The sequence below is a fragment of the Clostridium sp. AM29-11AC genome, assembly GCF_003480545.1.
Lineage (GTDB): Bacteria > Bacillota > Clostridia > Lachnospirales > Lachnospiraceae > Otoolea > Otoolea saccharolyticum_A.
In genome coordinates this window covers 230,685-346,027 of the sequence record NZ_QUJI01000001.1, presented here as the reverse complement: position 1 = coordinate 346,027, position 115,343 = coordinate 230,685, and the positions used below count along the sequence as shown (strand labels likewise).

The window sequence follows — 115,343 nt, the reverse complement described above, 5'->3', positions numbered from 1 at the left end:
CTGCCGTCTATGATCTCCGTGCAGTCGATCCCCTTATCCATCAGCTTTCCCGCAATTTCCATGGTCTTTCCCGAAGTACAGCTGTACTTAAATACGCCTGTATCGTGGACAATTCCCGTGTAGAGGCATTCCGCCGCAGCCAGATCGATCTTCTCCTCATCCAACAGGGTATAAACCACCTCGCTGGCAGAGCTGGCCTCAGGGCAGATGATATTTTCTTCTGCAAATCCCCTGTTTGTTACATGGTGATCGATGCAGATGGTTGACCCGGCGCTCTCAAAGTAGGGGAGAAACACGCCCAGCCGCTCCCTGTCGCTGCTGTCTGTGGTGATACACAGATCATAGCTTTTTCCCTCTTCATACTCGCAGAGAATCTTATCAAATCCCTTCAGATAGGAAAACTTGGCAGACGGATGATCCAGATAAATGTCAACGGACAGCCCGGGATACTGTGCAGTCAGATAATTGTAAAGCCCCAGAGCTGAGCCGACACAGTCGCCGTCCGGATTCAGATGCCCCAGTATAACAGCTGTTTTTGCTGCGCTCAGCGCATGTTCTAATAACTGATTCATAGTTTTTCATCTCCTGATAAGCTGAAAGGACGGCGTTCCTGCCGCCCTTTCTGTGTATAGGCTTCAAATCCTGTCAAGCAGCCTGAGACTGCTGTCTGTGTGAAACGGCACTGCCGGCCCTACAGCTCATCCTCATCTGCTTCCGGTTCGTCTGTATCCAGATCCTTCGTCACCTCATTGATCAGGTGTGTCATATTGACACCGTATTCGATGGACTGATCCAGCACAAAGGTAATCTCAGGCGTGTTCCTCAGATTGATCCTGGATGCAAGCTGTCTGCGCACAAAGCCCTCGGCGCTTTTTAAGCCCTTTATGGTCTCCTTACCGGCTTCCTCACTTCCGAGAACGCTGATATACGCCTTGCAGTATTTTAAATCCGGCGTCACCTCCACAGCCACCACGGTGGTCATGGGGTGAATCCTCGGATCCTTGATCTCACGGCTGATGATCTCGCTTAACTCTCTCTGAACCTCACTGTTAATTCTTGTATTCTTAATGCTGTTTTTTCGCATATTTCCTCGCTTTCCAGTCTGCTGCACGTCCGGCGGCATCCCGCGCCTGTTAGCGCGGAACCTCCACCATCGCATATGCCTCAATCATATCGTCTTCCTGGAGATCGTTGAATTTCTCAAATACAAGACCGCACTCGTAGCCTGCTGCAACCTCCTTCACATCATCCTTAAACCGCTTTAAGGATGCCAGGTTGCCGTCGAAAATCTGCTCGCCGTCGCGGGTGATTCTCGCCTTGCAGCCTCTCTGGAACTTTCCGTCCAGCACATAGGAACCGGCAATGGTTCCCACGCCGGAGGCCTTGAAGGTCTGGCGCACAACTGCATGGCCAATTACCTGCTCCTCGAAGATCGGGTCAAGCATACCCTTCATGGCTGCCTCCACATCCTCGATTGCCTGGTAGATGACGCGGTACAGTCTCACATCAACCTTCTCCCGCTCTGCGATGGACTTGGCTGTCGCATCAGGACGCACGTTGAAACCGATGATAATCGCGTTGGATGCTGCCGCCAGGTTTACGTCGGACTCGTTGATTGCGCCTACGCCGCCGTGGATCACCTTTACCATAACCTCCTCGTTGGAGAGCTTGGTAAGGCTCTGCTTTACAGCCTCCACGGAGCCCTGCACGTCTGCCTTCACGATAATCGGAAGCTCCTTCACATTTCCGGCCTTGATCTGTGAGAACAGATCATCCAGTGATAATTTTGCCTTTGTATCTTCAATTAACTTGTTCTTGCCCTCAGAGATGAAGGTCTCTGCGAAGTTTCTCGCCTCCTTCTCATTCTCTGTAGCCACAAATACCTCTCCGGCGTTGGGGACGTCATTTAATCCCAGAATCTCTACCGGTGTGGACGGTCCTGCCTCTTTTACACGGCGGCCCTTGTCGTCCATCATGGCGCGGACCTTTCCGTAGCAGGAACCGCAGGCAACGGGATCGCCTACATGGAGGGTTCCCTTCTGTACCAGGACAGTGGCAACCGGTCCTTTGCCCTTGTCAAGCTCTGCCTCGATGATAAGGCCTCTTGCGCGGCGGTTCGGGTTTGCCTTCAGCTCCTTCACCTCAGCAGTTAAGAGGATCATCTCCAGAAGCTCCTCGATTCCCTCCTTGGTGTGAGCGGACACCGGCACGAACACTGTGCTTCCGCCCCAGTCCTCGGCAACCAGCTCATACTCGATTAATTCCTGCTTTACCTTTTCCACATTGGCGCTTGGCTTATCAATCTTGTTGACTGCCACAATGATCTCAACGCCTGCCGCCTTGGCGTGGTTGATGGCCTCGATGGTCTGGGGCATCACGCCGTCGTCTGCAGCTACTACAAGAATGGCGATATCTGTGGACTTGGCGCCGCGCATACGCATGGCTGTGAACGCCTCATGTCCCGGTGTATCCAGGAAGGTGATCTTCTGGCCGTTCTTCTCAACCACATAGGCACCGATATGCTGGGTGATTCCTCCGGCCTCCTTTGCCGTCACATTCGTCTGGCGGATGGCATCGAGAAGGGAGGTCTTTCCGTGGTCAACGTGTCCCATAACACATACAACCGGCGGACGCTCCACCATATCCTTCTCGTCCTCCTCATCCTCTCTGAGGAGCTCCTCGATCACATCGACCTTTTCCTCCTTCTCGCAGAGGATGTCGAATTCCATGGCGATCTCTTCAGCCTTGTCATAATCAACCTCCTGGTTGATGGTGACAACGGTTCCCTGAAGGAACAGCTTCTTTACAATCACGGACGGCTGCATCTTCATCTTCTCAGCCAGCTCCTTGATGGTGATAACCTCCGGCAGAATAATGGTCTTTACTTCCTCTGTCTTAGGCTCTTCCTTCTTCTGAGGCATGATGAAGGCTCCCTTTCCTGGCTTTCCTCCTCTGCCCGGCTTTGTGCGAAGCTCCTCCTCGCGGTCAGGCCTGCTGTACTTGTCGTTCTTGTAATCGTTCTTATAGTTGTTCTTGCTCTGCTTTGTATTCTGCTGCTTCTGAACAACCGGTCCGTCAAAGGATGGCTTCGGAATGCTTAAGCCGCCTCTGTCGCCTCCGCGGCCTCTCTGACCGTCACGGTTAAAGCCTCCGCGGCCTCCGTCACGGCTTCCCTGACCGTCACGGTTAAAGCCTCTTCCTCCGTCGCGGCCTCCCTGACCGTCACGGTTAAAGCCCCTTCCTCCGTCGCGGCTTCCCTGATTATCACGGTTGAAGCCTCTTCCTCCGTCACGGTTTCCCTGACCGTCGCGGCTTCCCTGATTATCACGGTTAAAGCTTCTTCCTCCGTCGCGGCCTCCCTGGTTATCACGGTTAAAGCCTCTTCCTCCATCGCGGCCTCCCTGGCCGTCACGGTTAAAGCCTCTTCCTCCGTCGCGGCTTCCCTGGCCGTCTCTGTTAAAGCTTCTTCCTCCGTCGCGGCTTCCCTGGCCGTCACGGTTAAAGCTTCTTCCTCCGTCGCGGCCTCCCTGGCCGTCACGGTTAAAGCTTCTTCCTCCGTCGCGGTTTCCCTGGCCTGCTTCACGGCTTCCCTGATTTCCCTGGCCGTTCTGGTTTCCCTGACGTCCCTGGCCGTTTCCTCCCTGGGAGCGTCCCTGGCCCTGTCTCTGTCCGCCGGATGGTTTGCTGCTCTTCATTGTACTGTTCTGCGGACGGTATACAGCCGTAATCCTCTTCTTCGGCGGCTCGGCTGTTCCGTTTCCGTCTGCTTCTGTCTTTACTGGTTCTCTCTTAATCTCTTCCACTCTCGCTGCTTCCGCCTTTCCTATTCTTTCCTTTTGTACCTGTTCCCAATTCTCCCGGTTTTCCTGGGATTTGACTCTCGAGCTGTTCTGTTCCTCTCTGGAAGGCGCTCTGCCCTCAGATTCTCCCATCCCTTTAACCGGCGTCGGCTCCTTCTCTGCCCTGGCGGGCTTTCCGGCAAAGCCTCTCCGCACTGCGTCGATCTGCTCACCGCTCACATTAGAGGAATGACTTTTCACCTCATAACCCTGCGCCCTCAGCAAATCCAGCACCTCTTTATTGGTTCTGCCCAGCTCCCTGGACAACTCATTGACTCTCATGCTTACCGCCTCCATTCTGATTCAACTGTTTCACGAGTGCTTTCGCCAAACCGCTGTCCAGTACGGCAACCGATGCACGCATCTCCTTGCCCATGGAGTGGCCCAGTTCCTCTTTCGTTCCGAAAAAATACAGTGGGACTTTATAATAAGTACACATGTTTGTAAACATTTTTCTGGTATTGTCTGAGGCCTCCTCTGAAACGAGTACCAGGAAGGCTCTGCCCTCCTTTACGGCCTTTTCTGTCATAAATTCTCCGCTTGCTGTTTTCCCTGCCTTGGTAGCAAGGCCCAGAAGATTAAGCGCCTTCTTACTGCTGTCCAATCTGCTCCATCTCCTTTTCCAATGCCTCATACACTTCCTTTGGAATGGCCATCTTCAGGGAGCGTTCCAGCCCTCTGCTCTTTACGGCCTTTTTAAAGCATTCCATGGAAGGGCAGATATAAGCTCCGCGTCCGTTCCTGCGTCCGGTGGCGTCGATGACGATCTCATCCTCAGTAGTTTTGAGCACGCGGATCATTTCCTTTTTGCTTTTCATCTCGCCGCAGCCGATGCACTGTCTGAGCGGGATCTTCTTCATTCCCAATTTCTCTCACTTCCCAATCTGGTTTTCTGCTGCGCTTTAAAGACCGGATCGATGCCGGAATTACTGCCCGTCACTGTAGACGGCGCCGCTCTCCAGCCCGCTCTCCAAAGCTTCCTCTGCCTGTTCCTCCATACTGTCCTCTGCGTCCTGAGGCTCCGTGTAATCGGAGAAGTCATCGGCCTGCGTGCTCTCCGGAAGTCCCTCCTCGAAGCCCTGCTCGTAGCCCATCTCCATCTCGTCGAAGAGCCCTGACTCTCTGGCCTGGGTCTCGCTCTTAATGTCGATCTTGAAGCCTGTAAGCCTTGCTGCAAGTCTTGCGTTCTGGCCTTCCTTGCCGATAGCCAGGGAGAGCTGGTAGTCAGGCACGATCACCTGAGCCTCTCTCGCCTCCTCGTCGGCAGCTACAAAGATCACCTTGGCCGGGCTCAGCGCATTCTCAATTAAGAGGGCAGGATTGTCATCCCAGTTGATAATGTCAATCTTCTCGCCGTTTAACTCGCTTACCACGGAGTTAACTCTCGCGCCGTTTAAGCCCACGCATGCGCCCACCGGATCCACGTTCGGATCGTTGGATGCCACTGCAATCTTTGTCCTGGAGCCTGCCTCCCGGGCAATGGCCTTGATCTCCACAGTTCCGTCCTTCACCTCAGCCACCTCGGACTCGAACAGACGCTTTACCAGATCCGGATGGGTTCTGGATACAGTGATCCTCGGCCCCTTCTTGGTGTTTTTCACCTCGAGGATAAAGAGCTTGATGTGCTGGGTCGGCTTAAACTCCTCCCCTTTCACCTGCTCGCTCTCCTTGAGGACTGCGTCAATCTTTCCAAGGTCAATGTACACGTCGTGGCCTACATAGCGCTGAACGATTCCTGTCACCACATCTTTTTCGCGGCAGTACCAGTGATCGAATAAAGCGGTGCGCTCCTCCTCGCGGATTTTCTGGAGAATTACGTTTTTAGCGTTCTGGGTGGCAATTCGTCCGAACTCCTTGGAGTTGATGTTTACGCGGACAATATCGCCGTACACATGCCTGGGATCCATCAGCTTTGCCTCTGCAAGGCTTACCTGAGTCAGCGGATCCTCCACGTTCTCAACCACTTCCTTCTCAGCGTAGACAGCAAAATCACATTTTTCCCTGTCAATATAAACCTTGATATTATCTGCCCTGCCGAAGTGGTTCTTGCAAGCTGTGAGAAGGGAATTTTCGATGGCCTCGAAAAGCACCTCCTTGCTGATATTATTTTCCTTTTCCAGCACGTTTAACGCTTCGAACAACTCTTTACTCATTTTCTTTTTTTATCCTCCTATCGTTTAAAAATCAAAGGCCAGGCGTATTAACGCAATGTCTGATTTCTCAAGGACGAGTTCGCTCTCATCCTCCATGGAAAGTGTCACTGTATCTGCATCGTATGCTTTCAGGGCTCCTGTAAATTCCTTCTGTCTGTTAATCGGGCGGTAAAGTCTTACCTCCACATCCTTTCCCAGGCTGCGGGCAAAGTCTTTTTCCTTTTTAAGAGGACGGCCCAGTCCCGGTGAGCTTACTTCCAGAATATAGCTGTCGGCGATGAAATCCTCCTTGTCAAGCCAGTCGCCCAGCTCCCTGCTCACCACCTCACAGTCGTCTACCGTGATGCCGCCTTCCTTATCGATATAGGCTCTCAGATACCAGAGTCCGGCCTCACGCACGTACTCCACATCTACCAGTTCAAATTTGTACTTTTCAAGAAGGGGAAGCAGCCACGCTTCTACCTTTGACTCATATTCTTCTCTTTTTGCCATTCAAACACCGCCTTTCTCTGTGTCCTGCCAGAGCATTCTGCCATGCAGGAAACACAATTTTGCTTCCTGCAAAACAAAGTGAAAGAGTGGACTTTTGGTCCACTCTTTCTAGTCAGTCTATTATGTTATCGCAACAAGTATAGCACCTTTTGCAGCGGAGTGCAAGGGGATCGTCGAGGGTTTTTGAGGGATTTTTACATTTTATATCCCCTGTTTCTCCATTAAAACCTCTGCCCTCTCCTGGGGCGTTCTGATTCTCATTTCTGCACCCGCAGCCCTAACCATAGCCCCCGCAGTCCTAATCTTCCCCATACCGGTTGAACCAGGCCCTCTTCTCAAAGGGCAGCCTGGCCACAGATTTAAACGGCTTTTCCGGAATTCCCACAGGCAGATAGAGAACGACCTGCATATCCTCCGGAACCCCCAGAAGCCTCCCTATCTCCTCTGCGCGCCGTCCCAGAATCTGCCCCTCGATCCAGGTGGTGGCATACCCCTTGGCCGTGATGGCCAGAAGAATATTTTCCGCCGCCGCGCTGTAGTCCTGAATGTGGTAGGAGGCGCCGCTGGGCGCCATCGTGTACTTGGTGAGCACCAGAATGGCCGCCGGAGCCGTCATGGCCCACGCCCGGCCATAGATTTCGCCGATCTTTTTTACAAGCTCCGGCTCGTCCACTGCGATAAACTGTGTTGTCTGCAGGTTGCAGCCGGACGGTGCGGCTGTCCCCGCCTCCAGGATCTCTCTCAAATCCTCTCTCGGCACAGGTTCTTTCTTAAACACATCCCTGTAGCTTTTTCTTTTCTTTATGGCTTCCAGTACGTTCATCTTGACCCCTCCTTTTTCTTTTTTGCTTTCCTTTTTTGCTTCCCTTTTGCTTCTGCAGCTATCTGTCCTTCGCAGCACTGCCCTTTTTGTAAATCACCTCATACACATCTGTGCGCCTGTTTTCCAGGGACGGCAGCTGCTCTCTGATTTTATCGAGATAGTCCAGATCGATCTGGGCATAGGTAATACATTCCTCATCTCTGGCTCTGGCAATAACGGTTCCCCAGGGATCTGCCACCAGACTGTTTCCGTAGGCTGTATAGGCCGGCTTTGTCCCTGTCTGTCCGGCAGCTATGATGTAGCAGCCATTTTCAATGGCACGGGCTCTGAGAAGCGGCTCCCAGTGATCCTTGCCGGTAGGCATGGTAAAGCTGGAAGGGACGAAAATCACCTGAGCCCCTGAAAGAGCCATCAGGCGGTAGAGCTCCGGAAACCTCACGTCATAGCAGACAGACATTCCGAACACGCCCAGCTCTGTCTCTGCCGTGACAATCTCCTCTCCCCCCTGCACCCGATCCGACTCCCTGAACGGAGTTCCGTCCGAAAGGGTGATGTCAAACATATGGAGCTTGCGGTAACCGGCGATAATCTCTCCCTCCGGGTTAATGAGAAAGCTCAGATTTCTGGATCGCTTCTGCCCGGGCACCTGCTCTGTGATGCTGCCCGCATGGATGTAAACTCCGTGCTTTTTCGCCTCCTCACACAGGATCTCTGAAGTATAGCCGGGAACTTCCTCCCTGCCCCCTCCCTCTCCTGTATTCTTTCCAATCAGGTTCATCACCTCAGGAAAGCAGATGAGCTTTGCCCCGTGGGCGGCGGCCTCCTCTATAAAGCGGCGGGCCTTTTTAAGATTTTCTCCCTTGTCATTCTGGGTATCCATCTGGATGAGAGCTGCCTCATATTTTCTGATCTGTTTCATTGCTGTTCTCCTCTTTTTCTGTTCTGCTGTTTTTTCTATCCTTCAACAGGCTTTCAACGGTCTTTCGGAATATCTCGAAGTCAATGGGCTTTGAGATATGAGCGTTCATGCCCGCATTTCTCGTGGCTGCTATGTCCTCTGAAAAGGCATTTGCCGTCACGGCGATGATTGGGATTGTGGAGGCATCCGGCCGCTTCATGGCGCGAATCTGTCTGGCTGCCTCGCAGCCGTTCATCACCGGCATCTGCATATCCATCAGGATAATGTCAAAAAAGCCCTCTCCCATCTCCCTGAAAAGCTCCACGGCTTCTTTTCCATTCCACGCCTGTGTCACATCCAGGTTGTACATTTTCAGGAGCTCTGTGGATATTTCCATGTTGATCTCATTGTCCTCTGCCAGGAGAACCCGGTATCCGGAAAGGTCTGCTGTCTCCAGGATCTGCTCCCTCTTTTTCTCCGGTTCCTTCTCTGCCCCGGGAAGGAACGGCAGTGTTACAGTAATCGTACTTCCCTTCCCAAGCTCACTGTCAATCTCTATAGTGCCGGCCATCTGGAGCACCAGATTATGGACAATGGCCATTCCAAGACCCGTTCCCGCCACATTGGCGGCGCCGAACCGTGTCTCCCTCTCGAAGGGCTCATAAATCTTTTTCAGAAATTCCCGGCTCATGCCTATACCAGTGTCAGAGATAATAAACTGGTATTTTCTGTAACGGCTGTTTACCTCCTTGATTTCATGGACAGACAGGGAGATCGCTCCGTTCTCTCCGGTAAATTTGAATGCATTTGACAGAAGGTTGTTTAACACCTGCTGCGTTCTTCTCCAGTCGCCCCTGACACAGGCGTCCTCTATGTCGAGTGACGCCGAAAAATTTTTGTGCTCCGTTTCCGCCTGGATTTTAAATACCTCAAGCTGCTCCTCCAGGCTTTCCTGCAGGTTAAAGTCGTAGCCGCTGATCTCCAGCTTTCCCTGTTCTATCTTGGAGATCTCCAGAATATCGTTGATGAGCTCCAGAAGCTGGCTGCCGAGAGCCAGAATCTTGTTCATGGAGTCTCTCATGTGCTCTGCATCCTCCTCCCGGCTCAGGGACAGCCTGGCCAGTCCGATAATTCCGTTAAGCGGTGTCCTCATGTCGTGGGACATATTGGAAAAAAACATATTTTTGGATTTGGCCATCTTTTCCACAGACTCCAGAGACTCCCTCAGCAGCTTCATTCTTGAGAGATCCCGCTCTTTCGCCTCATTGACATCCTTAAAGCACAGTACAACCTTATCATTCTGAAGGGATTCATCGTAAAGCATCTGCACATGTACCCAGCGGTATTCATGGTTAAATTTGCGCCTGATGTCTCCGCCGAAGTCGCGGACTCTCTTCTGGACAAGCTCTCTCATGTTTTCTATGGCAAAGGACTCTGTAAAATCCTTGTAGGAATCCTCATCCACTATCATTGATACCACCCGAAGCAGATCGCTGTACCTGCCGGTCTGTTCCAGCTCTTTTCTCACGAAGTCGGAGCCCTTCAGCATAGAATACTCGTCTGTTTTTAAGTCGATCAGGTAGAGGGCATAATAGGAATTTCCCAGTACCCTCACAATATCATCATAAAGGCGCTCCTTTCTGGCTTTCAGCTGGTCACGTATGAGGAAGGCTGCCACCACTCCCACAAACACGATAAGCATGAACGCAAACATTCTCTGGATGTTTACAGTCCCCTTTAAAAGCTCCTCATAGGGAATCGTTATAACGGAATACATGCCATTGTCCAGCTGGTAGTAATAAACGCCCCTTTTCAGGCCGTCAACTCCCACTGTGTAGGATCGGTAGTCGTCATGAACTCCATTTTTTATTTCGCCGAACAGCCCGTCAAACCAGCACTGCGCATCCTCAGGGGAGCCATTCTGAATGATGGAGTAAACGAGAGTGCCCTTAGAATCGCAGAGAAAATAATTGCACCTCTCAGGCATATTTTCAATCTTCTGACTGGCATTCATCTGCCCTGGATATATGTCCAGGGCCACCACATCCTCTGTTCCCTCTATCTGCTTCGCCATGGTTACCACTGTACTCTGGAGGCGGACGTCTGTGTACGCATCTGTGTAAATCACATCCCCGTCTGCCTCTATCGCCTTCTGATACCACTCCGTCTGTTCTGATTCAAAGGAGGCGCCCCCCTCCCAGTATGTAGCAGCCACGATTTTTCCGTCGATAGAGGCGTAGGCCTCCACATTCTGGATTCCTGTGGCATCACAGAGATATTCCAGATATTCGCGAAGCCAGGAGGGGATATCCTCCGGCCGGTTGCCTGGGCGAAGGCCGATCTCCAGTGTATTCAACACCGCCTCGTTTTCTTTGTTGTAATTCATCTCATTCGCTGCAAACCTCCTGGCAATCTCTACGCCTGAAAGCTGTGCGCTGCTCAGAATAGCCTTGTTCATTCCAATGATACAGATGAATATCCCAATAACGAAAATAGCTAATATGACAATCAGATAGGTTGGCGTTGCCCTGCGCCTTTTCATATCAATGCTCCCTCCTGTCCTGACTGCGCAGTCCGCAGTCATATCCCGTGGATGTGCAGGCAGTCAGACTCTGCACATCCGTGCGGGCTTTTTAGTTTACAGAAAATCCGCAGAAATTTAATGAAAGCTGAAAAAGGCCGCTGCATCATCCTGTGACTGGATATATTGAACGCATCTCGAAAAGCCTGCCCCAGGCCTCCAATCTGACTCTCAGCCCTGAAGCACATCAATATACCGGAGTCTGACTGATGCAGCAGCCCCTCTGCCCAATCCGGGCCGTTTTCTCCTGGCTTTCATTATAATTCCTTTTTTCAGGAATGACAAGAACCTATCTGCTTTTACACTTGTTTTATCCCATTTTGTCCAGAGCCTGTGGGGCTGCCCATCTCATCTGAATTCTTTCCCTTCCAGCATATCCAAAAATCGCTGGTCAGTTGATTTTTTTCTCCAGAACTGCGATGGCCTGGTACAGCAGGGCTGACATAAAACACAGGATTACAATGCTCATGACGACCATATCCATTTTGAATACCTGGCTGCCGTAGATAATCAGATAGCCAAGTCCCCGGTCGGCCGCCAGGAACTCACCGATGATGACTCCCACCAGACACAGTCCCACATTCACCTTCATGTTGCTGATAATCAGAGGCAGGGAGCCCGGAAGAAGAACCTTTCTCAGCACATCCTTCTTGGTTCCGCCCAGGGAGTAAATTAGCTTAATCTGTTCCGGATCCATGGTGGAAAAACCATTGTGCAGGGTCAGAATGGAGCCGAATACGGCTACGGAAACGGCGGCTACTATAATCGTATTCATATTGTTTCCCAGCCACACAATGAGAATCGGGGCCAGCGCCGACTTCGGAAGGCTGTTGAGCATCACAAGGTACGGCTCCAGCAGATCGGAAACCGTACGGCTGGCCCACAGAAGCATGGCCCCGGAGAGCCCTAAAAGCACCACCAGGACAAAGCTGACAAGGGTTTCAAACAGTGTCACTCCCATATGGACAAATATGCTCCCGTCCGCCGTCATGGAAACGAAGCAGGACAGCATCCGCGACGGGGAGCTGAAAATAAAATCATTTAGAAGCCCGGTATCGGCGCTGATTTCCCAGAGTGCCAGAAGAAGAAAAAGGAGCAGGAAGCGCCCTGCCGCTATCCTTCTCCTGTATCGCTTCTGTTCTGCCACAAAGACCTGCTGGGCCAGGGTTTCATATTTTTCATACCTGCTCATGGGACTCCTCCCTGTTCTCAAGAATATTCCATACCTGTTTAAAGTACCCGGAAAATTCGGGAGCATTGCGCCGGCTTAAGGGGCCCAGCCCCGGCTTGGAAAATTTCACAGGGAGAATGGCCTTAATCCTTCCCGGACGTTTTGAGAGAATGATAATCCGGTCCGCCACGCTGACTGCCTCCGACAAATCGTGTGTGATTAACACAGCCGTCTTTTTCGTTTCCCTGATAATAGAGCTGATGTCATCGCAGACAGCCAGCCTTGTCTGATAATCAAGAGCAGAAAACGGTTCATCCAGCAGCAGAATCTCCGGCTCAAGAGCCAGTGTCCTTATTAACGCCGCCCTCTGGCGCATCCCGCCCGACAGCTCTGACGGCCTGGCATCCTTAAACTGCAGAAGGCCGTAATCCCCGAGCAGCTTCAGAACCAGAGCCCTGTGCTCTTCATCCAGGTTCTTCTGTATCTCCAGCCCCAGGGAAGCGTTGGAAAATATGCTTCTCCACTCAAACAGATGATCCCTTTGGAGCATGTATCCCAGCTTGGGGCTGGTTCTCTCCACCGGCTCTCCATCGATCCGCACCGCCCCCTGATCCGGCTTAATCAGGCCGCAGATAATAGACAGAAGTGTGGATTTTCCGCAGCCTGACGGCCCTACTACAGCGATAAACTCCCCTTCCTCAACCTGAAAGGATATATCTGAAAGGGCCTGCGTCTCCCCATCCATAGAGTGATAGGAATAGCTGAGCCCTGTGACTTCCAGCTTGGAAATCATTCATATTCCTCCCAATGCATTATAATTGTTGATTTATTATATGGAAAAAATTTTTGAGAGGTGAAAAGGCACGGCAGCCGTTATGCCTGCTGCCGTGGAATAAAGAATAAAGAGAGAACTGATGAGGGAGGGATGGTTTCTACCTGGCGAGGGCGTTGGGATAAATACGCTCCATCCGCTCATCGTCAAAGTGTTCATCCAGCAGCTTTTCTATCACATTGTCCGCCTGCATTCCCTCCGAGCGCCTGTCATAGCGAATCAGAGCCATGGACGACACGACGATATTGGACGCCATAAATACAACAAGCACCCAGGTCAGGATATATCCCCAGAGGACAGGTATTTTTTCAATCCACCCGGAAAAGAACGGATACAGCCCCTTGATCCAGATTACGGCGGCTATTCCCCAGAAAAAGCAGTAGAGCAGGTTGATTCTTCCGCCCAGGTTAAAGGGAATCTCACTGTAATCCCAGAAAACAGTTCCAAATACAAGCTCTGTAAAGACACTGCACACATATTCATAGGCCCCGCCCAGTACCGTGCCGATGAAAAAGAGGTGACGGTCCGGCTTTTCCCGATCCTTATAGAGCAGGGCGGTTGCCGTCGCTATGGCCAGTCCCCAGACAATGCTGAAGGGCCCCCAGACCAGACTGCTGCGGCTCATCCAGACGCCTGCGGTCAGGCGGCAGAATACAGTCTCCACCAAATCTCCCAGGACAGCGCCGATGAGAAACAGCCAGAACAGCTTATAAAATCCGCAGCCCTCCGCAAAGACTTTTCGTTTTGTTATCTGCTCCGCTGCCTCAAAAATCAGAGGATAGGCCTTTTCCATTCGCCTTTCTACGCCTGCCTCTATAGCCTTACCCAGGCGTCTTGTCAGAACGGCTGTCCTGTATTGAAACTTTCTGACCGGCGTACTTTCCCCGGCAGTCTTAAGAACCCTCAGGCTTCTTTGCCTGACATAGCGCACTGTCGCAAGAGATGCCGCTGTATCACAGAACACAACTGCTGCTGCCGCAAAGGTGACTGTCTTTGCCGCAAATCCCGGCAGGGCATGATACAGCCAGATAAAAAAGTCGTCTCCCCACCGGACAGCCACAAAGCCGAGGATTCCCCAGAGTACGGAATAGGAAAGGCAGATATACCCGTCGAAATTCCAGCGTTTTTCCGAATAATCCCACCATTTTTTCCGGTTCAGCCGCTCAAGTGTTTTTCCGGTTATCCATTCCACCGCCGTCGCCACCGCGGCGCAGCCTAAAAACAGGAACACCGGGTTTCCTCTGAGCTCCTGAAGGGCGGCTGCCATGAGCACAGCCGCTGTTCCATATACGCCGCAGAAGGGGCCTGTGGTAAATCCTCTGTTGGTAAACCGTTTTTTCTTAATAGTACCCGCAGCTGTCTCCAGAACCCATCCTAAAAATGAGTAGACTAAAAACAGCCACAAAAATTCCATCCCTGTGTACTTCAAATCACTTCCTCCTCCCGCTTTATCGGATCTCTGACGGCTGATACTGTTGAAAAGCCCTGTGAAAGCGGCTGGTATAATTCAGCTATTTTACCACACAAATACCAGGGATTCCAGCATAGTTTTCAGCGAAAGCCGTTAAAGCAGGATCGGATGGGCCTCAGGAACATATTGACTCCCCCAGGGTGGCTATAGTACATTATTATACAGATTATACAGGGAATGGAGAAGAACCGGCTCCTTTGCACAGGATGTCAGTTCCTGTGTTCCACTGCCAACTATCGGAAACGGAGAGTCAAAAATCATATGATCACTGTCAGCATTATCAGCCCGAAGGTATCTCTTCAGGCCATCAACCGTGTCATTGAGCAGAATGATTTCGGCTGTATTTTTCACAAATACGTTTACCACACCCTGGAGGAAATCCAGGATATCTATTATAAATGCAAGGATCACTGCGATATCATCTTCTGCAGCGGCGAGTTTGGCTATTACCAGCTTATGAATATCCCCAATATTGAAAAGCCCTGCGCCTTTGTCTCCTACGAAACAAAGCATTTCCTGGCGATTGCCCTGGATTTTGTGCAGACTCATCCGGATATTCCTCTCAACCGGATCTACTGCGATTTTCTGATCCCCAGCAATAACTATCTGGATCTCCACCGCTATCTTCGCCCTGAGCTGATGCCCTATTGCTGTACAGATCCGGTTCTCAGTTATGAAACGCTGTTCCGCACGGCGAAGAAGCTGTGGGATGAGGGAAAAATTGACATTGCTTTTGTGCGCTCAACCAACAGTCTGAAGCGCTATGAGGACGCACACATCCCTTACCTGTACATTTTTCCCGATGACAATACCATAGCCGATTCTATCAGAAGCGCAGTGTCTATGGCAAAACTCCAGCTGAACTCTGCTGTGCAGAAGGCCAGCATTCTCATACGGCTTGTCTATCCCGACAGCCTTGCAGGAACGGAGCAGGAATACCAGAAAGTTTCTCTTCTGAAAGCTCTGGTGGACTTTCGGAAGGAACAGGGAGCCAACTTTTCTATTCAGATCTTTGTGGCCTATTTCCAGATTACCTGGGAGCTTGAGGACGACAGACAGCTTCCTGCACTTTTGCGCTCCCTGATTCTTTATCTGGACAGCCGCGTTGAAACCTCCTTCCGCCTGGGCGCAGGTCTTTCTGCCTCTCTTTCCAAAAGCCTGGAACAGGCAGAGCAGGCCCTGAACGAGTCCATCCGCTACGGAAAAAATGACGGCTTTCTGATCAATGAGCAGCTTCGCCTGATGGGGCCTCTGTCCGTTCAGGATCCCCTCCATGTCTCCTATGACAATGAGAAAATCCTAAAATTTTCCAAGGCCAACGGGATCAACGAGGGAAATCTGCAGAAGATTATCGGTCTTTTTCTAAAAAATCCCGGACAGTCCCTCACCTCCTCCCTCCTCTCCGAGTGGCTGAATATCACGCCGAGAAGCTGCAACCGCATTATCCAGAAGCTCTGTCTTGCCGGGCTTCTGACCCAGATGCACACAGAGGGAACCATGGAAAAAGGCCGTCCCGTTAAAACCTACTGTTTTAACGAGAAGGCCTGTCTTACAACCTTTTTCTGATAACAGAAATTACTGTCTCTCCCACATCCCAAGGACAAGCCCTGCCAGCAGGGCGGCTCCTCTCCAGAGCACGCCCTCGTCGGGGCTGTAATGGCTGCTGTGCAGAGGCCAGACAGTCTCACCCGGCGGCGTTGTCCCGATCCAGGCAAAGGCGCCTGGTTTTTTATCCAGATAAAAGGAAAAATCTTCAGCGGTCATAGCCGGCTCCACCGATACAGCCGTTCCGGTTCCCAGAATTCTGTCGGCCGACTCCTTCATATAGTCTGCCATTTTCCCGTCGTTCATCACTGCCATATAGCCTCTCTCATAGTTGAGCTCTCCCGTGCAGCCTGAAACAGTGCAGATTCCGGCCAGCACCTCAGACAGTCTGCGCTCCGCCAGATCCCGGACAGACGGATCAAACGTGCGGCAGGTACCTTCCAGCACGCACTCGCCCGCTATGATATTATAGCGGGTTCCCGCATTCATCCTGCCGACGGTTATGACGATCGACTTCATCGGATCGGCATTTCTGCTGACAATCGTCTGGACCGCCGCCACAAACTGGGCCCCCGCCACCAGGGCGTCAATCCCCTCGTTGGGTCTTGCGGCATGGCTTGGCTTTCCCTTGATGGTGACTGTGAAATGATCGGAGGCAGCCATCAGAGGCCCCGCCTTCACTCCCACTTTCCCTAGCGGGAGATCCGGCCAGACATGCATTCCGAATACGGCGTCAACTCCATCCAGCGCTCCCTCCTCAATCATTTTCCTCGAACCGCCCTGAGGAGACAGCTCTTCTGAAGGCTGAAATATCATTCTCACCCTTCCTCTCAGCTCGTCTTTCCTCTGAGCCAGAAGACGGGCTGCTCCCAGAGCCATAGTAATATGATTATCATGGCCGCAGGCATGCATGACCCCCCTGTTTTCCGAGCAGAAGGGAAGTCCTGTCTCCTCCTCTATCTGCAGGGCATCCATATCCGCCCTGAGAGCTGTGGTGGGACCGGGCAGAGCTCCGGAAAGCTCGGCAATTACACCGTTTCCTCCCACGCCCTCACGGATCTCAAATCCGCCGATATCCAAAAGCTCCCTCACAACTCTGGCGGCTGTCTCTTTCTCGTTTCCTGACGTTTCCGGATGTCTGTGGAACTCTCTTCGAAGCTGCCTTAAATGCTCCTCTATGGCCTTTGCCGATTCAGCAACTGTCATCTTCAATCGCCTCCTGTATCTGTCTATTTTCTGTCCTTCCTGTCCGCTGTCAGGCCGGCGTTTTCCCTTTTTCCGTTTGCATTGGGAAATATCTCTGCCGGAATGGGACACTCATATGGTTTTCCCTCCGTGGTCTCCTCAAATTCCTTCCTGGCCTGCTTCACAAGTTCCGGCTCCTCAAACAGGCGGCGGCAGGCTTCACAGAGCACCTTCGCCGCGTAAAGCATTCCCTTCACTGCTGTCTTTTCTTTTCCCTGGGCTGTCATCTGCCAGGAGTGAGCCGGCGTTCCAGGCACGAAACAGGCTCCCACAAACTGAGCCGTAGGCGCCGCATGACTGCAGTCTCCCACATCGGAAGAGCCCGGCAGAAACAGCTCCTGATGACGGTGCTCCACCACAAAGTCGGCCATGGGAAGCTCCCGGTAGCGGGAAGCCAGCTTCCTCTTTTCCGCTCCCTGGGCCATCATCAGGGACATATCGCTGTCTATGTCTGCGTCAGTGATAGTTTCCTTTATTTTTTCTGCATATTCCAGTTCCTTCTCCGTGTAGGACGGAAGCGGAACTGTTTTCATACAATCGTAGAGAAGCTGTTCCAGAACGCTGTTGGAAAGAATATTGGAGCAGGCCTTGTCAAAAACCACCTCCACCTTCGTCTCCGTCATCAGGGCAGCTCCTCTGGCTATATTTTTTACTCTCTCGTACAGCTTTTTTACCTTTTCTGTGTCAGTGGAGCGGATCAGGTAGAGAACCTCTGCATGGTTCTGCACCACATTGGGAGAACTGCCCCCGGTGTCCGTAATTGCATAGTGGATCCGGTCACAGGGCTCCATGTGCTCCCGCATATAGTTTACGCCCACATCCATCAGTTCCACTGCGTCCAGAGCGCTTCTGCCCAGGTGAGGCGCTCCCGCCGCATGGGCGGAAACGCCGTGAAACCGGAAATAAGCCTGGCAGTTTGCCTGCAGAGAGCCAGTCAGGACAGCATTTCCCCCGGCAGGATGCCAGGTAAGGGCTGCATCCAGGCCATCGAACACGCCTGCCCTGGCCAGATAAGCTTTTCCTGACCCGCCTTCCTCTGCCGGACATCCGATCAGAACAATGGTTCCCTCCCTGCCGGTTTCAAGCAGATAGTCCCTTGCCATCAACGCGGCTCCGGCTGCAGCCGTTCCCAGAAGACAATGGCCGCAGCCATGACCGTTTTCCGTTTCCTCTCTGGGGACCGGCTTTGTCTGGCCTGCCTTCTGGCTGAGGCCGGACAGGGCGTCATACTCAGCCAGAAGGCCAATCACCGGACGCCCTTTTCCGGCCGTGGCTCTGAATGCCGTTTCCATCCCTGCCAGCCCGCTCTCCACAGAGAAGCCATGCTCCTCCATCACATGTTTGAGAGCCTCCGCCGACTGGTGCTCCTCAAATTTCAGCTCCGCGTAATCCCATATCCTGGCATTCAGCTTCTCAAGAAGCTCCTCGTAATTCTGCATTTTTCTCACCTCAATCACTGCTCTTCCTGAGATTTTCATCCATTTTCATTCAGAAAGGATGAAAATTCCCCGTCAGAGCCAGTGCAGCCGAACGTCTCTCTTTGCTTCAGCCATCCTAATTTCCTTTAAACTCACTTCCGAAGGAAATACGGCTGCTCACTACTGCAAACAGCGTAGCCAAGAGACCAAGGCCCACAGCAACCAAAGCCGTCACGCCTGCTCCGGAGCTCATCGGAAGGATGATGAAGAAATTCAGCATGGCAAAATAGATAATACTCGTGATTGTGTAGGACAGCGAGTAGTTGGCGAGAGCCGGGCTTTCCAGATCCGGATCACAGATTCTCAGAAGCAGAACTCCTGTCAGGAATACGCCTGTGCTCATACCGTAGGTTCCAATCATCTGCTCAAACCAGAAGCCCTTTAAAAGCCGTTTGCTGAGGATAAAGAGAACGCCTGTGGTAACCACATAGCCCAGTGCCACCATCACAAGAATCGGTACGATATATGCTGCTACTGCCTTAATCGGAAGACTTGCGATTGCTGCAATTACGGCAAACTCTGTAAAGGAACTGGAAATCTTACTCTTAACCTTCTCGTCCACCAGATAATCCAGTTTCAGCTTATTCATAATTCCCCAGATGACGAACATTACGATCATTCCGTAAGCCCACACGGAAATACTCTTAAGCACAGGAATCTGAAGACTCTCAGCTGCCATTAAAAGCAGGTAAGCCAGGCCGCAGGCAACGAAAATCAGTGCTGCATGGAAAGCAAGGGTATCGATGGAGGAAGACATGGTAGTCTCACGGCCTACAGAATTCTGTTTTTTGATGTCCTTCTCAAAACCGATACGCAGAGGCTCAGGGATATCTGCGGGTTTTTTTAACATCGCTGTCTGTCCATGTCTGGCTGCCCAGTTAATCATCATGATTCCAATCAGGATGCCTCCCACGATTCCAAAGGTGGCTGTGGTGGTTGCCACTCCCTGGGAGGTCTCCCAGTAGGGCAGATTCAAAGCAGAAAGCATGTTCCCCAGAGTTCCTGCCGTACCGTGGCCTCCTACAAATCCAATAGCCAGCTCGATTCCGAATACATCATAGAGATCCTCTCCTGAGAACAGCACATGTGTCCCATAGCCGACTGCAAACTGGAACATAGATGCAGCTAAGCCGATTCCAATCAGAGGAAATACATTTTTCAGCACATCCGGCTCCACTCCGTCCTTCTTTCCGCCTCCAATGGTCAGTCCCAGCGGCACAGCTGCCACAACCGGAACGATCAGAATGCCGGGCAGCAGTGAATATGTATCGAACCAGGACGCCGGAACCGGAAGGACATTTGCACACTGAGGTCCTAAGATCAGAAGCAGAAATCCTCCGATTACAGAGGCTGGAATAAAGGTTTTCTGGAAAATTTTTAATTTTGCTCTCAGAAAAACTCCTATCAGCAGAAACGCGCCCAGAAGTCCCAGGCTTTGCAGCAGATCAGTAAGCATTGCACTTGTCATAGCTTTCTCTCCTTTTTTTGATAGTTGGACGTCCATTTTTGGACATAAATTTTTTATGTCCTATTTATAAAAAATTTATAACACTTATAAATTTTATTGTCAAGATGTATTGAGATTTTTACAAATATTTTTATTTATTATGCAAAAATACCACTCGTTTTTCCTAACCATTGTATGCAAAAAAGAGAGCATTCAAACCACATTTCTGAAAATGCGTCTGAATGCTCTCTGCTGAAACTTCTTATTTATCTTTGACAGAATCCACTATCTAATCTGGTCTCTCAGCTGTTTTACTCTGTCCATAAATTCCTTTGTTCGCTCATAGCTCACTGGATTCTTCCAGTTATTGTCTTCCTTGAACCAGCTTCCAATAATTGCTCCGTCTGCGGCACTTAAAAGTTCACATACATTCTGGCTGCTCAGTCCGCTGCCAATGAGAATAGGAAGTTTTACAGCCCTCTTGCACCGCTCAAGATTCTCCACTGTAGGCGGTGTTCCGGTATCAAACCCAGTGACAATCACTGCATCTCCATCCTGAGCCTCCACATCCATAGCCTGCTCTTCCACACTTCTGTCATGAATAATAAAGTGGCTTCCGTGCTTCACATTTACATCACACAGGGCTAAGATATGTTCCGCCCCCAGATTTTTTCTCATTCTCGCAACGCGGCCTCCCATGGCATTGATAAAGCCGGACTGGGAGATAAACGAATTGCACCACTCAAACACGCGGATCCACTCTGCACCTGCAGCAACGGCACAGGCCATGGCACAGTCTGCGCCATTCATATGACATTCTGCGCCTACTGGTATACTGACCTTCTCTCTCACCGCGTGGATTCCAACCGCCAGCGCGGCTGCTGTCTCGTAGCCAATCTCATCCGGCCTCATATATGGAATGTCCCACATATTTTCCACCTGAACGCCATCGACTCCAGCTGCCTCCAGTTTTTTGGCTTCTTCAACTGCGATCTGAATAATTCGATCCATTCCCATTGAAACCGGATCGTATCCCGGCGAGCCGGGAAGAGGGCGCAGATGCACCATTCCTATAATTGGCTTTTCCTTTTGAAATAAATCAAACAGTTTATTTTTCATCTCTTATTTCTCCATAAGCTCCTGAGGAGTCGTCGTAAAATAATTATAGCTTCTCTCCACATCAAGCCCAATCAGTTCATTCATCTTCTGCTGAATCCGAATGTAAAGCCTGAGCTCTTCATCAGTAAAGTCAAATAATTCCTGAGAATTATGTTCATAAGACAGGCGGTCAAAGTTTTCATGATGATCATAAATCACCATTCCCTCTTCCGTAAGATGCAGCTTATATTCCCTGTTGTTCTCCTTGTTCCGCTCCTGGCGAACCCAGTTTTTCCCTACCAGTTTTTTTACCATCTGAGAGCAGGCGCTTTTTGTCTTTTTCAGAAGCTTTGATGCCTCGGTTACCGTAATTCCCTCATTTTGCCCGATACACTGAATTAAATGCGCTTCTGACTGATACAGAACTACATTTCCATAGTCATGAGGAAGGCTGTCATACTCATTCATGAGCTCGTTTGTTTCCTTTAACTCCTTCATCATTTCACAGTAAATTGAATATCTGTTTCTGTCCATTCTGTATCCCATCCTTTTCCCTTTTCTGCAATTTGCTATTATTCTTCCTCTCGGAGTCCGAGGGAGCTTTGCATTCTTTGCAAACAGCAGCTCGGCAGACTCCGCTGGTATTTATTATAATACATCCTTCATAAAAGGGATAGACTTCTGAGCTCCTTTCTTTTGAACACAGAGGGAGGCTGCACGGTTGGCGTAGGCTATGGCTTCCGGAAACGGTTCTCCCAGGGACAGACGGGCGGCCAGACTTCCCATAAAGGTATCTCCTGCCGCTGTTGTGTCCACTGAAGGCACCTCGATGCCTTTCACATGGCACAGTTTGCCCTCTGACTCATAAACAGCGCCCTGCTTTCCCAGGGAAATAATCGGTGTTTTGATTCCCCTCTCCTTCAAAATTGTCACTGCCCTGTATGCATCCTCAATGTTTTCTACATGGATTCCAGTAAGTATTTCCGTCTCTACCTCATTCGGCTTTAAAATATCAATGCGCCCGGCTATCTTATCGGTGAGCTTAGAGTAATCCTTAGACGAGGGGTCTACCATCAGCAGACATCCCTTCTTTTTAGCCAGCTCTGTAACTGTATCCAGGACCTCCTCCCCATGTTCCAGGGTTGTCATCACAATATCTCCCTCCTGAAACAATGGCTCATAACTTCTGATATCCTCCGGCGTATTTCTGGCGTTCGCCCCCAGAGAGCAAAGGCATCTGTTGCTGCCTTTTTGGTCCACCCAGACAAAGGCTACCCCTGTCCTGGCCTGGGGGTCTGTAAGGAGGCGGCCTGTCTCTATCTGGTCTGCCCTGAAGCTGTCTGTTAGAATATGGGCATACTCATCGTCGGCAATCCGTCCCAGAACCGTTACGCTTCCGCCGGCTCTGGCGGCAGCCACTGCCTGATTTCCTCCCTTTCCCCCAGGATTTACCTGATAATCCTCATAGGTGTAAACAGTCTCTCCGGCCTTCGGTATCTCATCACAGCGGATGGAAATATCCATAATAAGAGAGCCGAACACTAAAATCTGCTTCTTTCCTTTCAGTTTTTTCACCTCTCTCTGAAAAACTTCAAACCTGACTGATTCCAAAATTTTATAAGTACCTGCACAGCTTAATCCAGGTAGCTTAAAAACTGCGTGATTCTGTCATTTTTCATATTTACCAGCTCATCATAGCTTCCTTTTGCGAGAATGGTTCCCTTTTCTACAAAAACCACTTCATCGCTGACCTCTCTGGCAAAAGACATGTTGTGTGTTACAACGAGAATTGTATAATTTTCTTTCGACAGATCCTTGATCAAATTCAGAATACCCGCCCCCAGTTCTGGATCGAGAGCGCTTGTGGGTTCGTCAAAGAGAAGGATCTCCGGCTTCATGGCCAGTGCCCTGGCGATGGCGATTCGCTGCTGCTGCCCGCCTGAAAGCTGATTGGGAAGGCTGTCCCATTTATCCTCGAGACCTACCTTTTTTAATAGCTCCATTGCCTCCAGTCTGGCTTCCTTTTTATTCTTTTTCAACACCGTTACCGGACCTTCCATAATATTTTCAATGGCATTCATGTGCGGAAACAGGTTAAAGCTTTGGAAAACCATTCCCGTACGTTTTGTAAAGGCTGACTTCGTGCTGTGTGCCAGGCGTCCCGGAAAGCGAAGCGTATTCCCGTCAAGGCTTATCTCCCCCTCATCCGGCGTTTCCAAAAGATTGATGCAGCGCAGCAGCGTAGATTTTCCCGAGCCGGAAGAGCCTATAATCGCCGTTGTCCTGTTTGACTCGATTTTCAGATTAATATCCTTTAACACATGGTTGCTGCCAAAATATTTATGCAGATGTCTGATTTCCAGCATAGTGCTCCTCCTATCCCTGTGAGTCTGTAATTTCCTTAATCTTCTTTTTTTCGTGGGGAGTCAGCATCAGCCTGTCTTCCACCTTCTTCTGAAGATAATTCAGAACTGTACAGAAAATCAGATAAATAAAGCCTACTTCAATATACATAAGGAGAGGCTCATAATTCCGTGCTGTTATTCTCTGAGTAGTCAGAAACATTTCCGGGATCGTGATATTCGCCGCAAGGGAGGTATCCTTCACCAGGGCAATAAAGCTGTTAAACAACGGGGGAACAGATATTTTTACTGCCTGGGGAAGGATCACGCGGATAAGCTGCTGCGGATAGCTCATTCCTAAAGACATGGCTGCCTCCCACTGTCCCTTGGGAATTGAGAGGATCGCCGCCCTGAAAATCTCTGAGCTGTATGCACCGATACTCAGCGTGAATACTAAAATTCCTGACGGCATGGGGTCAATGACAATCCCTACTTTAGGCAATCCAAAGAATACAAGAAAGAGCTGGACAAGCAGCGGGGTTCCTCTGATAATCCACACATACAGCTCACATATCCTGTCGAGTATTGGCACCCTCGATATCCTGATAATAGCCACCAGCACCGCAAGCAGGGTTCCGAGGGCGAATGCAATCAATGTCAGAGGTATGGTATAGGTAATTCCCGCTTTCAGTATCGGCCAGAAAGATTCTGTCAATATTTCAATCGTACGCGCATCCATTTCATTCACCCTCCTGACTCCTTACTGTGTAAGCTCTTCCAAAGTCATCTCCCTGGAAAAGTCCTTTCCGAGATATTTTTCTGAAAGCTCTGTCAAAGTTCCATCCTCTCTGAGTTCTGCAATGGCCTGATTTACCGCCTCTAACAGATCCTCATTTCCCTTTGGAATCGGAATGGCAACTGTATCCGGAGTTTCCTGTACCGCTACGATTTTAATCGGAGTGTCCGGCTTCTGTGTCAGGAAATCATTAAATGCAATAGTGTTATTAATCACGCAGTCTGTTCTTCCGGCCAAGAGCAGCTCAATATCCTTGCTGAAGGTATCAGATGCTGTAATATCCATTCCATACTGCTCTGCAATTCCTGCGTAGTTACTGGAAACATTTAAGGATGTCTTCTTTCCCTCTGCACTCTCCCAATCTGTAATCTCTTCATTGTCATCCAGAGTAATCAGGGCAATGTAGCTGTAGAGATACGGATCACTGAAATCATATTTCTCCTCTCTCTCCGGCGTCACTCCAACCTGGTTTAAAACAAGATCTACAGTTCCTGTATCAAGGGAAGTTAAAAGTCCTTCCCAGGTAATCTCAGAAAATTCCGTCTTTACCCCCAGCTTATCTCCGATCATTTTTCCTACCTCCACGTCATAGCCGCAGAGCTCATTGTTCTCATCGTGATAGGTAAAAGGTTTGTAGGTTCCCTCTGTTCCAATCTTCAGAACGCCGGATGACAGGATGTTCTCATATCTTGTGGCCTCCAAATCGGATTTTGCATCAGCTGAGCCGGCTGTTTCGCCTTCTGCACCAGCTCCTGCCTGACTGGACGCTGCAGCCTGTGTCTCTGCCTCCTTTTCCTGTCCGCTGCAGCCTGTAGCCACTGCTGCCAAAGCAAATGCTGCTGCCAGTGCCAATGTTCTCTTTTTCATGTTTCTTCCTCCTTTATATGTTGTTTTTCATTGGTTTTTAACTTGAGCCTCTTATTGGCCTGTTTCCATTTTCATCATTCTGTCCGCATCTATGCTTTTATTCGGGAAATGCTGTTTTCATCCTCTCTAATGTCTCACGGATCACCTGCCTCGGGGCTGCCACGTTCATTCTCACAAACCCTTCCCCATCAGCCACGAACTGATCTCCTCCTTCTATTATCAGTCCATTTTTTAAAAACCGGTCCACTATTTCCTCCTGTGAAAGCCCATATTCCCTCATATCAATCCAGGCCAGATAAGTCGCCTCAGGAGCTGAAAAGTGAATCCTCGGCATATGGAGCTGAAAATAATTTTCCATCATCTCAAAAGTCCCGTCTATATATCGATTGAGGCTTTCCTCCCACTGTCCGGCTCTGGTATATGCTGAAATCGTCGCCTCTACAGAGATGGGGTTTGGCATATAGTGGTATCTCTGTTCCCACTCTTTCCTCAATTCGCTGTCAGAGATAATAATATTCGCCAGATGGTTTCCCGCCAGGTTAAAGGTCTTGCTGGGAGACGTGCAGACAATCACTCTTTTCTCCGAAGGAAACAGGGAGGTCAGGGGCAGATGCTTTTTTCCGCTTCTGACCAGATCGCCATGAATTTCATCGCTGATCACCGCAACCTTATAAGCGCGGCAGATCTCCATTACCCGTCTGAGCTCCTCCTCTGTCCACACACGCCCTGTCGGATTGTGGGGACTGCACAGTATAAATACCCGGTTGTCTTTATCCGCTGCTTTTTTCTCCAAATCCTCAAAGTCTATCTCATATCTCCCGTTTTTGAAAACGAGCGGCGAGAAAACAGGCTTCATTTTCAGGGAGCAGACGGAATTATAAAACGGTCTGTATGCCGGAGTCTGAATAATCACTCCGTCCCCCGGCTTTCCCAGAAGGCTAAGTCCGTGGAGAATCGCGGGCACCACCCCGGAATCTATCACAATCTCACTCTTGTCGAACTCCCAGCTGTGTTTTTTCCTCATCCAGCTGCAGACAGCTTCATAATAGGAATCGTCATAGATATCCGTATAGCCGAAAATTCCACTCTCCACTCTGCGCTTCATAGCTTCTACAATCTCTGGAGCTGTTTTAAAATCCATGTCGGCGATCCAGAGGGGTATGCTTTTTTCCGGTGCCTCCGGTGCAAATTTTGCCGCGCCGTCATATTTTTCGCTGTTTGTATGTAATCTGTCTACAGACTGATCAAAATCATAGGTCATTTTACCGAACTTCCTTCCCCGCTTTTTATTAAGCAGCTGTACTGTTAATTAATTTAATTATTTACGTGCTTTATTTTAACACATTGAACAAATATCGTCAATATATAGACAATATTTTTGAATAGTTTTTATAAATATTACCTATATGGCTATATATAAAATCTATTCTTGTCCTATCTTTTCTCTATTTCCGTTCTGCCGCAAATTTAACAGCTTATCCTCTTTTTAGGCTGAATCCTGCAAAAAGAGAATCTCTACAGCGGGATGCTTTAGCGGCAAAGTCTTCAGCCCAACCGCCCGCTTCCGTCCGGCAGGGATTTTTGTTTCATAAAATACAGCAGATTTTTCTGTGAAACAAAAGAACTCCCATGGGGAAAACCCATGAGAGTTCTTTTGTTTCACTGTACATAGTACATATATGAGATCATTCAGTTGAAATCCTTTTTCTCATGAACACCTATCTTTTCCGGCCCTTAGCCTTCGATGGCAATCCTGTGGCTCTCCGGAATCTGTCTGTCCATCTCTGCCTTCGGGAAGTCGAGGGTGAGGACGCCGTTTTCAAATCTGGCCTTGATATCCTCCTGCTTCAGATTCTCGCCCACATAGAAGCTGCGGCTCATGCTGCCTGAATATCTCTCCTGCCTGATCAGACGGCCTTCTTTGTCCTTCTCATCCTTGTCAAGTCCCTTGGCGGCGCTGATGGTTATATATCCATCCTTCAGCTCCAGATGGATTTCATCCTTCTTAAAGCCCGGCAGGTCTACGGCCACCTCGTAGGCGTCATCCTTTTCCCTTACATCGGTCTTCATCATGTTCTTCGCATGCTTTCCGTACAGAGGATTCTTTCTTCCAAAGAAACTGTCGTCAAAACCGAATCCGAAATCATCCATAAAGTCATCCATTAAATTTTCTCCGAAAATACTTGGTACATATAACATAAGTCATGCCTCCTTCAAATATTTATGCTATGTAACCGTTCAGGATGCTGTTCTGAAAGCTACCTGAGGGATTCCTTCTGATGGGAGCCGTCTTTTCAGAAGCTTTTCACTTCTTTCCGTCTCTCTTCATCCCTCTTTCTCTTTACGCCCTTATTATAGCACTATTATTAGCACTGTCAATAGGTGAGTGCTAATTTTTTGTGAAAATTCTGTGTCTTTTTTTGTGAAATCCCTGTAATATTGAAATATTATCTGTCTTAACCAGCTATAGCCGCGCTATTTTTGCCCATACCCCCCCTTCCCTAAGGGAATTTTAATTGTAAACTATTTTTATTATATAGTTGACAATTATTCTTTTTCCAGATATACTACTTTTACATTTCACCACAGCAAAGGAGAAGACTATGTTCCAGAATGATATTCAAATGTCCCGAAGGCAGGGCTCCAGAGCCCTGAGGCTTACCCTGTGCGCCCTGTTCACAGCGCTGATCTCTGCAGGAGCTTTTATCAGGATACCTGTGCCGGTTGTCCCTTTTACTCTCCAGCTTTTATTCACCATGCTTGCAGGCCTGCTTCTGGGCGGAAGAGACGGGGCCTTCTGTGTGGGGACCTATATCCTTTTAGGCCTTATGGGGCTGCCTATTTTCGCTGAGGGAGGAGGAATCTGGTATCTTGGGAAGCCCAGCTTCGGCTATCTGATTGGCTTCTTCCTCGCCAGCTATGTGACCGGAAAACTGGCCTGGAGCCGGAAAAGCCCTTCCCTGCGTTTCATCCTCTTATGCAACTTGGCAGGCCTTTTTATCGTCTACGGAATCGGCATGCTGTATTACTATCTCATTTCCAACTATGTCATACAGACGCCCATTGGCCTTTGGCCTCTGTTCCTCTACTGTTTCATCCTGGCCGTCCCTGGAGATATTTGCCTGTGCATTCTGGCCGCAGTCCTCTATTTCCGCCTGAGGCCGCTGATTTTGTCAACTTTTAGAATGTGAGGTAAAAACTATGAATTCTGCTGAAAACAAAAATACCCAGAGCATCTCATCCCCCTGCGGCAGTTCTTTCCTGAGCTCTGCCAAAAGGCGGGTGCTTGGCGGAGAGCTCCTCTCCCGGGAGGATGCAGTTTTGCTGGCAGACGAGCCCCTGGAAAAGCTGTGCCAGGCCGCCGATGAAATACGCTCCCATTTCTGCGGAAATGACTTTGACCTGTGCTCCATTGTAAACGGAAAGTGCGGGCGCTGCTCGGAGGACTGCAGATACTGCGCCCAGAGCGTCCACTACCATACCTCCTGCAGGGAGGAATACCCTCTCCTCTCATCAGAAGAGCTGGTAAAGCAGGCCCGGTTCAATGCCGCCCGCGGAGTCTTACGATATTCTATCGTAACCTCCGGGAAGCGGCTCTCTGATGCTGAGATCGACAAGGTCTGCGGGAGCATACGCCAGATCAGGCGGCAGACTAATATCCGTGTGTGTGTTTCCTTCGGGCTTTTAGATGAGGCCCAGTTTACAAAGCTTCGCCTGGCAGGCGTTTCCCGCGTTCACTGCAATCTGGAGTCTTCTGAGCGCTTTTTCCCCTCTGTCTGCACCACCCACACCTGGCAGGAAAAAATAGAGACACTGAAGGCGGCCAGGCGGGCCGGTCTTGAAATATGCTCCGGGGGAATCATGGGGTTAGGAGAGACCATGGAGGATCGGATCGACATGGTTCTCTCGGTCCGAAGCCTCGGCGTAAAATCTGTTCCGGTCAATCTGTTAAATCCGATTCCGGGAACTCCTTTTGCCCGCAATCCTGTTCTCACAAACGACGAGCTGAGGCGCACCGTCGCCGTCTTTCGCTTTCTCATCCCGGACGGCTCCATCCGCCTGGCCGGCGGGCGGGGGCTTCTCGCCGACAAGGGAGAGGCATGCTTCCAGAGCGGTGCCAATGCCGCCATCAGCGGGGATATGCTCACCACCTCCGGATATTCCTTTGAGACAGACAGAGAACTGATCCGCCGTCTTGGCTATGAGGTGAGAGATGAAAGGCAGATTTAACACAGAAACAGCAGAAAACCAAAATACAGAAAGCCAAAACAATACAGCAGGTATCCTTTCCGCCCGTTCCCTCTTTGTCACCGGAACGGGAACGGATGTGGGAAAAACCTATGTAACAGCCCTGATTGTAAAAAAGCTCCGGCAGCTTGGCAGACATGCAGCCTATTTTAAAGCCGCAGTCAGCGGAAACGAAAGAAAAGACGGCCTTCTGATTCCGGGGGACGCGGCATTCGTAAAGGAGTTTTCCGGCATCAGCCAGCCTCTTGAGACCATGTGCCCCTACGTCTATGAGCAGCCCTTTTCTCCCCACCTGGCTGCCCGCCTTGAGGGAAATCCTCTGGTTCTCCCGACCGTAAAAGAACAGTTTTCCTCCCTCCTTTCCTCCTTTGACTGCGTCACCGTGGAAGGAGCCGGAGGGATCCTCTGCCCCCTTCGCTTTGACAGCCAGAAAATATTTCTGGAGGATCTGATTAAGGCTCTGAACCTGCCCTGCATCCTTGTGGCCGACGCAGGCCTTGGAACCATCAACGCGGCGGGGCTGACTGCTTTCTATCTGAAGCAGCGAAAAATTCCTGCAAAGGGCATCATCCTGAACCGGTTTCACCCGGGAGATGTGATGGAGGAGGATAACCGAAGGATGTGCGAATCTGTCACGGGGCTTCCCGTCCTGGCCTGTGTAAAGCCCGGCGATACGGAGCTTTCCATAGAACCGGAGGTACTGCTTGGCCTGTACGAGTAACCCTTGGCAGGGTCAGCCTGCCGCTGTCCGCTCTGTCACCCACCATGCCATCGATTTATAATCTTTTATACTTTCCAGATAAGGAGGAAAAATTTATGATCTGGTATCCATACCAGCAGATGAAAACCATGAAGCCGCCCTATTCCATCGTTGATGCAGAAGGCGTCTATCTCTATACGGAGGATACCCGCTTAATTGACTCGGTATCTTCCTGGTGGAGCGTAATACATGGCTACAAGCATCCGGTTCTCACGAAAGTCCTTAAATCTCAGGCCGACCGTTTTTCTCATGTGATGCTGGGAGGTCTGACCCATGAACCGGCAGAACGGCTTGCCGCCAAACTCCGCCAGTGGCTTCCCGGAGATCTGAACTACTGTTTCTTTTCCGACTCCGGCAGTGTGGGAGTGGAGGTAGCGCTGAAAATGGCCTTTCAGTATTATGTAAATAAAGGAGATAAGGGGAGAACGAAGGTTCTCTCCCTGACTCACTCCTACCACGGAGATACCTTCAAGGCCATGGAAGTCGGTGACGATGAGGATTACCACTTCGCATTTAAAAAGAAAGAAAACGTCATCCATATCCCCACCAGAATCCAGGACCTGGAGAATGCCTTTCTCCGCTTCCACAGGGAACTTTACTGCTTCATCGTGGAGCCGCTTCTGCAGGGTGCAGGCGGAATGAGAATGTACGATATCTCCTTCCTGGAAAAGGCCAGAGAGCTCTGTGATACGTATGGGGTGCTCCTCATTTTTGACGAGGTGGCCACCGGATTTGGACGGACCGGGCATCGGTTTGTATCTGATCTGGTCTGCCCGGACATCCTGGTTCTGGGAAAAGCTCTCACCGGAGGCTATATCGGCCATGCCGTCACCGTAGCCGGCACAAAAGTATACCAGGGCTTTTACGGGGATGATCCGGCTCTTGCGCTGATGCACGGGCCCACCTTTATGGGGAATGCCCTCGCCTGCCGCGCGGCTTTGGCCTCCATAGAACTGTTTGAATCAGGAAACTATATGGAGAAAATTGCCCATATTGAGGAAGTATCCAGAAGAGAGCTCAAAGACTTATCCTCCCCTCTGATTCGCGAAATCCGGATCATGGGGGGCTGTACCTGTGTGGAGACCGTCTCTCCGGACGTCCTTGACGGCTTTCAGGAATTCGCGTATCAGCACGGAGTATTCAGCCGGCCATTCCTCAGCTATATGTATACAATGGTGCCTTATATAATAGAAGATTCCCAGCTGATACAGATTTTTGACACAATGAAGGAGTGGTTTTCCAGGTTTCATTAATAAACAGGCGAAAAACCTTTGCTTTCCCCTGTTTTCTCCATTGATAAACCCTTCATTTTCCGCTATAATCATGTCGTATTATGTCAAATCAGAGTAAAACGACGGTAAAATGGAGGAATTGAAGTGTTTTCATTTATTTATCTGTTTTGTCCGCCCGCCCTTGCTCTTCTCATCTATGAACGGATGGAGTTCAAGCGGGCGGCTTTTGTCTGCGAAAACAGAAGGCGTGAGGGAAGCCCGGAGTGGCTGGTAAACCTTCTGCTCAAGTATCTTGCCTTTACAGGGGTGGTAAACGCCGCGGCCATGGCCGTGGGCTCCATCTTTATCCCCATTAACCGGATGGCTTCCGGCGGACATTTCGGCGACAATATTCTGTCTGTCCGCTATCTGATAACGGCCTGCATAACCGCCATCGTCCTGGCTGTGGCCGCCAAGGTTGTGTCCTTTAATTTAAGCATCAGCGTAGAACAGAAGAAGAGGGTGGATAAAGATGAGAGTGAGAGCTAAAAAACTGAGTCTGTCCTTCCTGTGCTTTTTCACCCTCCTTTGCTACTTTTCCGCCTGGTGGGCGGTGAGAACCTATGGCAGCATCAGCATGGAGGAGATTGTTTTCCACCTGAATGTCCCCCTGGACGGAGTCAACACAGAGTACATATTCAGCTATCTGAAAACTGCTCTGCTGCCGGCTCTGGTGGTTTTTGTCATCGCTGCTGCCGTATTCGGAAGATGCTGCCTGTATCTGCGCCGCAAAAAAACCTACACCTGCCTGGACATCCGCTTCGGACAGAAACGGTGGCTTCTGGAGCTGACTGACCGGGCCTTTTCCAGGGCCATGGCTCTGCTTCTCGTGTTCGGCCTCGTATTCATGGCTGCCGGCACAGACAGTATGCTGAACATCGGAGATTATCTCTACAACCAGTTTCACAAGAGCTCCTTTATCGAGGAGCAGTATGTAAAACCGGAATCCTCCCTGCTGTCCTTCCCTGAAAAGAAGCGAAATCTCGTCTACATTTATCTGGAATCCATGGAGAAGACCTTTGAGGACAGAGAAAACGGCGGAAACATGGAAGAAAATGCCATACCGGAGCTGACAGAACTGGCAAAGCAGAATGTGACCTTTCAGCTCGGTCCGGACGGCAGCCAGGGCATCCTTCCCCTGACCTCCACCTGGACCATCGCCGCCATGGTTGCCCAGACCTCGGGACTTCCCCTGAAGATTCCCGTGGAGAAAAATTCCATGAGCAAATATGGCTCCTTTCTTCCCGGGGCAGTCACCCTGGGGGAGGTGCTGGAAGATGCTGGCTACCGGAACATGCTGATGGTGGGCTCCTACGCCAGCTTTGCCGGAAGAGATCAGTATTTTAAGGATCACGGCGGCTATGAAATCTGGGATTTCGGCACTGCCAAGCGGCTTGACAGGGTTCCCGACGACTATGATATCGGCTGGTGGGGAGTGGAGGATGAAAAGCTCTTTGAATATGCAAAGGAGGAGCTCTCCGAGCTTGCCGCCGGTTCACAGCCCTTTAACTTTACCATGCTGACGGTGGATACCCACAATCCCAACGGCTACGTATGCCGCCTCTGCGATGACGAGTTTGAAGACCAGTACAGCAACGTCCTCCACTGTTCCAGCCGCCAGACCGTACAGTTTGTCCAGTGGATCATGGAGCAGCCCTGGTATGAAAACACCACCGTTGTCATTTCCGGCGACCACGCCACCATGGTTTCCGGCTACGCCCCCGACGACGACTCCTACGACAGAGGCGTGTACTACTGCTTTATCAATCCGGCCGCCGTTCCCGCTGACAGGACTCACACAGCCTGCACCATGGATCTCTTTCCAACGACGCTGGCTGCCATGGGTGTGGAAATCGAGGGCGACCGACTGGGACTGGGCACAAACCTGTTTTCTGAGCGCGACACCATCGTAGATGAGTTCGGGCAGAAGGAGGTCATCTCCCAGCTCAATATGAAGTCTGAATTTTATGACGATGTGCTGCTTTATGGACAGGACGGGGAATCATAAATAAGAGACAGGGACCGCTGACAGCCCGCAAAAATCGCTGCCTGAAGAAGCAGGAATCGCTTCCGCGGGCGGCGATTTTTCCTTTTTACGAAGATTATTTTGGGCAGAGTGCGGTTACCTTTTCGTTCTGCAGCGGCTCTTCGGGCACTTTGCCTGGCGCTGCGGCTGACATGGATGCAGCCTCTGCTTTTCCCTGTTTTCTGCACGCCTGCCAAACCTGCCGCCTTGGCTGAACGATATTTATTTGCATTTTTTCTGAATAATTAAAGTTTTCTGTCGTATTGGCAGTTCCTATTGACTTTTACTCTTTTTCCATCCAAAATAGTAAAAAAAAGAACAGGAGATTTTAAAATGAAAGCATCAGACAACACACAGCACGCGCCATCCGGCTGCCTGATTTGCGGCGCTCCGCTGATTTATTCAAAACACATGGAGCCTGTGGAATGCGCCCTCTGCCACGGCCATTTCACTTCCAATGCGCGCTGCACAAACGGGCACTACATCTGTGACTCCTGCCACGAGAAGGATGCTCTGCAGGTCATCTACAGCTTCTGCCTTCACACAAAACAGAAAAATCCCGTATCCATTATGCAGGAGCTGATCCGCTTCCCCCAGATCCATATGCATGGGCCGGAGCACCATGTCCTGGTAGGCTCTGCTCTGCTGGCAGCCTGCAAAAACTGCGGAGCCGACTTTGAACTGGAGCCCGCTCTCCTTGCCATGCGTGAGCGGGGTTCACAGGTTCCCGGCGGAATCTGCGGCCAGTGGGGTTCCTGCGGAGCCGGCATAAGCGCAGGTATCTTCGTCAGCATCCTTACGGGTGCCACTCCTCTGTCCGGTCAGGAATGGGGTCTGGCCAACCAGATGACATCCAGATGTCTCTCAGCCATCGGAACCATCGGGGGCCCCAGATGCTGCAAGCGCGATTCCTACACGGCGCTTCTGGAAGCTGTGGAATTTGTCAGAGAACATTTCTGCATCGAGCTGGAGAAGCCGGAGTCCATTGTCTGTCACATGTCCGGCAGAAATGAGCAGTGTATTGGAGCGGCCTGCCCCTACCACAGCCAGAACGAATAGGGGAAAACTGAGCTGCCTGGAGGGACTGCCCGAAGATTTTTCCTCTGAAATAAACGAAAAGGTGGTATTTGTCAATGAAAAAACAGGAAAACAGCGGCGGGAAACAGACAGAGGCCCCAGCGGCAAATAAAGAAAAGAAAGAAAAGAAGACACGCCCAGTAAAAAAGTCCGCCTCCCTGCTGTCTAAAAAGGATATTAAGACTCTGGAAGGGTTCTGCGAAGGCACTCAGGGATATTTTGGAAAAATGCTGGAATACCTGGAAGATTTTATGGAGGAGGGCATTGAAAACGGCCGCTTTACAGAAGACGAAGCCCGCTCTGATTTGGAGATCGCTCTCTGGTACGCCTATGCCTGCAACAATCTCGACGACTACGAGCACTATTACATGGCCGCCCAGTGGATGCCTTCCTCAGAGCAGAACGCAGCCGGCTGTGGAGCCTGGTACTACCGCTACTCCTGCTGCCTGATGTACTGCGGGCGCCTGGAAGAGGCCCTGCACATTTCCGAAAAGGGCGTCCTGGAGGACCCCAAGTATCCGTGGGGATTCCTTCAGCTGGCCAAGCTGAGATGCCACTTTGGCCGAAAGGAAAAGGCTCTGGAAGCCGTCCGCCAGGGACTTCTCCTGGAGCCTGGAGACTATGAGTTTCTCACTCTGCAGAGAGAGATACAGGAGGGCCGTTCCCTGGAGGAAATGGAGTTTCACTACATTGATCCTGCATGTGATCAGGATCTCCAGAACGGGCTTATGGATGATGATTATTTCAAAAAGCTCTCTGTGGCCGGAATTGTCTGTGACAAAAAAGCCCTGGCCCAGATAAAGGAGCTGTTCTCTCCTGCCGGATGGAAGGCGGACTGTCCCTACTGCAGCTTTCGGTACTGGTCAGATGCCCAGGAGATCAACTGCGTATTCCGCATGAACGAGGCAGCTCTCTCCAAAATGGATCTGACCTGGCTGGCTGCCCAGAAGCGCCAGCTTGACGAGGGACGCTATCCGGCCAGCATGGAATGGGAGGGGGAGGAATACCTGCTTTCCTCCGTCATCTTTGATATAGACTGCAGTATGCTGCTGGCCTATGCCGGAGCGGAAAACGGCCGTGAGCTCCTTTTTAAAGTGAGGGAGAGCGAAAATGAGGCGGGGCTTATGAGTTAGACCCATAAGCTCCCGCCTTTTTTGCCCGTTTAATAGAACTGGTTCATAAATACTGCAATCGCGATTCCCAGCACGGCTCCTGCAAACACCTGGAGAGGCGTGTGCCCCACATATTCTTTGAGCTTTTCCTGGAGCACCACTGAGTCCAGTTTCAGAAGATTTTCAAACAGCAGACTGTTGAGTACCTTTGCCTGCTTTCCCGTTTCCTGGCGGACGCCGATGGCATCATACATAACCACCATCGCAAACAGAAAGCTGATGGCAAACTCAAAGCTGCCGAATCCATAGCAGTAGGCAGAGGCAGTTGTCAGCGCGCACACTGTTGAGGAATGGGAGCTGGGCATTCCCCCTGAGCCCGTAAGCCTCTCCGGATTAAAGGATCGGTTCAGGGCAATGTCGATAATTGTCTTCAGTACCTGTGCCACGATCCAGCCGATTACACCGCTCATTAAAACCTGATTTCCCGTTATTTCCTGATAAATTGTCATTCCTATCTCCTGTTCACTTGTCTAAAAATGCTAAAGGCTCTGTCATGCGGCCTTCAGAGCAGCTCCCAGCTTTTTTCTCACCGACAGCCAGATTTCTTCCAGACTGCACAGCTTGTCGGCATATATGACAACATAGCCCTCCCTGTATTTGGGAGGCAGAGGTGTAAGGGGCCACATATGGCGCAGAATCAGATTTCTCTCCCTCTCTGTCAATGAAAAATATTTCTCAGCATTCTCAAGAGCTGTCCTGGGATGGGTGAAGCCATGAAAATGTTCTCCGGTCTCCCTTCCATGAACATGCCAGTCATAGAGAAACAGATCGTGAAGCAGGCCTCCTCTGGCCGCCTCACAGAAGTGAAGCCCCTTTCTTCTGCAGATCAGATAGCTCATGTACGAAACACGCAGACAGTGCTCCAGACACGTTGTCCCTCCATGCTGGATATACTGATCCATGGACTGAAACGCAGGATGCTCTAAAATGTCCCTCACACATTCCAGATACCCCTGATCCCTGTACCATTCTCTCAGCTGCTCTCCTGCGAAACGCCCTGTGCGCCTCATTTTCTCTTTCCTTCCTTTCCTGACTGCCGACCAATTCCCCTCCCTGGGGCTGCAGCCCAGCCTGGGCAGCTATGTCCTTTCCGGGTGACGGCTTTCGCCGGGGATACTGAAACCTGTGCCCCCGGCGAATTCTCTGATGCTCTATCCATTTGCTTCTCTGCCCGTATTGTAGCAGAAATTATATCATCTGTCCACTGTAAATCAAAGGACGTTTTCCTGTTTAGTAGCCGATCAGCCAGTCATAGAGTTCCTGATACTTGAGAGCTGATGTTTTCCAGGAGAAATCAACTGCCATGCCCCTGTCAATAATCTTGTTCCACTCGCGTTTTCTGTTGTAATACACATGCTTTGCATAGCGGATGGTATCCAACATCTCGTGGGCATTATAGTTGGCAAAGGAAAAACCGGTTCCTGTTCCCTCGTACTCATTGTAGGGCCACACGGTATCCTTAAGTCCTCCTGTTTCCCTGACAATGGGCACCGTGCCGTAGCGCAGAGCCATAAGCTGGCTTAAACCGCAGGGCTCGAAAAGGGACGGCATCAGGAAGGCGTCGCAGGACGCATAGATACGGTGTGACATCTCCTCAGAATAATAGATATTGGCGGAGACGCGTCCATTGTACTTCCAGTCGTAGTGGCGGAACATATTCTCATATTTCTCGTCCCCTGTTCCCAGCACGACAAGCTGCACATCATCTGTACAGATCTCATCCATCACGCACTGAATCAGGTCGAAGCCTTTCTGGTCTGTCAGACGGGATACCACGCCTATCATAAATTTTTTATCATCCTGCTCAAGTCCCAGCTGCTGCTGCAGCGCTCTCTTATTTTTAATCTTTTCCTTACGGAAGGTTTTCGCATTGTAATTCTGGACAATCATCGGATCTGTCTCCGGATTGAAATCGTCGTAGTCAATGCCGTTCACAATGCCCCGCAGGCTGTTTGCCCTGGCCCGCATCAGACCGTCAAGCCCTTCTCCGTAGAACGGGGTCTTGATCTCCTCTGCATAGGTATTGCTTACGGTGGTGATGGCATCTGCATAGACGAGACCGCCCTTTAACATATTCCCGTCCTTGTACGCTTCCAGCTTGTCAGGAGTGAAGTAATAATCCGGGAGACCGGACAGCCGCTGGATCGTCTTGACATCCCAGACACCCTGGAATTTCAGGTTGTGAATAGTCATAACAGACTTCATATTCCTGAAAAATTCGCCCTCATGGAATTTATCCTTTAAGAATACAGGGATCAGGCCGGTCTGCCAGTCATGACAGTGCACCACATCCGGCTGGAAACCGATCACCGGCAGACTTGAGAGGGCGGCTCTTGAGAAAAATGCAAATTTTTCCAGATCGCAGTACCAGTCGCCGTAAGGCCTGGAGCCGCAGAAATAGCTCTCATTGTCAATAAAATAGAAGGTGATTCCTTCATAGACATACTCAAGAATCCCTACATAGCGGCTCTGTCCCAGATAGTCCATATAGAAATGGTTCAGATATTTCATATCATTTCGGAAAGATTCCTTGATACAGAGATATTTGGGAATCATAACCCTTACATCAAAATACTGCTTGTCAAAGCATTTCGGAAGAGAGCCGACTACGTCCGCCAGACCCCCTGTCTTGATAAAAGGAACCGCTTCTGAAGCTATAAAAAGAATTTTTTTCATCCTGCTACCTCCCATTCATCTCATTGCCGGACAAATCCCCAATTTGAGCCCCCTTGTCCAGATATACTGCTATTATACAATAGATTTATACATTTAGAAAGGTAGTATTATGATTTTTTGTCTGATTCTTTCTGAAACAGGCCTGCAGCTCTCCTCTCAAAGCTGCCGTCCTGCCCGCCTTCTGACTACGAGATCCGCTTGTAATCGAGCCGGATTTTATCGGCAATCAGCGCAATAAATTCGGAATTTGTCGGCTTTCCCTTCCCGGTGCTTACAGTATAGCCGAACAGATCATTGATGGTATCCATCTCCCCTCTGTTCCATGCTACTTCGATGGCATGGCGGATGGCTCTCTCTACACGGCTCGGCGTGGTCGCATGCTTCTTCGCAATGGTCGGATACAGGATCTTCGTGACAGAAGCTAACATCTCCTGATCCTTCACTGAAATGATAATGGCATCCCGCAGATACTGATACCCTTTAATGTGGGCGGGGATACCGATTTCGTGGAGCATCTGGGTTACGTCGTTTTCCAGATTCTGCTCCATGTACTCCGCCTTATTGACATAAGGCTTCACTTTTCTGCTTCCCGACAGCATTGTCGTTTTATTCTTATATCCCGTCAGCCTTCGCAGCTTATCGAGTATGATCTCTTTTGTAAACGGTTTCATGATATAGTAGCTGGCGCCCAGCTTGAACGCCTCCGCTGTCAGATTTTCACTGCCTGCGGCTGTTACAATGATAAAGGATGTGCTGTCCTTCATCTCCGTATTGCTCTTGATTTTCTCCATGACAGATATTCCGTCCATTCCCGGCATGACAATATCCATTAATACGACATCTGGTCTGGTCTTCAAAATCATGTTGTACGCTTCGTTGCCATTATCCGCCTTTCCGACGATATGGTAATCCTTTTCTCCCTCCAGTATTTCGCCAAGCAGCTCCAAAGTCTGCCTGTTATCATCCGCAATCGCAATGTTTAATTCTGCCATGCTTCATACTCCTCCTAACTTTTTCTCCGTAACGATTATAAGCTTGTAAAAACTGCCCTTGCAATGATATTAAGACGCAAATTTCGACAGCTCTACCCGTATCTCATGTTCCTTTCCTCCTCCCGTTTCGGCAGCTCTCCCGCAAAAGCCTGCCTCTGTTCTCAGGGCAGGCCGTGTGAAAGCTCCTTTTTTTCCTATTGTATCTGTTTCCGGCTTCTCAATGCTGTGCTGTTTCGTCCGAAATCTGCCTTCCCTCGTGATTTATGTGAAAATTGTCCTTTTTAATCAGCTCTGAAATAGGAACCAGCTCATATCCCTTGCTTTGAAGTCCTGTGATCACTGCCTCCAGTGCCTGAGGTGTATATTTTGCCCCATTGTGCATAAGGATAATGGAGCCGTTTCCCAGGTGTTTGTGATTTACTACCTTGTCTACGATGGAGTCTGCACCGTAGTCCTTCCAGTCCAGACTGTCAATATCCCACTGTACGGGGTAATAGCCCATGGAATCAGCAACAGCAACTACCTCGTTGTCGTAATCCCCGTAGGGCGGCCGAAACAGTGTCATATCTGTCCCTGTAAGTTCCTTCACCCGGTCATGCACCTTCTGAATTTCACTCTGAATCTCTGTCTCGCTTAACTGGCTCATGTTTTTGTGGTTTTCACTGTGGTTTCCAAGGTCATGGCCCTGGCTGGCTATGTACTTTACATCCTCCGGAAATTTTTCTACCCATCCCCCTGTCATAAAGAACGTAACCTTCACATTGTGCTTTGCCAGAATGTCCATTATCTGTCTGGTATCCTCGTTTCCCCATGGAAGCGGTTACCTGCGGCAGTCCTGTAACCGCAAAAAGCCCCGCCAGAAAGCGGTTTGTCCGCTCCCTGACGGGGCTTTATCTTTCGTATGGCTATTCTGTTTTTACTTTCTGTCTGTCTGCGTTTCAGCCTCCCCCTTCTCATTTGGAAGGAGCACATTCAGCAGAATGGCAACCAGAGCCGCCGGCACAATTCCAGAGCCTCCAAAAATAAGCTGCACTCCCTGGGGAAGATGGGAGAGCACCCCGCTGTTGGCTCCGATGCCATATCCGAGTCCAAGAGCCACAGATACAATCGTAATGCTCCTTGGCGTTAAAGGCTTCTTTGTGATAAGCTGAATTCCGCTCATGACAATGGATGAGAACATCATGACGGCTGCCCCGCCCAGCACGCTCTGAGGCATAATGGAAATCAGGGCCGCAAGCTTTGGGAGAAGCCCGCACAGAATCAGGAAAACAGCTCCTGTGGCAAGGGCAAAGCGGTTTACGATCTTTGTCATGGTCACAAGCCCCACATTCTGGCTGAAGGAGGTGTTGGGAAGAACGCCGAAGAGAGCTGCAAAAGCGGAGCCAAGGCCATCGCAGATAATTCCGCCGGACAGCTCTGTGTCTGTGGCCTCGCGGCCCATTCCTCCCTCTGTCACGCCGGAGATGTCTCCCACTGTCTCAACTGCCGTCACGATAAACATAATCATCACCGGAATTACGGCACGCCAGTCAAACACAGGCTTAACAGGCATGAGCCTGGGGATGGACACCCAGCCGGCCTCAGCTACCTTGTCCCAGTTGAGAACCCAGGCCTTCGTGTACTCCACGCCCTCAGCCGTGACACCGACAGTTGGAAGCATAAGTCCCATAATCGCTGATGCAACATAGCCCACGATGATTCCGATCAGAATGGAAGAGGAGCTTGTCATGCCCTTTGTCCCATGCTTTAAAACAATAATCACAACTAAAACCAGGGTTCCGAGAAAGAGGTTTTCAAGGCTTCCAAAATCCGGCGCCTTATCCCCTCCTCCAAAAGAATTGACGCCTACAGCTATCAGGGACAGTCCGATGGAGAGCACGACGGTTCCCGTCACCAGTGCCGGGAAAAACCGGCGAAGAGGCTTCAGGAAAAAACCCAGGATTCCCTCGAAAATTCCGCCCAGAATCGAGGCCATCATGATCGCCCCATAGGAGAGAATTCCTCCTCCCATCACACCCACGACGCTGTTAAATACGCCGATAAAGCCGGAGCTGGTTCCCATGATAATTGGAACTTTTCCGCCCACCGGGCCGATGGCATAGAGCTGTACCAGTGTCACGATTCCCGCCACCAGCATGGCATTCTGAAGCAGATCCACCTGAAGGCCGGCAAATTCCTGCGTATTGGCCAGGCCGCAGGCACCTGTGATAATCAGAAGAGGGGTAAGGTTTCCGACAAACATTGCCAGTACGTGCTGAAGTCCGAGAGGAATTGCTTTTCTGAGGGGAAGCTTCCCATAAAAGTCATACTCAGCTCCCTTTGTTTCCTTTTCACTCATTCTCATTTTCTCCTTTGAATTTTTACGTTTTCTTAACACAGCCTTAACAGTATACCGTATTTCTCTTTCCATGTACACAAAGGAGCTTTATTTTATTCATTAATTTTAATAATGGGATTTTCTATGAACTGCTTATAAATTGCCCTGCACAGCCGCATCCTTGCCCCTCCCCATGCCGCGTCAAAGGAAAGAGCCACCTGAGGCTTCTCTGTCTCCACGCAGTAAATAGGAAGCTTTCTGTCCTTTACCTGATAGTCCCTGCCCTGCCCTCCTGCGGAAAAAATCTGCCCGGACGAGGCCGGAGAAAGGGCTGCCTTTTCATAGAGCCGTGTGATGCATCCGATGGAGAGAAGAACAAGAAATACCCAGAACAGCGCATTTTCCGGAAGGCACGGCAGGCTGAGCCGCCTGTTTCTCTGTCGGCCCTTCTGCTCTGAATCCCCGGCCGTTTTCTGCCGCAGCGGCTTCCCTGTTTCCCCGGAAAGCGGCATCAGACGGCCTGGCCCGCCGGCGTCTTTCTTTCTGCTGCTGCGTCTGCTTTTCCTCTCACTGTCCCTGAAAAATAAAAACCACATTGTTTTTCCTCGGCAAAAAGCTGTTATTACCATGTTACGCAGCTCTTATTTCCCCTAGAACGTTTCAGACATGGAATCCGGCCTGAGGCACGCCTGAAATTTTTGACCTTTAATCCTGATAACGGGACTTCAGTAGGGCGATCTCTCTGGCATAGCCATCCAGATCGTTTGGTGTTTCCAGATAAAAGGGCAGGCGCTTAAGCGCCGGATGGTTGATCACCCGCACAAGGGCCTCCAGCCCTATCTGTCCCTCCCCGATTCTGGCATGGCGGTCCTTGTGGGCACCCAGGGGATTCTGGCTGTCATTCAGATGGATGGCTTTAAGCCTGGAAAGGCCGATCACCCGGTCAAATTCTGTCAGCACCTCATCCAGATGGTTTACAATGTCATATCCCCCATCCCAGACATGGCAGGTGTCCAGGCAGACGCCCATCTTTTCACTGAGCGCTACCCGATCAAGGATTTCCCGAAGCTCCTCAAAGCTCCTTCCCACCTCGCTCCCCTTGCCGGCCATAGTTTCCAGAAGTACGGTGGTGGTCTGCTCCGGCTTCAGAATCGCGTTGAGCATGCCGGCAATGTATTCAATCCCTGTCTCCACTCCCTGCTTCACATGGCTGCCCGGATGGAAGTTGTAGAGGTTTCCCGGTGTAAACTCCATCCTTCTCAGGTCATCCTCCATGGTGTTTCTGGCAAACACCCGGATGCTCTCATCTGCCGAGCAGCCGTTGAGGGTATAGGGGGCGTGGGCCAGCAGGGGAACAATGTCCTCCTGGCGTGAAAATTCCAGAAATGCCCTCACGTCCTCCGGGTCGATTTCTTTTGCATTTCCTCCCCGGGGATTCCTTGTAAAAAACTGGAAGGTTCCGGCATCAATCTTTTTTGCCTCCCTTCCCATCGCCAGATACCCTTTGGCCGATGAGAGATGGCACCCGATTCTAAGCATGGTCTCTTCCTCCTTTTCTCCTGTCATTTTTTCTGTGATTTTCTCTGTCGTTTTCTCTGTCCTGCAGTTCCTGCTTTCCTGCTCTCCCTCTGCCTCCTGTCCGCCCTGCTCCCCGGATCGGCGTTACCGCAGACACCGCTATGGCAATGAGAATCACTGCCGCAGCGATCTGAAGAAAAATACTGAGCCCTGTCCAGTGCTCAATAATAAAATTTTCAGGGTGAGAGCCAAACAGCTGCTCCAGTGTCCCCGCCACGTCGCTGTTTCCTGCCTGTTTATTGATCATCGCGTAAAAAGTAACAGCCGGATTCATAAGAAGCAGATAAAGGCTTCCCCCTGATGTGGCCTGTCTTGTCACACTGTCAACGGCAGTCATATAGCTGCTGATCTCATTCTGGGACATCCGGTAGGTAAACAGATTGACGGCATAGGTACCAGCTACCAGAAACACAATGGTGACGTAGGAGCATACATTTGCCATGGTGGATCGCTTAAACAGAGAGGAAAAAAACACTCCGATGCCCCCTGACAGCAGCGCTACCGTGACAAAGCACAGGAGCAAAAGGGCCATGTCCGTCACAGTAATTCCTCCGTACACAAATACCAGAGCAAGGGCAGGAAAGCTGGACAGCACCAGAAGCAGCATGGAAGTAAAGGCCGCGGCCAGCTTGCCCAGCACAATTTCCCCGGGCTTCATAGTTGTGGTCAGCATCAAATCAAGGGTCTGCCTCTCCCTCTCTCCGCTGATACTGTTGGAGGTCATGGCCGGCATAATGAACATGAGCATAGCAAACTCGATGGAAGCCACAAACACATACAGTTCAAGAAATCTCGAATACTGGATCTCCGCCGTCATCTTCACCTGATCCACCACGGAATACATATTAAAAAGCGCAACTGCGCTGAGGATTCCATTAAAAATAAGCAGAACCATGGCCATACGGATGCTTCTGCTGCTCACCTTCAGCTCTCTTTTATAAACCGGGTTCATTTTCATGTATCAGCACCGCCTTTTCACCTGCATGGTCTGTAATCTGCATAAAGATGGTTTCCAGGCTCCCCTTCTCCCGCATGAAGCCGCTCACCATTACGTCCGCGTCCACAAGCTGCTGGAGAAGCAGGGCCTCATCCTGCCTGTCCCCGTTAAACCCCACCTTGATCTCCTCTCCCTTTAAAGAAATGGCCTGAACACAGGGATGGCTCCGCAGAATCGCCATAGCCGTTTCCCGTCCTCTGTATATGGAAATCAGCAGCGGGTTGGAGGAATTGACCTTTTCCAGGATCTGATCCATGCTTCCGGTAAGCACCATTCTCCCCTGTTCAATAATCCCAATGCTTGTGCACATCTCAGACAGCTCAGAGAGAATATGGGAGCTGACGAGAAGCGTTTTTCCCTGTTCCCGCAGCTCCTTTAAAATTCCGGTGAACTCCAGCCTTGTCCTGGGATCGAGGCCGGAGGCCGGCTCATCTAACACCACAAGCTCCGGATCATGGATCAGAGCTCTTGCCAGGCAGAGCCTCTGTTTCATTCCCCTGGAAAGGCCGTCCACAAAGAAATCTGCCTTGTCCTCCAGCTTCATCTGCTCCAGCAGTGTTTCACACCGTCTTCTGGCACCCATTCCCTCCAGCCCGTAGCAGGAAGCAAAAAATTCCATATATTCGGATACCTTCAGGTTATCATAGACACCGAAGGAGTCCGGCACATAACCCATTTTTTCCTTCAGGCATCTCTGTTCCCGTATCCCGTCCATTCCGTCTATGACAATGCTGCCGCTGTCCGGCGCCAGCAGTCCGGTGATAATTTTAATTGTAGTGGTCTTTCCGGCTCCGTTGGGCCCTACAAAGCCGAACAGCTCCCCCTTCCCTATCGTCATGTTCAGGCCGTCCAGGGCCTGAAAGTTTCCGTATTTCTTGCGCAGATCTCTGATTTCCAGCATTAACTTTCCCTCCCTGTGACATAGAGTACCGGGAGTATCATGTTCCAGGCCGTATCACTCTTTGCCTCTCCCGAATATCTGACTGTGATGGAATTAGACGGTGACAGGTAGGGCCTCAGCTCCTCTTTCGTGTACACGGTCTTTGTCAGATCCATCCTGTCATTTCTTCCCGTTTCGTAGTTGTAAAAGTACATTGAGCCGTCAAACTTTTCCAGATACTGATACCTTGGATTATCCACAAACTCCGGTGAAATCCAGTCCATCGTCAGACTGTCGATTTCCAGATTGCTTCCCAGGAAATACTCAAGCACCAGAGGCTCTGAGGGTTCTCCCACATACACTGTATTTCCCCTCTGGTCATAGCTGCCGGAGCGAATCTTCGGGTACTGCTCCAGAGCACAGCGGTAGGTCCTTCCATCCGCTTTCTGGTTTACAGGAATCCTGGCTGTGGTTAATGTGAGTCCCTCTGTCTCAAAAGTGTCTGACGCCAGGAAATCAGGCTTCTCCTCTTCCGAATGGAACGCGATCAGCCTGGCATCTGAAAAGTATTCGTTCATATCAGAATCCAGATAAAACGTAAGGAGCTTAGACTTATCCTGTGACTCCAGATATTTTTCATCCGATATATCCGCCCGGCTGTACTGGTCTGCTCCTGTGACCATCTCTGCGAGGGCATATTTGTAAGAGATAGGAAATGTCAGTACCTCCAGTCCGTCCAGCTCTTTCTTCTCACCCGGTTCCATATCTCCCAGAAAAACCGCCTTCCCATAGAGAAGCAGCATGGCGTTTTCTATCCTCATGTCAGAATGATTCACAATGGTGCCGGAAATCTTTCCGTCGTAAAAGGTGACTGAGCTGGAAGGCGCCCTGTTTTCCAGCCCCTCCTTCTTTTTCAGGACAAATAATCCGGGCTCAAAAGCCACAGAATCCCTCACCCGGATCTCTGTCTTAGCCTCATCCAGGGAAACAGCAGTCTGATATCTCTCCCTTCCTGTGAATACAGCCGGCTTATTTGACTCATAAAAATAGTTTTTGGTGACAGGGCGCACCGTATATTCCGGATTCAGCTCTACTGTATACGGCGTATTGTAGGGGCTCCGCACATTAATATAGGTTTCCCGCTCCACCTCATCATCGCCATAGCTCTCCACCGTCGCATAGGTAAAAAACGGAGCCGTAAACCTTGTTTTTGCCCCCATGGCGTAAATCACCCCTGTAAATATCACTGCCAGCACAGCCACGCTCACCATGTAGTAATTCTGGCAGGACTTCCGTTTCAGATAGAGATAGAGGACCGGGCCAATCAGGACAATATACACCAGAATTACCGCCGTATAGAGGCCTACCTTCGGCAGGCGCGCCACATTTCCCGTATTAATCAGTGACTGAATGGAGTAATACAGGTTGGACAGGCTGTAATACTGGTCCTGAGCCAGATACTGAATTGTTTCCTTTCCCATGATCTGCTGAAACAGCCCCTCCAGGACAACAGGATTCTGCGCGCACACTTCTGCAATATCCGCCAGCCCAAAGGCGGTGAACACAATCTGCCCGTTTCCCTGATTCTTTTTTGTCACAACAGAGGTACTGCCGCTTGAGAGGACCACACGTCCTTCCTTTACCCCAAAATCCACACAGTCAGCAGACACCATGACAGCCCGGCTGTCCTCCTCGGGACCGCTCAGTTCTATTTCCCTGCTGCTGATATTTCCAGCATCCGCTTCCAGAAGCCTGCTTCCCAGTCTTCCCAGATTCTTCTCAAGCTGAGCTCCTGTTCCGAAAAGAAGGGTTCCCCCTTCCTCCACCCAGGAAAAGACAGCCTCCTCCTGCTCCTGTGTCAGAGTATTCCAGTCAAAATCATCTACCACAACCAGGTCAAACTGATCAAGCCCCAGCTCATTTTCCGGGATCTTTTCCGCTGTCAGCGGAACAAGCCTTGTCCTCAGCGTCCCGTAATTGAATCCGGCATCGTCCAGATAATCCAGACTGTCCGGATCGTCGCTGAGGGCTCCCACAAACATCACAGCCGATTCGGAGGAAATATCCAGCTTCAGTCTCTTTCTGACAACCTCATTTTCCTCCCAGTCCAGAAGGGAGAGAAAAATCTGATCATTCTCCACACCCAGAGGAACGTAATACTCTTCTGTCTTTTTTTCTCCCGGCTTTAACTCCACCGGATACTCATACTGGTATACCTCCATGTTGGATTCCAGGGTAAGAATTCTGAGAGTGCCTGTGAATGCGCTCCCTTTTTCGTTGGAATAGGATACCTCTATGGGAAGATACCTTCCTTCCCTGGCCTCGCCTCCAAAGCCATAGTCCGCCTCTACGGTTACCTGGCTGCCCCCCTCTGTGAAAGCCCCTGAGGCGTAAGCTGTCAGGCCGGCTTTTGGAGCGGACAGGCCCAGAATGAGACAGAGCAGGAAAAGGGCAAAAAATGTTCCCTTTTCTCGTTTTTTTCTGCTGCCTTTCCCTTCCGCTGTCGCTTTGCCCATCTTTTTTTGCGCCTCCCGATTTTCCATCAATTCCTGATGTATTATTTTCTCACACTTCCCCGCCCGGAAAGTTTCCCTGCTGTCTGCCCGGCCTTCTACTGGGCTACCTCGAAGTTTTCTTTATTGACGTCAAAATGCACTTTGAGCTTGACGGTAAATACCGTCCCGTCCAGATCGCTCTTCACCTGGATTGTCCCTCCGTGCATGTCCACCACGCTCTTGGCAATGGCGAGTCCAAGCCCTGTACCCCCGGTATGGGTGGAGCGAGACTGCTCCACACGGTAAAATTTGTTGAATATCAAAGGCAGCTCATCAGCCGGAATCACGTATCCGTAGTTCGTTACAGAGACAGACACGACCTCATCGCCTGCGTGAATCTGCACCAGTACCCGCTTTCCGTCTGCCCCGTATTTGATGGCATTGTTGATCAGATTGTCAAACAGCCGGGCCAGAAGGTTTCCATCTGCGTCAATCACCTTGGCAGGCACATTGCTGTGCAGCTCATAGGACAGGTTTCTGTCTACAAAGTTGGGATAGAACTCCTCCAGCAACTGTCCCAGCAGCTTGACAATATCCACTTTTCCCACATGCATCGAGAGCTTGCCGTAATTCATCTTGGTAAATCCAAACAGATCCTCGATGAGCTTTTCCAGCCTTTTGGCTTTCGCATAGGCGATATCGATGTACTTCTTCTGGATCTCAGGCGGAAGCTCGGTTTTTCCCGATAAAAGCTCCAGATATCCGATAATGGAGGTGAGGGGCGTCCTGAGATCGTGGGCCACATTGGTGATCAGCTCATTTTTCGTCCGCTCAGCCTCCCTCTCCTTTTCCATCAGCCGCCGGATGTCTTCCACCATACGGTTCAGGTTGACAGCCATGGCCGTAAATTCATCATCTCCCTTTACCTCGATATTCGTGTTCAGATCTCCCTCGGAAATATCACGGATTGCAGTGGAAATCCTGGACAGATACTTCAGATGCTTTTCCTGCAGCCTCAGAAAAATCAGAGAAAAGATCCCGATCCCTGCCAGCACATAGAGCAGAGCCATGATCGGTCCCAGATTCATAAGTTCCAGAAGGAACGAATCTGATTCCATCCGTCTGAGATATTCCGCCACCATGCTCACATTTGCAATCAGAAAAATCTCTATCAGGCAGGTGAGAAGTGTGGCATAAACTATATTTGTCACTGTGCGCGCCCGAAAGCGCCTGCTCATATCACTATTTTTCAATTTTGTATCCTACCCCCCAGACGGTAGTGATGATTTTGTTCTGCCGCGTGTCCTCCTTCATCTTGCCCCGGAGGCGGCGGATATGTACCATGACCGTATTATTGGCCTCATAGACCTTTTCATTCCAGACCTTTTCAAAAATCTCATCTGTGCTGAACACACGGCCCGGATTGGAGGCTAACAGATAGAGAATGTCAAATTCGATCGGGGTGAGCTTAATCTCCTCGTCATACACGGTGACCTTGTGATTGTCCTTGTTGATGACAAGGCCCCTGATGGAAATCTCATTTTTCGCGCTCTGCAGCGCGCTGCTCTGCGGATTCAGCTGCGTGTAGCGGCGCAGCTGGGATTTCACCCTGGCCGTCAGCTCCAGAGGGTTGAAGGGCTTTACCACATAGTCGTCGGCCCCTGTCCCCAGTCCCAGAATTTTGTCCAGATCGGTGGAGCGCGCGCTCAGCATGATGATGGGGATATTGTTTGTTTCCCGGATCTTCCTGCACATTTCCAGGCCGTCCATTCCCGGCATCATAATATCCAGAAGCACCAGGTGGATGTTCTCCCTGTCGAGAATGTCAAGACCCTCCTTTGCATTCTCCGCCTTAAAAACCCTGTATCCGTCGCTGACCAGATAGATCTCTACCAAATCTGCGATCTCCTTCTCGTCATCCACTACCAGTATATTAATTTCTGCCATGAAAAAACCTCCCTTGTCTGTATGCTGAGCCTTCCGCGTCTTTCTGCTCTCCCGCTTCCTCCGATCGCAGCCGACTTTAACAACAGTTTACCATAAGAGCGGAAAAATTGCTTTACTTTTCTCTTACATTTGAGCAAAGATGGCAGACCCGCATCAGCTCCCCTCCATCACGAGTGAGAAGCTTGCCTGCTTTTCGCGTCTGGCACGGCTTGGAGGCAGGCATTTCCAGCGGGAAATCCGGCCTTACCTCTTCTTTCAGATGGAAAAAGAAGGAAAAGAAGGAAAGCCCGCCGCTAGACAGGCCCTGACTCTGGGCTGTGTCTGACGGCGGGCTTTCTCTCTCTTTTTACTGCTCTCTCGGAATGAATACGCGCCTGTTGGCAGGATCCGCGGACTCCTCCACGGCCTTTGCGGCCTGGATGGCTTCCTCGCAGAACTGTTCCTGCGCATTGACCTTCTGGCGTCCCCTCAGAGATTTTCTGACGTAGGTTCCATCGGCTTGCAGAAGATAGGCCTTCACATTGTCTGCAAGCTGTACGTCCAGGATATGGATCAGACGTTCCTTTAGCCTCTCATCCTCCACCGGGAACAGAATCTCCACACGGCGGTCCAGATTCCTGGGCATCCAGTCTGCGCTTCCCATATAGACCTCCTGGTTTCCGCCGTTCTCAAACAGGAAGATGCGGCTGTGCTCCAGGAAATTGCCTACAATGGAGTGCACTTCGATATTCTCGCTGAGTCCCGGCACTCCCGCCTTCAGGCAGCAGATTCCCCTGACAATCAGCTGGATCTTTACGCCTGCACAGGAGGCTTCGTAAAGATTTGCGATAATCTCCTTATCGCAGAGGGAATTCATCTTGGCTGCTATCCTGGCATGTCTTCCCTCCCTGGCAGACTTGATCTCTCTCTGAATCAGGCGCAGGAACTTGCCCCGCAGCCAGAGAGGAGCCAGTGAAAGCTTGTTCCAGCCAAGAGGCTCCGAGTAGCCGGACAGCATATTGAACACGGCTGTGGCGTCCTCGCCGATCTGGCGGCTGCAGGTGAAGAGGCCGCAGTCTGTGTAGAGCTTGGCTGTGGAATCATTGTAGTTTCCCGTTCCCAGATGAACATAGCGGCGGATTCCGTCCTCTTCCTTTCTGACAACCAGCGTGATCTTGCTGTGGGTCTTGAGTCCCAGAAGGCCGTAGATAACATGGCAGCCGGCCTTCTCAAGCATTTTGGCCCAGTTAATATTATTCTCCTCGTCAAAGCGGGCCTTCAGCTCCACTAACACCGACACCTGCTTTCCATTGTCCGCAGCCTCGGCCAGGGCCGCAATGATCGGAGAATTTCCGCTGACTCGGTAGAGTGTCTGCTTGATGGCCAGAACCTCCGGATCTCTGGCCGCCTTCTTTATGAAGTTTACCACAGGCTCAAAGGTTTCAAACGGATGGGTTAACAGGATGTCGCCCTTCCTGATGTTTGTGAAAATATCGTCGTCGTTCATCAGAGCCGGAACCGGCTGAGGCGTATAGCCGGGAGCCTTGAAGCGGTCGAATCCCGGAAGGCCGTATACCTTCATCAGCACAGTCAGATCCAGGGGCCCGCTGATCTCGTAGATCTCGTCGTTTGTCACCTTCAGCTCTTTTTTCAGAATCTTTAACAGTCTCTTGTCCGCCTTCTCCTCAATGTCCAGGCGGATGGCCTCTCCCCACTGGCGCTTCTTGAGCTGGCGCTCAATCTCCTTTAACAGATCCTCCGCCTCGTCCTCGTCAATGCTCAGATCCGCATTTCTCATAACGCGGAAGGGATGGGAGCAGATAATGTCATAGTTCAAAAACAGCTTTTCAATGTTCCTCTCAATCACTTCCTCCAGGAAGATAATCGATGCCTGACCCGGTGCATTTTTCCCTGTCTGTTCCTTTCCTGCGCTCTCCCTTTTCTCCTCCTCATCATCCTTCTCTGCCGTCTCGGGCGGGATAACCACCACGCGGGGAAGGCCGCTGGGAACACGCACCATGGCAAAGTCGATCTCCGAATCCCCCTTTTTCTTCTTCACCAGGGCGGCAATATTCAAGGACTTGTTTCTGATAAGGGGAAACGGCCTTGAGGAGTCCACGGCCATGGGAGTCAGCACCGGGTAAACCATCTCCTCAAAATACCGGTCCACAAAAGCCGCCTCCTGTTTTGTCAGGTTCTCATGGGAAGTGATCACCTTCAGACCGTTCTGGCGCAGCGCAGGGAGAAGGGAGCGGTTATAGATCCGGTACTGCTCCTCCACCAGCTCATGGGTCTTGATTCCGATTGCCGCAAGCTGCTCCGATGCAGTCATGCCGGCGATATCCGGTTTCGTATAGTTGGCGTGGATCATATCCTTTAACGACGCCACTCGCACCATGAAAAATTCATCCAGGTTGGAGGCTGTAATACTTAAAAATTTCAGCCTGTCAAACAGAGGCGTGGACTTGTCCTTTGCCTCTCCCAGCACTCTGTAGTTAAAGTCCAGCCAGCTCAGTTCTCGGTTTACATAATTTTTAGGATCCCAGAATTTCTCGTCATTTGCAGCCATTGTTATACCCTCCTTTTATGTTTCAGCACTGGCTGAATTCCAAAAATTTCCTCAAAAAATTCTGCCGTGTTATCGAAAGACGCCCGCTCCAGAATAATGGTTTCCTGGCAGGTGGCAGTGATCACCAGCTTTCCGTCCTTCACAGCCAGAGACGCTCCGGCCAGCTTCTGCCTCTGGCTCTTGTCCAGGGCATTTGCCAGGCGCAGGATCGCAGTCAGCTTGGCAATCAGGATGGTTACAGCCCGCTTCGTCAGGCCCCTTCCCTCATACTGAGACAGATCCGATTCCAGATTTACCCCGTTGTAGGCAAATTCCTGGTTGCAGTAGCGGACTACATTGGCCACAATCTCCCTCTCCAGATGGGAGATTCCGATGATCTCCGTGGCCATGATGATCTGGTAGGAGCTCTGGGTCTCCCTGCTGGAGCTGATGAACTTTCCGCAGTCATGGAGAATCGCCGCTATCCGCAGGAGAAGCCTCTCCCTCTCTCCCAGGCCGTGGTATTTTTTCGTCACATCAAAAAGCTCTGAGGCCATGCGGTCCACTTCCTGAATATGGGCTCCATGGCATTTATAGCGCTTTGCCATATTTCTGGCAGCCGACAGAATATCCCCGTTAAAGTCATGGCGCAGCTTCACCAGCTTTTTCTCCTGGGCATACTCAGCCGCTATCCCATCGCAGAGGCTGACTCCGGGAATCCATACGGTTTCAGCCCCTGTCATCTCCAGTACTCTTCCATAGATGATAGCGCTGGACACAAGGATCGATGCGTACTCCCGGTCCACTCCGTAATAATCCTCAATCTCCTCCGGCCTCATGGACAGCAGCCGATTGTAGAAGCTCCTGAACTGCTCAGCCGAAACACGGTCTGACTCCATATGGCGGATACCGCTCTTTGCCATAAACAGGATGCTCTCGCCTGTGGCAATCAGGCATTTGATCTCCCGCTCCTTTAAGTAAATGCGCTTAAAGGGATAGAGCTCATTGTCCACGAGCTCCTCCATCACCGGAACCACCTCGCCTGCACTTAGATTCCAGCGGGAAATCATCTCCCTCATGCGCAGTCCCCCCAGAAAAATATTCTGGGTGGATACCAGCATATCCTTGTCAAACAGGGAGATCTGCGTGCTTCCGAAGCCGACATCGATGATTGCCGTACCTTTCTGAACGGTTTTCTGGAAAGCCGCATCCTTGGACGCAACCGCCTTATAGCTCATAAGCCTCAGTTCGGAATTGTTGATGGATTTGACAATCAGGCCTGTACGGACCTGGATCTGATCCAGCACAATCTGGCTGTTTTTCGCCTCCCTCATGGCGCTGGTGGCGTAGGCCCGGTACTCTGTGATCCGGTAGCTCTTCATGATCTCTGTAAAATTTTTCAGAACCTGGCACATCTCCTTAACCAGGCCGTAGCCGATTTTTCCATCATTGTAAGTATCTTTTCCCAAAGCAAGGACGTGGCGCAGGTGATCTACCTCCCGGATGCCGAAGCTCTGGGAGATCTCATAGATTCCCATCTCAAGCTCAAAGGAACCCACGTCGATTGCCGCAAACATTTTAATTGCCATAGCTTCCCTCCTTATTGCTCATTCCTGTTCCCAGAAGGTGCGTGATGAACTGTGCCGCCGTCCTGCCCGACAGGCCGCCGTGGCTTAACTCCCACTGGTTTGCGAGGAGCAGGAGCTCCTCTCTCGGAATCTCTACATGGTATTTTTCAGCCAGAACGCTGACGATGTTCTGAAATTCTTTCTTGTCCGGTGCTCCGTAGTAGATGGTAACACCAAACCGGGCCACCAGGGAGAGCTTTTCCTGAACTGTGTCGTTTTTATGGAGATCGTCATCAAGCTCTCTCTTGTCGCTGAATTTCTCGCGAATCAGATGGCGGCGGTTTGAGGTGGCATAGATCAGCACATTGTCCGGCTTTCTGCCAAGTCCGCCCTCGATCATGGCCTTCAGATATTTATATTCGATCTCGTACTCCTCAAAGGAGAGATCGTCCATGTATACAATAAATTTATAGTTTCTGTCCTTGATCTGTTCCAGAATGTCGGACAGACATTGAAACTGGTGCTTGTAGACCTCGATCATGCGCAGGCCTCTGTCATAGTACTCATTGAGAATCGCCTTAATGCTCGAGGATTTTCCGGTGCCGCTGTCTCCAAAGAGAAGCACGTTGTTTGCCTCTCTCCCCTCGATGAAGGCCTCCGTATTTTCCACCAGCTTTTTCTTCTGCCGCTCATAGCCCACCAGATCTCTGAGGTACACATGCTCCACGCTGGTGATGGGCTCTATTGTCACATCGCTTTCCTCCCCGGTGACGCGGAATGCCTTGTTGAGTCCGAATTTTCCCACGCCGAATTCCCGGTAAAATTCAGCGGTCCTGCTTCGAAATTCCTCATCGCTTCCGGCCTTTCCCAGAGCCTTGGAGAGCTCCACGATCCGGCTGCGGATACGGCTGTTGAAACAGCGGCCTTTTTGGGAGCGGCCGCGGTAGCTGCCAATCACTGCCCACAAGCCAAAATCCTCTCCCTCCTCGCTTCTCTGGTCAAGGAGCCTCAGATCATAGGAAAACAGCCGTCTGAATACAGCAAAATCGTAAAGTGCCAGTTCACTCAGGCTTCCTTTTGCCTCCCCCCGGATTTCACATGCCACACTGTAGGCATTTTCGTCAATGGCCAGGCAGAGAGCCAGAAAACAGTGCCACAGGTTTCCCTCAAACCCGTACGCATCAGCCAGCTCAATCAGGCTTCCTGCACACCAGGCGGACTCCTCTGTGAATCCTTCTCCTCTCTCTCCCTCCAGAAGGCTGCCCATCCGCTGGAACAGCTCTCCGTATTTTAAATTTCTGTATAGTATCAGACTGTTTCTCATCCTGCTCTTCCTCTCCCTTCCCGGGCTTTTACCTGATTTTTTCCGTCCATTTACCGGAATTTTACAAAACGAGGAGCCTCCCTCAGCCTGCATCATCCGGCAAAAATGCCTGCCTTGCTTCGGGCGCTCCTCGTCTCATCACCGGCTGTTTTTGCCGTCTGGTTCTATCTGATTCTATTTTCTCTAAAGCAGCTTCCTCATGGCCCCTCTCAGAGAGGCTAAGGGGACGCTTTCTGCGGTCTGGCTGCCGGCCGCAGAATCAGAATATGTAAACACTCTTAATAATTACCCAGTATCCTCATATGATTGGCCTCCCCGGCCACAGAACGCAGGGCATTAATCATATCAGGATCGTCCAGATTTCCCTCAATATCCACGAAGAACCGGTACTCCCAGTTTCTTCCCGGAATCGGGCGGGATTCAATCATCTGCATATTCAGATGGCTGAACGCAAAGTGATTCAGCATGTTATAGAGAGTGCCGCTCTCGTGGGGCAGCTCAAAGCAGATGCTCACCCGATTGGCCTCCTCCCGGTAAACGGGCTTTCTGGACAGAATCAGAAAGCGGGTGGTATTATTCTGACTGGAATTAATTCCCTCCGCCAGAATTTTGAGTCCATAGATCTTCGCTGCCTCGGCGCTGGCTACAGCAGCCTGGGTGCGGTCATTCTCATCCTTTACCCGCTTTGCCGCCACGGCATTGTTCTCCACGCTCACCTGCTTCCAGTCTCTTCTGGCATTCAGATACTCTGCCGACTGCATCAGGGCCTGGGGGTGGGCAGACACGGTCCGGATGTCGGAAAGCTCTGCGTCCCCGGTGCCTAACAGGCAGTGGCAGACCGGCACAAACACTTCTGCCACAATGTAATTCTCATACTTGAGAAGGAGATCATAATTGTCCGTCACAGCTCCTGCCGAGGAGTTCTCGATGGGAAGGACTGCATAGTCTGCATCGCCCTCATACACGGCCTTTGCTGCATCCTCGAACCGGCGCACATGGAACATGTCTGCTCCCTCCCCGAAATACCGGAGCACCGCTGCATGGCTGTAGGCTCCCTCCAGCCCCTGGTACACGACCCGGACGCCCTTCTTTTCAATGTCCTTCACCTTCTGAAACCCGAAATCCAGGGCCGTCTGGCCATTCTGCATCAGCCGGTACTGGTAGCGGCGGCTCAGCGTCATCATCTGCAGGAACAGTTCTCCCACCGCCTGCTTCATAAATTCTCCATCCGCCATGGCGGTGACAGTCTCTATCTTTTCTTTTTCCCTCTGGGGATCATAGACAGCCTTTCCTGTCTGTATCTTGAACTGGGCCACATCGGCGCAGAGCTTCATCCGCTCCTCAAACAGCCTGACGATCTCGCCGTCAATTTTGTCCAGCTTCTTCCTTATTTCCTGTAAGTCCATGCTGCTCTCTCTCCAACATCTCAAGTATTCGCTCCCGCGTATAGGCTCCCGGGAATTTTCTCTGCTCCGGCGAAAGCTCCTTTACGATAAAGGGCTCCCCAAACTCAATGGTTACATGGGCCGGCCGGATAATCGGGATATGCTTCTCGAAAATATCGGCAGTTCCCGTAATAGCAACCGGGATAACGGGGCATCCCGATTTCTCGGCTATCTTCAGGCTTCCCTCCTTAAAGGGCAGAAGCTCTGTCTCCAACGCATTTCTGTTTCTCGTCCCCTCCGGGAAAATCCAGATGGAAACGCCTCTTTTGATCTTTTCGATTCCCTGAAGGATTGTCTTGAGTCCCTCTTTCACATTTTCCCTGTCCATGAACAGGCAGTTTACCTGCACCATCCACTGGGACAAGAACGGCCATTTTATCATTTCCTTCTTTGCGACAAAGCCGAGAAGGCCTGGCACCGTCGTATAGCCTACCAGGATGTCAAAATAGCTTCTGTGATTGCCCACATAGAGCACAGGACGGTCCGCCGGAATATTCTCAGCTCCCTTTACCGTAACCTTCACGCCGGACACCTTTAAAATCACAGAAAATGCCCGCTTTACGATGTTCAGGCTCTTCCACTCCGCTGTTTCCCAGTCCTTCTCTCCCAGCTTTTTTAAGCGGTAGAGGACGCCTGATGAGAACAGCAGAAAGCAGATCAGAAAGCCTGCAACCAGTATAAATCTAATCATGTTTTCACCTCTCTGTCTGTTCTATTATATAGAAAGGAGGACTCAAATACAAGTCAGAAATGTGTAAAATACTTGTTCAGAATCCTGTTTTACGGAATTTTCAGAAGGTTTTTAAAAAGAAATGAACATCCCTGCCGCAAATGACGTTTTATCAACAAGTCAGAGCAGCATTTCTGCACCGCCGCCAGTCCTTTGCTCCCTCTTCCCGTCTCCTTCTGCCGCCCCTACAAAAGAGGCGACAGCAGCCGGCTGCACTGCTCTTTAAAGCGCACAGTCAGGCTCCTGGACTGGTAGATATCCATGGTCACCTCCCGGCACTGCTCCAGGTCTTTCTCAAAAATATCCTCCATCTTCCGGGTGGTCTGGCTGTTGTATATCACCGCATTGACCTCAAAGTTCAGCTCAAAGCTTCTGATGTCCATATTGGCCGTACCGTAGCAGCACACATTCCCGTCCACGCAGACGCCCTTGGCGTGAAGAAATCCGTTCTCATAGGTGTAGCACCTGGCCCCGGCCCGCAGCAGATCTCCCACGTAAGAATAGGTAGCCCAGTAGACGAAGGGGTGATCCGGCTTGCAGGGAATCATCAGTCTTACATCCACTCCGGATCTGGCCGCTATCTGGAGAGCTGACAGCACCGCATCATCCGGCACAAAATAAGGCGTCTGGATATAGATATGCTTCTTTGCCTTATGAAAAAGCTCCAGGTAATTATCCCTGATCTGCCGGTACATGGTATCGGGGCCGCTGGCAATGATCTGGACTCCCACCTCCGGTATGTGAACACAGAAGAATTTTCCGGAATCCTCCCGCATCTGTTCCCGGTCCGTGGGAATATGGGGTTCAAAATATTCTGCATTCTTAAAGAGATTCTCCCCGGCCGCATAGTTCCAGTCCAGCGCAAAGCGGATCTGCAGCCCCAGCACAGCCTCCCCGCAGAATTTCAGGTGCGTATCTCTCCAGTAGCCGAATTTCGGATCCTTAGACACATACTCACGGCCGATATTAAAGCCTCCCACATATCCATACCGCCCGTCTATGACAACAATCTTTCTGTGGTTTCTGTAGTTGACGCGCAGATTCAGCCGCCCGAGCACCGGCGGAAAGAAAATGCCCACCTGTACCCCTGCCCGCCTGAGCCTGTCCCACTGTTTTGCCGGCATAAAGCGGCCGCCCATTCCGTCTGCCAGAATCCGCACCTCCACTCCTTCCTCCGCCTTCCTCTCTAAAATCGGGGCAATGGAGCCGAACACTTCATCATTTTTGATAATATAATACTCGATGTGGATATATCGCCTGGCTGCCTCAAGCTCTCTCCTCAGATCGGCAAATTTTTCCTCACCGTCTGTAAAAATCCGAACCTGGTTGTTGGTGGTGAGCACGCTCCCCGAGGTGTCCAGGTTATAGAGCACAAGGGATTCATAATCTCCCGCCAGCTCTCCCAGCAGAGCCAGATTCCTGCTTTTAATATAGCCTTCCTGGATTCTGGCAGGCAGATTCAGCCGGTCCTCCACCTCCTTGATGCGGAACATCCGGCTTTTTTTGAAGTCCTGGCAGAACAGAAGATAAAAGATAATCCCGAACACAGGGATAAAATTGAGCGCCAGAAGCCAGGCCCAGACGGTCTTCGGATCTCTTCGCTGAAAAAATACGATGCCGACGGACAAAATCAGATTGACGAAAAAAATATGATCAGAAATCCAGACACACACAGCCTGGGCAGTTTCCCAGAAAATCTCTACCATGGCAGGCACGGTTCAGAACACCTCCTCCCAGACGCCAAAAGGGAAATTGGACTATTCTATCAGAATATGCGGCTGTCCATCCCCTCAGGGACGTTTCACAAAGTGTTTCCTGTCAGCGGAACTGGTTTTTCTCCCTGTCATAAGTATATCCGGCCCGGGCCAGTTTTGATACAAGCTCCTCCCTGTCCGCCTCAAAATCCTCGCAGAAGTCATCCAGACTGCTGTAGGAATCGCGAAGCTTTGTATTGACAAAGCTCAGGCACATTATCGGGTCCTTTGGTATGATTCTCATTTCTCTTCCTCCTCAAATTCCACGGTGACGTAATAGCCCCTGGCATTCTCCTCAATTTTCTTTACGACGCCGTGATCTGCCTTCAGCCGGTCATTTAACCGGAACAGGCCGGACATGGCCACAGCCGGCTCTATCATATAGTTGACGTTAAAGGGCGTCACCGACTCACTGACCTCCACTACCTGCCCCTCCTTCACCAGTCCCGGGCGTTCCATTTTAAATACAATTTCCTTTTTCATATCCATTCCTCCAAACAAGGCACGCAAGCAGCCCTTTGCCCTGTGGCTCCGGCCTGCTTCTGCCGCTCAAACCAGTCTGCTACCCCGCCTCAATCTGCTACTCCACCTCAATCTCTGTATAGTCCAGCTTCTTCTCCGCCCGAACTGCACGGCCGGCCATGTGCTCAACGGGCTTTTTCAGAAAGGAGGCCCTCATAATCGCATCATTGCCAAACCTGGTCCGTATGGAATCCACCGCATGATCCAGCTTTTCCAGCTTCTCATAGTCTTCCCCTCCGAAAATATTCATCTGCCTGGCGCATCCCTCGTCCCGGATGCGGCTGGTGGAGATTCCCAGAAGGCGGATTGGAGAGCCGTCCCAGAGCTCCTCGAACAGACGGCAGGCCGCCTCGTGGAGCTCTGCGGTGATATTTGTGGGCGTCTCAAACACACTCTGGTGGGAGACGGTCTTCAGGCTGGTGTCCTTGATGGACACAGAGATTCCCTCCGCCTTCACATGGCTGTCCCTGAGCCTTCGCCCCACTGTCTCCGCCAAGGACAAGAGCACCATCCTGGCCGTTCCTGCATCCGTCACGTCAAAGGGGATTGTCGTGCTGTTTCCGTAATTCTTATTGTCCGGCTCCTCTGCTTCCACCACTCCCGCATCCCTGCCGTTGGCAAAATTCCAGATAACTTCCCCATGCTTTTTCAGGTGACTGCGCAGAAGCTCCGGATCAGTCCTGGCCAGATCCCCGATGGTGTGTATGCCCAGGCGCTTCAGGCTGCGCTCCGTAGCACCTCCCACGAAAAACAGCTCCCTGACAGGAAGAGGCCACATCTTCTCCTCAATCTCTTCCGGAAACAGCGTGTGAACCAGGTTGGGCTTCTTAAAGTCAGAGGCCATTTTAGCCAGCAGCTTATTGGAGGAGACTCCGATATTCACTGTAAAGCCAAGCTCCCTGTAAATCCTCTCCCGTATAGCCTCCGCCGCCTGCCTTGGCGGACCGAAGAGCTGCTCCATGCCTGTCATATTTACAAAGGCTTCGTCAATGCTGTACTGCTCCACCTCGGGCGAATACTCCCTGAGAAGTCTGATAAAGGCTTCCGACGACTTTCTGTACAGCTGATAGTTGGCCGGCACCAGCTTCAGACCGGGACATTTTTTCCTTGCCTCCAGGATAGACTCCCCTGTCCGCACACCGAACTTCTTGGCTGACTGAGACTTTGCGAGAATAATTCCCCTTCGGGACTGCCTGTCGCCCCCGACGGCGCACAGCTCCTCCCGGAGATCTACCGTTCCTCCCAGATGCCTCAGCCGATACACCGCCTCCCAGGACAGGAATGCACTGTTTACGTCTACATGAAAAATAACCGGCCTTACCTGTGGATTACTCAAGTCTCTTCACCTCACGATTCTGCTCAACTGATAGAATGATACAACAATACAACATATAGAATTAATATATAAGATTAATATATAGGATTAACATATAGGATTCATATATAGAATGATATAATTTATCATTATCATGCCTTATCTGGCCGCTGGTTCGGCCTTTGCGGGGCGGTTTCTTTTGCTGGGTGGTTTCTTCGCTATGCACCCCTCCTGCCGCGCGGTTCCTTCGCTATGCGTCGTTTTCAGTGAAATCTTTACTGCTCTCTTTTCTGAAATTATAGCAGAGGAGAGGGGGATGTTCAATCAGGGCATATAAAAATAAAGAAGGGAAATGCAGCCAGGGGGCTCTGTTTTTTGCAGGCCCCCATAGGGAAAACTCATGACCAGTACGCTCCCCCTGAACAGGACATCACTTTTTCTGATTGTTTTTGCATCTGTCTTGCAGGAATTGGCTGTATGGCTTATACTAGAATGAGTTGCGGCAGAATGTGTATTTTCAGGTAAATTTCCCATATCAGAGGTCTGTTCTCTATTAGATATATACCGTCTGCCAATATGAAACTTCCTTTCTTTCCGCCTTTTCCGTGAGGCAGGGCAGATTCTTTCTGTTTCGGCAGGAAGCAGGAAGTCGGTTTTCTGTCTCTGTCTGCCCCGCCGAGCAAATAAGCCGGGCAGGGATGAGCGCTCGCCTCAGTTTCTGCCTTACCTGCAGCTAAAAAACGGGACAGGCTTTCCTGCCCCCTCGGACACAGATATGAAACGAAACATAAATTTTTAGATCTGGAGATGTACTTATGGTAGCTAATCTAACACTGGCAGCCTTTCTCGGCGGACTTGTCGTCAGCCTGGTATTCGGTTTTCCTCTGGTATGCGCTCTGCTTTTCGGACTGGTTCTTTTTATCGCCTATGCCAGGTATTTAAAAGTCAGTGTCCGAAAAATTGCGCTGCTCCTTGCTGTGGGCGTAAAAAAGCTGAAAAATATTCTCATTATTTTTACTCTGATCGGATTTCTCACTGCCCTCTGGCGGGCCTGCGGAACCATTCCCTTTATCGTATTTTACGGGATGAAGCTCATCAGCCCTCCATTTTTTCTGGTATCCGTATTTTTCCTGTGCTGTTTTGTTTCCTTCCTTATGGGAACCGCTTTCGGTACAGCCAGCACAGTGGGCGTGATCTGCATGATCATGGCAAAATTAAACGGAGCTTCCCCCGTGCTGGTAGGCGGCGCAGTTCTCTCAGGAATCTTTTTCGGAGACCGCTGTTCTCCCATGTCATCCAGCGCCAGCCTGGTGGCTTCCCTGACGGAAACAAAGCTGTATGACAATATCCGGCGGATGTTTCTTTCCTGTATTGTGCCGTTTTTTCTTACCTGCGTTCTGTACCAGCTTCTTGGAGGGCGCGCGGAGAGTTCTTCCGGTGTCTCCGGCTTAATGGATGAATTTCACCAGATGTTTGATCTCTCCTGGTACGTCGTCATTCCTGCTGCCGTGATTCTCATTCTCTGTATGCTGAAATGGGATGTTAAGCTGGTAATGGCAATCAGCGCTGTGCTCAGCTTCCTTCTCTGCCTTCTGGTTCAGCACATGGAGGTGAGAGAGGTGATCAGCTGCATGTTTGCGGGCTTCACCCCTGAGGGCGACAGCGAGCTTGTGCCGCTTCTCTCCGGCGGAGGCCTGTTCTCCATGATTAACGTAGGCCTGATTGTTCTGATTTCTTCCTCCTATCTGGGCATTCTGGAGGAAACAGGACTTCTCAAAAATATTCAGCGCATACTGGCAGGCATGTCGAAAAAATTCGGCCGTTTTCCCGCCATGTGCGCTGCCGGAATCGCCACTTCCATGTTCAGCTGCAACCAGACACTGGCCTCCATGCTCACCTGTGAACTGTGCAGAGGAGAATATGATAACAAGGAGGAGCTGGCTCTGGATCTGGAAGACTCCGTCATCGTCCTGGCAGCCCTGATTCCCTGGTCCATTGCCGGTTCTGTGCCTCTCGCAACCATCGGAGCCGGAAGCATGAGCTTTCTGTTTGCCTTTTATCTCTATCTGCTTCCCGGGTGGAGGATTCTGACTGAGGCCATCGGAAAGAGGAGATTCAAAAAAGGGAAAAAACGGGATAGATAGAAAACGGGAAACGATTAAAAACCGGAAAAAGGGCAGGAAACAGATAGGCAGGGTAAAAAAAGAGAAAATGTATATCTGTACATCGGGCCCCGGAGCGTCAAGGTGATGCTCCGGGGCCCGATGCCGTTACAGTTTCTTTTCAGACAGGTACTGCAGAAAAGCCTGGCAGCCTTCTGCAATATCGTCATAGGTGACATCAAAGTTGCCGGTATACCACGGGTCAGCGATGTCACGGGGAGAGGCAGAAAAGTCCAGAAGACGGAAGATTTTTCCATCCGGATCGCCTCCGGCAATGCGGCGCATGTTGGAAATGTTGCGGGAATCCATACCCAGAAGATAATCATAGGCAGCGTAATCCTTCCGCGTCATCTGAACAGCGTATTTTCCCGCTGTGGAAATGCCGTATCTGCGCAGCTTCTCACGGGTTCCCGGGTGGACGGGGTTTCCGATCTCCTCCGTGCTGGTGGCAGCGGAAGCGATGAAAAACTCCTGCTCTCTGTGTAATTTTTTTACCATGTCTTTTAAGACAAGTTCTGCCATGGGGGAGCGGCAGATGTTGCCGTGGCAAACGAAAAGTATTCTAATCATCTATCTAAAACTCCTTGAATTTACTGTATTTCCTTGATTTATCGGTACTTTCCCTCGTTCGCTCTTTCCTCCTGCCCGTGGCATATCGCAGCATAAATCAGCACATCTTTTCCCTCAAAAGTAGTAAAAAAAGTAGTAAATTAAGGGCTGTTTCCCCATTTTACTACTCGGCATTTACTACCCTTTTCAGTTCCTCTTTTGCGTCATCGTAACCTATGTGCGTATAAGTGTTCAAGGTTACTCCGATGTCAGAGTGTCCCATAAGGTACTGTAAGGTTTTCGGGTTCATGCCGCTTTTTGCCATATTGGAGCAAAAGGTATGTCTGCAAACGTGCGGCGTAACTTTCGGCATTTGTACTTTATAAATACTGTTGTACTTCTCGCAGATATGTTGAAAATATTTCTCCCAATGCAGAGCGACCATAGGCATATCATTCTTATCCAAATATAAGAAACCACATTTGCCGTCAATCATGGGTTCCACCCTCGGCTTCTTCCTGTTGGAGATAATACGCTCAAAGCACTCATACACTTTATCAGACATGGGAATTTCTCTTGTCCCGCAAGTGGTCTTTGTATCCTCTATCACATATTCCATGTTCCTCTTTCGTTGGAGCTGATGATTGACACTGATTTTTCTGTTCTTCATATCAATATCCGCAAGTGTCAGTCCAACAAATTCAGAGATACGCAGCCCGGTCTTAAACAGAATATATATTCCCTCATAGTATCTGCAAAAATGCTTGTCGTTCGCCACAAATTCAAGGAAAGCCCTTTCCTGCTTTCTTGTGATTGCTTCTCTTGTCACACTGTCATTCACAACAACAGTAGCAAGTTGAAATTCAAACGGATTTTTGCGTATCAAATCATCATCAACCGCCATTTGAAATGCAGGTCTAACGACACCTCTAATAGAGTGAATGGAGCTGTAACCTCGTCCGTCTTTCTGCAATTTTATCAGCCAGCACTTCGCGTCAGACAACTTAACCTTGTCAATTCTTCTTTTACCAAATTCTTCTTTCTTGATAATATTGAGGACAAAATTATAATTTGCTTCCGTGTTGTGCCGTACCCCCGTTTTCTGCAACAGGTACTTTCTAACCAGTTGTTCCACCGTCATTTCTCCGCCGCGTGGGACAATTTCATCATCAATATCTTTCAATATCAATTTTTCCTTTTCTCTTAAAGAAAGGTCGTCCCTTTTTCCCGGCGGGGTCTTGTCTGTCTTTTCCAGTTTCCAACTGTAAACAAATTGTGGCTTTCCGGTTGTATCAATATATTTATACGCATATCGTCCGTCCCGGTGTTGGCTCTCTCCGTTGCGGAGAATACGATTTCGTCTGTCCCGTCTTTTTCCGCTCATGTCCATGCTCCTTTCATACAAAAAGAGCCCTGCCGTGATATGCTAAATTATACCATAGGCAGAGCCCCTTTTCTATTCTTAATTTAAGCAGCTCTGAAAACGGAGAGGTGGAATTTAAAATTTCATTTTTGGCAACTCTTTCATGCAGACGGGGGCTGGGATTTCCTCCTTTCCTGTGGTATACTGAGACTATCAGAACATTTCAAAAAGGAGGAACCTCCATGCTAAAAGGAAAAACCGTGCTGCTGGGCGTTTCCAGCAGCATTGCCGCTTATAAAGCTGCTTCCCTAGCGTCTTTGCTGGTGAAGCAGCACGCCAACGTCCATGTGCTCATGACCCAAAACGCCACCCGCTTTATCTCCCCCATGGTCTTTGAGACCCTCACCGGCAACAAGGCCCCGGTAGACACCTTTGACCGGTGCTTCCAGTTCGACGTGGAGCACATCTCCCTGGCCAAGCAGGCGGACATAGTCATGGTGGCTCCGGCCACCGCCAACGTAGCCGCCAAATTGGCCCACGGTATTGCCGACGACATGCTCACCACCACGGTGCTGGCCTGCAAGTGCCCCAGACTCCTCTCCCCAGCCATGAACACCCAAATGTATGAGAACCCCGTGACCCAGGACAACCTGCGAATTCTCCGGGAATACGGCTGGCAGGTGGTAGAGCCCGCCAGCGGTCACCTGGCCTGCGGGGACAGCGGCAAGGGCAAGCTCCCGGAGCCGGAGGTGCTGCTGGACTGGATTTTGCAGACCATTGCCCGGGAAAAGGACATGGCCGGACTGAAGGTGCTGGTCACCGCCGGCCCCACCCAGGAGGCTCTCGACCCGGTGCGGTATCTCACCAACCACTCCTCCGGGAAAATGGGCTACGCGATTGCCAAGGCTGCCGCCCGCCGGGGCGCCCAGGTAACGCTGGTTACCGGCCCCACCGCTTTGGAGCGTCCCCGGTTCGTGGAGACCGTGGAAATCGTTTCAGCGGAGGATATGTTCCGGGAAGTCACCGCCCAGGCCCCGGAGCAGGACATCATCATCAAGGCGGCGGCGGTGGCGGATTACACTCCTGTCCAGGTTGCCCAGGACAAAGTGAAAAAATCCGACAACGACCTGTGCATCCCCTTGAAGCGTACCCAGGACATCCTGCAAACTCTGGGGGACCACCGCCGGGAAGGCCAGTTCCTCTGCGGTTTTTCCATGGAGACCCGGGATATGGTGGAAAACTCCCGGAAAAAGCTGGAGAAAAAGCACGTGGACATGATTGCCGCTAATAACCTAAAGGAAGCCGGGGCGGGCTTTGCCGTGGACACCAACCTGCTGACCCTCATCACCCGGGACGGGGAAAAATCTCTGTCCCTTATGAGCAAGGACGAGGCTGCCGACGTCCTGCTGACGGAGATTCTGAGGCTGCGGGATTTGAAAAATCACCCCCGGGAAAACTAACCGGAAAACACAGGCGGGGAAGCCAAAATAAAACTTCTCCGCCCTTATTTTTCCTTATTCGCGGCGACCACCTTCGCGTCGGCACTGCCGTCCGGCAGGCGGGAGACCTCAATGCAGTTGCCAATCCAGACCGCCGCAGGCATTGTGGACAGTCCGCTCCTGGCTGCTCCACAGGGTATAGCGGTCCCGGCTGAACCGGGTGAGGAACCGGTTAGCGCAGCTCAAAACCTCCTCCAGCATGATGCTCAGGACGTACTTGTCCATAGAAACCTGTCGGTGATTGCTCCCTGAAAGGAACTTGTACAGCCTGTACGCTGGATTTCTTTTGCTGAGATTTTTCGCCCCGGACCCGGTTCAGGCCGACCAGATGAGCTTTGGCCTCCTGATATTGCTGGCAAGCTGTTTTCTCCAGTAGGATTTCCGTATCGCAGACGTCCTGCAAAAGCCGGAAGAGCATCTCCGTCCGGGAGACCCGGCGGGCGTCGGCAGCCTGAATTTCAGCGTCCTCCTGGCCGCGCATCATCCACTGGCTGTGGATGGAAAGAAGATTGGGATAATAGAGCCGCAGCTGCTTAACGGGCAGATACCCCGGCAACTGTCGGGCGTTGGGAGCGGCCATAAAGCATCCGCCCCAGGTGCCAGTCGTAGGTACGGATGAATTTCAAAGGAACTCCTCCTTTTCCGTTTGTCGTCTGCTGTATTCCCGGGGGGAAACGCCGAAGTGCTTTTTGAACATCCGTGAAAAGCTGAAAATGTCCGGATACCCAGTGGACAGGGCCGCCTTCCCTGGAGAATACCCGTGCTCTGTCATGAGCTGGCAGGCACGCCCCATCCGGTAATCCGTCAGGTACTGCTGGGGGGATTTCCCTGTCTTTTTCCGGAACAGGGTGCTGAAATAGGAGCGGTTCAGGTTCAGCTTCCCCGCAAGTTCCCCAATGGACACGTCCCGCATATAGTTGGCTTCCAGATAAGTTCTGGCCTGCTCCACATAGTCCTCGCCGCCGGCGGGCTTTTCCTCCAGGGCCGCCAGCAGCTGAAACACCTTTCCGCAGAGGAACAGTTCCCGGCTATCTGTCTGGTTCTCCGCCTCCAACATGGAGCTGAAAATGCTCCCGCATCGGGACGCGTTCACCACTGCCTCCTGCAAAAGGCACTCCGGCAGAGGAATGCCGCAGGTAAAACCAATCCAAATATACTCCCAGGGTTCCCGACGATCGGCCTCATAATAGCTGACTTCAAAGGGCCGAATGACGAACATCTGCCCTGCCCGCACCGGGCTTTCCTTCCCTCCGGCGGTAAAGGCTCCCCTGCCCTGGATCACATAATGCAAAAGCCAGTAAAACCGCGCCGCCGGGCCGAAGGAGTGGCCGGGCGCACAGGCTTCCCGGCCGCAGTCCACCGGGTTAATATCGTGCCAATGGCGGTTCACCAGCAGTATTTGCTTATCCATTCTGCACCCTCCCATTTGCAAGAATACTGCTAACATTTTAACAAAGAAATCACACACCGTGCAATAGGCTTTTCTCCGGCCCGGTGGTATCATAATGCCAGGAAAGCCCTCTGGAAATCCAGGGGGCGGAATCATCATAAGCAGGAGGATGCTATATGAATAAGATCACTTTTATGGGCGCGGGCAGCACCGTGTTTGTCCGCAATGTGCTGGGAGACTGCATGTGTACCCAATCCCTCCGGGACTGGGAATTCGCTCTGTACGACATCGATCCCGTCCGCTTGCAGGAGAGCTTTGAGATCATCTCCGCCATGAACAGGACCAAGGGCGGACACGGGAAGGTCACCGCCTATCTGGGAGTTGAAAATCGGAAGGAAGCCCTCCGGGGGGCCCGATTCGTAATCAACGCCATCCAAGTGGGCCTCTATGACCCCTGCACCATCATCGACTTCGAGGTACCCAAGAAGTACGGTCTGCGCCAGACCATCGGCGATACCCTGGGGATTGGCGGTATCATGCGTGCCCTGCGCACCATTCCCGTCATGGACGACTTCGCCAGGGATATGCAGGAAGTCTGCCCGGATGCCCTGTTCCTCAACTACACCAACCCTATGGCCATGCTCTCCGGCTACATGCAGCGGTACACGGGCATCGAAACCGTGGGCCTGTGCCACAGCGTCCAGGTGTGCTCGGAATTCCTGCTGAAGGAACTGGGCATGGAGGACAAGCTGGAAGGCCGCCGGGAGCGCATTGCCGGCATCAACCACATGAGCTGGCTGTTGGAGCTGCGGGACAAAGACGGCAACGACCTGTATCCGGAAATCCGCCGCCGGGCCAAGCTGGCTGTGGACGCCCACCTCTATGAGGAAACTCAGGACGCCCCCGACTGGGTGGAGAAAACCCGCTATGACCTGGTGCGTCTGGACTACATCCGCCGTTTTGGCTACTACTGCACGGAATCCAGCGAGCACAACTCCGAATACAATATGTTCTACATCAAATCCAAGTATCCGGAGCTCATTGACCGCTACCATATCCCTCTGGACGAATACCCCCGCCGCTGCGTAGAGCAGATTGCCGGCTGGGAAAAGGAACGGGACGAGCTGCGCGCCCAGAAAAAGCTGGAGCACGAACGTTCTCGGGAATACGCTTCCTACATTATAGAGTCCATTGTCACGGGCACACCCTACAAAATCGGAGGAAACGTACTTAACACCGGAGGCCTCATTGAAAACCTGCCCTCCGACGCCTGTGTGGAGGTGCCCTGCCTCATTGACGGCATGGGGGTACATCCTTGCCGGGCGGGCCGCCTGCCGGTGCAGTGTGCCGCCATGAACATGACCAACATCAATGTGCAGCTGCTGACCATCGAAGCCGCCGTGACCCGGAAGAAAGAGCACATCTATCAGGCCGCCATGCTGGATCCCCATACCGGCAGCGAGCTGGACCCGGACACCATTGTCAAGCTGGTGGACGACCTTATTGAGACCTACGGGAACTGGTTACCCGCGTATCATTAAAAAGTTTGAAAAAGAAGCTACCTGAACTCCGTGATGCCATTGACGGCTATATCACAGTGGAACAGGCCGGCAAACTCAAGGTGAACAAGGCTCATTATGAAAACCTTGAATCCTGGAAAGCAGAGCTTGAAGAACTCATTCTTGCGCCCGCCGCTCCCTACCAGCAGGAACTTTCCATTCTTCAAACTGCTCCAGGTATCCGCAGTGACTTCACTGCCATCGGGATCATTTCCGAGATCAGTACCAATATGGAGGCTTTTCCTTCGGCGAAACACTTATGCTCATGGGCGGACTGACTCCGGCCAACAATGAAAGCGCAGGAAAGAAAAAATCTGTCCGGGTTTCCAAGGCCGGATGCTATATCAGGCCACTGCTGGTGCAGTATGCCAATGCTGTCGTTACCAGCAAAAAGCATCCTGAAATACGCAACCGTTATCTCCGTATAAAAAGCGTTACGGTCACAAGAAGGCAATTATCATTGCGAGAAATCAAGGTTATCAGATCAAGTCAGCAACTGCATAACCTTAACTTTTCAGAATTCAATTTTTAAAGCAGCCACCGAAAGGTGGCTGCTTTGTCATGCGATTAAGGGAATAAATACCCTTTACCTTTCATTTTCAATCTTGTACCTCCGCATAACTCCTGTATTTCTTCGCAAATAATATCTGCCTCCATATCGGTATGCAGGTCATCCCATAGATTTTCACAGCTCATAATAGCTGACTATCTCCTGCTCCAGCTTCACACCCCGCTCCAGCATATATTCTGCCAGTTCCCGGTACATCTCCTGTTTTTCCAGAGACTTCAGGCGCACTCGATCCTGCTCTGTCAGCGGATGCAGGCAGGACTGAAAGCGTGCGTCTTCCAATTCCGCGCGCGACATCCGGTACATCTGAAACGGGATACCGGTCACACGGCACAAATGCTCATGGATATAAAGCCCTCCAGCGTCGATATCTCCGAAATGGCGGTAGACAAGCGTTGGATTGTCGGAAAATATTTTTTTCAGGAAGTCTCTCTGATAACGGGTGGCATAACCGCCCAGATAAAATAGAGCTGTTTTCGAGCTGTCACACCTCAGCCAGGAGGTATAGTTTTCCACCGTAGTAAAAACCGCCGTTTTGACCGTTATCTGCTCAATCTTATACAGTTCATCAGCAAAAAATTCAATACCGTTGGGAAACGCCCCAATCTCCAGTTCTTTCCCAAGGATGCGTACCGTCATATCCCCCTTCAGGCACAGCTTCTGCTTTTCCCGTGTAATATGATATTCCTCCAGGATCTCGTCTTCCAGCTCTGCTGGGCCGCATGGACGGCCCAGGCAGTCCCGGAGTGCCCTGCAAACGGATCCCAGCACATTTTCCTCCAGATATTTGGAGTCCCCGTAGATCAGCAGAGAAGCTTCGCGCAGATACAGTTCTTTCTCATTATTCTCAATAAAGACAAGTGCTTTGAGAAGGTCTTCCGTCTGATGATATCGGGGCGGAATCCTGTTCTTTTCCAGAGCCTGACGCAGCTTTATACACTCCTGTTCCGCTGCGGGCGAACGTCCGCTGTACCCGGCAATCAGCCCTTCCACGTACTTCCGTTTCGCAGATTTTGGCTCATATCCATATTTTGTTTCCAGATAGTCCTCGATCTCGCCGATTTTTTCATCCACCAGATAAATGCTCTGGATCTCGCTGCTGAATCCCTCTGTCTCATAGGTCACAAATCCTTCTTGACTGCACCGGAAAACCGCCTGATTCACTGCCTCAATCTGTGTCATATCGCCGTCGTTGCGGCTGTAATTCTTATAAAGCTGAGACGGATTCAGTTTTGTCCGTCTCGTAATCACATTGGTTCCCCTGTCTTTTTTGCTCTTCCTGTATTTATCCGCCAGGGCAGCCAGCAGCTTTTCTTCGTAATTCACCATATCTGTCCCCTCATCGGCTGCTGTAGGCCTTTTCTTCATGGAACTGCACGATCCCCAGCTGCATACTGTCCGCGCGCACACGCAGCGCAGGCAGGATTACCTCGCACTCGTTCCCGATGGATTCCGTCTTATCCGGAGAGCAAAAGATTACCTGGAGTCTCTGCTCCCGCATGAATTTCAGCATCAATTTCACATTGCCGGGATCCATCTTGGCAAACGGCTCATCAATAAATACGAGACGTGTGGAATTGATGCGCTGGTTGTAAATCAGCAAAAGGGCCGACGACAGGATCAGCAGATACGGGATTTGCACTTCCGCCCCGGAGTTGAAACCAGTCTGCCGGGATAATTTTGCCCGGTCCAGGATCTGGTTGCTGATCAGAATCTCATAATTCATATAGTTCCGGTAGTCGGCAAAACGGGCAATCGTTTCTTCACTGTTCTTTTCGATGATCCGGTTGATGATCTGCTTCATCTCTGTTTCTAACCGCTCGCCTTCCTCATCGGACACAGAGGTCAGCATATCGAAAGCGATCTGTCCGTCTGCATTGCCTCCCAGCTGCTCCCGCTCGTCCAGATATCGGGCGTATTCAATCACCTTTGCGTATTCTGACCCGTCCTTTACATAATGGACATCAAACTGATATTTTGCAGCAAAGCTCAGCTTTGCCAGTTCTCCGTTGATCTGCCTCAAATCTTCTCTGGCGCGCTCACAGGATTTCAGAATCGTCAGCACAAATTCATTTTTAAATATGTCCTCATATCTGCGGGTCTGCTCTTCCAGTTTCTGACGGATTTCCTGAAGATTGTCCATCCAGATGCGCTCTCTTCTGCCTGCATACCGTTCTCTTCCCTCCGTCCCTCTGGGCAGCATGCGTCCGGCATGTTTTGCGTTATAATCCGCCTGCTTCTGCGTCAGATCTCTTTCATGCTGCGTGATACTGTTTCCTATACGCCGTCTGGTATCTTCCGCCAGCAGGCCGCCCGGACCTTTCTTTCCATTTTTCAGGTATTTTTCATAGGCCTCTACCGTCCGCTGCACGATGGTATAGTACCCGGTCTGATATTCCCGGTACCGCTTCTCCTGTTCGGCCAGTTCCCCTGATTTTGCCTCTATCTTCTCTCCGCATCTGGATATGGTCGTGTCCTGTCCGCTTTTCTCCTGAAGTTTTGCGTTATATTCGTTCTGCACCGCTTTCTGTTCATCTGAAAGCCGGCCAGCCAGCTCGTTCAGCTCCAGATATTCCTGATTATTCTCCTGCGCTTTTTTCAGGCGCTCCAGCTGCGCCTCCGACGCCCTGGCGTTTTCCGACGCGGCCTGGTATTTTCGGTGGGCGTCATAGTCATACTCCTGAAACATCTCCCGATTCTGGGCCATACGGTTCTTCTGATCTTCAAGCTCCTTTTTCTCTGCCAGTTTTGCTTTCCTCTCCTCGTTGAGCCTGGAAATCTCTTTTTCCGCGCGGATCCGGTTCAGTTCAAACGTCTTCTGTCCAAGATAGTAGGAACGGAGCCTGTCAAAACGCAGAAAATAGCTGTCCATAGCTACGGACACGCGGCCTTCCCTGGAAATGGCATTTTCATATTCCTTCACAGCATTTCGCTCCACCGCATGCATTCTTCCCAGCTGATAATCAAAATACTGTTTTGCCACCGGGTTTTTGATCTCCAGTTTAAATACCGCTGAGTCTTCTTCCACATGTACTTTTTTCTTCATCAGCAGCTTTGTGTTGAACAGATGGGCATAACGATGTTCCGAACGGTTCAGCACGTCATCTGCAATATCATAATACTGAGGGTCCACCAGGATCGTATACCGGCGCGGTCCCAAGAATGCCTCGATGGCGTCCCTCCATTTTTCATCTGTGAGTCCAATCACGTATTCACAGGCAAACTGTGCTTTCGACCGGATGTTTCTCTTTTCAAATTCACGGTTGATCTCATCACGCAGCCCCACATACTCTGGAATCTGAGCAAACGTATTGCGATGTTTTTTACAATCCTCTATGATCCGGTGCTGCACGTCCAGACTCCGGTTCAGTTCTGCCAGTTCCCTCTCGGTATCTGCCGCTCTCATCACCAGCCCGTCGTAGCACTCGTTTATTTTCTGTTTGAACCTGGATACTGCCGCCGCCTTTTCCGCAGCCGTGTGCCCGCGCCCGCAGAGAGACGCCAGCACGTCCTGATCCTCCATCCGTTTTTCCTTTTCAAAAAACTGATTCATCAGTTCGCTGACCACCGCCTGAAAATGTTCCAGCTTTCTGCACAGAGCCATCAGCGTCCTCTTCTCAGCCTCCAGTCCCTCTAATTTTCGTCTTTCTTCAGCGATCATCCGGGTACTGTCCAGCTGCTCCAAACTGACTCTGGCCTGCACCAGCTGTGCGTCAATCTCTTTTTTTCTTCTATCCAGAATCTCCAGTTCCCTCTCCAGATCTTTCTTTCTTCTCTGTGCCAATTCCTGCTCAGCTGTCTGGCGCTCAATCTCCCGGTTCAAATCTTTCCTCTTTTTATAGATGATGCGGATATCATCAGCCAGCAGACGGTTTTTCTCGCTCTCCCATGCATCGTACTCCCCAAGAATCCCATCCAGTTCGTTAATCTCCTGCTGGATAATCTCAAAATTCTCGTTCAGCCGCTCAATGTTCTCCTTCGCCTGGATCAGTTTCCCGAAATCCACGTTCCGTTCTTCCAGGACGCTCTCCCGGATAAACCGGTCAATCCTGGCGTTCGGATCGTATGACATGATTCCCCGAAGCTTGCGCAGATAGACGGGAAGCTGTCCCAGATTCAGTTTCAGTCCCGTCATCTGCAAAAATTTCGGCAATCCCTGCTCCCGGTTCATCAGCGTCAGTCTGTATCTTTTTTGAAGGAACGACGCGCTGCAGGGCATCGTGACGCCGTTCTCTTCATAAGTATGTTCCACCTGCTCCATGACCATCCGGTCCATCACGTAACGATACGTCTGGCAATTATTGGACGCGCTGGTCTCAATTACCGTCCCCAGCAAAAAAGACTTATCCTCCACATCGTCAAAATACTCCAGCACAATGTGGCTGTACACGTTTGGCACCCGGTCCGCCGGGCGCATGTACGTCCCGGCTGTGGCATCCAGAAGACCTCTCGTATAGGAGGACAGCGTACGGCTTCCTTTACTCTCCGACGACTTGTTAAATACCGTATCTCCGTAAGCGGCATATTTAATTGCATCCAGCATGACGGATTTTCCGTTGCCGTTCTTCCCTGCAATCAGCGTAAAAAAACCGATGGGAGCCGTCACATTGGAAAATCCATACCAGTTGATCAGCCGCACTTTTTTTAGCAGGATCATTCCTCTTCCTCCTCAAATTCATCCGGAACTATTTCTTCTGGGCCTTCTTCTTCCGGTTCTTCTTTTAAATATTCCCGCGCCACAGTCTGAAACTGTGGGAGATCCCAGCCGAATTGCAGCGATGGATAGAGCTGAATTTTCATATCCTCGCCCTCCTCATCATCGTTGAAATTGATCAGGCTGTATTTTTTAAACAGGCGAAGCGCTGCGCTAAATTCCGTGCGCGTCAGCTGAACATCATAGGACTTGACCTTGTCAATCAGATCCCCTCTCGTCACAAAATTTCCTTCGCTGTAACCGAGATTTTCCAGATATACTTTCCAGAGCACCAGCAGCAGATGATACTGCAGCGTCGAAAACGTCACCACATTGGCCCGTTTCAAGCCTACTGTATCCGCATCCTCTTCGCTGGCAGCCAGCATGCACACTCCCGTCTTCTCCTCCACGATCATATCAAAACCAATCATTCGCAGGTACTCGGAAATATCCTGTCGATTGGATTCTCTGGAGGCAAACTGATACAGTTTTTCATCCTTATCCCGCAGTATGAAAGTGGACTCCAGCAGTTTTCGTATGCAGCGTTTGAACAAATGTCCGCTTTCCTCTTTTATCGTTATCCGCAAACTGATATCGCTCATGTTTTCTTCCTCTTTATGCTGATATTGCTGATTCTGGCGGCCTCGGTCTCCACCATGCCCTTCCTGAATTCCACTTCATAAGGAAACCCTGACGTCCCCGAATAAATCATACTTGCCGCGATCATCGTCGCATCGTCCCTGGTATGTACTCCGCATTCTTCCACAGAAATCTGATCTCTGCCTCTCATGATCTCATCGAAATGTTTCTCCACGTTGTCCATACTGTACCGATCGGGCGTCTCCGTCAGAAGTTCGTCCGTCAGCCGCTGTTTCTCTTCTTCCGACAATTCCTCACAGACTAAGCCCGCATTTTTTTGATTGGGATTTCGCTTTTTCCGCCGTTCAAAAGACTTTCTTCCGATATATCCCATGCTCATAAGACGGTGCGTTTCTGAAAGCTTTGAGAGTGCTTCCGCCCGGTTCTCTTCGTTCAGATTTTTCAAAAACAGAAGTATCCGGTTCAGTTCATGCTCCAGATTGATATTTTCACTCAGTACCATCATCATCCGGGTAGAATACAGATTGTAGTAGTTGTTGATTTTCCGGTCAATGTAAGACATCTCCTGCTCATATTCCAGGTTAATGAAGCTGTCCAGCTCGTTAAACAGCCGGTCAATCTTCTCCTTTGCCTGAATCTCGTCTGTGTTTTCTATTTTTCTATACTCCTGGATCATCCGGTCATAAAGCTCCGAGTGGCGCAGTTTTCTCAGCATCCGGTCAATGTCCGAAATGTAAGAAGGAATCAGACCACTTTTCTTAATGAAAAAATAATCATTGAAAAAACGGTTCAGGAGTTCATCCTTCATCAAAAACTGACCGAAACTGTTGGCGTCTGCCATCTTCATAACTGCACGCATAATTTCACGGATACTGTCTTTCAGAATCAGAAGTTCATTTTTCAAGTCACATTCATTTTCTACCAGTGGAATCAGGATGTTCTGATACGGACGTATCGACCGGGCATTGTCTTTGCTGAAGGAAAATTTCAGGATTTCATACATGGAAAAAATATGATTCGTAATCGCGCCATTGGCGTCCCCATCAAAAATCTTATGGATTGCGTCAATCAGCTTACGGCAGTATGCCGATACGGACGCGATATTGTCCCCGCTGCGTCCGATTTCCTGCGGAGTAATCCATCCGCATGCACGAAAATACCTGAGAATTGTGGAGGCGTTCTCCTGAGGAGTTTTCCCGCCGGCAATCTCTTCTCCAATATTTTCCGTTTCTATGGAGTATGTGCAATTTTGAAGATACAGAATCAGTATGTTTCTGGCGTCCGTTTCGTACAAAACAGAGATTTCCTTTGATTTTTCGATCAGCTGGCTGATACATTCAAAATAGAGCACCCGATTTCTGCAGCAAAAAGGATTAAAAAATTTCTCGTTCAATGTTTCAAAAAAAGACATGTATGTACTGTATCTCCTCTAAAAAGTAGTGCGTATCCTATTGATTTTTATCATAACATACAGCAGCATCAGCGTACAAGGGGCAACACGGCTCACAGCGGGATAATTTTTATCCTGAACTGTCAGACACGTATCTGTCAGGTATGTCTGTTGCCGAACTTGTACTTTAGATTTGCATGACGGTCGAACATCATCAGGGCTGACTTTCCTTTCCGCAAAATCTCCGTCTATGTCAGGCAGGACAGATATCACGTCATGGAGGGTAAACTCAACGCCCGGGGCATGTCAATCTTCCTCTCCCTGGACAGATAAACGGACAAAAAGGGAATTTCCGTTTTGTTTTCTCCCTCTTTCAGCGGGAAGGAGCGGACGATTTTACTTAATCTTTCCAAATCCTTATTCACTCCGGCACCTCTCTTTGCAGGATCTTCCTGCCTTTTTATTTCAAGACAATCTCACAGTCTCATGTATCCCAATAAAAATCTGCTACGCAAACAGCTGCTCCAGCGTAATCAGTACGCCGTCCTCTTCATTGGACGGGCATACATGCTCTGCTGCATGTTTTACGCTTTCCGGAGCATTTTCCATCGCATAGCTGTATCGGCAGTATTGGAGCATTTCGATATCATTTCCCCCATCTCCAAAGGCTGCACACTGTTCCGGTGAAATTCCCCATCGCTCTGCAAGCCGTCTGATGCCGGATGCCTTGTGACAGCCCGGTACGATCAGATCGATGGATCCATGACCGCTGGTTGTAGGTTCCGCTTTTCCTTTCAGGCGTTCACAGAACATGTCATAGTAAAAATAAGTTTTTTCCTCCGGAACCGTCGGCGCGAATTTCAGTATCTGATCCTTTACCTCTTTCAAATCGTCTGCCCACTTCAGTCGGTGATAGTAGATTTTAGTAAGATCAAAAAACTCCTGGCTTACTGTTCCCTTCTGACAGTATGCGCTTTCCACTCCGCACAGAACATTTGATATTTCAGGATATTCCCTGCACAGATCAATGATCCGATCGACCGTTTCTTTCGGCATATCCGCCGTAAAGACCAGCTCTCCTCTGTCTTTTACAAAGGCCCCGTTTTCCGCTACAAAGGACAGCTCATCACAGTAACCCGGGAACAGATCTCTCAGCTGATAATATTGATTTCCGCTGGCCACAACAAAATTGCATCCAGCGTTCTCCATGTAGGATAATATCCTCTTAAAGCGGGAATATCATACGTATAGTCAGAGCGGACAAACGTACCGTCTATGTCCACAGCAACCAGTTTTATATCATGATTCATATGGTTCGTTCCTTTCTATGGTGCTGTCTCGTTTCTGAAGCAGACAAACTGCCCACTGTCAGAACACCGCTGTGTCAGAGCCTGAATGTTCGGCGGCTTCTTCTGTTCCCGCCGCACCGGGCGCGGATCACCCTCTGCCCCTCATCGAAAGCTGTTTTCAATCACTCCCGGCAGCAGCTTATAGATCGAGCCGCCAATTTTTCTCTCAAACATCTCTTTGATTTCCAGCGTTTTTCTCCAGCGGTCAACCGTAAAAGGCGGCGTCCCGTAGCGAAGCGCCACATCCACAAACCTCTTTTCCAGGAGGCAGAAGCCCGTTGGAAGCGCCAGCGCGTCACACAGCTGGACCAGCCTGTCATAGTCGTCGTAGGCAGCTCCCCTAATAAAGCCCTCCATAAACCGGTAATCCTCTTCAGACATATCGAAGGTGCCAATGGACGTTTTAATATCCTGTATCATAAAGGCGTGGGTTATGCAGATTTGCGCCGCCTTCTCCCATCCGCGCTCCATGCAGAAGCGGTAGCCGTCTATTAAATGCTTTTCCGATGTAACTCCGGCGTATCTTCCAATATCGTGCAGCAGCCCATAGCAATAGGCCCTGTCAGAAGATAAGTCCTCACACTGTGCAGCTATATTTTTGCAGGCAAGGGCAACGAAGCGGGAGTGTTCGATCCACCTCCCCGGATTCAGCCGCCCTGCCCATTCTAATTCTTTCTCTGCAGTTTTACAGTTCAGTTCCAATACTCTGTTCCTTTCTCGAGCAAAAGGGCCTGACCCTTACCCGTCAGACCCTTATGCAGCAAATCGGCCCGCTGCTGTCTAACACCCGCTTATATAAGAGGTTACGACTGCCATATAGTCTCTGGGCTCATCAAAGGTCAGCGAAAGCGGCAGGTAACTGCCGTTTTTCTGATATTCCTTCTCCAGTTCACGCTGAATCAGATACTGTCTTGTTATGTCTGTCTTCTGACCGTTTGGAGAACATACCATAACCCGCCCGCTGCATTTGTTTACTGTCTCTAAGAAACCTTTCAGATTCAGAATATATACTTTTATCATAGGCACCTCCCGACAGCCTTCTGCTGTTATGATTATTATAGCGCCTGTGATAGAGGTATAATATCTTTATCCTGTCACGTTTTATCACAATTCTGCCACCTGCGGCGGTACTGAAGCGGGGTGCAGCCTGCAAACTCACGGAAGACTTTTCCGAAATAACTGGCATTTCCCAATCCGCAGGCATATCCGGCTTCTGTGATCGGCATCTGGCTGTCCGCCAGTATCTGGCAGGCCATCTGCAGCCGGTAGCTTTTTATGTACTCTGCCGGCGTCATATGAAGGCAGTTCTGAAAGGCCCGGTAACACTCCCGCTCGCTCAGAAACACGCATCCGGCAAGTTCCGGAATGGAAATTTTCTCGGTGTAATGCTCATGCACGTAGACCATCATCTGCTTTACTTTGTCAGCGGTCCGATTCTCCCTCTGGGGGTTATCCTGCAGCAGGGCGAAACTGATTTTACATAACTGCACCCAAATCTTAGACAGGGCTTCTCTTATGTTTATCTCATAGCCAAAGTCCCTCTCCGACAGGAGAAATGCCCCGCGGTTGGAATCGATCAGAGCAGACTGTTCCGGCTGTTCCGGATACAGGGCAAGGATCTCTATCTGCGGCGCTGTGATGAGCGGTGTAATATATTTTTGCTCAATCAGACTTCCCTGACCGCCCGCAAGCAGCTTGGGATCAAAAATATGAAGCAGCTGTATATTTTTCTCCCTGTGGGACCTTATCTTCGTCATGTGCAGGACATTGGAATCGACCATGCCCGCTGTACCGGCGGGAAAAACTGCCGTTTTATGAGGCGTACAGTACTGTATCTCTCCGCTTTCCATGTAAAACAATTCTATGGCTCTGTGCCAGTGCCATGGGACAAAACGCTCCCGGTAATAGTCCAGCTCTGCCTGGGATGCGGTATATGGGAAATCCGGAGTGCGGTACGGCAGCTTTTCTTCTTTGCTGCCTGTCATAAATTCTAAATTACGGGTAATTCTCATTTCGGGTGCCTCCCCCTGCTGATTGACCTGCAAAAGCGGCAGTGCCCCTCTGAAGGAGCATTGCCGCTTCTCTTCTGTCTCAGGGTTCTAAGCCTGACTGATATTTCCGGCCGGAATCATCCAGGCGAAATTTTTTGCCAAAGGTTTAAAATCACAGTTTTCAGAGACTTCATGAGCCTGCCTGTACGGGAAGATCGTGATGTTTCCAAAAGCTTCAAAGCTGCCGGAGAGAGCTTTGAAGCTCCTCCTCTGCTCTTTAAAAATCCATATCTTCCGATTCTTCTTTTCCGCAGTCTGTGCAGATATCCCTGGAGGATGCGCCGCCCACGGATACATAGGTATCGCCCACAGCCGCTGCAGCACCGAAAGATACAGGCACAGCTACGCAGATGTCCTGGGTGATAGTGAAAGAGCAGGTTCCGTTTTTCTGTCCGCTGCAGGAGGTCTTTCCCGGAGTTACAACGGGCTCGCCGCAGCATTTGGTGTACGTCACTCCTGCTTCTGCGTAGGGAGTAATAGTCACAGGAACGCAGATGGATGCGCTCTGGTAGCCCGTAGCAGGGCAGGTCTGGTTCTCAGTCTCTGTTTTTAAAATATCGTTATTCTTGATAAATTCTCCTTCAAAATTAATAGGTTCATATTACTTGGTAGTGTAAAAAAGTTTGTGTCTTTGGAAGAAAATGACTCCTTTTTGGTAAGAATTACGATATGAAAATTCTTATCGAAAAGGAGTATTTTTATGCCGGTAGCTAAGGAACAGATTCGACAGATTATTGCTGATAACAACTTATCCAGTGTTGCTGATGTCTATTCCCTCCTCAGGGACAGTTTTAAGGATATCCTCCAGGAGCTGATGGAAGCGGAACTCGATGCCTCCCTCGGTTATGAAAAGAATCAGAAAGGGGATTCCGTTTCCTCTAACAAAAGGAACGGCCATTCCCAGAAAACCCTGAAAAGCCAGTATGGAGAGTTCCAGATTGACGTCCCCAGAGACCGCAACGGGGAATTCGAGCCGAAGCTCATCCCCAAATACCAGCGGGATATCTCCGGCATTGAGGATAAGGTGATCTCCCTTTATTCCAGAGGCCTCAGCACCAGGGATATCCATGACCAGCTTCAGGACCTCTATGGGATTGAACTGTCCGCTGAAATGGTCAGTAAGATCACAGACCGGATCCTCCCTGAAATCAAAGAGTGGCAGTCCCGTCCCCTCAATCCCATCTACCCTTTTGTCTTTATGGACTGTATCCATTACAAGGTCAGGGAAGAGGGCAGGATCCTCAGCCGGGCCGCTTATGTGGTGCTGGGCGTTACAACGGAAGGCTATAAGGAAATCCTCAGCATCACTGTAGGAGCCAATGAAACCTCAAAGTTCTGGCTGGGGATGCTCAATGACCTGAAGAACCGCGGCGTGCAGGATGTCCTGTTTTTCTGTGTGGACGGACTGCCGGGATTTAAGGACGCGATCCAGGCCGTATACCCGCAGGCACAGATCCAGCGGTGCGTCATCCACATGCTGCGCAATTCCTTCAAGTATGTGAATTACAATGACCTTAAGAAATTTTCCTCTGATTTCAAAGCGGTCTATAATGCCCCGACAGAGGCAGCAGCCCTGGCAGAGCTGGAGGCAGTGAAGGAAAAATGGGGAAAGAAGTACCCATACGCGATCAGTAACTGGGAAAACAACTGGGAGGATGTCAGTTCCTTTTTCCAGTTTTCAGGGGACATCCGCCGGATCATGTATACCACAAACATCATAGAAGGGCTGAACCGCCAGTACCGGAAGGTAACAAAAACAAAGAGTGTATTCCCGAGCGACAGCGCGCTGGAGAAAATGCTGTATCTGGCGAGCGGAAATGTGACAAAGAAATGGACGCAGAGATACCGGAACTGGGACCAGGTGCTCAGCCAGCTGATTCTTCTGTATCCGGAACGTCTTACACCGTATCTGTAAAGGAAGAAAAAGCAATAAAAGCCGGGACAGCGTTTTATAGGCATAAGCAGCTGTTCCGGCTCTGTTATACAGACATTTACAGTATAGCCGGGAAAGCCCGTTTTAAACCTGAAGTACGGGAAATGGCTTTGGCTTCTGTAAATGTCTAATCAGCATGTAAAAATTTAAAAAGCATGTATAAAAGAAAGCGGGCAGGAAATACTATAACCAGAAAGATAAATTCGACAAAAGATACGGCTGCAAAAGCCGACAAAAACCACTACATATCGAATTCTTATCTGGAAGGTTTCATTCCCATAGACACAGAATATTTTACAGCCTCTCGTTTTTTATAATTAATTCTTTTTCCCTCCGCCTTCTCTCAAAAAGCAAAAACCTTCTTCCCTCCACACTAACAAAAAATATCACCTACGACAGATACTCATTTTACATTACAGACTCCCGCTGCATAACAGTACTCCTGTATACGGCAATACTGTATATTTCCTGTATAATTTATGAATTTTTATACAGTTTATTGATAACTATTTAACCAACTTGAGAGACGAGCAGATTATCAGTTAGAATCACTTAAGATATCAGAAAGGAGGCCAGCCGCTTTATGGATAAGAAGAATGAAGAATCCCTACAGTCCCTCAGCCCCTATTTCTCCCCGCTGTTTCTCTCGGCTTTTTCGGCCTACAGCTCCCGTTTTAAAAAAGAAAGAACCAGGAGAGAGTACCTGTACGCAATCGCCTCCCTCTGCAACAGCGCCGGGTGCAGCTTCTTTGAACTTCGCCCTGAGCATATTTTGGAATATTTTCAGTCGTCCGATCTGAAATCTCAAGGTTCTGCAAATGATGCAGCATCTTCAAAGCCCGCAGAGTCTTCAGCTCCTTCGCCTGCCAAAGAAACATCCCTTCACTACAATCTCAGGGTATACCGGGCCTTTGCACGCTTTCTGGACGAGCACGCCGAACAGTACGGCCTGATGCCGGTCTATACCGGGCTTTTTTCCTCTCTCAGTTCCTCTTCCGAGGAGATGGAGTTTTCCATGGAATCCCTCCCGTCCTTTGAGGAGATAAACGGTGTCCTCGGCTGGCTCAGGGAAACCAATGACTTGACCACCTTCACAGCCGTTACCCTGGCTCTGCGCTGCGCCCTCACGGTTCAGGAGCTCGTGAGTCTTCGACGATCCATGTTTTTCCTTGATGCCCATGGGAGAACAGGGCTTCGCCTTCCCGTATCAGACAGCCGTAAAAGCTCAGGCAGTTCAGGTGCCAGAAGCCGGATCGTCAAAGTCCCTGAGGATGCGGCAGAAATCATACGCCTGCTCACTGCGGGGCGTCCGGCAGGAGAGGAGAACAGGGAGCAGAGCCTTCTTCTCAATAAGTACGGCCGCCCTCTGACGGTCCGTTCCCTTCAGATGCGGCTGAGAGAGGCCTGTCTGGCCTGCAAAATCCCCGCCTTTACCATGAATGACCTGCGCACACTGGGGATTGCCATGATGCTGAGAGGAGGCGCCTCTGTCAGCCAGGCTGCCGCTTACACAGGAGCCAGAAATACAGACTGGTTTTTCCGCTACAACCGCATTGTGACAGAGTTAGATGACTCGGCAGCTGACTACAGCCATCTGAGGATCGTTCCCTAGAACCCAGTCCGGCCCCCTGTCCTTTGTCAGCAGTCAAAACTGCTCTAAAAAACTGCTGTAATTTCTCGTAACAGTTCAGCCATGCGAAGATTAGGACAGGAAAATGCGTTGAAAGCGTGCTTTCATAAGAGTTTTCCTGTCCTAATCTTCATAGGGCGGACGCCAGACGCTTCTTGTCCGCTTCAAGCGGGCAAGAAGATATATGGCTGAACTGTTACAATTTTTTCATATTTCTCCCATCAACATGGTTGACAACACGCAAAAACAATGCTATTATACTATAGTATGCCGCACAGCGAGGCTGACAAGTCCGGTGATTTTCAATCCGTCCGGCGCCGAAACTGGCGAGTAATGATAAGAGGAGGTGCCATATGTACGCAATTATTGCAACAGGTGGTAAGCAGTACAAAGTAGCCGAGGGCGATATCATTAAAGTTGAGAAACTTGGTGCAGGTGCTGGCGAGACAGTTACCTTTGATCAGGTTCTTGCCGTAAACAACGGTGAGTTAAAGATCGGATGCCCGACCGTTGACGGTGCAACAGTTTCCGCAACTGTAGTAAAAGAGGGTAAAGGCAAAAAAGTTATCGTTTACAAGTACAAGAGCAAGACTGGCTATCACAAGAAGAACGGTCACAGACAGCTCTTCACACAGGTTAAGATTGAAAAGATCAACGCTTAATCAGAGATGATAAGAGTAAACGTATTCAAAGATTCTGATGGGAACTGCCGTGGAATCCAGTTAAAGGGCCACGCAGGATATGACGATTACGGCAGAGATATTATCTGTGCTTCCGTGTCGGCTCTCGCACTCAACATGGCAAATTCTGTTGAACAGTTTACGGACGACGGATTTGACGGGAGTGTGGAGGAGGAGAGCGGAGCATTTGAATTTTCCTTTACCGGCAATATCAGCGCAGAATCGAAACTCCTTATGGATTCGCTTATTCTGGGACTCCGGAATATTGCTGAAACCTACGGAGAACAATATATTAAAATCCGGTTTGAGGAGGTGTAAGTGATGTTTAAAATGAACCTTCAGTTATTCGCTCACAAAAAAGGTGTTGGTTCTACAAAGAACGGCCGTGATTCCGAGTCCAAGAGACTGGGAGCCAAGAGAGCAGATGGACAATTTGTATTAGCTGGAAACATTCTTTACAGACAGCGTGGTACAAAGATTCATCCAGGTGTCAACGTAGGCCGCGGTGGAGATGATACATTATTCGCTAAGGTTGACGGCGTTGTTAGATTTGAGAGAAAGGGCAGAGACAAGAAGCAGGTTTCTGTTTACCCAAGAGCAATTAACGAGTAATTAAAACAGCTCCATACCTCATCGTATGGGGCTGTTTTTTGGATATGTGAAAACAAACAGCGAAAGGAACAGGTGTTATTATGTTTGCCGACAGCGCAAAAGTATATATCAGATCCGGAAAAGGCGGAGATGGCCATGTAAGCTTCAGGCGTGAACTGTATGTGGCTGCCGGTGGCCCTGACGGCGGAGACGGCGGAAGAGGCGGAGACGTAATCTTCGAGGTTGACGACGGCCTCAACACGCTGACAGACTTCCGCCATGTCCGCAAGTATGCGGCACAGGACGGTGAGCCGGGCGGGAAACGCCGCTGCCATGGAGCAGACGGTGAGGATATAATCATCAAGGTTCCCGAAGGAACTGTAATCAAGGATTTTGAGTCCGGAAAGGTGATCGCCGATATGTCCGGCGACAACCGGCGGGAAGTGATCTTAAAGGGCGGAAAGGGCGGCCTTGGCAATATGCATTTTGCCACGTCTACCATGCAGGTTCCCAAATATGCTCAGCCGGGACAGCCGGCCCAGGAACTCTGGGTTCAGCTTGAATTAAAGGTGATCGCCGACGTGGGACTTGTGGGCTTCCCCAATGTGGGAAAATCCACCCTTCTCTCCCGTGTATCCAATGCCAGACCCAAAATTGCAAACTACCACTTCACAACCCTGAACCCCCACCTGGGAGTTGTGGACTTAAGCGAGGGGCAGGGCTTTGTGATGGCGGATATTCCGGGCCTTATCGAGGGAGCCTCCCAGGGCGTGGGTCTTGGCCATTCCTTCCTCAGGCACATCGAACGGACAAAGGTACTCATCCATGTAGTGGACGCCGCGTCCACAGAAGGAAGGGATCCGGTGGCCGATATTAAGGCTATCAACGAAGAGCTGCGGGCCTATAATCCGGAGCTTCTGAAGCGTCCGCAGGTCATCGCCGCCAATAAGATTGACGCCATCTACGTGGATCCGGAAAGCGGTGAGGAGAACCCCGTAGAGCGCCTGAAAAAGGCCTTTGAGCCGGAGGGAATTCGGGTATTTGCCATCTCTGCTGTCAGCGGCCAGGGCGTGAAGGAGCTTCTCTACCACGTAAACGAGCTGCTGAAAACAGTGGATCAGGCCCCTGTTATTTTTGAAAAAGAGTTTGAATACCAGTATCAGGCTGAAAATCTGCCGTACACCGTTGAGAAGAATGAGGACGGCGTCTATGTGGTTGAGGGGCCGAAGATTGAGAAGATGCTGGGATATACAAACCTGGACTCCGAGAAGGGCTTCCAGTTCTTCCAGAAATTCCTGAAGGACTCCGGTATTCTGGCAGAGCTTGAGGAGGCCGGCATCGAGGAGGGCGATACAGTCCGCATGTACGGCCTGGAATTTGATTATTATAAATAGAGACAATATTCGTAAATGGAACTTCTATAAAGAACCGTTAAAGAAATTATGTGATATACAGAGACAGCCGCGGCGGCAGGAGGATCTTCCGTCCTGCGATGCCGCTTCCGGCTGATAGGGGAATAGATATGACAAGTAAACAGAGAGCCTATTTAAAAGGGCTGGCTATGACAATAGATCCGATTTTCCAGATTGGAAAATCCAGTGTAACTCCTGAGCTCACCGCTGCAGTGGCAGAGGCCCTGGAGGCGAGAGAACTGATTAAGCTGAGCATTCTTAAAAACTGTCTGGACGATGGAAAATCCGTTGCCGCCGTGCTGGCTGAGCGCACTCATTCTGAGGTGGTTCAGGTAATCGGAAAGAAAATCGTTCTCTATAAGCCGGCTAAGGATGAAAAAAAGAGAAAGATCGTTCTTCCGTAAGGCTGAACTGTCCGGGAAGGGAGGCCTGACTGAAAGTGAAGAAGATAGGTATTATGGGCGGAACCTTTGATCCCATCCATTCAGGCCATCTGATGCTTGGGAAGCAGGCATATGAAGAATATGATCTGGACTGTGTCTGGTATATGCCGTCCAGACAGCCGCCCCACAAAAAAGATCACGGGATCACTCCTGCTGCCCTGCGCCTTGAAATGGTGAATCTGGCAGTGGAGCGCACGCCGTTTTTTTCCTGCTCCGATTTCGAGCTTCGCAGAAAGGATGGAAACACCTATACGGCTGACACCCTCCGCCTTCTGAAAGAAGAGTATCCCGACACAGAGTTTTATTTTATTGTGGGAGCAGATTCCATCTTTGACATAGAAAAATGGTATCATCCGGAGCTTGTGATGAAGCTCGCCGTCATTTTAGCGGCAGACCGCTCCTGCGGTCACGACGATCAGCCTCTGGACAGCCAGATCCGGTACCTTTCCGCAAAATACGATGCGAGGATCTGCCGGCTCCACTCCAGGAGGATGAATGTGTCGTCAGAGCATCTGCGCGCTATGATACGCCGCGGAGAATCTGTCTCCGCCTATATCCCGGAACCTGTGGAGCAGTTTATCAGACAGAAAAATTTATATCTCGATGAAAGACAGTGAAAGACAGCCGAAACGGTGAGACACTTCCTCACTGTCTATACTGAAGGGGGCGCCGAATATGAACAGTAAAATTTTAAGCATCCGGGAGGATCTGGCATCCAGACTGAAGCCTGGAAGGTATGAGCATTCCCTGAGCGTTTCTTTTACCTGCATGGCTCTTGCCATGAAATACGGCTTTGATCTGGACCGGGCAGAGCTGGCGGGGATTCTCCACGACTGTGCAAAATGTTACGACAACACTGCGATCATAGAAAAATGCAGAAAATACGGCCTTGAACTGACAGAGGGAGAGCTTCAGGCCCCTTCCGTTATCCATGCAAAGCTTGGGGCTTTTCTGGCAGAGCACAGATATGGGGTGACAGATCCGGAGATTTTGAGTGCCATTGCCTGTCACACTACAGGAAAACCTGAGATGAGCCTGTTGGACAAAATTTTATATATTGCAGACTACATCGAGCCGCGCCGGAACAAGGTGGAGGCACTTCCCGAAATTCGCCGTCTCGCCTTTGAAGATCTGGACGAGGCACTGTTTCAGATAATGGAGGGAACGCTTCATTATCTCGAATCATCCGGCTCTTATACGGACACAATGACACAGAAAGCGTATCATTATTATAAAGAGAAGAAAGAGGAGAGTAAATAAACAGATGAGTCAATCAAAAGATATGGTAAAGCTGGCCGTAAAGGCTCTTGAAGATAAGAAGGGTGAGGACGTAAAGATTATCGACATCCAGGGCGTTTCCATTCTGGCTGACTATTTTATTATCGCCGGTGGCTCCAATGTCAGCCAGGTTCAGGCCATGGCGGACAACGTGGAGGAAGAGCTGTTTAAGGCTGGTTTTGAACCGCGCCAGATAGAGGGCTACAGCACGGCTAACTGGATTCTGATGGATTACGGCGATATTATCGTCCACATTTTCTCACGGGAGGATCGCCTTTTCTATGATCTGGAGAGAATCTGGCGGGATGGGAAAATGCTCGAAAGCGTTGACGAACTGTAAGAATACCGGAAATGCAGAGGCCCGGAAAGAAAACCCGGTTTTTTTCCTTCCCGGGCCTCTGAGATGTATGCAGTCCGATGCATGCAATTTCGTTTGCGCAGTTTCATAATTCCGTTTGTGCAGTTCTATTGGTCCAAATCTATTACATCATCATTCTGAACAGCCCAATCACTTTTCCGAGAATCTGAACCTCGTCCACAAAAATAGGCTCCATAGAAGCATTTTCAGGCTGCAGTCTATAGTGGCCGTCCTCCCGGTAGAAGCGTTTCACTGTGGCGGAATCATCCAGCAGAGCTACCACAATTTCCCCGTTTTCGGCTGTATTCGTCTTTTCCACAAGAATCTGATCCCCGTTAAAAATTCCTGCCTCGATCATACTGTCGCCCTTTACTTTGAGCATAAAAATTTCTTTATTGGGGAGAAGCTCTGACGGGATTGGAAAGTAAGTTTCGATATTTTCCTGTGCCAGAAGAGGAGTTCCGGCAGCTACTGTGCCGATCAGCGGCACATTCACAACCTCTCGGCGGGCAAGGTTGAAGCAGTCATCGATGATTTCAATGGTCCTCGGTTTCGTGGGATCGCGGCGGATATATCCGTTCTTCTCAAGCGTTTCCAGATGAGAGTGAACGGATGATGTGGATTTGAGCTTGACAGCCTCACAGATCTCGCGCACAGCCGGCGGATATCCCTTCTTTAAAATCGTTTCTTTAATATATTCTAAAATTTCCTGCTGTTTTGGTGTAATTTTCTCCTGTGACATAGTAAAACCTCCCGTAGGTATTGGCAAAAAGAGTATTCTGCCCCTGATAATACTATATTAGCATAAATCTTTAAAAAAAGCAAACTTTTGTTCGATTTTTTTCAAATCCCATTGACAAACGCATGTTCGGGTAATATAATACACTTACAAGAAAGAACACGTGTTCGGGAACATAGGTTCCCTTTATGTATCTGCTGTTTAGGTGAAACACACAGGATAAAGGAGATTATTTTTATGAAAGGTCAGAGCAGAAAACAAAACATTTCAAAGGTACAGAAAGATTCCGTATTCAGTAGAAGAACAGCAGTGGCGGTCCTCGCCGTTCTGCTTATCTGCGCATTTTTTACCGGAATGAATCTGCTCCACTCTCAGGCGCAGGAAAAGACCAGTCCCTATCACAAATACTACACCAGCATCCGAATCCAGGAGGGAGACAGCCTTTGGAGCATAGCAGAAAGCTATAAAACACATTCGGGAAAAAGTACAGCAGAGTACGTCCATGATTTAAGACAGATGAACTCCCTCTCAGATGATACCATACACGCGGGGAACTATCTGACCGTTTACTACTATGATTTAGAGCTGAAATAGAAGAACAGAAAATAACCGGAAGACAGCCTGCTGAGAGCTGCCAAAGCAGATTACCCATCAAACAGGCTGTACTGTATTCCCTTTTTCAGAAGCCCTGGGAAAATTCCGACGCCGGAGACAGTATGCTCTTTAATCAGTTTTCTCTAAGCTTTACCTTATTCCGGGCACTTCTTCGGCGTTCATCCTCGAGGGCCGCATAATGTTTCTTCGTTGTGTTGACATCTGCGTGGCCCAGAACGTCGGCTACCAGGTAAATATCGCCTGTCTCCCGGTAAAGATTCGTTCCGTACGTGCTTCTCAGTTTATGGGGGGTGATCTTTTTCAGAGGAGTGACAATCCGTGAATACTTTTTGACCAGATTTTCAACGCTTCTCACATTCATCCTCTTTTTCTGCATGGAGAGGAACAGTGCCTCCTCGTTCCCTGGTGCCGGTATCATTTTTTTCCGCTCTTCCAGGTAGGCTCTGAGCGCCTGCTCCACCTCGTCTCCGAAATAGATGATAACCTCCTTACCGCCTTTTCTGTGTATGCGGATTCCGTCCACATTGAAATCCACGTCATTCAGATTCAGCCCGATACATTCAGACACGCGGATTCCTGTTCCCAGCAAAAGGGTCATAAGGGCCAGATCCCTGATTTTTGTCTTCTCATGGTATGCCTTCTGCCTTTTTGTAAGCTCCTGGCCGTCCTCAACCAGGTCTAACAGGCGGGCTACCTCGTCGATTTCCAGCCGGATGATCTCCTTCTCATGGAGTTTCGGCAGCTTTACCAGTGCCGCCGGATTTGTCTTGATCCTCTCATTTCTGAAAAAATAGTTGTAGAAGCTCTTCAGCGAGGACATTTTCCTCGTCAAGCCTCTCTCTGTATTGACTAAATCTTCTTTATTTTCAGTGGAATGGCATTTCAGAAATTCCAGGTATTCCTCTAAATCCATGACGCCAATCTGATCCAATACGTCCACTGTAAAGTCGCGCTTATCCCGATCTTTCCAAAGGGGATTTGTCTGGCAGAGAAAGTCGAAAAAAATGCTTAAATCGTAGGCATATGCAATCCTGGTGCGGGAGGAGGTTCTCGGCTCAATCCCCCGGAAAAAGTCAGCGCAGAAGGGCGGAAGCTCCCCTATCAGTTTTCTCAGTTTTTTCGTATTTTCAATGGTTTCCTGCTCATGGTATGAAAGATTTGCCATTTCTAATCCCTCCAAATAAGTACTCTCAGCGGCTTCTTTCTGGCCACCCCGGAATGTTTCCCGTTATAATAGCGTGGAACAGTCTGTCTTTGACGCCAGATGCCTCCATGTTAATGGTTTTAATCAGCTGCTTCACATACTCCCTCTTGGTTTTCCCGTCAACCGGACAGGGGTTTTTGCATACCGGAAGGCTGTAACGGTTTTTAAATCCTATAATATCCGCTTCCGGGATGTATAAAAAAGGTCTGATAACGAATAAATCCATTCTGTCCAGATAGGTTTTCGGAGAAAATGAGTGAAACCGCCCCTCGTAGATCAGAGAGAGCAGCATTGTGTCAATCAGATCGTCTCTGTGGTGAGCATACGCAATTTTATTGCAGCCCAAATTTTTTGCAGCCTGATTGAGGGCCCCCTTCCTCATTTTCGCACAGAGCGCACAGGGATTCGATTCCTTCCTGGTCTCAAACACCACCTGGCTGATTTCTGTAGGGACAATTGTGTAGGGAACACAGAGAGAAGAGCAGAACTCCTGAGCTGCCTCCAGATTAAAGTTTCCAAATCCCAAGTCAACAGTTATAGCACATAGATCAAAGGACTTCGGATAAAATTTCTGAATATGCTTCAGCGCATACAGCAAAGCGAGGCTGTCTTTACCTCCAGAAAGCCCCACAGCAATTTTGTCACCTGATTCAATCATTCCATAGTCATCCAAAGCCTGACGCGTCAGGCTCAACAGTCGTTGTAACTTCATAAATTCTCCTGTATCTTCAGTGTCTGGGTATTGAAATAGTTGTTTTTATTTACCGTTCGTTTATCCACTGTTCATTATAACATAAGAACGATTCTCTGCAAAACTGAAAAGTCAAAATATTCTGCCGGGCTGCAGCGGTTCTAAAACACAGACTGGAAATGGACTGACTTTACGGGAACAGCTTGTATTTATCTTTATTTTCCTGATTTTATTCATCTTATTTTTTATTTGATCTTATCGCTGAGAGAACTTATCGGAGGGATTGGAAACGGCAATTCTTTATTGCCTTCTTGTTATTTAATTAACAATTAAAACGATCAATATAGCCTACATTAGCCACGGGAAGAACTCTAAGGTAAGATTTCAGAAGCGTTAACCAGCTTTGTCACAGAGAACATTAGACGACAGGTATGGAGTGGAACATGCAAATAGGTGCAAAGGGGGACAAGTCGTACACGAAACAGAAAATGAAAAGGGAAAAGGTCAAACAATTAAAATAATCAAATGATTCATAATGTAAAATAAACAGCAGACAATGCAAAGCATTTTATAACAGCCGGCAGAGTTTAAATAAACAAGGCACGGACTGGGCGATTGGTTGAAATGATAAAGCTGTATGGGCCTTGTAAAGGCAAACAGGAACCGGTGAAAGGCAAAAGAGCTGTATAAACCGCTTTTTCGCACAAACTATTCGATAAACTATTCTTTCACGAATAGTTATAGATGGAGGTGGTTCTTCTGTTCCGTAAGATGTTTTCCGGTTTGTTATCGGTGATTCTGGTTTTCATGTGCTGCTGTGCTATGCAGGTCCAGCCGGGTGAACTGATGGCGATATACTGAATCATTGATAATCTATAAAAATCCCCTGTAGCCATGCCCCAGGGGAAAAGTTTTTTTATCTGATTTCCTTCAGCATCAGGTTCCGGCCTTCCAGAACGGTTTGGACAAAAGCAACAGGTTCATCGTCTTTTTGCTCTATTTCAAACCATTATCCCTATTCCACTAAACTCCGGTAATCAGTCCATTCCCTGTTCGTATGACTTACTGTCACGTTATTGGTATTTCCGGCGCTCTCGTGGATACATATCATATCCCCCGTCGCCTCATCCCATCCCAGAAACATGACAACATGGGCATCATCTCCTGATATAACTGCAATATCTCCCGGCTTCAGCTCTTCCTTTGTGACTGCTCTTCCGCTCTCGGCCAGACTGCTGGTGCCCGCACTTGTAATTGGGGAGTCCAGAACCGACCAGTAAACCCAGTTGATCCATCCGGAACAGTCGAGGCCTTTTAAGGTGCGCCCCATTGTGTCCGGAGATGTCAGCGAAAAGAAGTTGTTTCCGCCAAATCCAGGGCAGGCCGGTTTTCCTCCATAGTAATATGGAACCTTTCCCACGGAATCCAGCGCAAAAGCTATCAGGGACTTTCTCTCCGCCGACAGCTCATCAGGCAGGAGGCTCATATACGTTTCATATTCCTGTCTCGTAAGAGTCTTTCCAAAGGACACTGCCGGGCGGGTAAAGCCGAACTGTGCCTCCCAATCCTGGTCAGCCAGGGCACACGCCGCCTTCATGGTATCGTCATTCCACCCCGGCCAAATCAGAGTCTCTGCCATGGCAGAATAAACGGCATCTTCCGGGCTCTCCTCCTCTGCAGCTTCTGTCTCCTGTATGCCCTGAGCCAGCAAAAAAAGATTGTTCTTTTCGTCAAGGCCGTTGATACGGACAGTTACTGTGACGTCCACATGTCCCGGGCACCCTGAAAAGTTCTCTCCGTCTCCCGTCTCCTGTCCCGCCGAAGCCTGCTGTGCCATTTCCTGGCTGATGTCAGGTATCTGCTGACAATTTATCTTTTCTCCCTCTGCATTACCTGTCTTCTCGCTGTATTCGGTTTTTACTGAAACTCCTGTACCTTGGCTGTTCTCATTTTTTACCGAAACATCCCCATTTTGGCTGTTCTCGCTTTTTACTGAAGTATCCATATTTTGGCTGTTTCCATTTTTTACTGTATTTCCTGCAGCTTCGCTGTCTGCTTCATTGTCTGTATTTTCTTTTCTTACAGTTTCTCCGCTCTGTTCTCTGCTGTCTGTACTTGCCGTATGGTTCTCTCCCGCCTTCGCCGCCCCTTCGTCTGCCTGAGCTTTTGGATCGGAAGCCGGCCCGGAGGGCATCTGCAGTGCCGGCCCCTCAGCTGAAATCTCTGCAGCTTTTTCCTGATTCAGAGTTTCATTTTCTGGAAGCACCTCTCTCTTAGGCACACTTTCTGTTTCCCCGCTCTCCTCCTCTTCACAGCCGCCGCAGTAATAGACAGAGCCTACAGAAATATCATACTGGTGAGAAAGCTCCCACAATTTAAAAGCATAGTCTTCTGTTGCTTCATAGTCATCCCAGGAGTGGTAATAGGCATAAACACTGGCTAAGGACAAAATTTCCTGTGAGTTGGTATAGCTTTCATCTGCCTGGGCATCTCCGTCTAAAAACTGCAGATGGATGCTCGTCCTGTATGGAAGCTGGTTCAAATCATGGTAAATTCTGTACATCCACTCCTGTTCCTTCTCATTCAGCTTTTCAAAAAGCTTTCCGCCCAGAGACTGAAGGTGATGGGACGGATTGAGCAGGCAGAGCCCTCTCTGTATCTCCTGAAACATCAGATTCTCCATCCCCGCTGCATTCCCTGGCTGTGAAAAGAGATATGCCAGATTCAAACTGAGGGCAGACGAGGTGTATCCGGCTCCCATATTCGACGGCTGAAGGTGTTCCAGAAACTCCTGACAGTACCAGGCAGCCTTCTTTAAAACACCCGTTTCTTTGGCACCTGTGTCTGTGAACACTTTCGTATTCCTTCCATCTATTTTGAGGCCGGCTTCAGCACCTGCCTTTCTCACCACAGCCTCCTCTTTTAAATTTTTTTTCTCATCCTCTCCGCCTTCATTTTCCTCAAAAGCGGCAAGTCCGCTGATGTCCGTATATTGTGAAATTTTAACTGGCAAAATCGAGGCCGCCGCCAGGGCAGCGGCAGCTGCTATGTATGTTCTGAGCTGATTGGTCATATCTGTATTTCGGCGTTTCGCCTGTCTCCCATCTGTAAAACTTAACTGAAAATAACCTGTACTAATAACATATCACGAACGCTCTTTCCATATCAATCACAAATCACAAAATTTTTGAATCAGAACGTCAGGCTTTCATGGTTACAAACAGGTAACTATGCCACAATATTGTGCGTACTTCACAGTCCGCACAAAGGAGATTACAATAAGCTCATAAGAAAACACAGGAGGTATTCATCATGAACGAAGTTGTTAAATTTTTACAGGAAAATCCCGTACAGTATCTGGCTACCGTAGGCCGTGACGGAAAGGCCAAGTGCCGCCCCTTCATGTTTGCCGGTGAGCTGGATGGCAGGCTGTGGTTCTGCACCAACAGCACCAAGGAAGTCTACAAGGATATGCAGGCCAATCCCAATATTGAGATTTCTGTTTCCAGTCCGGCTTATGCGTGGATCCGTCTGAACGGCGAGGCCGTTTTCGAAAACAACATGGCCGCCAAAGAGATGTGCATCCGGAACCCCATTGTCAAGGGACAGTATGGTGAGGCGGCCAACCCGATCTTCGAGGTGCTCTATCTGAAGAACGCTCACGCTGTGATTGCCGACTTCTCCGGCAATCCGCCTAAGGAGTATGACCTGTAAGAAGAGCTTTCCAACTATCTTCGGGGCAAGGTGGAATCCCTGACCGGCAGTGATAGTCTGCGAACTGCATCAGCAGCCGAAACGGTGAAATCCCGTTGCCGACGGTAATAGTCCGGATGAGAGAAGATATGACAGGAGCAGCCCCGCAGGAATCAAACCTTGTGGGGATTGTTCCTAATCTAAATCATATCTCAATAGGAGAATCATGAAAACGATTGCCGCGCAAAAAAGAACGTCGATTCAGAATGTGCGTATGCTCGCAGTGAGTGCCGTGCTCTCTGCTATTTCTTTTGTGTCTGCCTTTTTTGAATTCCCTGTTCCTTTATCTCCAGCCTTTGCACGAATGGATTTATCGGACTTGCCCGCGCTGATCGGCGCCTTTGCATACGGCCCTGTGTCTGGCATATTGATCGAATTTGTCAAAAATGCCTTGCAGCTATTAACTTCTTCCACTGGCGGTATCGGTGAACTTGCCAATTTTATCATTGGGAGCAGTTTTGTCGTATCTGCGGGCCTTATCTATAAACTGCATAAGACAAAAAGGACAGCGATCATTGCCTGTCTGGCGGCCAGCGGCGTAATGGGAATCACAGCAGCCATCGTCAACTATTTTATTCTGCTCCCCCTATTTGAAGCATTCATACCGTTGGACCAGCTGATTGCTTCTTTTGGCCAGTTTATTCCCTTCATCAGGATGAAACTCGATGTTGTGCTGTTCAGCGCGTTTCCGTTCAGTTTACTGAAAGGAATCGGTATCAGCCTTGCCACTATACCGCTTTATAAACGGCTTGCCCCGATATTAAAGGGCAGACAGAAATAGGAGGTTCATCATGCAGACAAGAAATTATCTGAAATATATCGCGGAAGAAATCCATTCTTCCGCATTTGCCACTGTGGACAGCCAGGGGCGGCCCGTCACCTGCGCCATCGACATCATGGACTATGATGAAAGCGGCCTCTATTTTCTGACCGCAAAAGGGAAGAACTTTTATGACCGCTTGAAAGCCAATAAAAATATCGCCTTTACCGCCATGAAGGGAGAAGATCCCCTTTCCTGCGTGGCCGTATCAGTGCAGGGCAAGGCAAAAGAAATCGGCCCGGATAAATTGCCTGACTTGTTCCGTAAAAATCTGTACATGGAGAAAATCTATCCCGATATCCCCTCCCGCAGCGCTCTCACTGTGTTCAAAATCTACGAGGGGGCTGGCGAATGGTTCGACCTTTCTAAACGGCCCATAGACCGGGCCAGTTTTTCTTTCGGGGGCGCACAGGCAAAGGAAACTGGCTACTTTGTGACAGATAAATGTATCGGCTGCAAACTGTGCTACTCGAAATGTCCGCAGAAATGCATTGATATTACGCAAAAGCCCGTCGCGATTGAACAGGAACACTGCCTGCACTGCGGGAACTGCTTTGAAATTTGTCCCGCAGGGGCAGTCGAAAGGAGGCAGTCCCCATGACACAGCCAATTACCCAGGGACAGCGGCTTGACTTCCTTATCCGCTGCTTGCTGAACGAAAACGAGGAATATGAAAATAGAGAGATTCCTGCCGGGCAGCCGGATAAGCGTCGCCTTTTGCGAAGCCTGATGAATGTGCGCCCGCCTGTCCCAGCCAGTGAGGAATTTTTGAAAGTGCAGGATACCTATCTGCAGGAACGGCTTGCAGAGCGGGGCGTTACAGAACCGGAGAATCTAACGCCGGTACAGCCGGGAATATATCTCTGGCAGGGCGATATCACCACCCTTGCCGCTGACGCCATTGTAAATGCGGCGAACAGCCGGATGCTGGGCTGTTTTGTTCCCTGTCACGGCTGCATTGACAACGCTATTCACACTTACGCAGGCATACAGCTCCGTATGGAGTGTGCCCGCATTATGGCTGGACAGAGGAAAGAAGAAGCCACAGGCAAGGCAAAAATCACGAAAGCCTACAATCTGCCTTGCCGCTATGTGCTGCACACCGTGGGGCCCATCATCTACGGAACCGTCACAAAGACAGACTGTGAACTGCTGGCAGGCTGCTATCGCTCTTGTTTAAAATTAGCGGCAGCTTACGGTTTGAAGAGCGTGGCATTTTGCTGTATATCCACTGGCGAATTTCATTTTCCAAATGAACTGGCGGCAGAGATTGCCATACAGACAGTCAGGACATGGCAGCAGCAGAATTCAAACAGAATCGAGGTGATCTTCAATGTTTTCAAAGACAGCGACTATGAAATCTACAAACGTCTGTTATGATAAAATATCGCGGCTGAAACACCAACTGGATACTGCAGATGCAGTTATCATCGGCGCCGGTGCTGGACTTTCCGCTTCAGCTGGCTTTACTTATACAGGAGAACGCTTTGAAAAATATTTTGGGGACTTCATTCAAAAGTATGGTTTCCATGATATGTATTCCGGCGGCTTCTATCCCTTTGAAACTTTAGAGGAACACTGGGCATACTGGAGCCGGTATATCTACATCAACCGCTATCTGGACGCGCCAAAACCTGTATACGGCGATCTTCTGAGGCTGGTGCGGGACAAGGACTATTTTGTGCTGACTACCAATGTAGACCACTGTTTCCAGAAGGCCGGATTTGATAAGCACAGGCTGTTCTACACACAGGGCGATTATGGCCTTTGGCAGTGTTCCAGACCCTGCAGCCAGAAGACCTACGACAACGAAGCCGTTGTCAAAAGGATGCTGACCGAACAAAAGGACATGAAAGTGCCCGGTGAATTAGTGCCCCACTGCCCCGTATGCGGAGCGCCTATGTCTATGAATCTGCGGGCAGATATGACTTTTGTCGAAGATGAAGGCTGGTACAGGGCCGCTCAGCGCTATGAAGATTTTCTTCGCCGCCATGAAAGAATGCATATTCTCTATTTGGAATTGGGCGTAGGCGGCAACACGCCGTCTATCATCAAATATCCTTTTTGGAGGATGACCTGTCAGAATCCAAAGGCCGCCTATGCCTGTGTAAATCTTTCAGAAGCCTACTGCCCGAAAGAGATTCAGAGGCAGGCCATTTGCATTGAAGGCGATATAGGCAGAACTTTGAATGCGCTCCATTCGTAAAACGGCCAAGCCAGCCCATACTTTTATCGTACACAGCAAAGAGCCGCAGGCTGAAAATCATTGAAACAATTGAAACAATGCTCAGCCTGCGGCTCTTCTTAACAGCGGTTATAAAGCTGTTTTATTTAGCTATTTGATTTAGCTGTTTTATTTCTCTGACGGTTTATTTTTCCGATACTCCATCTTTGTCTCTGCAAATGCCTTAATAATCTTCACTGCCCCTTCATAGCCAACGGCACTGCTGTTGATGCACAGATCATAGCTCTTGCAGTCTCCCCAGCGCTTGCTGGAATAGTAATTGTAATAGCTGGAACGCCTCTTATCCGTCTTAATCATGATTTCTTTTGCCTTTGAGCGCTCTATATTGTGCCGCTCCATCAGATGGCGGATTTTATCTTCCTCGTTTCCGCAGATAAACACAGAAACCATTCCCGGATAGTCGGCAAGCGCATAGTCAGCGCAGCGGCCCACGATCACGCAGGATTCTTCCTCAGCCAGCTTCTTAATCGCATCGAACTGGGCCAGAAAAACCTTCTGATTTAAAGGCATATCAAGATAACCGCCTCCCGAATAGCCTACGGAATAGGAATCCATAATCAGAGAATAGAGAAAGCTGTTTGTAGGCTTTTCATCGTGTGATTTAAAAAGCTCTTCGCAGAGTCCGCTGTGCTTTGCCGCAAGTGTCAGCAGCTCCTTGTCATAGCACTTAACACCCAGATCATTGGCCAGCAGCTGGCCGATATGGCGGCCTGCACTTCCGCTTTCACGTCCTATTGTAATCACAAGATTATGTTTCATAATAACACACTCCCCTCTGCCCGACTACTATAATTATGCTATCTATACTGATAGTATAACGCAAATTTTCCGAAAAGTCATCTATTTTTTTGCATATAAAAAATATTTATGTGCTATTAGACAAATTTTCATAAATTGTGCACATAAAAGCTCTGTCGGAGCCAGAAGGAAGACTAGATTTTCTGACTGAGCTTATCCAATTTTTCTAAGCTTATCTAAAAGCTCGGAAAAATATTCCGGAAGAGGGGCTGAAAATTCCATATAATTTCCGGTTCTCGGATGGACAATGCCGAGCACTCCTGCATGGAGTGTCTGACCCTGCAGCTTAAAAGGGCTCTTGGACGGGCCGTAGACGCTGTCCCCTAAGAGCGGATGGCCGATGCTTGCCATATGGACGCGGATCTGGTGTGTCCTCCCCGTTTCAAGCTGACATTCCACGTAGGTAAACTGGCGGAACCGTTCCAGCACCCGGTAGTGGGTGACAGCCTCTTTTCCGTTTTTCCGGTTAATACTCATTTTTTTCCGATCTACCGGATGCCGTCCTATGGGGGCGTCTACCGTCCCCTCGTCCTCCTGGATTACCCCGTGGACAATGGCAAAATATTTTCTGGTGATGGAGTGCACCTTGAGCTGCTCTGCTATTGCATTGTGGGCAAAATCATTCTTGCACACAATCAGAACACCTGTCGTGTCCATATCAATCCGATGGACGATACCTGGCCTCAAGACGCCGTTGATCCCGGAAAGCCCGTCCCGGCAGTGGTACATCAGCCCGTTTACCAGAGTCTGGCTGTAGTGGCCCGCAGCCGGATGGACGACCATTCCCTTGGGCTTATTGACCAGGATAATGTCTGAATCCTCATAGATAATGTCAAGGGGGATATCCTCCGCCTTAATTTCCGGCTCTGCCGCCTCCGGCACCTCAAATTCAATCTTCTCTCCGGCAGACAGTTTATAGCTGTTTTTGACCGTCCGTTTGTCCACCTCCACAAGCTCTGATTTCAGCAGCTTCTGCAGATATGACCGGGACAGCCCGTCACAGGCTTCTGACAGAAATTTATCAATTCTCACTCCCTGAGCCTCAGCCGGCACCACATAGCTCTGTCTCAAGCTGTTTTCCTCCTCTCAGAGGCAGCGGCCTGTATGCTGTCTTCTGCAGCCTGCCCTGCACAGACTTTTGCTGCGGCCTCTTTCTCATAGTTTTTTTCCTGGCCTTCTCTTCCCGGCCCGTTCGGTTCCTGGCCTTTTAACGGCCCCTGCGGCTGCCGCAGGCTCCTTAAACAGAGTCTGCCCTTCCCTTCTTCGATGACAGGAAGGAAAGCTCCTCCTCCGAATAGACAAAAAATGCCAGGATGATCAGCAGAAACGTAGCGATCACCACATAGCAGTCAGCTACATTGAAAATCGGAAAATCGATGAGCTTAAAGTAGAGGAAATCCACCACATAGCCCTGGCTGACACGGTCAATCATATTGCCGACTGCGCCTGAAGCCAGCAGGAAAAGGCAGGCTGTCAGAGGCAGATACCTCCTGGAAGCCGGCATCCTCACCAGCGCCAAAATGACCACAAGAAGCACTGCAGCTGTAATAATAAAAAACAGAATCTGTTTTCCCTGCATAATCCCGAATGCAGCTCCCCTGTTTTCAGAATAAAAAAATTCAAACACTCCGTCAATCAGCACAAAAGGCTCTTTTCCCTTCAGCTTTGCAACTGCCAGAGCCTTCGTCCACTGGTCGAAGCCTATGCTCACAATAAGGCCGGCTACAAAAAAGATAAGCTGTCTGGCTTTCTGATTCATAATTATAATCTCCCTGAATATTTATCATAGACGCCGCCGCTCTGCGTTTTGCCTTAAGATGAATTTTACCTTAAGATCAACTCAAGGGCCTCAGCCATCTCCTCCCGCGTCACCGTGCGGTCCACAAATGCCTGTCCAATCTCTCTCAGAAGAATAAAGCGGATCACGCCTGAATCCATCTTTTTGTCATTGGCTGTTGCAGTGATCACCTCATCCCGGTCAAGGCCGTCTGTGGATGTTTTAAGGCCAAACCAGGAAAGGGCATCGCAAAAGCGGTCAATCTCCTCCGTTGGGAGAAGGCCTCTTTTCGCTGAGATGTACATACCTGCGATGGAGCCCAGCGCAACACATTCCCCGTGAAGAAGCTCAAAGTTTTTCAGCTTTTCTATGGCATGGCCCAGAGTGTGGCCGAAGTTTAAAAGCATCCGGTCACCTTTCTCCTCTGGATCACGTTCTACCACGCGGCGCTTAATGTGGTTGCTCTCCACTACCAGCTCTTCCAGCGTCCCCATCTCCATGCTGCGGATTTCTTCTCTGTGGGAAAGGATCCACTCATAGTAGGCTTTGGACTGGATCAGGCCATGCTTGATTACCTCGCCCATGCCGGCGGAAAACTGCTCTGCCGGAAGGGTTTTAAGGCTTCCGATATTTTCATAGACCAAACGCGGCATGTGGAAGGCTCCCACCATATTTTTATATGCGTCAAAGTCAACCCCTGTCTTTCCGCCAATGCTGCTGTCTACCTGAGAGAGCAGCGTAGTGGGAAGCTGAATGAAAGAGACTCCTCTGAGATAGGTTGCAGCGGCAAATCCGCAGAGATCTCCCACTACGCCGCCGCCCAGGGCCGCCAGCATGTCATTCCTGTCAAACTTTCCAAGAATCAGCGTTTCATAGAGGTTTCTCACCGTATCCAGATTTTTGTTTTCCTCCCCTGCAGGAAAGACGAAGGAAATGACCTGGCGGCAGCAGGGTTCCATCAGACGCTTCACCTCTTCCAGATAGAGGGGGGCGACATTGGAATCTGTCACAATGCAGATTTTTCTGGACTGCAGATTCAGCTTTTCAAGCTCTGCCGGCAGGGCTTGAAAATCCTGTTCCAGAACAATATCATAAACCGGGTTTCCATTCATTTGTACTGTCATTCTGTTTGCCATTTCTTCACTGTTCCATTACCGGCAGCCCTTAGCGGGAAAGCAAATTCCTTGCTTCTCTTCCCCTGGAGCTGGCCAGCCCTTTCTGTATTTTTGACTGAACAATCGCTAAATTATTTCTGTCCACTGTCCCTCTGCCTGCTTATGCCGTCTGCTTTGTAAGGTTCTCCTCTGGTCAGCAGTATCTTCTGACGGCTGCAAAGATCCTTCCCTTTCGTGTCTCATTCTCTGTTCCCGTGAACAGAAATTTGCCCAGGCCGCGCACAGACACAATTTCTCCTCCCTTTAGCTGCATGGAAGGAGAGACGGCCAGCTTTCCGTCTACAAATACTTTCTCTCCCTGAATGTAGGGAAGGATCTTTGTCCTGGATGTGTGATAAACCAGAGAAAGCACGTTGTCAAGTCTCGGCGATGCGATGCTTCCCCGGATCTCCTCAAATTTCTGTTCTACTCTGCAGGAGAAAGCAGGAACCGCTGTGCATGAAACGCTGGTACGCCTGACCTGTCTGAGTTCTCCGGATATATACTCTGCCATCCGCTCCAGGCAGAAAATAAAACAGCCGTCCTCATTGATCACAATGTCCCCCACCATACCACGCTCGATTCCCAGGTTCATTAAAGCTCCCAGGTAATCTCTGTGAGTAAGCCCCTCGGCAAACCGGGCATTGACCGGCTCCACCTTCAGGATACTGATCGGCAGGTTTGTTGCATCCTCCTCATAGGACGGCAGAAAACAGACAATTTTCCGCTCTGCCGGTTCATAGCCGCCTGTCATGAGATAACGCACAGGCGGCAGGCTCCGCTCGATGGAGTGAAAAACTGTCTGTTCATTCAGATTCAGAAAATCGGTATATGACGGAATATCTCGCTGGTAACAGAGAGCTGCCAGCTCCATAATCCTTTTTTTCAGTAACTGCTCTTCTTTATCCATGTTCCTTATAAGTGAAAATTAAGTCCGGCAATGTTCATATTTCCGCCTGTCGACGTCCCTGAGAGAAGCTCGCGAAAGTCACCGGACAGCTCTACAGTTTCTGGTGTGGCAATAAAAATATAGTTGGAAATCTTCTGAAGGTTTCCGTTCATGGAATAAGTTGCCCCGCAGGTAAAATCAATGATCCTCTGTGCGACTTCCATATGTATGCCCTCCATGTTCAGGACTACAGCCTTTCCTTCCAGCAGGCAGTCGCAAATCTCGTGGGAATCCTCCATGGAAACCGGCTTGATCAGAGATACTTCCATTCCCCGGCGCATGGGCACCACCTTGTTGTTGGAGGAAGGCCTTGAAAGAAATCTCGGCTTCTGCTCCGGCTCCTCCTCGTAAGCATAGTCTTCGCTGTGCTGTTTATTAAATAAACGTCTGCGGGCCGGCCTCTCCTCCTCGTATTCCTCGTCGAAGTATCCGTCATCCTCATCGGTATCTGGTTCATTTAATCGCATCGTATCCATAATCTTGTTCAAAATACTCATGCTCTGCTCTCTCCATTCCTTGTCCTGGCTCCGAAAATTCCGGTGCCGACTCTAATCATGGTTGCGCCCTCCTCGATGGCAACCTCATAGTCGCCAGTCATTCCCATGGACAGCACACTCATACTAACATTATCAATGTTTTTCCCCCTTATGTCAACATATAAATTGTATAATTTTTTAAATACTTCCCGATTATCCTCCGAATTCACTACAAATGGAGCAATTGTCATAAGCCCCTTAATATGGACATGGGGCAGCAGGGAGATTTTTCTGACAGCCTCCTCTACCTCCTCCGGGCAGAATCCGAATTTGCTCTCCTCTCCGGCCACATTGACCTCCAGGAGGATATCGATGTCGAGATCCCTCTTGGCAGCCTCCTTCTCGATCTGCTCTGCAAGCCCTACCGTATCCACAGAGTGGATCAGAACTACCTTGTCAATGACCTGGCGTACCTTGTTTTTCTGGAGGTGTCCAATCATGTGCCACCTGACGTCCTCGGGCATCTGTCCGTGCTTTTCAAGGATCTCCTGGACATGGTTCTCTCCAAAGTCCCTGGATCCGGCCTCATAGGCCTCCTGAAGCATTTCCACCGGCTTTGTCTTGCTCACAGAGATCAGAGTCACATCCTCCACTCTCCTGCCGCTTCTCTCACAGGCAAGCCGTATTCTCTCTCTTACCTCTTCCAGATTTTCTCTTATCATACACTCATCTCCCAAATGTTTATTCAGAATTTTATGAATTCTTTCTATTCATAGATGATCATGCCCTCATTAACCATGGAGGCATCCAGAACAATGTGATCATAGACAGAAAGGCCGTAGTCTGTTCCCTTTGCAATGGTGAAATACTCTCCGTTTCCGGACAGCTTTTCAATCCTCTTAAACACTGCATAGCCCTTATTTATATTGTAGACACCCTCCAGAGGAGCTGTAGCGCCGATCTGGTATCGCTCACTGGAATCCTGCTTTACGATGTAATCTCCGTTTTTAAATTCCCCTTCCTCGCCGGAATTCACGTAGTAGTATTCGTCCGTAGCATAGTAAATCTCCGCCGGTGTAAATACAATAGAAGCCTCGCCGCTGTCAGAATATACTTCCCTGTAAAAGCCGGTCTGCGTCACATCGCCGTCGCCTCCGGCGGCAATAAAGTCCACAGGAATTGTAAAAAAGTCTTTCGTAGTTACGGCTGTCGCCGGAATCTTGAGCCCGTCCTCCTCCTCCGAAATTACCTCGAAATCCACAAAACGGTCAGACACAAACTGAACCATAAATTTGCTAAAATCGAGTTTTCCGTAGGACCCGCCGTCAGATCCGGTAATCTGGGTGTAGCTGCCCGACAGTGTCAGGCCATTTCCGGTAAACTTGACCTTCAGAGTCTCCTTGTCCGCATACTCCGCCTTGTCCTCCTCGCTCAGCGGAAACAGAAGGGACCAGTTCTCCGAGGTGACAATCTTGTAAATCGGCGTTCCGGCCTCCACAAGCTGTCCGGCCTGCCCCACTGCCTTTTTATAGTTCTCCTTCTTGAAAGAGTCAGACGTCACATCTGTGGGCGCCATCCCCTCATAGGAGTCAATGGCGTAGGAGATGATTCCTGCCTGATCGCTGTATATCTGTTTAAAGTTGATTCCTCTGGCCTGAAGCTCAGCGTCCAGATCTTCCAGCGCATTGAAATTTACAAGCTCTGCCACAGAGGCATCAAGAGAATATTTTTCATCATAGACGGAGGAAAAATCGGAATCATCATAAGACAGGCACAGAGAACTGAGCCGCTTCTTGATGGAAGACAGATTTTCGTCTGAAAAAGCCTCTCCCTCTTCCTGACTCTCTTCCAGGTATTTCTCCAGCTCTCCCGTTTCATCCAGCGAGTAGATTCGGGAACCTGCAGCGGCCCGCTTGCCCTCCCGTATGTAGTAATTGACATATCCGGACTGCTCCGCGGTTTTCACCGCTTCATCTCTCAGTATCAGACCCGTATATGTTTTATCATTGACAATGCTCCCCTCCACTACCTCATAAAACTGAATCTTATCCCTGCCTACATATTTGATGACAGAATAAGCCATGTAGATAAATATGAGGAGAAAGATCAATGTGCCTATATTAAAGTTATTTCTTGGTCGTCTGTACGGTACTACCTTTTTTGTCTTGGCCATGATATGAACCGTGCTCCTTTCCCTATGTATTATAAAAGGAATCGGAAAAAAGTTCAAGACAATTCAGGAAATAAGCCTCTGTCCCGCAACAGCTCAGACTCCTGCTCTGAGGCTCAGACCAGATTATCCGCCTGTCCCTGTACATGAATATTCATGCTTACTCCGGACGTCCTCAGATTCCAACTAAAGGGAGTGCTGCCGATGCAGCACTCCCTTTTCCTTTGTACCCTGTATTCTGTAATATTCCCGGATTGTCCGGATGACATGTACTTTCTTTTCTGAGCTAAATTAGCAAAAATTATGCTATCAAATTGTTTTCTGATTATTATGTTTTATAATGAAACAACTACACTTGATTTTGCGCACTCCGGCAGATGATCCGCATCAACAGATACGCTGAGCACAAATGTAAGATGATATTTTTCGCTGATGTCCTGCAAAGTCTTAAAGGTTTCTTCGATACTCTCCCCCTCTAAGGAAGCCAGCTTCAGAAAGCTGTCAAAGTACATCTGCTCTAAGTCATGATCCTGTGAAATGATACCGCAGATGAAGCCGATGAAGCCCTCACTTGAAGTGATGGGGTACTCATTCACATTGATTAAACGGATTTTGTTGTTCAGCTCATACATATGCTTGGAGCTTTTGTCAAGATAGACGATGGAACCTGTAGATTCCTTTACTGCTGTGTTAGCCATATCAAGCAGGTATTTTGTTTTGCCTTTTCCCTTGTTTCCCGCAATAATCTGAACCATATCAAATCTCCTCCTTGGACTTTATTTAATTTGTATAAAAACTCTTTTATTATATCTCCAATTATAGTATAAATGTCTAAAAAACGCAATCACTAATCGACAATTTTAGTAATTATATTTGTCATGTTATCGTAAAGTCCCTGACGGTTCTCAGCTTTCAGCACAACGGATATATATTCCCTGCCGCTTTCGTCCCTCTCGGCCATGATCAGGCAGTAGCCGGCGGCCTGAGTGGTTCCTGTTTTTCCTCCCAAGACGGTAACCCCCTGAGGAGCCTTCTCTTCCCCATTCTGATACCAGTTTCCCACTTTCCAGGTCTTTGAAACCGTATTCCCGTCTGCATCCCTGTAGGATGCCGTGTAGGAATCCGCTCCGATAACCTCCCTGAATTTCGGCAATTTAAGAGCCTCGTTAAAAATCAGATAGAGATCATAGGCCGTGGTGTAGTGCTCCGGATCGGTGAGTCCATTGGGATTTTTAAAATGAGTGTGGGTGGCTCCCAGCTCCCTGGCCTTCTCATTCATGCGCTCAGCAAAGGATTCCAAGCTGCCTGACATATGTACTGCTATGGCATTTGCCGCATCATTTCCCGAGGGGATCATAAGACCATACAGGAGCTGCTCCATCGTCAGCGTATCCCCTGGCTTGATCCCTGCAAGAGAAGCCCCAGCTTCTGTGATCACGGCATCCTGGGTTACAGTCACTTCATCGGAAAGCTCTCCTTCTTCAATGGCCAAGATGGCAGTCATCACCTTCGTAATACTGGCAGGATACAGTTCTTCAAAGACATTTTTGCTGTAGAGGACCGTTCCGTCTGTAACATTAAACAGCGCTCCAGCCTCAGCAGTCAGCTCTGTACCTGCATCTTTTGTCTCCCCGTCAATGACACAGAGAGCAGAGGCAAATAGCGGGGCCAGTGAGGCTGAGCCCTCCGATACCCCCATATTCCCCGACCTGTCAGCAAAAGAGTACGGCTCCTCCAGCGAGCTGCCTGAACAGCCTGAAAGGAGAACTGCGGCACTGCAGATGATGATAAGGGCAAACAGACGGCTAACTCTTTTTTTTCTATAATCGGACTTTAATAAGTGCTTCAAGTCATTACACTCCTGCTCTGGTAAAAACCTGTCTGCTGTAAAAAATTATCTGTACATCTCGCGCCATTCCAAATCACCTCTCTCAAGAGATTTGATCAGGAGCTCCGCTGTGGCCAGATTTGTGGCTACGGGAATGTTGTACATATCACAGATCATAACCACGTTGTTTACATCCGGCTCATGGGATTTGGCCGTGGACGGATCGCGAAGGAAAATTACGAGATCCATCTGATCGTGCTCGATCTGTGAGCTTAACTGCTGGGTGCCTCCCAGATGTCCCGGAAGATACTTGTATACGTTTAAATTTGTAACCTCCTCAATCAGCCTTCCCGTTGTTCCTGTAGCGTAAAGGGAATGCCTGCTTAAAATACCTCTGTAAGCGATACAGAAATTCTGCATCAGCTTTTTTTTGGAATCATGCGCTACCAACCCTATATTCATACTGAGCTACCTCCTTAATTATTGTTGCTTTTTCTCTGAAGTCCAATATTTAGTACAATTCCCATACCGATAAATATGCTTAAAAGCGAACTGATGCCGGAACTGATAAAGGGAAGCGGAAGTCCCGTGTTGGGAAAAATTCCCGTGGCTACGGCAATATTGGCAAAGCCCTGAAAGCCGATGAGAACCGCAATTCCAATGCAGACCAGGCGTCCGCCCATGTCTTTTGCACGGCTTGCAGTAAGCAGGCATTCAAAGACCAGAAGGGCCAGCACAGATATAATCACCATGCTTCCCACAAATCCCAGCTCCTCACCGATAACGGCAAAAATAAAGTCTGTCTGATCCTCTGCCACAAAGTTTCCGCTTTTTACAGAACCGACGCCCACATTGTTGAGGCCCTTGCCCCAGAGCTGTCCGGAGCCGATGGCCATGATGGATTTGTCCTGCTGGCTGTTTGCGTCCGCATACTGGGCGCTGCCATGGAAAATCTTGGCCAGAATTCGCTGAGCCTGATACTGATGAAGGAATGGTACAATGCCGTACTGAGCCAGATAAAGGAACAGCCCGCCGGCAGGAATTCCCACCGCCAGTACCCCGCCGATCCATTTGTAGCTCAATCCTGCAGCGTAAATTATAAAAATAAGCGGTATCGTAATTACAATGCTGGTGGACAGGTTTGGCTGAGCCAGAACGAGTCCCACGGGAAATGCCACAAGCAGCACCGCCGTGCCCAGCACAGACGGCTTATTGATTCTCTCCTGGTTTTTGGCTGCATACCAGGAGAGAACAATAATCAGTCCTACTTTCAAAAATTCCGATGGCTGAACAGTAAATCCGAAAATGTTCAGCCATCGTGTTGCTCCGTGGGAATTGTGGCCTGCAATCAAAACTGCGATTAACAGGACAACACAGCCCACATAGATTAAAATGTTGAACCGGAAGATTTTGTGGTAGTCAATAAACGAAATGATAATGCAGGCTGTGAACGAAAGCGCCACGCCCATAATCTGCTTTCCGACTACCGATGAATCTCCGCCGCTGGCGCTTCTTAACACCAGAATTCCCGCAATGCTCAGAAAAAGCATGTAGAGCACGATGCGGAAGTTGTAATTTCTCAGATTGTAGTTGAATATCATGCTGTAAAGGTTTCCTTGTTCTGATTAATGTCATGAACCGGTATGGTAGCGCAGAGCGCCGGAACATTCCTACCGTCCGGCAAGGTTCTCATCATCTGTACAGTGACGTCCTCCTCCTTCACTTCCATGTATCTGGATACAGCATGGAGCAGGTCTGTGCGTATCATCTCCAAAACTTCGGGAGAGCAGCCTGCCCGGTCAGACACCAGAAGAAGCTTCAGACGCTTTCTCGCTATTTCACCTGAATTGCTTCTGCCAAGCAGCCTGAAAATGATCATCCAGTCAGCCCTCCTTACGCCCGCTTAAGCAGGCAGGTAATTTTGGACCAGAGATTCCGGCTGTTGTCGAAGTTCAGGAATGGTACCGATTCTCCCAGTATTCTCTTGCAGATGTTTAAATATGCCTGTCCGGCGAAGCTGTTCGTCCCGGCCAAAGGTTCCCCCTGATTGGTGGAAATCACAATGTCCTCGTCGTCCGGGATGGTTCCGATTACAGGCACCGAGAGAATGTCCATCACATCGTCCACTGACATCATATCGCCTCTGCGCACCATGTCCATGCGTATTCGGTTGATAACCAGATCGATGCGTTTCATCTCGTCCGCCTCCAGAAGACCGATAATCCGGTCTGCGTCACGGATAGCGGACACCTCGGGTGTTGTCACCACGATGGCCCTGTCTGCACCTGCAACGGCATTTTTAAAGCCCTGTTCAATGCCGGCCGGGCAGTCAAGCAGTATGTAGTCAAACTCTCCTCTCAGGGAGCTGACCAGCTTTACCATCTGTCCAGGATTTACGGACGACTTGTCCCGCGTCTGGGCAGACGGCAGTAAAAACAGGTTAGGATATCTTTTGTCTTTTATCAGTGCCTGCTTCATCCGACAGTTTCCCTCCACCACGTCTACGAGATTGTAGACAATGCGGTTTTCCAGTCCCATCACCACGTCCAGGTTGCGAAGGCCGATATCTGTATCAATCAGCACTACCCGCTTTCCCAGCATGGCAAGGCCTGTTCCCACATTTGCGGAGGTGGTCGTCTTGCCTACACCGCCTTTTCCCGAGGTAATCACAATGACTTCACTCATGGCTTTATATCCTCCTGTATTCAGTTTACATCTATATTTTACCCCAAAATTGCCAAAGTTTCCAGCATTAAATAAAATTTAAGTAATTTAAGAAACTTTTTCTAATTGGTCTGACAATGATGCTGTCATCCTGGGCAGAGGCTATGACCGGCCCCTTTCCCAGCTTCTTTCCCTTATCTTCCGGGAGGGTGGAAAAATCGGCGATCCTCACCTGCATCGGAACCATCTCCATAGCCATAACTACTGCAGAAGCATTTCCGGCAGCTCCGGCGTAGGCACTTCCGTGCAGGGAACCCAGGATGACAATATTCCCTTTTGCGATCACCCTGGCCCCGTGATTTACATCCCCGATCACCACAATGCTCGCCTCTGACTCCAATACATCTCCCCGCTTCAAGTCTCCCTTGTAAAACTGGCCTGTCTGGGAGGACAGCTCCATCAGACGCTCAGTCAGAGCCTTTTCACAGCGGGCAATCCGGTTGGCGTCTGTATCGAGAAGGCAGAGGATTTCGATCTGGGAATTGTCAGTGATAGCCTGCACCACTGCGAGCTCCTCCCGTGGAGTAAGCCTTCTGCCTTCCAGAGTCAGAGTAATCTGGACAGCTCCCCAGAATCTGGCGCTGTCCTTAAATTTTTTTGCAATATCCTCCAACAGTTTTTCAAACGGAACGTCAGGATCCAAAATAACCGTCATTCCGGCCTGGCTTCCCTTAATCACTACTGTGCTGTGCATCCTCCGCGTCATCTCCCATCTGTTTTGTCTGATTGCAGCAGCTTCTCGTCTGGCAGCAGACATCCTGTCAGATGTACAGCGGTCCAGCCTTCCGCATCCATCGTCTGGCTGAACCGCCGCCATTTTATCCTATTCTCCGTTAATCTTCTCCATGGAAGCATTCAGCGCTCCGGAGCTCATAATCTCGTCAAGACTCATGTATCCGTAATAATAGCGGTACACATACTTGGCAAGAAGGGCTGCGTTGGCTGAGGTATATCCGTTTGGAATGTTTACAGCCACACTGATCTCCGGGTTCTCATAAGGCCCGAAGGAAATGAAGAACGCGTGGTTTCCCCTTGTCTTTACCTCCTGAGCTGTACCTGTCTTGCCTGCAATATTCACAGGAAGATCCTGGAACCTGGCGCTTCTCGTCACCACTCCTCTCATTCCCTGGAATACTGCGTCCCAGGTTTCCTGGGAAATATCTAACTGCTGATAGACTTCAGGCGCAAATTCCTTCACCAGATCCCCATTTGAGCTTGTCTCCTTGGACAGAAGGCTCAGCTCAAACACGGTTCCCCTGTTGGCAAGGGCTGTCACATAGCGGGCAAGCTGTACATTGGCAAAAGCATGGGTGCCCTGTCCAATGGCAGAACGCTCCGGATCCATGTCGCTGATCTGAGGCTCTGACTCGAAAATCTCGATTCCGGAGGTATGGTCCAGGCCAAACATGGATGCATATTTTTTCAGAATCTCCAGCCCCTGTTCCGGCCTGTAAGTTCCGGCAGCATCTGTGGAAAGCCTGTGAGCCAGCTCTCCGAAAAATACGTTGCAGGAGTTGGCAATGCCTCCCACCACATTCAAAGGTCCGTGGTGGCCTGTACACTTAAGGGGAATACTGATTTCCTTGTATACACCGTCACACACAATGATGTCAGAAAGATTGATCGTTTTCTCCTCAAGCCCCGCAATGGCGGTGATCGGCTTAAAGGTGGAGCCTGGCGCCTTCAGCGTTGTGGTGGCGTTGTTTCTCAGCGGACCTGAGAGATCGCTGTTTACCTGGGCGAAATAATCCACATTGTTAATCCGGTTGTTGTCATAGCCCGGGTAGGTGACAAGGGCCAGCACCTTTCCCGTGTGAGCATCTGTCACCACGCAGGACGCAGTGCAGGGATCCAGAGCCAGCTGTGCCGGAGTGAGCTCAATATTCCTGATTTTTTCCATCATAAAGGAATAGGTGTAGTTGGAATCCCCCTGTCTGAGGGCCGCCACCTGAGCCTCATCGTAGGCCAGCACCCCCTGGTCGTAGAGGGCAAGGCAGAGCTCTTTTCCTGTCACCACGTCATTGTAGATCAGGTACCGGTAAATCCTCTTGGAGAAGGCGTCGTTGTCCTGGAGAAGCTCGAAGATGCGCTCCACCAGAACACTGTACACATCGTCCGCGCTGGAATACCGGCTCTCTATATCGAGCTTTGTGGTGTCAATCCAGTTGCTGGCAATTCCATAGTACAGGTAATCCCGAAGGCTCATATTTCCCGCTCTCCAGGATTCATACTCCTCGCTCTTTGTGTCGATCTCAGAGGTCATGATGACACCCTCTGAGTCGGAGGAGAGGAGCGTGTAAATATACTGCATATACGACTGCATCTCTTCTGTCAGTGCATTCATGGGAGCTGCCGAACTGCTGGTCAGCTCGTTTCTCAGCTCGTTTTCTATCCTCGTCTTTGCGCTCTCGAACTTGGCGTTTATCTGCCGTTCCGTATCGGAGGCCTCCTCGGAGGCAAACGCATGAAAGGAGAGCACATTGTTGTTTATCAGCTGGAAATAGGCATCCTTGACAGGCAGCTTGATCTCGGAGGCATCCACATTGTTGATCTGATCCGGCTCCTGGTTCACGATAACATTCGTGAGGATACCGGCAAGCTGCTTTTCGATAATATGGTAGATACCCTTCTGGAGGTCCCGGTCAAGGGACAGCCAGACATCGTTTCCGGCAGTCGGCTCCACCACATTGGCCGTTTCAATCACCTTTCCCAGGTTATCCACATAGATCGTCTGAGAGCCTTTCTTTCCCTTCAGATCCAGTTCCATGGACGCCTCAATTCCCGTACGTCCGGCCACGTCATTCAGCTCATAGTCGTCGCTCTGTTTTTTCAGTTCCTCCAGGCCGTCAGACGTAACCTTTCCTGTGTATCCTATGACAGGGGCAAAGTAGATGGCGTCATTGTAAACGCGGATGGTAGACTCCTCAATGTCCACGCCTGGCAAATCGGCCTTGTGCTCCATGATGTCAGCCATGGTTTCATCGCTGATATTCTCTGCCACTGTCGTCGCATTGTACTTCTGGTAGCTGGTAAACCTCATGGTGTATCGGATGTTTACTATCTGGACAGCCGTGCTGAGAGGAATCTCCACGGGATTTCCGTCTTCATCCTTCACCTCATCGAGATCGTAGGTTTCCATCTGTCCCCGCAAAAGTTCTTCTGCCGTGACACTCGATGGATGCTCTCCTTCCTGATCGTCCAGCTCGTCCACGCTCCTCAGTCCGTACAGATCCCGCAGAAACCGCTTTCTGGCTGCCTCGGACGCCGATGTGTAGGATACATTTCCCTCTGCGTCGACGGCGATTTCCAGGCTGCCCTCCACTGTCTCTCCGTGTTCGTTCAGTATTTCCACCAGCTCCCAGAGCATGAGGTTCCAGGCATTGCTGTCCTCCAGGGCGCCGATGTCCTGCACAGTCACGTTGTAGGCCAGCTCATTGTAAGCCAGCACATTGCCGTTCCTGTCGTAGATATTACCTCTTGTGCTGTCCGTTTTGATTACCTTTTCGGTCAGCTCTATATATTCAGCCTGATACTCTTCGCCCCGCACAATCTGAAGCACAAACAGGCGCCCAACCAGTATTCCGTACAGCAGCAGGAACACCAGGGAAATGACGAAAAGCCGGGAGGTAACTGTCTTTTTTACCAGTTCCTTTAAATATTCAAGTAAATCATTAAACAATGGTAGAATCTCTCCTTTGCATCCGCTCTTCCAGCTTTCTGCTTATAAAGAGGAAGAACCGGTAAACCAGCAGTGTGGTCACAGTGGTAAAAATGATCTCGGGAATCATAATCTCCTTAAAATAATAGAGGAAATCCAGTCTGGCCCTGATCAGGAAGCGGAACACGTAGATGTACATGTTGTAGGCCAGATCATTGGTAATGCTTAAAATAAGAGGCAGCGTGATGTAGTCCTCGTAGTAGTATTTTGTAAAAACTCCATTGATATATCCCACATTGATGAAAAACAGGGTATAGAAGCCAAAGGGGCCGCTGTAAAACAGATCCATGAACAGCCCTGCCACCAGGCCATAGCAGATACCGGCTCCCTTTCCGTCAATAAACCCATTGGTAAATACCAGAATCAGAAGCAAGTTCGGCGCCGCCGACAGAAAACCAATCTGAGGGAACACACAGATCTGGATGGTAAAGGCCAGGATCAGAAGGATAATATTGATTAAAATTTTCCTTATGCTGTTTCTGCTCATATTACTCCTCACCGCCGTCCTTGAGCTGTGTGATGACAAGCACCTCCTGGAGATTGTCGAACTGGGCTACCGGTACAATCTCTCCCGATTTTGTCACATTGTTGGAATCAGTGGTAAGCTCCTTGGCGTAGCCCACCAGGATTCCCGGCAGGAACACATCGCTGATATTGGATGTGACAATTTTATCGCCCTCCTGAATATCAGCTTCCTTCTTTACGTGGTCAAGACCGAGAAGCCCTTCTTTATAAAGCGTCAGATCTCCGCTGACAATGCAGTTGTCTCCGGAGCGCATGGACATGCAGCTGACACGGCTGGAATCGTCAATGATGGAGCGGACAGTGGCATAATTGGCGCCAACGTCGGTGACAATGCCCACCAGGCCGCCTCCGGCGATCACATTCATATTCTCCCTGATCCCGTCGTCGGCTCCTTTGTTAATCCGGAATATCTGAAACCAGTTTCCTGAATCCTTGGCGATTACTCTGGCCGCTACTTTTTCATACTGCATATAGTCCTGGTCAAGCTCATAGAGCTCTCTCAGCCTTTCCAGCTCATACTGTTCAGCCTGAAGCCTGTTGTTTTCCTCTGTAAGCTCTGCCACGCGGTTTTTCAGATCCTCATTCTCCGCCTGAGCCTCCCGCAGCGTGGAAAGATCCCGGATACCGTTGTAAAGGCTTGTCCCGACGGCGTTGACTCCCGACTGGAAGGGAACCAGCACATAACCCACACCGGTTCTCAGAGGAGCCAGAATGCTGTTGTTGATGGATGTGACGGCGATCAGCACAATACAGAATAAAGACAGTCCCGCCAGAATATACTTGCTGTTCTTCATATTTTATATAATTCCCCGTTCTTTAAAGCTAAAGTAGGAATTGTCCCCGATAATGACATGATCAAGCAGGGTAACTCCCAGAAGTTCCCCTGCCTGGGCCACCTGGCGTGTCAGTCTGATGTCCTCCCCGCTGGGGGACGGATCCCCGCTCGGATGATTATGGACA

The 115,343-nt window shown here is 49.9% G+C and carries 111 protein-coding genes, 2 pseudogenes and 1 riboswitch (2 of these 114 cut by a window edge); of the genes and pseudogenes, 30 read left to right on the top strand and 83 right to left on the bottom strand.

The annotated features are described in order from the left end of the window. From DW757_RS01620 to DW757_RS01560, 13 genes are all read right to left on the bottom strand, one after another. Nucleotides 1–572: the 5' portion of a bifunctional oligoribonuclease/PAP phosphatase NrnA gene (locus tag DW757_RS01620; RefSeq protein ID WP_118750785.1), read on the bottom strand. Its footprint begins 400 nt before the window's first position; only the first 572 of its 972 coding nucleotides appear in the window; its start codon is at nt 570–572; its stop codon lies off the left edge, out of view. 119 nt (nt 573–691) lie between these two features. Next, nucleotides 692–1,084, bottom strand: a complete 393-nt coding sequence (gene rbfA, locus DW757_RS01615) for a 30S ribosome-binding factor RbfA (protein WP_044931212.1) — start codon at nt 1,082–1,084, stop codon at nt 692–694. A gap of 49 nt (nt 1,085–1,133) precedes the next feature. Further along, nucleotides 1,134–4,121: a translation initiation factor IF-2 gene (infB, locus tag DW757_RS01610; protein ID WP_118750784.1), complete on the bottom strand. Its 2,988-nt coding sequence runs from the start codon at nt 4,119–4,121 to the stop codon at nt 1,134–1,136. Next, nucleotides 4,108–4,443, bottom strand: a complete 336-nt coding sequence (locus DW757_RS01605) for a ribosomal L7Ae/L30e/S12e/Gadd45 family protein (RefSeq protein ID WP_008397343.1) — start codon at nt 4,441–4,443, stop codon at nt 4,108–4,110. Before DW757_RS01605 ends, infB begins: the two co-directional genes overlap by 14 nt. Beyond that, the gene (locus DW757_RS01600; protein ID WP_008397341.1) at nt 4,430–4,699 is read right to left on the bottom strand and encodes a YlxR family protein; all 270 of its coding nucleotides are present in this window, start codon (nt 4,697–4,699) and stop codon (nt 4,430–4,432) included. The genes DW757_RS01605 and DW757_RS01600 overlap by 14 nt, the downstream gene beginning before the upstream one ends. 66 nt (nt 4,700–4,765) lie before the next feature. After that, nucleotides 4,766–5,992 (bottom strand): transcription termination factor NusA, encoded by a 1,227-nt coding sequence (gene nusA / locus DW757_RS01595; protein WP_008397340.1) that lies wholly within the window; start codon nt 5,990–5,992, stop codon nt 4,766–4,768. A 24-nt stretch (nt 5,993–6,016) separates the two neighbouring features. Next, the gene (gene rimP / locus DW757_RS01590) at nt 6,017–6,484 is read right to left on the bottom strand and encodes a ribosome maturation factor RimP (RefSeq protein WP_087383073.1); all 468 of its coding nucleotides are present in this window, start codon (nt 6,482–6,484) and stop codon (nt 6,017–6,019) included. 298 nt (nt 6,485–6,782) lie between these two features. Then, nucleotides 6,783–7,307, bottom strand: a complete 525-nt coding sequence (locus DW757_RS01585) for a nitroreductase family protein (protein ID WP_021965793.1) — start codon at nt 7,305–7,307, stop codon at nt 6,783–6,785. 58 nt (nt 7,308–7,365) lie between these two features. Next, nucleotides 7,366–8,226: a carbon-nitrogen hydrolase family protein gene (locus DW757_RS01580; protein WP_008397334.1), complete on the bottom strand. Its 861-nt coding sequence runs from the start codon at nt 8,224–8,226 to the stop codon at nt 7,366–7,368. Further along, nucleotides 8,204–10,747 carry an ATP-binding protein gene (locus DW757_RS01575; RefSeq protein WP_182433225.1) on the bottom strand — a complete coding sequence of 848 codons (2,544 nt, stop codon included), beginning with the start codon at nt 10,745–10,747 and terminating at the stop codon, nt 8,204–8,206. Before DW757_RS01575 ends, DW757_RS01580 begins: the two co-directional genes overlap by 23 nt. A 430-nt stretch (nt 10,748–11,177) precedes the next feature. Next, nucleotides 11,178–11,978: an ABC transporter permease gene (locus tag DW757_RS01570; protein ID WP_008397331.1), complete on the bottom strand. Its 801-nt coding sequence runs from the start codon at nt 11,976–11,978 to the stop codon at nt 11,178–11,180. Then, entirely contained in the window at nt 11,965–12,750 is a 786-nt protein-coding gene (locus tag DW757_RS01565) for an ABC transporter ATP-binding protein (protein WP_008397330.1), read from the bottom strand. Before DW757_RS01565 ends, DW757_RS01570 begins: the two co-directional genes overlap by 14 nt. 139 nt (nt 12,751–12,889) lie before the next feature. Then, nucleotides 12,890–14,203 (bottom strand): putative ABC transporter permease, encoded by a 1,314-nt coding sequence (locus tag DW757_RS01560; RefSeq protein ID WP_118750818.1) that lies wholly within the window; start codon nt 14,201–14,203, stop codon nt 12,890–12,892. A gap of 318 nt (nt 14,204–14,521) precedes the next feature. Here DW757_RS01560 and DW757_RS01555 point away from each other — a divergent pair, with 318 nt between their 5' ends. After that, nucleotides 14,522–15,826 (top strand): winged helix-turn-helix domain-containing protein, encoded by a 1,305-nt coding sequence (locus DW757_RS01555; RefSeq protein WP_118750782.1) that lies wholly within the window; start codon nt 14,522–14,524, stop codon nt 15,824–15,826. A gap of 9 nt (nt 15,827–15,835) precedes the next feature. Here the strand turns inward: DW757_RS01555 and DW757_RS01550 are convergent, their stop codons facing one another. From DW757_RS01550 to DW757_RS01500, 11 genes are all read right to left on the bottom strand, one after another. After that, nucleotides 15,836–17,011, bottom strand: coding sequence for a M20 family metallopeptidase (locus tag DW757_RS01550; protein ID WP_118750781.1), 1,176 nt, complete (start codon nt 17,009–17,011; stop codon nt 15,836–15,838). Between the two features lie 23 nt (nt 17,012–17,034). After that, nucleotides 17,035–18,507 (bottom strand): amidohydrolase, encoded by a 1,473-nt coding sequence (locus DW757_RS01545; RefSeq protein WP_243033271.1) that lies wholly within the window; start codon nt 18,505–18,507, stop codon nt 17,035–17,037. Nucleotides 18,508–18,604: 97 nt separating this feature from the next. Continuing rightward, on the bottom strand, nt 18,605–19,996 hold the full coding sequence (locus tag DW757_RS01540) for a sodium/glutamate symporter (RefSeq protein ID WP_118750780.1): 1,392 nt from the start codon (nt 19,994–19,996) through the stop codon (nt 18,605–18,607). 264 nt (nt 19,997–20,260) lie between these two features. Continuing rightward, on the bottom strand, nt 20,261–21,094 hold the full coding sequence (locus DW757_RS01535) for a BtpA/SgcQ family protein (RefSeq protein WP_118750779.1): 834 nt from the start codon (nt 21,092–21,094) through the stop codon (nt 20,261–20,263). Between the two features lie 3 nt (nt 21,095–21,097). Next, a complete protein-coding gene (locus DW757_RS01530; RefSeq protein WP_015544580.1) occupies nt 21,098–21,607 on the bottom strand; it encodes a MarR family transcriptional regulator in 510 nt (169 codons plus the stop codon). A gap of 114 nt (nt 21,608–21,721) precedes the next feature. Next, nucleotides 21,722–22,648 carry a ribokinase gene (locus DW757_RS01525; RefSeq protein WP_243033269.1) on the bottom strand — a complete coding sequence of 309 codons (927 nt, stop codon included), beginning with the start codon at nt 22,646–22,648 and terminating at the stop codon, nt 21,722–21,724. Nucleotides 22,649–22,707: 59 nt separating this feature from the next. After that, on the bottom strand, nt 22,708–23,439 hold the full coding sequence (locus tag DW757_RS01520; protein ID WP_015544579.1) for an amino acid ABC transporter ATP-binding protein: 732 nt from the start codon (nt 23,437–23,439) through the stop codon (nt 22,708–22,710). A gap of 10 nt (nt 23,440–23,449) precedes the next feature. Continuing rightward, nucleotides 23,450–24,154, bottom strand: a complete 705-nt coding sequence (locus DW757_RS01515) for an amino acid ABC transporter permease (RefSeq protein ID WP_015544578.1) — start codon at nt 24,152–24,154, stop codon at nt 23,450–23,452. Nucleotides 24,155–24,175: 21 nt separating this feature from the next. Continuing rightward, on the bottom strand, nt 24,176–25,078 hold the full coding sequence (locus DW757_RS01510; protein ID WP_015544577.1) for a transporter substrate-binding domain-containing protein: 903 nt from the start codon (nt 25,076–25,078) through the stop codon (nt 24,176–24,178). Between the two features lie 97 nt (nt 25,079–25,175). Beyond that, complete coding sequence (locus tag DW757_RS01505) at nt 25,176–26,339, bottom strand: MalY/PatB family protein (RefSeq protein ID WP_118750778.1); 1,164 nt, start codon at nt 26,337–26,339, stop codon at nt 25,176–25,178. Between the two features lie 473 nt (nt 26,340–26,812). Next, nucleotides 26,813–27,277 (bottom strand): Hsp20/alpha crystallin family protein, encoded by a 465-nt coding sequence (locus tag DW757_RS01500; RefSeq protein ID WP_118750777.1) that lies wholly within the window; start codon nt 27,275–27,277, stop codon nt 26,813–26,815. Nucleotides 27,278–27,681: 404 nt separating this feature from the next. Between DW757_RS01500 and DW757_RS01495 the strand changes: the two genes are divergently transcribed. The 8 genes from DW757_RS01495 to DW757_RS01455 all read left to right on the top strand — a co-directional run bounded on the left by DW757_RS01495 (nt 27,682) and on the right by DW757_RS01455 (nt 35,593). After that, on the top strand, nt 27,682–28,269 hold the full coding sequence (locus DW757_RS01495; RefSeq protein WP_118750776.1) for a biotin transporter BioY: 588 nt from the start codon (nt 27,682–27,684) through the stop codon (nt 28,267–28,269). A gap of 10 nt (nt 28,270–28,279) precedes the next feature. Next, the gene (gene bioB, locus DW757_RS01490; RefSeq protein ID WP_118750775.1) at nt 28,280–29,308 is read left to right on the top strand and encodes a biotin synthase BioB; all 1,029 of its coding nucleotides are present in this window, start codon (nt 28,280–28,282) and stop codon (nt 29,306–29,308) included. Further along, the gene (gene bioD, locus DW757_RS01485) at nt 29,292–30,047 is read left to right on the top strand and encodes a dethiobiotin synthase (RefSeq protein WP_118750774.1); all 756 of its coding nucleotides are present in this window, start codon (nt 29,292–29,294) and stop codon (nt 30,045–30,047) included. The genes bioB and bioD overlap by 17 nt, the downstream gene beginning before the upstream one ends. Nucleotides 30,048–30,142: 95 nt before the next feature. After that, nucleotides 30,143–31,339, top strand: a complete 1,197-nt coding sequence (bioA, locus tag DW757_RS01480; RefSeq protein WP_118750773.1) for an adenosylmethionine--8-amino-7-oxononanoate transaminase — start codon at nt 30,143–30,145, stop codon at nt 31,337–31,339. Between the two features lie 123 nt (nt 31,340–31,462). Then, nucleotides 31,463–31,846 carry a hypothetical protein gene (locus tag DW757_RS01475; RefSeq protein WP_118750772.1) on the top strand — a complete coding sequence of 128 codons (384 nt, stop codon included), beginning with the start codon at nt 31,463–31,465 and terminating at the stop codon, nt 31,844–31,846. Further along, nucleotides 31,830–33,365, top strand: a complete 1,536-nt coding sequence (locus tag DW757_RS01470; RefSeq protein WP_118750771.1) for an LTA synthase family protein — start codon at nt 31,830–31,832, stop codon at nt 33,363–33,365. The genes DW757_RS01475 and DW757_RS01470 overlap by 17 nt, the downstream gene beginning before the upstream one ends. A gap of 351 nt (nt 33,366–33,716) precedes the next feature. Beyond that, complete coding sequence (locus DW757_RS01460) at nt 33,717–34,442, top strand: DUF5714 domain-containing protein (protein ID WP_243033266.1); 726 nt, start codon at nt 33,717–33,719, stop codon at nt 34,440–34,442. A 74-nt stretch (nt 34,443–34,516) separates the two neighbouring features. Next, on the top strand, nt 34,517–35,593 hold the full coding sequence (locus DW757_RS01455; protein WP_021965634.1) for a tetratricopeptide repeat protein: 1,077 nt from the start codon (nt 34,517–34,519) through the stop codon (nt 35,591–35,593). A gap of 29 nt (nt 35,594–35,622) precedes the next feature. Here the strand turns inward: DW757_RS01455 and DW757_RS01450 are convergent, their stop codons facing one another. The 22 genes and pseudogenes from DW757_RS01450 to DW757_RS01340 form a co-directional block, all read right to left on the bottom strand. After that, nucleotides 35,623–36,081, bottom strand: coding sequence for a divergent PAP2 family protein (locus DW757_RS01450; protein ID WP_015573245.1), 459 nt, complete (start codon nt 36,079–36,081; stop codon nt 35,623–35,625). 42 nt (nt 36,082–36,123) lie between these two features. After that, nucleotides 36,124–36,642, bottom strand: coding sequence for an HD domain-containing protein (locus DW757_RS01445; RefSeq protein ID WP_008397307.1), 519 nt, complete (start codon nt 36,640–36,642; stop codon nt 36,124–36,126). 220 nt (nt 36,643–36,862) lie between these two features. Further along, on the bottom strand, nt 36,863–38,308 hold the full coding sequence (gene glgA, locus DW757_RS01440; protein ID WP_015573244.1) for a glycogen synthase GlgA: 1,446 nt from the start codon (nt 38,306–38,308) through the stop codon (nt 36,863–36,865). Nucleotides 38,309–38,493: 185 nt separating this feature from the next. Beyond that, complete coding sequence (gene spo0A / locus DW757_RS01435; protein WP_118750769.1) at nt 38,494–39,300, bottom strand: sporulation transcription factor Spo0A; 807 nt, start codon at nt 39,298–39,300, stop codon at nt 38,494–38,496. 217 nt (nt 39,301–39,517) lie between these two features. After that, nucleotides 39,518–40,093, bottom strand: a pseudogene (locus DW757_RS01430) (polysaccharide deacetylase family protein); the annotation flags it as partial. 123 nt (nt 40,094–40,216) lie between these two features. Continuing rightward, the gene (locus tag DW757_RS01425) at nt 40,217–41,638 is read right to left on the bottom strand and encodes a nucleobase:cation symporter-2 family protein (protein ID WP_015573243.1); all 1,422 of its coding nucleotides are present in this window, start codon (nt 41,636–41,638) and stop codon (nt 40,217–40,219) included. 92 nt (nt 41,639–41,730) lie between these two features. Next, entirely contained in the window at nt 41,731–42,213 is a 483-nt protein-coding gene (locus DW757_RS01420; protein WP_118750768.1) for a hypothetical protein, read from the bottom strand. A 109-nt stretch (nt 42,214–42,322) separates the two neighbouring features. Then, nucleotides 42,323–43,156: a deoxyribonuclease IV gene (locus DW757_RS01415; protein WP_015573241.1), complete on the bottom strand. Its 834-nt coding sequence runs from the start codon at nt 43,154–43,156 to the stop codon at nt 42,323–42,325. Then, on the bottom strand, nt 43,149–44,153 hold the full coding sequence (locus DW757_RS01410) for an ABC transporter permease (protein ID WP_118750767.1): 1,005 nt from the start codon (nt 44,151–44,153) through the stop codon (nt 43,149–43,151). Before DW757_RS01410 ends, DW757_RS01415 begins: the two co-directional genes overlap by 8 nt. Then, nucleotides 44,131–45,093, bottom strand: a complete 963-nt coding sequence (locus DW757_RS01405; protein ID WP_118750766.1) for an ABC transporter ATP-binding protein — start codon at nt 45,091–45,093, stop codon at nt 44,131–44,133. The genes DW757_RS01410 and DW757_RS01405 overlap by 23 nt, the downstream gene beginning before the upstream one ends. Continuing rightward, a complete protein-coding gene (locus DW757_RS01400) occupies nt 45,093–47,588 on the bottom strand; it encodes a hypothetical protein (protein ID WP_243033264.1) in 2,496 nt (831 codons plus the stop codon). The genes DW757_RS01405 and DW757_RS01400 overlap by 1 nt, the downstream gene beginning before the upstream one ends. Before the next feature lie 95 nt (nt 47,589–47,683). Beyond that, nucleotides 47,684–48,778 carry a HAMP domain-containing sensor histidine kinase gene (locus tag DW757_RS01395; protein WP_347476057.1) on the bottom strand — a complete coding sequence of 365 codons (1,095 nt, stop codon included), beginning with the start codon at nt 48,776–48,778 and terminating at the stop codon, nt 47,684–47,686. 31 nt (nt 48,779–48,809) lie between these two features. Continuing rightward, nucleotides 48,810–49,514, bottom strand: a complete 705-nt coding sequence (locus tag DW757_RS01390; protein WP_118750764.1) for a response regulator transcription factor — start codon at nt 49,512–49,514, stop codon at nt 48,810–48,812. 346 nt (nt 49,515–49,860) lie between these two features. Further along, nucleotides 49,861–52,062, bottom strand: a complete 2,202-nt coding sequence (gene ppk1 / locus DW757_RS01380; RefSeq protein WP_118750762.1) for a polyphosphate kinase 1 — start codon at nt 52,060–52,062, stop codon at nt 49,861–49,863. A gap of 2 nt (nt 52,063–52,064) precedes the next feature. Next, nucleotides 52,065–53,630 (bottom strand): HD domain-containing protein, encoded by a 1,566-nt coding sequence (locus DW757_RS01375; protein WP_118750761.1) that lies wholly within the window; start codon nt 53,628–53,630, stop codon nt 52,065–52,067. After that, the gene (locus tag DW757_RS01370; RefSeq protein ID WP_118750760.1) at nt 53,620–55,029 is read right to left on the bottom strand and encodes an ATP-binding protein; all 1,410 of its coding nucleotides are present in this window, start codon (nt 55,027–55,029) and stop codon (nt 53,620–53,622) included. The genes DW757_RS01375 and DW757_RS01370 overlap by 11 nt, the downstream gene beginning before the upstream one ends. A 182-nt stretch (nt 55,030–55,211) precedes the next feature. After that, a complete protein-coding gene (gene pheA, locus DW757_RS01365) occupies nt 55,212–56,339 on the bottom strand; it encodes a prephenate dehydratase (protein ID WP_118750759.1) in 1,128 nt (375 codons plus the stop codon). After that, entirely contained in the window at nt 56,299–57,069 is a 771-nt protein-coding gene (locus tag DW757_RS01360; protein ID WP_008397289.1) for a lysophospholipid acyltransferase family protein, read from the bottom strand. The genes pheA and DW757_RS01360 overlap by 41 nt, the downstream gene beginning before the upstream one ends. 224 nt (nt 57,070–57,293) lie before the next feature. Beyond that, nucleotides 57,294–58,814, bottom strand: a complete 1,521-nt coding sequence (cls, locus tag DW757_RS01355) for a cardiolipin synthase (RefSeq protein ID WP_118750758.1) — start codon at nt 58,812–58,814, stop codon at nt 57,294–57,296. A gap of 112 nt (nt 58,815–58,926) precedes the next feature. Continuing rightward, nucleotides 58,927–59,106: a DUF4250 domain-containing protein gene (locus DW757_RS01350; protein WP_008397287.1), complete on the bottom strand. Its 180-nt coding sequence runs from the start codon at nt 59,104–59,106 to the stop codon at nt 58,927–58,929. After that, nucleotides 59,103–59,345 (bottom strand): hypothetical protein, encoded by a 243-nt coding sequence (locus DW757_RS01345; protein ID WP_015573235.1) that lies wholly within the window; start codon nt 59,343–59,345, stop codon nt 59,103–59,105. The genes DW757_RS01350 and DW757_RS01345 overlap by 4 nt, the downstream gene beginning before the upstream one ends. Before the next feature lie 97 nt (nt 59,346–59,442). After that, nucleotides 59,443–60,720, bottom strand: a complete 1,278-nt coding sequence (locus DW757_RS01340; protein ID WP_021966286.1) for a DNA polymerase IV — start codon at nt 60,718–60,720, stop codon at nt 59,443–59,445. A gap of 794 nt (nt 60,721–61,514) precedes the next feature. On the opposite strand from DW757_RS01340, the gene DW757_RS01330 reads away from it, so the two are divergent. Then, nucleotides 61,515–62,843, top strand: a complete 1,329-nt coding sequence (locus DW757_RS01330; RefSeq protein WP_118750756.1) for a Na+/H+ antiporter NhaC family protein — start codon at nt 61,515–61,517, stop codon at nt 62,841–62,843. A gap of 126 nt (nt 62,844–62,969) precedes the next feature. Here DW757_RS01330 and DW757_RS01325 read toward each other — a convergent pair whose 3' ends face one another. Together DW757_RS01325 and DW757_RS01320 are read right to left on the bottom strand one after the other, a co-directional pair. Then, entirely contained in the window at nt 62,970–63,431 is a 462-nt protein-coding gene (locus tag DW757_RS01325; RefSeq protein WP_118750755.1) for a low molecular weight protein-tyrosine-phosphatase, read from the bottom strand. A 163-nt stretch (nt 63,432–63,594) separates the two neighbouring features. Beyond that, the gene (locus DW757_RS01320; RefSeq protein ID WP_118750754.1) at nt 63,595–64,794 is read right to left on the bottom strand and encodes a tyrosine-type recombinase/integrase; all 1,200 of its coding nucleotides are present in this window, start codon (nt 64,792–64,794) and stop codon (nt 63,595–63,597) included. A gap of 221 nt (nt 64,795–65,015) precedes the next feature. On the opposite strand from DW757_RS01320, the gene coaBC reads away from it, so the two are divergent. Next, entirely contained in the window at nt 65,016–66,233 is a 1,218-nt protein-coding gene (gene coaBC, locus DW757_RS01315; protein ID WP_118750753.1) for a bifunctional phosphopantothenoylcysteine decarboxylase/phosphopantothenate--cysteine ligase CoaBC, read from the top strand. Between the two features lie 211 nt (nt 66,234–66,444). Here coaBC and DW757_RS01310 read toward each other — a convergent pair whose 3' ends face one another. Continuing rightward, nucleotides 66,445–66,852, bottom strand: a complete 408-nt coding sequence (locus tag DW757_RS01310; protein ID WP_015574529.1) for a hypothetical protein — start codon at nt 66,850–66,852, stop codon at nt 66,445–66,447. Nucleotides 66,853–66,894: 42 nt separating this feature from the next. After that, complete coding sequence (locus tag DW757_RS01305) at nt 66,895–67,683, bottom strand: AraC family transcriptional regulator (protein WP_243033261.1); 789 nt, start codon at nt 67,681–67,683, stop codon at nt 66,895–66,897. Nucleotides 67,684–67,838: 155 nt separating this feature from the next. On the opposite strand from DW757_RS01305, the gene DW757_RS01300 reads away from it, so the two are divergent. Genes DW757_RS01300 through DW757_RS17965 form a run of 3 tightly spaced genes read left to right on the top strand, consistent with a single transcriptional unit; the run spans nt 67,839 to nt 69,753 of the window. Then, a complete protein-coding gene (locus tag DW757_RS01300; RefSeq protein ID WP_118750751.1) occupies nt 67,839–69,203 on the top strand; it encodes an alpha-glucosidase/alpha-galactosidase in 1,365 nt (454 codons plus the stop codon). A gap of 5 nt (nt 69,204–69,208) precedes the next feature. Then, nucleotides 69,209–69,499 carry a hypothetical protein gene (locus DW757_RS17970; RefSeq protein WP_347559952.1) on the top strand — a complete coding sequence of 97 codons (291 nt, stop codon included), beginning with the start codon at nt 69,209–69,211 and terminating at the stop codon, nt 69,497–69,499. Continuing rightward, nucleotides 69,481–69,753 (top strand): transposase, encoded by a 273-nt coding sequence (locus tag DW757_RS17965; RefSeq protein WP_347559951.1) that lies wholly within the window; start codon nt 69,481–69,483, stop codon nt 69,751–69,753. Before DW757_RS17970 ends, DW757_RS17965 begins: the two co-directional genes overlap by 19 nt. Before the next feature lie 153 nt (nt 69,754–69,906). Here DW757_RS17965 and DW757_RS01290 read toward each other — a convergent pair whose 3' ends face one another. From DW757_RS01290 to DW757_RS01245, 10 genes and pseudogenes are all read right to left on the bottom strand, one after another. After that, complete coding sequence (locus tag DW757_RS01290) at nt 69,907–71,118, bottom strand: Wadjet anti-phage system protein JetD domain-containing protein (protein WP_243033259.1); 1,212 nt, start codon at nt 71,116–71,118, stop codon at nt 69,907–69,909. A 10-nt stretch (nt 71,119–71,128) separates the two neighbouring features. Beyond that, nucleotides 71,129–74,446 (bottom strand): SbcC/MukB-like Walker B domain-containing protein, encoded by a 3,318-nt coding sequence (locus tag DW757_RS01285; RefSeq protein ID WP_118750749.1) that lies wholly within the window; start codon nt 74,444–74,446, stop codon nt 71,129–71,131. Beyond that, nucleotides 74,443–75,084: a DUF4194 domain-containing protein gene (locus DW757_RS01280; protein WP_118750748.1), complete on the bottom strand. Its 642-nt coding sequence runs from the start codon at nt 75,082–75,084 to the stop codon at nt 74,443–74,445. The genes DW757_RS01285 and DW757_RS01280 overlap by 4 nt, the downstream gene beginning before the upstream one ends. Continuing rightward, a complete protein-coding gene (locus tag DW757_RS01275) occupies nt 75,081–76,493 on the bottom strand; it encodes a Wadjet anti-phage system protein JetA family protein (protein ID WP_118750747.1) in 1,413 nt (470 codons plus the stop codon). Before DW757_RS01275 ends, DW757_RS01280 begins: the two co-directional genes overlap by 4 nt. Nucleotides 76,494–76,636: 143 nt before the next feature. After that, a pseudogene (locus DW757_RS01270) lies at nt 76,637–76,705 on the bottom strand (IS200/IS605 family transposase); the annotation flags it as partial. Between the two features lie 274 nt (nt 76,706–76,979). Further along, complete coding sequence (locus tag DW757_RS01265) at nt 76,980–77,681, bottom strand: Cof-type HAD-IIB family hydrolase (protein WP_243033257.1); 702 nt, start codon at nt 77,679–77,681, stop codon at nt 76,980–76,982. A gap of 242 nt (nt 77,682–77,923) precedes the next feature. Next, nucleotides 77,924–78,523, bottom strand: coding sequence for an HD domain-containing protein (locus DW757_RS01260; protein ID WP_118750746.1), 600 nt, complete (start codon nt 78,521–78,523; stop codon nt 77,924–77,926). Nucleotides 78,524–78,601: 78 nt separating this feature from the next. Further along, entirely contained in the window at nt 78,602–78,841 is a 240-nt protein-coding gene (locus tag DW757_RS01255) for a hypothetical protein (RefSeq protein WP_008397256.1), read from the bottom strand. A gap of 74 nt (nt 78,842–78,915) precedes the next feature. Next, nucleotides 78,916–79,833, bottom strand: coding sequence for an AraC family transcriptional regulator (locus tag DW757_RS01250; protein WP_118750745.1), 918 nt, complete (start codon nt 79,831–79,833; stop codon nt 78,916–78,918). A 256-nt stretch (nt 79,834–80,089) separates the two neighbouring features. Then, nucleotides 80,090–80,326, bottom strand: a complete 237-nt coding sequence (locus DW757_RS01245; RefSeq protein WP_243033254.1) for a hypothetical protein — start codon at nt 80,324–80,326, stop codon at nt 80,090–80,092. A 246-nt stretch (nt 80,327–80,572) separates the two neighbouring features. Here DW757_RS01245 and DW757_RS01240 point away from each other — a divergent pair, with 246 nt between their 5' ends. From DW757_RS01240 to rsfS, 10 genes are all read left to right on the top strand, one after another. Then, nucleotides 80,573–81,787, top strand: coding sequence for an IS256 family transposase (locus DW757_RS01240; protein WP_118750743.1), 1,215 nt, complete (start codon nt 80,573–80,575; stop codon nt 81,785–81,787). A 601-nt stretch (nt 81,788–82,388) separates the two neighbouring features. Beyond that, nucleotides 82,389–83,417: a tyrosine-type recombinase/integrase gene (locus DW757_RS01235; protein WP_118750742.1), complete on the top strand. Its 1,029-nt coding sequence runs from the start codon at nt 82,389–82,391 to the stop codon at nt 83,415–83,417. A 371-nt stretch (nt 83,418–83,788) separates the two neighbouring features. Next, entirely contained in the window at nt 83,789–84,097 is a 309-nt protein-coding gene (rplU, locus tag DW757_RS01230) for a 50S ribosomal protein L21 (RefSeq protein WP_008398292.1), read from the top strand. Nucleotides 84,098–84,103: 6 nt separating this feature from the next. Further along, nucleotides 84,104–84,433 (top strand): ribosomal-processing cysteine protease Prp, encoded by a 330-nt coding sequence (locus DW757_RS01225; RefSeq protein ID WP_015544401.1) that lies wholly within the window; start codon nt 84,104–84,106, stop codon nt 84,431–84,433. Between the two features lie 3 nt (nt 84,434–84,436). Further along, complete coding sequence (gene rpmA / locus DW757_RS01220; RefSeq protein WP_008398290.1) at nt 84,437–84,727, top strand: 50S ribosomal protein L27; 291 nt, start codon at nt 84,437–84,439, stop codon at nt 84,725–84,727. Between the two features lie 80 nt (nt 84,728–84,807). Continuing rightward, nucleotides 84,808–86,100, top strand: a complete 1,293-nt coding sequence (gene obgE, locus DW757_RS01215; protein WP_118750741.1) for a GTPase ObgE — start codon at nt 84,808–84,810, stop codon at nt 86,098–86,100. Nucleotides 86,101–86,228: 128 nt separating this feature from the next. After that, entirely contained in the window at nt 86,229–86,522 is a 294-nt protein-coding gene (gene yhbY / locus DW757_RS01210; RefSeq protein ID WP_044931569.1) for a ribosome assembly RNA-binding protein YhbY, read from the top strand. A 35-nt stretch (nt 86,523–86,557) separates the two neighbouring features. Beyond that, nucleotides 86,558–87,178 carry a nicotinate-nucleotide adenylyltransferase gene (nadD, locus tag DW757_RS01205; protein ID WP_008398287.1) on the top strand — a complete coding sequence of 207 codons (621 nt, stop codon included), beginning with the start codon at nt 86,558–86,560 and terminating at the stop codon, nt 87,176–87,178. 58 nt (nt 87,179–87,236) lie between these two features. Next, nucleotides 87,237–87,821, top strand: a complete 585-nt coding sequence (yqeK, locus tag DW757_RS01200; RefSeq protein ID WP_008398286.1) for a bis(5'-nucleosyl)-tetraphosphatase (symmetrical) YqeK — start codon at nt 87,237–87,239, stop codon at nt 87,819–87,821. A 4-nt stretch (nt 87,822–87,825) separates the two neighbouring features. After that, on the top strand, nt 87,826–88,179 hold the full coding sequence (gene rsfS, locus DW757_RS01195) for a ribosome silencing factor (RefSeq protein WP_008398285.1): 354 nt from the start codon (nt 87,826–87,828) through the stop codon (nt 88,177–88,179). A gap of 142 nt (nt 88,180–88,321) precedes the next feature. On the opposite strand, the gene lexA is transcribed toward rsfS, so the two are convergent. After that, nucleotides 88,322–88,939 (bottom strand): transcriptional repressor LexA, encoded by a 618-nt coding sequence (lexA, locus tag DW757_RS01190; RefSeq protein ID WP_015574188.1) that lies wholly within the window; start codon nt 88,937–88,939, stop codon nt 88,322–88,324. 234 nt (nt 88,940–89,173) lie between these two features. On the opposite strand from lexA, the gene DW757_RS01185 reads away from it, so the two are divergent. Continuing rightward, complete coding sequence (locus DW757_RS01185; protein ID WP_118750740.1) at nt 89,174–89,530, top strand: LysM peptidoglycan-binding domain-containing protein; 357 nt, start codon at nt 89,174–89,176, stop codon at nt 89,528–89,530. 133 nt (nt 89,531–89,663) lie between these two features. On the opposite strand, the gene DW757_RS01180 is transcribed toward DW757_RS01185, so the two are convergent. From DW757_RS01180 to DW757_RS01170, 3 genes are all read right to left on the bottom strand, one after another. Beyond that, a complete protein-coding gene (locus DW757_RS01180; protein ID WP_118750739.1) occupies nt 89,664–90,716 on the bottom strand; it encodes a tyrosine-type recombinase/integrase in 1,053 nt (350 codons plus the stop codon). A 25-nt stretch (nt 90,717–90,741) separates the two neighbouring features. Then, nucleotides 90,742–91,467, bottom strand: a complete 726-nt coding sequence (locus DW757_RS01175; protein ID WP_008398221.1) for a tRNA 2-thiocytidine(32) synthetase TtcA — start codon at nt 91,465–91,467, stop codon at nt 90,742–90,744. 994 nt (nt 91,468–92,461) lie between these two features. Further along, nucleotides 92,462–94,459 (bottom strand): NlpC/P60 family protein, encoded by a 1,998-nt coding sequence (locus DW757_RS01170; protein WP_182433224.1) that lies wholly within the window; start codon nt 94,457–94,459, stop codon nt 92,462–92,464. A gap of 299 nt (nt 94,460–94,758) precedes the next feature. Between DW757_RS01170 and DW757_RS01165 the strand changes: the two genes are divergently transcribed. The 5 genes from DW757_RS01165 to DW757_RS01145 all read left to right on the top strand — a co-directional run bounded on the left by DW757_RS01165 (nt 94,759) and on the right by DW757_RS01145 (nt 98,225). After that, the gene (locus DW757_RS01165) at nt 94,759–95,160 is read left to right on the top strand and encodes a pyridoxamine 5'-phosphate oxidase family protein (RefSeq protein WP_008398215.1); all 402 of its coding nucleotides are present in this window, start codon (nt 94,759–94,761) and stop codon (nt 95,158–95,160) included. Nucleotides 95,161–95,172: 12 nt separating this feature from the next. Then, a riboswitch (FMN riboswitch) is annotated at nt 95,173–95,292 on the top strand. 73 nt (nt 95,293–95,365) lie between these two features. Then, on the top strand, nt 95,366–95,980 hold the full coding sequence (locus tag DW757_RS01160; protein WP_118750737.1) for an ECF transporter S component: 615 nt from the start codon (nt 95,366–95,368) through the stop codon (nt 95,978–95,980). Between the two features lie 10 nt (nt 95,981–95,990). Beyond that, nucleotides 95,991–96,620 carry a 4Fe-4S binding protein gene (locus tag DW757_RS01155; protein WP_015544406.1) on the top strand — a complete coding sequence of 210 codons (630 nt, stop codon included), beginning with the start codon at nt 95,991–95,993 and terminating at the stop codon, nt 96,618–96,620. Further along, nucleotides 96,617–97,399 carry a protein-ADP-ribose hydrolase gene (locus tag DW757_RS01150; protein ID WP_118750736.1) on the top strand — a complete coding sequence of 261 codons (783 nt, stop codon included), beginning with the start codon at nt 96,617–96,619 and terminating at the stop codon, nt 97,397–97,399. The genes DW757_RS01155 and DW757_RS01150 overlap by 4 nt, the downstream gene beginning before the upstream one ends. Continuing rightward, nucleotides 97,353–98,225: a Sir2 silent information regulator family NAD-dependent deacetylase gene (locus DW757_RS01145; protein ID WP_243033252.1), complete on the top strand. Its 873-nt coding sequence runs from the start codon at nt 97,353–97,355 to the stop codon at nt 98,223–98,225. Before DW757_RS01150 ends, DW757_RS01145 begins: the two co-directional genes overlap by 47 nt. A gap of 147 nt (nt 98,226–98,372) precedes the next feature. On the opposite strand, the gene DW757_RS01140 is transcribed toward DW757_RS01145, so the two are convergent. From DW757_RS01140 to radC, 19 genes are all read right to left on the bottom strand, one after another. Next, nucleotides 98,373–99,023, bottom strand: coding sequence for a cytidylate kinase-like family protein (locus tag DW757_RS01140; protein ID WP_008398209.1), 651 nt, complete (start codon nt 99,021–99,023; stop codon nt 98,373–98,375). Between the two features lie 192 nt (nt 99,024–99,215). Then, nucleotides 99,216–100,133: an RluA family pseudouridine synthase gene (locus tag DW757_RS01135; protein WP_118750735.1), complete on the bottom strand. Its 918-nt coding sequence runs from the start codon at nt 100,131–100,133 to the stop codon at nt 99,216–99,218. 166 nt (nt 100,134–100,299) lie between these two features. Continuing rightward, entirely contained in the window at nt 100,300–100,821 is a 522-nt protein-coding gene (gene lspA / locus DW757_RS01130; protein WP_008398205.1) for a signal peptidase II, read from the bottom strand. Nucleotides 100,822–100,886: 65 nt separating this feature from the next. After that, nucleotides 100,887–101,975 carry a 3-dehydroquinate synthase gene (aroB, locus tag DW757_RS01125; RefSeq protein ID WP_118750734.1) on the bottom strand — a complete coding sequence of 363 codons (1,089 nt, stop codon included), beginning with the start codon at nt 101,973–101,975 and terminating at the stop codon, nt 100,887–100,889. Between the two features lie 172 nt (nt 101,976–102,147). Further along, the gene (locus tag DW757_RS01120; protein ID WP_118750733.1) at nt 102,148–102,903 is read right to left on the bottom strand and encodes a YlmH/Sll1252 family protein; all 756 of its coding nucleotides are present in this window, start codon (nt 102,901–102,903) and stop codon (nt 102,148–102,150) included. A gap of 5 nt (nt 102,904–102,908) precedes the next feature. After that, nucleotides 102,909–103,439 carry a cell division protein SepF gene (locus tag DW757_RS01115; protein ID WP_118750732.1) on the bottom strand — a complete coding sequence of 177 codons (531 nt, stop codon included), beginning with the start codon at nt 103,437–103,439 and terminating at the stop codon, nt 102,909–102,911. Continuing rightward, nucleotides 103,436–104,140 carry a YggS family pyridoxal phosphate-dependent enzyme gene (locus tag DW757_RS01110; RefSeq protein WP_021966583.1) on the bottom strand — a complete coding sequence of 235 codons (705 nt, stop codon included), beginning with the start codon at nt 104,138–104,140 and terminating at the stop codon, nt 103,436–103,438. The genes DW757_RS01115 and DW757_RS01110 overlap by 4 nt, the downstream gene beginning before the upstream one ends. Nucleotides 104,141–104,184: 44 nt before the next feature. Further along, the gene (locus tag DW757_RS01105; protein ID WP_118750731.1) at nt 104,185–105,591 is read right to left on the bottom strand and encodes an HlyD family efflux transporter periplasmic adaptor subunit; all 1,407 of its coding nucleotides are present in this window, start codon (nt 105,589–105,591) and stop codon (nt 104,185–104,187) included. A 332-nt stretch (nt 105,592–105,923) separates the two neighbouring features. Then, entirely contained in the window at nt 105,924–106,343 is a 420-nt protein-coding gene (locus tag DW757_RS01100; protein WP_008398193.1) for a hypothetical protein, read from the bottom strand. Nucleotides 106,344–106,435: 92 nt separating this feature from the next. Further along, entirely contained in the window at nt 106,436–107,437 is a 1,002-nt protein-coding gene (locus tag DW757_RS01095) for a D-alanyl-D-alanine carboxypeptidase family protein (RefSeq protein WP_118750730.1), read from the bottom strand. A 45-nt stretch (nt 107,438–107,482) separates the two neighbouring features. After that, the gene (gene mgsA, locus DW757_RS01090) at nt 107,483–107,878 is read right to left on the bottom strand and encodes a methylglyoxal synthase (RefSeq protein ID WP_008398190.1); all 396 of its coding nucleotides are present in this window, start codon (nt 107,876–107,878) and stop codon (nt 107,483–107,485) included. Nucleotides 107,879–107,892: 14 nt separating this feature from the next. Further along, nucleotides 107,893–109,017: an FtsW/RodA/SpoVE family cell cycle protein gene (locus tag DW757_RS01085; RefSeq protein WP_021966580.1), complete on the bottom strand. Its 1,125-nt coding sequence runs from the start codon at nt 109,015–109,017 to the stop codon at nt 107,893–107,895. Beyond that, complete coding sequence (minE, locus tag DW757_RS01080; RefSeq protein ID WP_008398188.1) at nt 109,014–109,295, bottom strand: cell division topological specificity factor MinE; 282 nt, start codon at nt 109,293–109,295, stop codon at nt 109,014–109,016. The genes DW757_RS01085 and minE overlap by 4 nt, the downstream gene beginning before the upstream one ends. 14 nt (nt 109,296–109,309) lie before the next feature. After that, nucleotides 109,310–110,101 carry a septum site-determining protein MinD gene (minD, locus tag DW757_RS01075; protein WP_008398187.1) on the bottom strand — a complete coding sequence of 264 codons (792 nt, stop codon included), beginning with the start codon at nt 110,099–110,101 and terminating at the stop codon, nt 109,310–109,312. Nucleotides 110,102–110,168: 67 nt separating this feature from the next. After that, on the bottom strand, nt 110,169–110,957 hold the full coding sequence (locus DW757_RS01070; protein WP_347559950.1) for a septum site-determining protein MinC: 789 nt from the start codon (nt 110,955–110,957) through the stop codon (nt 110,169–110,171). Between the two features lie 6 nt (nt 110,958–110,963). Continuing rightward, a complete protein-coding gene (locus tag DW757_RS01065; protein ID WP_118750729.1) occupies nt 110,964–113,819 on the bottom strand; it encodes a penicillin-binding transpeptidase domain-containing protein in 2,856 nt (951 codons plus the stop codon). Continuing rightward, a complete protein-coding gene (gene mreD / locus DW757_RS01060; protein WP_008398181.1) occupies nt 113,812–114,345 on the bottom strand; it encodes a rod shape-determining protein MreD in 534 nt (177 codons plus the stop codon). Before mreD ends, DW757_RS01065 begins: the two co-directional genes overlap by 8 nt. A gap of 1 nt (nt 114,346) precedes the next feature. Then, on the bottom strand, nt 114,347–115,177 hold the full coding sequence (gene mreC, locus DW757_RS01055) for a rod shape-determining protein MreC (RefSeq protein ID WP_008398179.1): 831 nt from the start codon (nt 115,175–115,177) through the stop codon (nt 114,347–114,349). 3 nt (nt 115,178–115,180) lie between these two features. Further along, on the bottom strand, nt 115,181–115,343 hold the final stretch of the coding sequence (gene radC / locus DW757_RS01050) for a DNA repair protein RadC (protein ID WP_044931470.1). Its footprint extends 530 nt past the window's final position; 163 of the gene's 693 nt are visible here — the last part of the coding sequence; its start codon lies off the right edge, out of view; the stop codon is at nt 115,181–115,183.

What these genes read in the sequence shown, in the direction of transcription:
- DW757_RS01530 (WP_015544580.1), bottom strand. Translation starts at nt 21,607, where the DNA reads ATGGACAGAAACAGATATTCAATTTACTGTGAAATGATGAAGGAGTTA.
- DW757_RS01555 (WP_118750782.1), top strand. Translation starts at nt 14,522, where the DNA reads ATGATCACTGTCAGCATTATCAGCCCGAAGGTATCTCTTCAGGCCATC.
- DW757_RS01330 (WP_118750756.1), top strand. Translation starts at nt 61,515, where the DNA reads ATGGTAGCTAATCTAACACTGGCAGCCTTTCTCGGCGGACTTGTCGTC.
- ppk1 (WP_118750762.1), bottom strand. Translation starts at nt 52,062, where the DNA reads ATGGCTGCAAATGACGAGAAATTCTGGGATCCTAAAAATTATGTAAAC.
- DW757_RS01600 (WP_008397341.1), bottom strand. Translation starts at nt 4,699, where the DNA reads ATGAAGAAGATCCCGCTCAGACAGTGCATCGGCTGCGGCGAGATGAAA.
- DW757_RS01150 (WP_118750736.1), top strand. Translation starts at nt 96,617, where the DNA reads ATGACACAGCCAATTACCCAGGGACAGCGGCTTGACTTCCTTATCCGC.
- DW757_RS01165 (WP_008398215.1), top strand. Translation starts at nt 94,759, where the DNA reads ATGAACGAAGTTGTTAAATTTTTACAGGAAAATCCCGTACAGTATCTG.
- yhbY (WP_044931569.1), top strand. Translation starts at nt 86,229, where the DNA reads ATGACAAGTAAACAGAGAGCCTATTTAAAAGGGCTGGCTATGACAATA.
- DW757_RS01560 (WP_118750818.1), bottom strand. Translation starts at nt 14,203, where the DNA reads ATGGAATTTTTGTGGCTGTTTTTAGTCTACTCATTTTTAGGATGGGTT.
- DW757_RS01105 (WP_118750731.1), bottom strand. Translation starts at nt 105,591, where the DNA reads ATGGCCAAGACAAAAAAGGTAGTACCGTACAGACGACCAAGAAATAAC.
- DW757_RS01505 (WP_118750778.1), bottom strand. Translation starts at nt 26,339, where the DNA reads ATGACCTATGATTTTGATCAGTCTGTAGACAGATTACATACAAACAGC.
- DW757_RS01110 (WP_021966583.1), bottom strand. Translation starts at nt 104,140, where the DNA reads ATGATAAGAGAAAATCTGGAAGAGGTAAGAGAGAGAATACGGCTTGCC.
- DW757_RS01495 (WP_118750776.1), top strand. Translation starts at nt 27,682, where the DNA reads ATGTTCCAGAATGATATTCAAATGTCCCGAAGGCAGGGCTCCAGAGCC.
- DW757_RS01285 (WP_118750749.1), bottom strand. Translation starts at nt 74,446, where the DNA reads ATGATCCTGCTAAAAAAAGTGCGGCTGATCAACTGGTATGGATTTTCC.
- DW757_RS01180 (WP_118750739.1), bottom strand. Translation starts at nt 90,716, where the DNA reads ATGGCAAATCTTTCATACCATGAGCAGGAAACCATTGAAAATACGAAA.
- DW757_RS01415 (WP_015573241.1), bottom strand. Translation starts at nt 43,156, where the DNA reads ATGCTTAGAATCGGGTGCCATCTCTCATCGGCCAAAGGGTATCTGGCG.
- DW757_RS01145 (WP_243033252.1), top strand. Translation starts at nt 97,353, where the DNA reads ATGTTTTCAAAGACAGCGACTATGAAATCTACAAACGTCTGTTATGAT.
- rbfA (WP_044931212.1), bottom strand. Translation starts at nt 1,084, where the DNA reads ATGCGAAAAAACAGCATTAAGAATACAAGAATTAACAGTGAGGTTCAG.
- DW757_RS01565 (WP_008397330.1), bottom strand. Translation starts at nt 12,750, where the DNA reads ATGATTTCCAAGCTGGAAGTCACAGGGCTCAGCTATTCCTATCACTCT.
- minE (WP_008398188.1), bottom strand. Translation starts at nt 109,295, where the DNA reads ATGATCATTTTCAGGCTGCTTGGCAGAAGCAATTCAGGTGAAATAGCG.
- DW757_RS01535 (WP_118750779.1), bottom strand. Translation starts at nt 21,094, where the DNA reads ATGAAAAATAAACTGTTTGATTTATTTCAAAAGGAAAAGCCAATTATA.
- DW757_RS01575 (WP_182433225.1), bottom strand. Translation starts at nt 10,747, where the DNA reads ATGAAAAGGCGCAGGGCAACGCCAACCTATCTGATTGTCATATTAGCT.
- DW757_RS01450 (WP_015573245.1), bottom strand. Translation starts at nt 36,081, where the DNA reads ATGACAATTTATCAGGAAATAACGGGAAATCAGGTTTTAATGAGCGGT.
- DW757_RS01250 (WP_118750745.1), bottom strand. Translation starts at nt 79,833, where the DNA reads ATGAGAATTACCCGTAATTTAGAATTTATGACAGGCAGCAAAGAAGAA.
- glgA (WP_015573244.1), bottom strand. Translation starts at nt 38,308, where the DNA reads ATGAAAAAAATTCTTTTTATAGCTTCAGAAGCGGTTCCTTTTATCAAG.
- DW757_RS01345 (WP_015573235.1), bottom strand. Translation starts at nt 59,345, where the DNA reads ATGAAAAAGGAAATTGTATTTAAAATGGAACGCCCGGGACTGGTGAAG.
- rplU (WP_008398292.1), top strand. Translation starts at nt 83,789, where the DNA reads ATGTACGCAATTATTGCAACAGGTGGTAAGCAGTACAAAGTAGCCGAG.
- DW757_RS01500 (WP_118750777.1), bottom strand. Translation starts at nt 27,277, where the DNA reads ATGTTATATGTACCAAGTATTTTCGGAGAAAATTTAATGGATGACTTT.
- DW757_RS01520 (WP_015544579.1), bottom strand. Translation starts at nt 23,439, where the DNA reads ATGCTGGAAATCAGACATCTGCATAAATATTTTGGCAGCAACCATGTG.
- minD (WP_008398187.1), bottom strand. Translation starts at nt 110,101, where the DNA reads ATGAGTGAAGTCATTGTGATTACCTCGGGAAAAGGCGGTGTAGGCAAG.
- DW757_RS01280 (WP_118750748.1), bottom strand. Translation starts at nt 75,084, where the DNA reads ATGAGCGATATCAGTTTGCGGATAACGATAAAAGAGGAAAGCGGACAT.
- DW757_RS01300 (WP_118750751.1), top strand. Translation starts at nt 67,839, where the DNA reads ATGAATAAGATCACTTTTATGGGCGCGGGCAGCACCGTGTTTGTCCGC.
- bioB (WP_118750775.1), top strand. Translation starts at nt 28,280, where the DNA reads ATGAATTCTGCTGAAAACAAAAATACCCAGAGCATCTCATCCCCCTGC.
- lspA (WP_008398205.1), bottom strand. Translation starts at nt 100,821, where the DNA reads ATGAATCAGAAAGCCAGACAGCTTATCTTTTTTGTAGCCGGCCTTATT.
- DW757_RS01540 (WP_118750780.1), bottom strand. Translation starts at nt 19,996, where the DNA reads ATGACAAGTGCAATGCTTACTGATCTGCTGCAAAGCCTGGGACTTCTG.
- DW757_RS01185 (WP_118750740.1), top strand. Translation starts at nt 89,174, where the DNA reads ATGAAAGGTCAGAGCAGAAAACAAAACATTTCAAAGGTACAGAAAGAT.
- DW757_RS01085 (WP_021966580.1), bottom strand. Translation starts at nt 109,017, where the DNA reads ATGATATTCAACTACAATCTGAGAAATTACAACTTCCGCATCGTGCTC.
- rpmA (WP_008398290.1), top strand. Translation starts at nt 84,437, where the DNA reads ATGTTTAAAATGAACCTTCAGTTATTCGCTCACAAAAAAGGTGTTGGT.
- DW757_RS01100 (WP_008398193.1), bottom strand. Translation starts at nt 106,343, where the DNA reads ATGGTTCAGATTATTGCGGGAAACAAGGGAAAAGGCAAAACAAAATAC.
- infB (WP_118750784.1), bottom strand. Translation starts at nt 4,121, where the DNA reads ATGAGAGTCAATGAGTTGTCCAGGGAGCTGGGCAGAACCAATAAAGAG.
- aroB (WP_118750734.1), bottom strand. Translation starts at nt 101,975, where the DNA reads ATGGCAAACAGAATGACAGTACAAATGAATGGAAACCCGGTTTATGAT.
- spo0A (WP_118750769.1), bottom strand. Translation starts at nt 39,300, where the DNA reads ATGGCAGAATTAAACATTGCGATTGCGGATGATAACAGGCAGACTTTG.
- DW757_RS01570 (WP_008397331.1), bottom strand. Translation starts at nt 11,978, where the DNA reads ATGAGCAGGTATGAAAAATATGAAACCCTGGCCCAGCAGGTCTTTGTG.
- DW757_RS01420 (WP_118750768.1), bottom strand. Translation starts at nt 42,213, where the DNA reads ATGTGGTTTTTATTTTTCAGGGACAGTGAGAGGAAAAGCAGACGCAGC.
- DW757_RS01390 (WP_118750764.1), bottom strand. Translation starts at nt 49,514, where the DNA reads ATGGCAGAAATTAATATACTGGTAGTGGATGACGAGAAGGAGATCGCA.
- DW757_RS17965 (WP_347559951.1), top strand. Translation starts at nt 69,481, where the DNA reads ATGCTCATGGGCGGACTGACTCCGGCCAACAATGAAAGCGCAGGAAAG.
- DW757_RS01455 (WP_021965634.1), top strand. Translation starts at nt 34,517, where the DNA reads ATGAAAAAACAGGAAAACAGCGGCGGGAAACAGACAGAGGCCCCAGCG.
- DW757_RS01290 (WP_243033259.1), bottom strand. Translation starts at nt 71,118, where the DNA reads ATGGTGAATTACGAAGAAAAGCTGCTGGCTGCCCTGGCGGATAAATAC.
- DW757_RS01320 (WP_118750754.1), bottom strand. Translation starts at nt 64,794, where the DNA reads ATGAGCGGAAAAAGACGGGACAGACGAAATCGTATTCTCCGCAACGGA.
- DW757_RS01375 (WP_118750761.1), bottom strand. Translation starts at nt 53,630, where the DNA reads ATGGCAATTAAAATGTTTGCGGCAATCGACGTGGGTTCCTTTGAGCTT.
- DW757_RS01325 (WP_118750755.1), bottom strand. Translation starts at nt 63,431, where the DNA reads ATGATTAGAATACTTTTCGTTTGCCACGGCAACATCTGCCGCTCCCCC.
- DW757_RS01370 (WP_118750760.1), bottom strand. Translation starts at nt 55,029, where the DNA reads ATGATGCAGGCTGAGGGAGGCTCCTCGTTTTGTAAAATTCCGGTAAAT.
- obgE (WP_118750741.1), top strand. Translation starts at nt 84,808, where the DNA reads ATGTTTGCCGACAGCGCAAAAGTATATATCAGATCCGGAAAAGGCGGA.
- mreC (WP_008398179.1), bottom strand. Translation starts at nt 115,177, where the DNA reads ATGAAGAACAGCAAGTATATTCTGGCGGGACTGTCTTTATTCTGTATT.
- DW757_RS01515 (WP_015544578.1), bottom strand. Translation starts at nt 24,154, where the DNA reads ATGGATGCGCGTACGATTGAAATATTGACAGAATCTTTCTGGCCGATA.
- DW757_RS01175 (WP_008398221.1), bottom strand. Translation starts at nt 91,467, where the DNA reads ATGAAGTTACAACGACTGTTGAGCCTGACGCGTCAGGCTTTGGATGAC.
- DW757_RS01255 (WP_008397256.1), bottom strand. Translation starts at nt 78,841, where the DNA reads ATGATAAAAGTATATATTCTGAATCTGAAAGGTTTCTTAGAGACAGTA.
- DW757_RS01585 (WP_021965793.1), bottom strand. Translation starts at nt 7,307, where the DNA reads ATGAACGTACTGGAAGCCATAAAGAAAAGAAAAAGCTACAGGGATGTG.
- DW757_RS01360 (WP_008397289.1), bottom strand. Translation starts at nt 57,069, where the DNA reads ATGATTAGATTTATACTGGTTGCAGGCTTTCTGATCTGCTTTCTGCTG.
- DW757_RS01425 (WP_015573243.1), bottom strand. Translation starts at nt 41,638, where the DNA reads ATGAGTGAAAAGGAAACAAAGGGAGCTGAGTATGACTTTTATGGGAAG.
- DW757_RS01550 (WP_118750781.1), bottom strand. Translation starts at nt 17,011, where the DNA reads ATGACAGTTGCTGAATCGGCAAAGGCCATAGAGGAGCATTTAAGGCAG.
- rimP (WP_087383073.1), bottom strand. Translation starts at nt 6,484, where the DNA reads ATGGCAAAAAGAGAAGAATATGAGTCAAAGGTAGAAGCGTGGCTGCTT.
- DW757_RS01275 (WP_118750747.1), bottom strand. Translation starts at nt 76,493, where the DNA reads ATGTCTTTTTTTGAAACATTGAACGAGAAATTTTTTAATCCTTTTTGC.
- DW757_RS01305 (WP_243033261.1), bottom strand. Translation starts at nt 67,683, where the DNA reads ATGGATAAGCAAATACTGCTGGTGAACCGCCATTGGCACGATATTAAC.
- yqeK (WP_008398286.1), top strand. Translation starts at nt 87,237, where the DNA reads ATGAACAGTAAAATTTTAAGCATCCGGGAGGATCTGGCATCCAGACTG.
- DW757_RS01265 (WP_243033257.1), bottom strand. Translation starts at nt 77,681, where the DNA reads ATGGAGAACGCTGGATGCAATTTTGTTGTGGCCAGCGGAAATCAATAT.
- DW757_RS01160 (WP_118750737.1), top strand. Translation starts at nt 95,366, where the DNA reads ATGAAAACGATTGCCGCGCAAAAAAGAACGTCGATTCAGAATGTGCGT.
- DW757_RS01235 (WP_118750742.1), top strand. Translation starts at nt 82,389, where the DNA reads ATGGATAAGAAGAATGAAGAATCCCTACAGTCCCTCAGCCCCTATTTC.
- lexA (WP_015574188.1), bottom strand. Translation starts at nt 88,939, where the DNA reads ATGTCACAGGAGAAAATTACACCAAAACAGCAGGAAATTTTAGAATAT.
- pheA (WP_118750759.1), bottom strand. Translation starts at nt 56,339, where the DNA reads ATGGACTTACAGGAAATAAGGAAGAAGCTGGACAAAATTGACGGCGAG.
- DW757_RS01580 (WP_008397334.1), bottom strand. Translation starts at nt 8,226, where the DNA reads ATGAAACAGATCAGAAAATATGAGGCAGCTCTCATCCAGATGGATACC.
- DW757_RS01240 (WP_118750743.1), top strand. Translation starts at nt 80,573, where the DNA reads ATGCCGGTAGCTAAGGAACAGATTCGACAGATTATTGCTGATAACAAC.
- DW757_RS01225 (WP_015544401.1), top strand. Translation starts at nt 84,104, where the DNA reads ATGATAAGAGTAAACGTATTCAAAGATTCTGATGGGAACTGCCGTGGA.
- cls (WP_118750758.1), bottom strand. Translation starts at nt 58,814, where the DNA reads ATGGTAGAGATTTTCTGGGAAACTGCCCAGGCTGTGTGTGTCTGGATT.
- DW757_RS01140 (WP_008398209.1), bottom strand. Translation starts at nt 99,023, where the DNA reads ATGAAACATAATCTTGTGATTACAATAGGACGTGAAAGCGGAAGTGCA.
- DW757_RS01310 (WP_015574529.1), bottom strand. Translation starts at nt 66,852, where the DNA reads ATGGCCGCTCCCAACGCCCGACAGTTGCCGGGGTATCTGCCCGTTAAG.
- DW757_RS01445 (WP_008397307.1), bottom strand. Translation starts at nt 36,642, where the DNA reads ATGAGGCGCACAGGGCGTTTCGCAGGAGAGCAGCTGAGAGAATGGTAC.
- DW757_RS01460 (WP_243033266.1), top strand. Translation starts at nt 33,717, where the DNA reads ATGAAAGCATCAGACAACACACAGCACGCGCCATCCGGCTGCCTGATT.
- bioA (WP_118750773.1), top strand. Translation starts at nt 30,143, where the DNA reads ATGATCTGGTATCCATACCAGCAGATGAAAACCATGAAGCCGCCCTAT.
- DW757_RS01405 (WP_118750766.1), bottom strand. Translation starts at nt 45,093, where the DNA reads ATGCTGGAAATCAGAGATCTGCGCAAGAAATACGGAAACTTTCAGGCC.
- DW757_RS01070 (WP_347559950.1), bottom strand. Translation starts at nt 110,957, where the DNA reads ATGGCGGCGGTTCAGCCAGACGATGGATGCGGAAGGCTGGACCGCTGT.
- DW757_RS01400 (WP_243033264.1), bottom strand. Translation starts at nt 47,588, where the DNA reads ATGGGCAAAGCGACAGCGGAAGGGAAAGGCAGCAGAAAAAAACGAGAA.
- DW757_RS01350 (WP_008397287.1), bottom strand. Translation starts at nt 59,106, where the DNA reads ATGAGAATCATACCAAAGGACCCGATAATGTGCCTGAGCTTTGTCAAT.
- DW757_RS01510 (WP_015544577.1), bottom strand. Translation starts at nt 25,078, where the DNA reads ATGAAAAAGAGAACATTGGCACTGGCAGCAGCATTTGCTTTGGCAGCA.
- rsfS (WP_008398285.1), top strand. Translation starts at nt 87,826, where the DNA reads ATGAGTCAATCAAAAGATATGGTAAAGCTGGCCGTAAAGGCTCTTGAA.
- mgsA (WP_008398190.1), bottom strand. Translation starts at nt 107,878, where the DNA reads ATGAATATAGGGTTGGTAGCGCATGATTCCAAAAAAAAGCTGATGCAG.
- coaBC (WP_118750753.1), top strand. Translation starts at nt 65,016, where the DNA reads ATGCTAAAAGGAAAAACCGTGCTGCTGGGCGTTTCCAGCAGCATTGCC.
- DW757_RS01410 (WP_118750767.1), bottom strand. Translation starts at nt 44,153, where the DNA reads ATGAAAATGAACCCGGTTTATAAAAGAGAGCTGAAGGTGAGCAGCAGA.
- DW757_RS01120 (WP_118750733.1), bottom strand. Translation starts at nt 102,903, where the DNA reads ATGGATAAAGAAGAGCAGTTACTGAAAAAAAGGATTATGGAGCTGGCA.
- DW757_RS01155 (WP_015544406.1), top strand. Translation starts at nt 95,991, where the DNA reads ATGCAGACAAGAAATTATCTGAAATATATCGCGGAAGAAATCCATTCT.
- bioD (WP_118750774.1), top strand. Translation starts at nt 29,292, where the DNA reads ATGAAAGGCAGATTTAACACAGAAACAGCAGAAAACCAAAATACAGAA.
- DW757_RS01115 (WP_118750732.1), bottom strand. Translation starts at nt 103,439, where the DNA reads ATGAGTATTTTGAACAAGATTATGGATACGATGCGATTAAATGAACCA.
- DW757_RS01470 (WP_118750771.1), top strand. Translation starts at nt 31,830, where the DNA reads ATGAGAGTGAGAGCTAAAAAACTGAGTCTGTCCTTCCTGTGCTTTTTC.
- mreD (WP_008398181.1), bottom strand. Translation starts at nt 114,345, where the DNA reads ATGAGCAGAAACAGCATAAGGAAAATTTTAATCAATATTATCCTTCTG.
- nusA (WP_008397340.1), bottom strand. Translation starts at nt 5,992, where the DNA reads ATGAGTAAAGAGTTGTTCGAAGCGTTAAACGTGCTGGAAAAGGAAAAT.